Below are 115343 nucleotides of genomic sequence, written 5' to 3'. Positions count from 1 at the left end.
GGCCAGCGAAATGGCTGCTCTTGCCGGCATGACCGACCACATTACCGATGCCCGCATTCTGGACGCGGCCGACAAGCTCGATTGCCGGCGCGTGTTCATCTACGGACACGGCAATGCCGAAGTTTTGTCGGTGCTGATGGAGCGCCGCCTGCGCCGGCTCGGCATCGACAGCCATCCGCTTTCGGGCAGCCCGCGCGATCTGGCGGAGCAGATGCTGACGCTCTCCGGAGACGACGCACTTCTCATCTTCGCCTTCCGCCGCCAGCCGCCGGATTACGAGCGGCTGATGCAGGTGGCGACCGACATGCAGGCACGAACCGTGGTGATTTCCGGCACGATCGGCCCGTCGCTGACGCCGAGCCCGGATGTGCTGCTGTCTGCCCCCCGCGCCGGCATGCCCGACAGCTTTCAGACGCTGACCGTGCCGATGGCCATCTGCAATGCCATTATCCTGGCGCTTGCTGAAAGGCGGGGGCCGGACGCACTTGCCACGCTCGACCGGCTGGGCAGCCTGATTGCAAAGTTCGAGGCATGACTTGCAAGTAAACTTGCACGTCACAAAACTGTAGCAAGAAAACATTACAAACGGCTCAGACCCAACAACGGAGCCACTTCCATGCGCCGCATTCTTACCACTGCCGCCGCGTTTCTGATGACGACGGCTGCCTTCGCCCAGGAACTTGATAACAAGAGCACTGCCGACCTGCTGCCGCAGGCCAAACAGGAAGGCAAGGTAACGGTCTACGCGTTTACGAGCCGCATCGGTCGCGTCGAAAAGGCATTTGAAGCCGCTTATCCAGGCATCGATATGGTGACGTTCGACATGTCATCGACCGAGCAGATCGCCCGCATCAAGAGCGAGGCGCAGGCCGGTCTTCCCGGCGCCGACGTGATCTACATTTCCGATGCTCCGGTGGTGCTGACCGAACTTTTTGCCAACAAGCTGGTCGCACCTTATGTGCCGCCGCGGGTGGCCGGTGATCTGGCTGACCAGTTCAAATCGCCGCTTCTGGCCCAGCGCCTGTCCACCAAGGTTCTGATGTATAACGAAGAAGCCCATCCGAACGGCTCGCCGGTCAAGAACCTGTGGGACCTGACCAAGCCGGAATGGAAGGGCCGCGTCATCATGGTCGATCCGCTGCAGCGCGGTGACTATCTCGACCTGATGACCGAGATCGTTCTGAAATCCGACGAGATGGCGACGGCTTACGAAGCCGCCTTCGGCAAGAAGATCGAGCTGACCGACGGCAATCATAACGCCGGCCAGCAGTTCATCACCAACCTGTTTGCCAACGACCTCGTTCTGGTCGGCTCGACCGACGATGTGAACAAGGCAATCGGCGCCAAGGGCCAGGACAAGCCACCGATCGGCTTCACCAGCTATTCCGACCGTCGCGACAATGAGGATGAAGGCTGGGCCTTGCAGGTGGCAAACGACGTGGCGCCTTCCAACGGCATCGTTTTCCCGGCGCTTCTGGCCCTGAACCCGAAGCCCGCCAGCCCTGCCGCTGCCCGTCTCGCCGTCGACTTCATGATGGGTGACGAGACGGAAACCGGTGGTGACGGCTTCAAACCCTTCTACGTGGCCGGCGACTGGGCAAACCGCGCCGACATCAAGCCGCACAAGGATGCCATTCCGCTCGCCGACTTCAAGGGCTGGCAGATGGCACCGGCCGAGACGGCGAAGATCCGGGCAGAGGTGGCGGATTTTATCCTCGCACTGCAGTAGCAGGCCTATGGGGTTGGTTCACCGTAACGAGCCCCTCACCAACAAAATCTACGACTTAGCTTTGCTAAGGCCGTGATTTTGTATCCTCTCCCACAAGGGGAGAGGTCGATGGATGCCCTCACCGCGGATTACCTCTCCCCTTGCGGGAGAGGAAGCAATTTCAACTCTTAGCGCAGCTAAGTGTTAGAAATTGCAGGTGAGGGGCAAACCGCGAGCCCGAACATTTCCGGAGTACCCCATGACCACCCTGCTCGGGCCGATCGGTTCAGCACTCAACAAACGCGGCCTGACGCTCACCATGGCGCTGGTGCTTGTTGCGCTGGTGGCGGCGCCACTTGCCACGATCCTTGTCCAGACTGTCTACCCATCCTCATCAGCATGGGGCGATGTGCTGGCCAGCCGCCTGTCGCAAAACCTGTTCTGGCGCCCGACGATCAACACCATGATCATCGGCCTCGGCGTCGCGGCCGGCTGCGTGCTGCTGGGCGGTTTTCTTGCGTGGCTCGTCGTGATGACCGACGTTCCCGGCCGACCGGTCATCGCTTTCATGGCGACGCTGCCCTTCATGATCCCGAGCTTTGCCACGGCGCTGGCCTGGGGCACGGTGTTCCGCAACGGCCGCGTAGGCGGTGGCGGCGGCCTGCTGGAAGGCCTCGGCTTTTCCGTGCCCGACTGGCTGTCCTGGGGCATGACGCCAACCATCATCGTGCTCATCGCGCACTATTATGCGCTCGCCTTCACCGTGATCGCCGCAGCGCTTGCCACCGTCAACGGCGATCTCGTCGAAGCCGCGCAGATGACCGGTGCCTCGCGAAAACGTATTCTGTTCGGCATCGTGTTGCCTGTCGTCACACCCGCCATCATTGCTGGCGGATCGCTGGCCTTTGCCGGTGCCGTTTCCAATTTTGCAGCACCTGCGCTGCTCGGCCTCCCGGTCAGGATGCAGACGCTCTCCACCCGCCTGTTCGGCATGATCGAAATCGGCCAGACTGAGCGCGGTTACGTGCTTGCCATCCTGCTGATCGGCATTTCGGCAATCTTCCTTGGGCTCGGCAACCGTATGCTTTCCGGCCGCCGCAGCTTTGCGACGATCGGGGGCAAGGGTGCAAAGCCGCGCCGGTTTGCGCTTGACGGTGCCCGTCTGCCGCTGACGGTGGTCGCATGGGTGATCTGCATTCTCACCACCATCCTGCCGATCCTGCTTCTCGTAGCCGCAAGCCTTGCACCGTCCTCCCTGTCGCTATTTTCCGACTGGACGCTGCATTACTGGATCGGCGATGCCGACCCGGCCTTCGCGCGCGGTCAGCCCGGCATCTTTCACAATCCGCAGCTTCTCTCAGCGCTGACAACGACGCTGGTCCTTGGCGCATCCGTGGCACTGGCCGCCAACATCATCGGCATGCTAATCGCGGTCGCTCTGACACGACAAAAAGTGCCGGTGCTGAGCAACCTCGTGTCGCAACTCAGCTTTCTGCCGATGCTGCTGCCCGGCATCGCCTTTGCCGCCGCCTATATCGCGCTTTACGGCGCGCCCATCGGCCCGCTGCCGGCGCTTTACGGCACCAAGCTTTTGCTCGCACTGGCGCTGACCGCCGCCATGCTGCCCTTCGCGGTGCAGACGGGCCGGGCAACCGTCTCGCAGATATCCGGCGATATCGACGAGGCGGCGCGCATGACCGGTGCCGGTTTCTTCCGCAGGCTCGGTGCCATCACGCTGCCGCTGGCGGCGCGCGGGCTTGCCGCCGGTCTGCTGATCACATTCGTCAATGTCATCGGCGATCTGGCGATCACCATTCTTCTCTACACCCCAACGTCTCCGCTGCTGGCCGTGCTGTCCTATTCCTACGCATCCGACGGGTTCCACCAGTTCGCCAATGCGGTGACGCTGGTCATCCTGATCATTTCAATGCTGGCCACCGGCGCCGCCACGCTTCTGCGCGGCCGCCGTCGCCAGTCCTTTACCTGAGGTCACACCGTGATTTCCCTCGACAAGATCACAAAATCCTTCGGCACATCCAATGCCGTTTCCGATGTCAGCTTTTCCGTGCTGGAAGGCTCGTTTCTGGTGCTGCTTGGGCCTTCCGGCTGCGGCAAAAGCACGATGCTGCGCATGCTGGCCGGTCTCGACCAGCCGACATCGGGAAAAATGCGGTTCGGCGATACGCTGGTGGCGGACGGTGAAGCCGGCCTGTCGCTGCCGCCGGCAGACCGCAATGCCGGGCTGGTGTTCCAGTCCTATGCGCTATGGCCGCATATGACCGTGGCTGGCAATATCGAATGGCCGCTGAAGGTCGCCAAGCTGCCGAAAGAAGAACGCCGCGCCCGCGTGCTGGACGCGATGGAAATGCTCGGCATCGAAAAGCTCGCCAACCGTTATCCCGGCGAGATTTCCGGCGGCCAGCAACAGCGTGTAGCACTGGCCCGCATGATTGCGCCGCGGCCAAAAGTGATGTTGTTCGACGAACCGCTTTCCAACCTCGACGCAACGCTGCGTGTGGAAATGCGCTTCGAACTGCTGAAGGTTCACGCAGCCACCGGTGCCACCGCCGTCTACGTCACCCACGACCAGGTGGAGGCCATGACCATGGCGACGCATGTGGCGGTGATGAACAATGGCCGTATCGAGCAATTCGATGCGCCGGACAGGTTGCTGGCTGAACCGGCCTCGGCCTTTGTTGCCGGTTTTGTCGGCACGCCGGCCGCCAACCTCATCCCGATCGAAAACGGCATGTGGTTCGGCACCATGCCCGACCCGCTGCTGCGGGGGTCCTCCGGCCACGCCATGGTGCGGGCTGAGCAGATCACGCTTGCCAACGAGAATGGCCCACGCACGTTCGAGGCGGTTCTGGCCGAGGTGGTGCCGATGGCAGGCCGGTTTCTGGTGACCGGCATCGCCAACGGCATCCGCATCACCGCCGTTTCAGATCAGGTCGCCCGCCCTTCGGGCAAATTACGGTTCCGCCTGCCATCTGCACCGGCGGCAATTTTTGATAAACAGGGAACACGCATGTCATGAAACGCATCCTTCTGGTTCGCCACGGCGAAAGCGAATGGAACGCCATCCGCCGACTGCAGGGACAGGCCGATATCGAGCTTTCCGAACGCGGCCAACAGCAGGCGGAGGCGCTTGCGCCGATGGTGGCGAGTTTTAGCCCCGGCCTCGTGATGACGTCCGATCTCAAGCGCGCGGCTGACACCGCAGCGCTTCTGGGCCACGAAGATGCTGTGCGTGAACCGCTGTTGCGCGAACAGAATGTCGGCGCCTGGACCGGCATGGATATCGCCCAGTTGATGACCGATGCGCCGAGCGCCTATGCCGGCTGGCGGGCCGGCACGTTTGCGCCCGAGAATGGCGAGATCTGGGCCGATTTTCGCGCCCGCATCCGCCAGGCGCTGGACCGGGCGATCACCGCCGAAGCCGAGACGGTGCTGATGGTGTGCCACGGTGGCGTCATCCGCGCCGCACTCGACGGCGCGCTCGGCCTGCCGCCGGCGCGCATCATTCCGGTCGGTCCGGCGAGCCTCACCATTCTTGCATTTCCCAAGGGCGAGCCGCGACTGGAAGTGTTCAATGCCACGACATTCGCGCCGATCATCGACGCGCCGGATTGAGGCAGGTTAGCTGCCGGCCTCACGCGCCAGACCCGATCGACACCAGTCGAGAACGGCCTCTTCATTACAAGGCAAAAGCACGGACATGTCGCCGGTATAGGCTTGCCAGCCATCGACATGCTCCGGCTTGACGGAGGTCAGCACCGGCAGACCAAGTTCGATGGCCTTTTCGTAAACGGCGCGTAGTCCGTTTCCCTCGGTTTCGGTTCGGCCGAACCGATTGAGAATCAAGAGGTCCGCATCCCTTTCCAGCCGGGCAAGTATGCGACCGGCAAGATCGGCAAGCACGCCGGTATCCAGACGGCAACCGGAGCCGGGACCACCGCGCGGCTGCATGATCGCAAAGGTCTCGCCGGTCTCGATATCTTCCGCGACAACCTCGGCATCATGGCCGGGCGGCGCCGGATATTCTCGCTGGACGTAACCGGCGGCATGCACACCATCCGCCCGAAGCGTTTTGATAAGCGAATCGAACAGTGGTTCGGCGGCGATGTCTTTCCGCAGCAATATGGCTGCCAGCGGGGCAGAGCGCATGTTCGGCATGGCGGCTTTTCCGGTTCGTGCGGTCATCGCGGCCGACATAACCGATTGCGGCGAACCGTGCACGCGGGAATCACCGACTGCGGTTGAGACGCGTTAACCTCTTGAAGTTCCCGACAGTCGGGCCACTGCTGTGCAACTTCGCCACACCATCAATGAATATCGACAGTTTCAGCAAAACCGGCTGGAAAATTCCATGGTTTTCTACAAAACACCGGAAAGCTACAATACCTGATCATTAAGCTCAGGTTAGTAAATTGCCGGGGATATCACATCGGCGTTACCAACCACCTCCGATCCGGTAAGCTGCAAACCGGATGGAATGGACGGCCTTCGTTTCATGCGACATCTCCGAAAAAGGATCGCGCTGCTTTAGTGCCGGTATCTTTCAGTATGTGTCTAACCTGTGGAACGTGAAAAATGGATAGCAAGAGAACCGGCCGAACCAAGCGGCGGACTTTTACACGCCGAGCCAACGCGGTTCTTCTGAGCTGCACCGCAATCATCGCACTGTCGCCCGCGCTCGCGGCTGCGCAGGACGCGGATTCCGGGTCGGCAACGGTTCTCCAGACCATTACCGTTGAGGGCAATGGCGGCGATGACGATTCCAAGACGATCATCGCCAACCGCACGACCGGTGCCGGCAAGCTGCCGAGCGAAGTGCTGACGACGCCGGCTTCCGTGTCTGTCGTCACCTCCAAGGAAATTCAGGAACGCGGCGCGACCAGCGTCGAACAGGTCGTTCAATATACGGCCGGCGTCTCCACCGACTTTTACGGAACCGACGACCGTTTTGACTATTTCGATATTCGCGGTTTCACACCCTATACCTACCGCGATGGCCTTGGGATTGGCAGAACATTCGCCGGCATCAAGGAAGAGCCCTATGCCTACGAACGCATGGAAATCCTTAAAGGTGTCAGCTCTGCCGGCTTTGGCGTGGCTGAACCCGGCGGCTCGGTGAACTACGTTACGAAAACACCGAAGAGCGAGCGCTTCGGCGAAGTCTACACGACCGGCGGCTCCTATGCGCACAAGGAAGTCGGCTTCGACTTCGGTGACAACATCACCGAGGACGATACCCTTTCCTATCGCCTGACGGGAAAGCTGCAGCGCGCCGATGCGGAATACGATTTTTCGCGCGACGATGAAAACTTCTTCATGAGCGGCCTGACCTGGCGCCCGACCGATGCGACCAGCCTGACATTCGTCTATGATCATCTGGACAAGAAGGGGGTTCCCGGTAGCGGCGGTTACCCTCTCTACGGCGAGTTCGACAATTCCGCATTTTTCGGTGAGCCGGATTATTATTTCAACGATGTCAACCGCAACAGCTACAGCCTGATGCTGGATCATGACTTCGGCAATGGTCTGACCTTCGGTTCCAAGGCACGTTACAGCAGCTCGGTCGTGGATGCCGGCAGCGCATACCTCGATACGGCCAACAGCGCGACCAATGAGGCAACGCGCTACTTCTACGGCAGCGACAGATCTTTCGATCAATTCATAATCGACGCCAACCTGACGTATGAGGCCAATTTCGAAAACGTCGATAGCCGTACACTGGTCGGCGCCGAGTACAACAAATACAGCTCGGACAACTATTGGATTTACACATCTGCAGCTCCGATCAACTGGCTGAACCCGGCCTATAGCGGTGGCCCGGCGGCAGGGACACCGGTCTACCTCACCGCCACCGATCAAAAAACCAAGGCTCTTTACCTTCAGGAAGAGCTGACGTTTTCCGACCGGCTGACGGTCAGCCTGGGCATGCGCAACGACTGGCTTGATCTCAGCGAGGACGGACAGTCTGGCAGCTACAGCGAGTTCACGAAACGTATTGGCGTCAGTTACAAGATCACGCCAGAATTGGCTGCCTTTGCAAGCTATGGCGAATCCGTCGCCCCGCCGGCAACAGGAGCCCAGCCGACAACCGGCAAGCAGTACGAAGTCGGTATCAAATACAAGCCGGACGCTTTCCCTGCCCTGTTCACCGCGTCAGTCTACGACCTTTCCAAGGGTAACATCACCGTAGATGACGGCGTCATCTATGTTCCCGCAACCGTGGACAAGGTACGGCACCGCGGCATCGAACTGGAGGCCAAGGCAGAGGTCACCAACAATATCAGCCTGATTGCCGCCTATACCTATATCAATTCCAAAATCGAGGAACCCGGCGGACTTTATGACGGTCATCGACTGATGCGCGTTCCGGAACATCTCGCATCTGTCTGGGGCACCTACACGCTCGAAGGAAATGACAAACGCGGCGACATGACATTCGGGCTGGGCGCCAGATATACGGGTGAGTATTTCACGAATATCCAGAACACCGCGTATGGCGAGGAAGCCATCCTGTTCGATGCTGCCTTCACCTACAAGATCCAGCCGAACACAACGTTCCAGCTGAATGTCAGCAATCTGTTCGACGAGAAGCACATTGCACAGCGGGACGATGATAAAGGCGTGAAGTTCTACAATGCCGGCAGGACCATCATGGCGACGCTTCGCCAGAGCTGGTAACAATCACAACCCCGCCCGGAAATCCGGGCGGGGTTTTTCCGCAAGATTTCGCCCTGAAGTTGGACGGCTTGGGAAAAGGGCAGACTGAGCCCTTGGCGATCTTCAGATTTTCAAAAAACACCCGCCAATCTGCGGGTTATGCGGTCGGGACACGGTTTGTGCCTCTGACTTAGGTTTATATATGACACGCGCCGTGCCCCGTTTCGGCGGTTTTTGCCCGCGACTTCGGTTGCTCTGCAAAAGCCATCCCGATGATTAAAGCGGTTCAGGAACCGCTCTCGCCACCGACCGGCAATCATGTGTGCCGCATAGGCACGCCCGGCGCGCTCTTTCGGGCTTCAGAAGCCAGACGAGGTTTGACGCCCTCAACACCTCCCCCGTGTCGCCGGAGGTGAACCAGTTTCCGCGAACCCCGGAATTGAGAACTTACGTCGTTTCCTCAACCCCAGCGCCGGCGCCAACTCGCCGGGACGCCTCCCGTATCAGCGATGGAACAGGATCAGTGTAGGCACGGGTTTTGAGGGTGTGGATGAAGTCGGGATCTACTTTTTCAAGCGCTTGAATAAGCTCGAATAAAACTTCAATGAAATGTGGCAATTGGGGTAAACTGCTCGATTTGCGACACCAATGTCGCAGCTGGCAGGACGAGACGACAACGCCCCTACCGCGCCCTTTGCAAACGCCGCCACGATGCCGGCGTATCGCCGACCACCTGCTTGAATGTCTTGGTGAGATGCGCCTGATCGGTAAATCCGAGTTTTGCCGCCACATCCGTCACGGTCATGTCGCTTTCCAGCATGATCCGTTGCGCCAGTTCGACGCGGCGGCCCAGCTGCCATTGCAATGGTGTCTGACCGGTCGTGTTCTTGAACACCTTGTTGAACCAGCTTTCGGACAGACCGACCGTCATTGCCATTTCCGCAACCGTCAGCTTCAGTCCGCCTTCCATTGCCGCGCGCGCGACCAGCTTGGCCATCTGCGCCTGCGAAAGCCTGTGGTTCCAGCCGTCGCCTTCATCGACCGGGATATCGAGAAGACCGGTGACGAGACTGCCGACAAGGCTTTCGGCATAGACCGGGTGTTTGCTGGGATTTTCGACTTCCGCCACCAGCAAGCCGGCCAGTATTTCTATATCGCCGATATCCTGCGTCTCTACAGGCCTCGTCAATGCCGTTCTGGCCGCGGAGGTGCCAAGCGACGGCGCCAGGAATTTCAAAAGCCGGTCACGATGAATGTGCACATCCACATGCGAAAAACGATGATCGGCGCAGGCGGATGTCCACATCGGAACACCGGCCGGCACATAGATCGCCCGTGTCATGGAGCGGAAATGCCGCACCGCCCCTTCGCCGTGGTTCGACATGCGGAACTGCGCCGAAATGTCGTTGAAGAAAATCATCACCCTCGGATCGGGTGACACATAATAACCCTTCGCGCCGACCTTGCAGCTTGCCTGCCAGAAAACGCCAACCGCGCCATCGAGGCAGCGCCATTTGACCGGTGCTGTCGGCGTGATGCCTTCCGTATAGGCAGTCATGGATGGGATGTAGCTCACTCGATACCCGATGATAAACATGGCGGGGCAAACGCCTCAAAAGATGAGCACAGCTATCATGTATGACAAGGTCAGGCAATCGGCCGCCTTTAGTCGATCAATGCAGGCCGCCGACGCCGAGCAGCCGATCGACCGTTTCCTGATCGGCAGAAAGTGCCTGCGGCGTGCCCGTCCAGGCTATGCGGCCGCGCTCCATGATCATCACGCGATCGGCGAATTCCAGCGCGCTCTGGATGCGCTGTTCGACAAGAAGAATGGTGGTTTCGCCGGATTGTGCCAGAAGCGAAAAGGCCGCCATCAGTTCCTCGCAGATGACCGGCGCCAGACCCTCCAGCGGTTCATCGAGCAGCAGCACGCTCGGCTGGCCAAGAATGGTGCGGGCCGTCGATAGCATCTGCTGTTCGCCGCCGGAGAGTTGACTGCCGAGATTGCCGCGCCGCTCTTTCAGCCGCGGGAACATGGCGTAGGCTTCCTCGACGGCTGATTTCGGGCGGTTCTTCAGGCCGACGAACAGGTTTTCCTCGACTGTCAGGCTCGGAAACACGTCGCGAGTCTGCGGCACATATCCGAGGCCGGACAGTGCGCGGGCGGCACTGGGCTGAGCGGAGATGTCAGTGCCGCCAAGACGGATTTCGCCGCCGTAACGCCGCGTCTGGCCGGCGATGGTGGCGAACAGGCTGGTCTTGCCCATGCCGTTGCGGCCGAGCACGGCCAGACGCTCGCCGGCCGGTACGGAAAACGAGATGTCCTCGATTACGCGCGTCGGACCGTAACCGGCCGACAGTTTTATCACCTCAAGCGGCGCTGCCGGCATTGGCATAACTCCCCAGATAAGCTTCGCGCACAGCCACATCCTGCGTCACATCCTGCGGCGAGCCATCGAAAATGACAGTGCCGGCGGCCAGCACCATGACCCGTTTTGCGAACCGGAAAACCAGATCCATGTCGTGTTCGATCATCAGCACCGCGAGGTCCGGCGGCAGCATGTCGAGTGCGCGTTCAATGCGGGCCGTTTCACTCTGCGGCACGCCGGCGGCCGGCTCATCCAGCAGCAGCACCTTTGGCCTAAGCGCCATGGCGAGCGCGATTTCCAGCAGGCGCTGCTGACCATAGGCGATTTCGCGGACCTTCAGATGGGCAAGCTCGCTCAAGCCCAGCAGGTGGAGAATTTCGCCGACCTCTTCCACGACAGGACGCATGGCATCATGACGGCCGAACATGCGGCTGGCCTTGCCATCGCGTTGCAGGATGGCGAGCGCCACATGTTCCTGCGGCGTCATATCGGCGAAAAGCCGCGTGACCTGAAAGGAACGGACCAGACCGCGGCGCACGCGCTGCATGGCTTTCACACCGGTAATGTCCTCGCCCGCCAATGCAATCGACCCGCCATCCGGCTTGATATGACCGGTCACGAGATTGACGAAGGTGGTTTTGCCGGCGCCGTTGGGGCCGATCAGCGCCAACCGATCACCGGCGGCAAGCGACAGCGACACGTCATTGGTGACAGCAAGCCCGCCGAAATTCTTGCGCAGCTTTTTGGCTTCGAAAAGGCTCATCTTTCACCTCCACGGCGGCGCGACAGGAAGGCGGCGGCCGAGCCGTACAGCCCTTTTGGCGCGAACAGCACCACGACGATCAAAAGCGCGCCGACGATGGTGAGCCAATGGAACGGATTGGCGGCGGAAACCACATCCTCGAACCACATGAAGGAGACGGTGCCGACCATGGCGCCGTAAAGAGACCCGGTGCCGCCGAGCACCAACATGACAAGCGCTTCCGCCGAAAGCGTAAACGACAGGCTGTCGAGCCCGACGACCTGGGTGGAGATGGCATTGAGCGCACCGCCGACGCCGGCGACCGCACCGGATATCACGTACATGCGCAGCATCACCGAATGGACCGACGCGCCCATGGCGGCAACACGCACCGGATCCTCCCGCACGCCACGCGCCAGCATGCCGAAGGGTGATTGCACGAGGATACGCAAAGACACGAACACGATCAGTAGCAGGACGATTCCATAAATATAAGCGGTGCGGCCCCAGAGATCGAATTCGAACAGGCCAAGCAATGCATCCGTGGTGATGCCGGAGAGACCGTCGCTGCCGCCGGTCCAGCTTGATGCCTTGTTGGCGACCTCGTGGAACAGGTGGACGACGGCGATGGACAGAACCAGTTGCGGCAGGCCGTGGGCGCGCAGGATGACGATGCCGGAAACGAGGCCCGCCAGGGCACCGGCGACAGCGCCGATCAGCGTCATGGTCAGCGGCTCGGTGATGCCGAAATGCGCCGAGACGATGCCGGCGCCATAAGCCCCTGCCCCGAACAGCGCCGCATGGCCGAGCGTGGCGACGCCGCAATAACCGGTGACGAGATCGATCGACAGGACCAGCAGCATGGTGGCGACGATGCGGGTGAGCAGCGCCAGATTGTTGGGAAACAGGAAATAGCCGATGACGCTGGCGGCGATGATGACGGCAATGCCGATCAGCGTTCCAAGTGGCCGGCGGCGTGTGGGAAGAGTGCTATCCATCAGAACTGCCATTACTTGAACCGCCCTGCCAGACCGCGCGGGAAGAGGGTGACGATGACGATCACCGCGAGATAGAAAAAGAACTCGCCATATTCCGGAGCGAGGTAACGCCCGGTCGTGTCGATGGCGCCGAGCAGCAGACAGGCGATCAGAGCGCCCGGAATGGAGCCGGCGCCGCCGATCGATACGGCGACCAGAAACGTCACCATGTAGCGCAGCGCATAATAGGGTTCGACCGGCAGAAGCTCGGCTCCGACGATGCCCCCGAAAGCGGCAAGACCGACGGCAACTGCAAAGCTGACGGCATAGACCAGTTGCGTTCGCACACCGAGTGCCGCGGCCATGGGCGCGTTATCTACGGCGGCGCGCAGGCGGATGCCGAAGGCGGTGCGTTCGATCAGGAACCACAGACCACCGGCGACGATGAGGCCGCAGACGATGGCGAAGATACGGTGGGTGGCGATGGCGCGGAAACCGAGATCGATCGAGCCACTCAGGGTTTCTGGCAGCGGAATGGTTTTCAGCGTCGGGCCAAAAGCATAGTTGGCGAGACCGATGACGCAGAAGGTGATGCCGATGGTCATCAGCACCTGCGTCAGTTCCGGCGCGCCGTAGATGCGGCGGTAGAGCAGGCGTTCGATCGGCACGGCGATGATGGCGGTGGCGACAACGGCGATCAGGATGGCGGGGGCATAACCGAGGCCGAGGTCACGCGTGGCGTAGGAGGCGAGATAACCGCCGATCATGGCGAATGCCCCATGGGCAAGGTTGACGACCCGCATCAGGCCCATCGTTACCGACAGACCGATCGAGATCACGAACAGCACCATGCCATAGGCAAGCGCGTCGATGGCTATGCTCAGAACAGTCTGCATGCGTGGTTATGGATCCTTGTCGTGTGGTCTTTTCTCATATGGCAACTCTTGAGGTTGGCTTGCGTCATTGGACAAGACCCCGCCCCAAACCCCTCCCCACAAGGGGGAGGGGCTTAACCCAGCCGCTCCGCCGAGGTCCGATCGAGGCAAGTGGGTGCCGCTGGTTTTCTCCCCCCTTGTGGGGGAGATGGCCGGCAGGCCATAGGGGGACTGGCTTCATATAAAAACCCTGTCGCAAGCGAGGTAGCGTGCTGAGCAGGCTACCTCACCACGAAAACCCTACTTTGCGGCCGCCAGACCCGGATCACCCTGACGCTCAAACGTCTTGATTTCCTTGTTGAAGTATTTCCCCTCCGCCCCCTTCGTCACTTCACGCAGATAGATGTTCTGGGTGATGTGACGGCTTTCGGCATCGATCGACACCGGGCCGCGCGGACTGGTCCACGACAGGCCCTTGACCGCATCGACAGCCTTCTTGGCATCCTGTTTTCCGCCGGTTGCCTCGATCATCTTGTAGATGACATGCATGCCGTCATAGGCGCCGACAGCAGGGAAGGACAGTTCTGCCGGATTGCCGATCGCCTTGGAGGCGGCTTCGACAAAGGCCTTGTTTTCCGGTGAGTCGTGGCTGACGGCATAATGGAAGGTCGTCTGCATGCCGGCGGCAGATTCGCCCAATGCCGGAAGATCGGATTCCTGCGTCAGGTCGCCCGGCGCAAAAATCTTGATTCCGGCGGTTTTTAGGCCGTTCTGGTTATAGGCTTTCACGAAACCGAGCGTGGTCGGGCCGGACGGCAGGAAGGCAAACACCGCACCTGCACCGGAATCCTTGATACGCTGCATGATCGGCGAAAAGTCGTTGGTGGAGAGCGGCATGCGGATCGCCTCGACGACCTTGCCGCCGGCCTTTTCAAAACCCGCCTTGAAGGCGTTTTCGGCGTCGACGCCCGGACCATAATCACTGACCACGGTGATGACCTTGTCGACGCCGGCATCTTTCGCGACCTGCGCAATCGGCGTCGAGGTCTGCCAGGTGGTGAACGACGTGCGCACCACGTATGGGCTCTTGGTGACGATGGCCGAGGTGGCGGCATTCATCACCACCATCGGCACATTACCCTGCTGCAGGATCGGTGTCGCGGCCATCGCATCCGGCGTGAAATAGAAGCCGGCGAGATATTGCACGCCTTCCTTGACGATCAGTTCCTGCGCCAGCGCCTTGGATTGCGCCGGATCGGCCTGCGGCACGTCGCGATAGATGATCTCGACATCGTTATCGCCGACCTTGGCACCATTGACCGCCATATAGGCATCGATACCGGCCTTGAAATTTTTGCCCTGCAGCGCGAACGGACCCGAAAACGGGCCAACGACGCCAACCTTGATCGTGGCCGCTTGCGCGCTGACGCTGAGTGCCAGCGTGGCAATCGCGGTTGCCAGAAACTTTTTCATATTACCTCCCTGATGCGGAAGCCCGATGGGCCTCCTCCTCCGCATTCGAATTGCAGTTTGTCATATGGCGCTGCCAAGTAAAATGAATTGGCCGAGATGACCCATATGCAAAAGGTTATGATTCAAGGCAATCGCCGACCGGGTCTAATTCCGGCCGAGCGAGCGGATATTGCCGGCCAGTTCGAGTGCCAGCCGAAGAGACGCACCGGTCGAAACCGCCATCTGCGGCAGGGTCAGCCACTCCAGCGTCCAGGCGGCGCCCGAGCGCTCCTGTTCATGCACAAGCGCCTGATGCATGCCGGAAAGCTGGGTGGCGTTAAAGCGGGCGAGCGACACCAGAACTTCGGCGGCCACCGGGTTCTGCTTGTGCGCCATCGCCGAAGAAACACCGCCGCCGGCCAGCACGATGTCACTGCCCGCTTCGGCCAGAAGGGCGATATCCTGCCCGAATTTTCCGAGGCTTCCGGTTATCAAAGACAGGAGGCTTGCCAGTTCACCCAACCGGTCGCGCTGGCTCTGCCATTGCGCGTGGTTGCCAAGCCCGAGGTCCTCGGCCAAGGCTTCACGCACGACAACGCCTTCCTCACCCAGACCATCCAGCGTGCCGGCGGCACCGCCGAACTGCAGCACGAGCGCGACTTCGGCAAAGGCTTCCAGACGAGCACGGTGACGGGCAAGCGGTTCGCACCATGCTCGGATGCGATCCGAAACCTTGATCTCGATCGCCGCCTGCATGCGGGTGTGGCCCATCATCACGTGATGGCCAAAACTCTTGTCGAGATCGGCAAAAGCGGCATCCAGCTTTTCCATGCGGTCTTCCAGCAGAGCGGCCACACCGCGCAGGCGCAACATCAGGCTGGTATCGACCACATCCTGGCTGGTGGCGCCCTTGTGGACATGGCGGCCGACCTCCGGCCCACAGGCCTCACGCAGCTGCCGGATCAGTTCCGGGACGACCACGCCGTCACGTGCTGTGGCAAGACGCAACTTTTCCATATCGGGTGAAAAGTGGGCGCAGACCTCGGCGATGCGTTCCGCCGCGCGGACGGGAATGGAGCCTTCCGCGGCTTCGCTGGAGGCCAGCGCCATCTCGAAATCCAGCATCGCCTTGATATCGGCATTGGCGGTGAAAAAGGCTGCCGTTTCCTTATCGCCCACAAGGCCGGAGAGAAACGGGTGGTCGAAGGCGGATACGCTCATGAAAACCGATGCCTTAACTGCTCAGATATCGAAGAACACGGTCTCGTCTTCGCCCTGAAGATGAATGTCGAAGGACACCGTGTCACCTTCGCGGCTGCCGATCAAGGTTTTGACCCGGCTGCAATGTTCCAACCGCATCAGGATCGGGTCCTCAGTATTGGCCTTTTCCTCATCGGAAAAATACATGCGGGTGTGGAGGCCGATATTGATGCCACGCGCGACGATCCAAAGCGTCACATGCGGCGCCATCAGACGACCGTCGTTGAAGGGCACGCGGCCGGGCTTGATCGTTTCGAAGACAAATTCGCCGGAGGTCATGTCGGCCGGGCAGCGGCCCCATCCGAGAAAGTTCGGGTCGGCCTTTCCGCGCGTTTCCGACGGGCTGTTGTAGAACCCGTCGCTATCGGCCTGCCAGATTTCGATCAGCGCATCCTTGAGCGGCGTGCCGGTGCCATCGAGAACGCGGCCGACAATGGTGATGCGGTCGCCACGCGTCTTTTCCGTAACCAGCGGGCCGGAACCGAGATCGGTTTCATAAACGCCTTCGATGCCGGTAAAATTCGGCGTGCAGCCGATATGGACGTAAGGGCCGGCGGTCTGCGAGGCGGATTCCTTCAGGTACCCGAGTGGTTGGGCCATATCAGTTGCCCTCCTTGCGGTTCTCGAAAAAGGTCGAGCGGCGACCGCGCAACACGATGTCGAACTTGTAGGCACGCATGTCCATCGGGATCGTCGCATTCATATCGAGTGGCGCGATCAGGCGCTTGATGGCCTCTTCGTCGGGAATGGTTTTGACGATCGGGCAGATCCGGATCATCGGGTCGCCTTCAAAATACATCTGGGTGATCAGGCGCTGCGCAAAACCATGACCGAAAACGGAAAAATGGATATGCGCGGGGCGCCAGTCGTTGACGCCGTTCGGCCACGGATAGGCGCCGGGCTGGATGGTCTTGAACCAGTAATACCCGTTCTCGTCGGTAATCGTGCGGCCGAAACCGCCGAAATTCGGATCAAGGGCGGCGAGATAGGTTTCCTTCTTGTGGCGATAACGCCCACCGGCATTGGCCTGCCAGAATTCCACCAGAGCACCATCGACACCACGCCCGCGTTCATCCAGCACACGCCCATGCACGAGAATGCGCTGACCGATCGCCATTTCGCCGGGACGGGCATAATTGACGATCAGGTCGTTATCGAATTCGCCCAAAATATTGTGGCCGAAAACCGGGCCAGTGATTTCGGAACGGGTGCCATCCAGCGAGATCAACGCCTTTTGCGGAGAACGCAGCACGGATGTCTTGTAACCCGGCGTATAGGCCGGCGGATGGATGGAGCGGTCACGGGCAAAAAAGCCGCCGGTTTCGGGTCTCTCGTTCTTCACTGTGCCTCCTCCCCGGCGCTCACGCCGGCGGCATCGATCTCGGCATAGGCCGCCTTGACGATCTTGAACGCATGGTTGGCGGCCGGCACACCGGCATAGATCGCCACATGCAAAAGCGCCTCGCAGACATCCTCCCGGCTCGCGCCGGTATTTGCCGTGGCGCGCACATGCATGGCCACCTCCTCATCCTGGCCGAGTGCCGCAAGCAGCGCGATCGTGACGATCGAGCGGTCGCGTTTCGACCAGGTCTCCCTCGACCAGACATTGCCCCAGGCGGTTTCCGTGATCAACTCCTGAAACGGCTTGTCGAACGGCGTTTCATTGGCCACCGCCCGGTCGACATGGGCATTGCCCAGAACCGCGCGGCGCGTCGCCATGCCCTTGCGATAACGCTCGGAGGGATTTGGGGCCTCAGTCATGGTTCACTCTCCGGGCAATTGCGCGAGAAAATCACGAAGCACGGCAGCAAAGGCTGCCGGCGCTTCGACGCAAGGGATGTGGGCGGCGTTTTCGATGACGTGATAGCGGCTGCCGGGAACGAGATCGGCAAGCGAGCGCACGAGGTCCGGCGGCGTGGAGCCGTCTTCCGCGCCAACGATGCAGAGGGTGGGCACGGCGATGTTTCTGGCGGCCTCGGTGAAATCCGCGTCGCGGATGGCGGCGCAGGTGCCAGCGTAACCGGCGACCGGCTGGCGCAGCAGCATGTTACAATATCCCCGATAGGCCGCGTTTTCCGGCACACGATAGGCGGCGGTGAACCAGCGCTGCATGATGCCATCGACCATTGGACCAAGCCCTTCCGCCTGGACCTTGGCGATGCGCTCTGCCCACATGTCGGCCGTGCCGATCTTGTGAGCGGTATCGGCAAGGATGAGTGCGCGCACCAGATCCGGCCGAGACACATAAAGTGACTGCGCGATCAGTCCGCCAACGGAGAGGCCGCAGAGGATGACATTGGCATAACCGAGATGATCGATCAGCCCGGCGAGATCGGCAGCGTGGTCCTCGATCCGATACGGTGGCTGGCCAAGATCGGAGAGGCCATGGCCGCGCTTGTCGTAGGTGATTACGGTATAGTCGTCGATCAGTTTCGGCAGGACGAGATCCCAGATGCGCGCATCCGTGCCAAGCGAATTTATGAACACGATTACCGGCTTGCGGTCACCCGCGCCCGCTACGTCATAACGGATGACGATGTCGTTGATCGAAACGAACTGCATCTGAAATCTCCTCCGGAGACAGATTGCAGCGATCAAATGGTTAGGTAAAATGATTTTTGGGCGCATTTCATTAACCGGGGGATTATGAATTGAAAGCCAATCGCGTCAAATTCCGGCATTTGCAGACGTTTGTGGAGGTGGCGCGCCAGAAGAGCGTGGCGAAAGCGGCGGATATTCTGAGCGTGAGCCAACCGGCCGTGACAAAAACCATTCGCGAGCTGGAGGAAGCGCTCGGCGTTGCCGTCGTGGAGCGCGACGGGCGCGGCATTCGGCTGACGCGCTACGGCGACGTTTTCCTGCGCCATGCCGGTGCGGCGCTGACGGCGCTCAGGCAAGGCATAGACAGCGTTTCGCAGGAGCTGTTCGATGCAGCTCCTCCCGTACGGGTCGGTGCGCTGCCGACCGTTTCGACGCGCATCATGCCGCGCGCCATGTCGATGTTTTTGAAGGAAAACACTGGCAGTCGGATAAAAATCGTCACCGGCGACAATGCTGTCCTGCTGGAACAGCTGCGGGTTGGCGATCTCGATCTGGTGGTGGGGCGGCTGGCGGCGCCGGAAAAGATGGCGGGCTTTTCGTTCGAGCACCTTTATTCGGAACAGGTGGTGTTTGCCGTGCGTGCCGGTCATCCGCTGCTGGGGCGGGGCATCTCCATATTCGAGGGATTTGCCGATTACCCGGTGCTGATGCCGACGCGGGGATCGATCATCCGGCCCTATGTCGAACAGTTCCTGATCGCCAATGGCGTCGCCAACCTGCCGACCCAGGTTGAAACGGTCTCGGATGCGTTTGGCCGCGCCTTCGTGCGCCAGAGCGATGCGATCTGGATCATTTCGCGGGGCGTGATCGCCACCGATCTGGCCGACGGGTTTCTGGCGGCGCTGCCGATCGATACGTCGGAAACGCGCGGGCCGGTGGGGCTGACCATTCGCGCCGATGCGACGCCATCCCTGCCGCTGACGATCCTGATGCAGACGATCCGGCAGGCGGCGGAGGACGTGCTTGCCGGCGAGTAAGTGTTCACGCCGGCAACCGCATCGGATCAGAGCCGTTTCACGCCCGACGAAATGATGTCGAGATAAACGGCGATGACGAGGATGATGCCCTTGATGATCTGCTGCCAGAACGTATCGACGCCCAGCATCGACATGCCGTTGTCGAGGCTTGCCATGATCAGTGCCCCGACCAGCGCACCGATGACCGAACCGACACCGCCACGCATGGACGTGCCGCCGATGAAGCAGGAGGCGATCGCATCCAGTTCACCGCCGAAACCGGCCGAAGGTGTGCCGGCGGCAAGGCGCGCCGTGGTGGTGAGGCCCGCGAGTGCGGCCATCAGGCCCATCAGGCCGAACACCGACATTTTGACCAGATTGACGTTGACACCGGAGAGCCGCGTCGCCTCGGAATTAGAGCCGGCGGCATAGATATAACGGCCGAACACCGTGCCCTTGGCGATAACCGTGAAGACGGCCAGCACGAAAAGAAGCAGCAGAACCGGCACCGGAATGCCCTGATAGGAATTCAGCACCAGCACGAAACCAAGAATAAGAAGCCCGGTGCCGAGCAGTTTTGCGGCCTCCATGACCGGTGTCGGCACTTTCAGATTGTGCAACAGGCGCTTGCGCCGGGTTCTGATCGCCATGAACAGCAGCACGGCGAACAGCAGGATGGCGCAGCCATTGCCGAGCCAACCCGGCAGATAACCCTGGCCGATATACTTCAGGCCCGGAGAGACCGGCGCGATGGTGATGCCGCCGGTCAGGCCCAGCACGGCGCCACGAAAGGCGAGCTGCCCGCCAAGCGTGACAATGAAAGAGGGGATACCGAGATAGGAGGTCAACCAGCCGTTCATCAGGCCAAGGGCAGCGCCCGCCAGAAGCACGAAGGCGATCGTTCCGGCCAGCGGCCAGCCGTAAACCGCATCGAGGATGGCCGCGATGCCGCCGAGAAGCCCGAGCAGAGAACCGACCGACAAGTCGATTTCGCCGGCGACGATGACAAACACCATGGCTGCCGCCAGCATGCCGGTAATCGCCATCTGGCGGAGAAGGTTGGAAAAGTTGCGCGCCGTCAGGAAGCCGGAGACACCGGTATCGGTATTGTAGGTGAGATATCCGAACAGCGCCCAGATCAGCGCCACCACGATCAGAAGCGCGACGATCTTGTTTTCGGACAGGAATTTTCTGAAGAGTATGCCAGTCATATCAAAACCTTCACCAGCAATGACATAAGGATCAGGCGACCTGTGCGGCATGGCCGATCGCGGCCGCCAGCACCTGTTCCTGGGTGAGATTGTCGTTTACGAAATCGCCACGCAGCTGCCCCTCGCCGATGACGAGGACACGGTCGGAAATGCCCAGAACCTCCGGCAGTTCGGAGGACACCATCAACACCGCCACGCCGGTCTTGGCGAGCGCGAAGATCAGTTTGTAGATCTCGTATTTGGCGCCGACATCGACGCCGCGTGTCGGTTCGTCGAGGATCAGAACACGTGGTTCCGGCAGCATCATTTTCGACAACACCGCCTTCTGCTGGTTGCCGCCCGAAAGCGAGGCAATCGGCAGCATCGGATCGGCCGTCTTGATCTTGAGGCGGATAATTTCGGCCTGGATCTGCGCCAGTTCCTCGTGTTCGTCGATCAGGCCGAAACGCGCGAAACGGCTGAGCACCGAAATCGTCATGTTGTGGCCGACACCGATGATCGGCAGGATACCGCTCTTCTTGCGGTCCTCCGGCACCATGCAGATGCCGGCTCTGACGGCGTCGCGTGGCGTTTTGATCGACACTTCCTGGCCGTCGAGATGAATGGTGCCCTGATGCGCGGTCGGATAGGCGCCAAAAAGGGTCGAGACCAGTTCGGTGCGACCCGCCCCCACGAGACCGGCAATACCGAGGATTTCGCCCTTGCGGATTGTGAGCGAAACATTGTCGACCACCTTGCGCTCGGGATTGGTGACATCCCAGCAGGTGATGTTGCGCGCCTCGAGGATCACCTCGCCGATGGCGTGGTCTTCCTTCGGATAGAGATTTTTCATCTCGCGGCCGACCATCATCGTCACGATGCTGGCGGTGGTGAGTTCCGCCATAGGCTGCGTGCCGATATGCGTGCCGTCGCGGATGACGGTGACGGTGTCGGCGATTTCAGCCACCTCCTCCAGCTTGTGGGAGATGTAGACGCAAGCCATGCCGTCGGCCTTGAAGCGCTTGATGAGATCGAGCAGCGTGCGGATTTCCGACGAGGTCAGCGCCGAGGTCGGCTCATCGAGGATCAGGAGTTTGGCGTTCTTGTTGAGGGCCTTGGCGATTTCGATCAGCTGCTGCTTGCCGCCGGAATAGTTGAGGACCGGCAGGGCCGGATTGATGTCGTGCACGTTGAGCTTGGCGAGCAGCTCCTGTGCCCGCGCATTCATCGCGTCGTAATCGAGAAAACCGTGATTGCTGATCTCGTTGCCGAGAAAGATGTTTTCCGCCACCGAGAGATGCGGCACCATCATCAGCTCCTGATGGATGATGGCAATACCGGCCCTTTCGGTTTCCCGGATGGAGGTCGCTTTCAGCTCCCGCCCTTCCCAGAAAATTTCACCATCCCATGTGCCATGGGGATAAACCGCCGACAGCACCTTCATCAGCGTGGATTTGCCCGCACCGTTTTCGCCGCAGAGACCGACGCATTCTCCGGGGCGGACCTGCAGATGAATGCCATCCAGAGCCTTCACGCCGGAAAAGCTCTTGGAGATGTTCTTCATCTCGAGAAGAAAAGATTCGCTCATGACACCTCGCACATGAAAACAAGGCCCCGGAACCGTTCAGGCTCCGGGGCCAATCGGCCGGATTATTTCAGGCCGATCTGTTCCTTGGTGTAGAAGCCGTCCTTGACGTAGATATCGATGTTGTCCTTGGTGACGGCGGTCGGCGTCAGCAGAAGCGTATCGACATCCTTGGTGCCGTTGTTGATCTTCGAGGTGAAGGCAGGCTTTTCGCCCTTGACCAGCTGGACCGTCAGCTTGGCAGCCTCGGATGCGATCAATTTCAGCGGCTTGTAGACGGTGACGGTCTGCGTGCCATCGAGCAGGCGTTTGACGGCGGCAAGGTCGGAATCCTGACCGGAAACCGCAGTCTTGCCGGCAAGGCCCTGTGCGGCGAGTGCCTGGATGGCGCCACCGGCGGTGCCGTCATTGGAGGCCACGACCGCATCGATCTTGTTGTCGGCAGCCGTCAGAGCATTTTCCATGATGGAAAGCGCTTCGGTCGGGCTCCATTCCTTGACCCATTGCGAGCCGACGATCTTGACCTTGCCGGCATCGACCGCTGCCTTCAGCGCCTTTTCCTGGCCGGCACGCAGATATTTTGCGTTATTGTCGGTCGGCGAACCGCCGAGCAGGTAATAATTGCCCTCCGGCTTCACCTTCAGCACGTTTTCCGCCTGCATGAAGCCGACGCGCTCGTTGTCGAACGAGATATAGGCATCGACATCGGCATTGAGGATCAGCCGGTCATAGGACAGGACCTTGATGCCGGATGCCTTGGCATCGGCCACGACCGCATCGAAAACCTTCGAGTTCATCGGGACGATGACGATGGCATCGACACCCTGGGCGATCAGGTTCTCGACCTGCTTGACCTGCTTTTCTTCATTGCCATCGGCCGACTGAACGCTGACCTTGGCGCCCAGCTGCTCGGCCGCAGCGATAAAGTAATCGCGGTCGCGGACCCAGCGCTCGACGCGCAGGTCGTCAATCGAAAAGCCGATGACCGGCTTGTCGGGCGACCCGCTGGCTGTACCGGCGAATGCGCCGACCACAAGGCTGATGGCCGCGCATGTGAACAGAAACTTCTTCATATCCTACCCTCCTCATAGTCGCGGCCGTGATTGGCGCGCTCTCCCAACGCTCATGCCCGGCGGGCATGCTGAACCGCAGAACGAGCCTTGCCCGCTCCGCAGCCGTTGCCTCCAAATGCGGCTTGCGCCACATCAGCGACCAACCGCGCAAAGACGGTCGATCACTCTCCTCAGACAATTGATACGACGACTCTCGATGGTTGCAAAGAGTTTTTGATTTACGTACCTCACGTGCGAGTGTTTGTCGCAGCCGAGGCGCGTTCCAAATTCGCAAAACAAGGGCAGATTGATCGGGGCAGATCAAAAGGTCGCGCCGTTTCAACGCAAGCATGTGCAGCTTGATGCGCTGATCGATACGATCGCTGCGGTTCATGCACGTGCTGCACCGCACAATCATTTAAACTTGACTCTTTAAATCCTGTTATTTAGGTCAATACAGCTGACTTATTTCTGACGGGAGCAGGCATATGGAATCGACCAACACATCCTTCGGCCTTTACGATCCTGCCGATGAGAAAAGCAGCTGTGGCGTCGGGTTTATAACGCGAAAAGACGGCATCCAGACCCATGACGTGCTGGTAAAGGCGCATGAGGCGCTGTGCGCCGTCCCGCATCGCGGCGGCATGTCCGCCGAGGGTGTCGGCGATGGTGCCGGTATTTCTGCGGACCTATCTTTGGGCTTTTTTCGCAAGCTGACCGGACGCCCCGATCTGCAACCGCGCCGTTTCGGTGTCGGCAATTTTTTCCTGCCGGCTGATCCCGCATTCCATGATGAAGCCGAGCAGGTCATCGAAGCAGCGTTGGCAGAGCAGGGTTTTGAAATTTTTCTGAAGCGCGACGTGCCTGTCGACAATGACGCCATCCGGCCGGCCGCCGCCCGTCACCAGTTGACGATCCGGCAGTGGGTTTTCGGCTGTCACAGCGAAACCGCCTCGCTGGCGGAATTCGACTTCCGCATCCACAAGGCGCTGCTTGCCATCGAGGCCGATGCCTATACGCGGCCGGAACTCGCCGGGCTTTATCCGATCTCGCTCAGCGCCCGCACGCAGGTGCTGAAGGGTCGCCTCAACTCCGACGAGGTCATCCCCTATTTCCGTGATCTGGTGGACCCGGACCACACGATCCACACCATGTATTTTCACACGCGGTTTTCAACCAATACCGATCCGCATCCATCGATGGCTCAGCCTTTCCGGCAGATGGCGCATAACGGCGAACTCAACACCGACCGCAAGAACCGCCTCTCGGAAACGGCCATCGCCGCCGCCAAGAATGCCTCGATCATCCGCCCGAAAGGCCAGTCCGACAGCTGCCGTCTCGACCAGACGCTGCAGTCGCGCGTGCTGGAAGATGGGCTGGACCTCGTGACTGCCGTCGTCTCGATGATGCCGCCGGCATGGGAAAATGACGATACGCTGTCGGCCGAGGTGGTCGCCATGCTCGAATATTTTTCGCTTTACGAGGAAAAGAACGACGGCCCGGCGGCGCTGATTTTCGGCAATGGCGACGTCATCGGCGCGCGCCTAGACCGTCTTGGCCTGCGCCCGCTGCGAACCGTCGAGACGGCGGACTATCTCTGCGTTATGTCGGAAGCCGGCCAGATCGCCTTCCCGCCGGAAACCGTACTCAGCCGCGGCCGTATCGAAGCCGGCGGCATGCTGGTCTATGACCATATCGAAAAGCGGGCCTATGGCACGGTCGAGGCGCTGGAAATGCTGGCGGCCCGCAAGCCCTATCGCGATCTCCTGGTCGACGCGCGCGTACGCCTTGCCGACCTGCCCGAAATCCCGGCGGACACACAAGGATCGCCGCAGCGTTACAATGGCGATCTGGAACGTCATCAGCGTTATGTCGCCTATTCCCACAATCAGGAAAGCTTCAAGTTCCTGATGGACCCGATGCTGGCGACGGGCGCGGAAAAGATCTCCGCCATGGGTTATGGCAATGCCATCAACGCGCTGTCCGATCAGGAAGGCGGTGTGGCAAAATATTTCTCGCAGCGTTTTGCGCAGGTCACCAACCCGCCTCTGGACAGCATTCGCGAGGCGGACGGCATGACGCTGCGCATCGCGCTGGGCGCCAAGCCAAATATCGGTGCGAAAGCCGCACGGCAGATCGTCGTCCCGTCGCCGATCCTCACCCATCTCGACATGCTGAAGCTGCGCGAACAGACGGAAACGCCGCTTCGCCGTTTTGATATGCTCTACACACCCGACCTTGGAGATGCCGAGGCCAATGCAAAGGCTCTTGAAGCTGGTATCGGCGCGCTTTGCAATGCCATCGCGATCTTCGCGCGCGCAGAAGGCGGCATTGCCGTGATCACCGACCGGCATGTGGCGCGTGACCGCGCCGCTCTGCCGATGATCCTCGTCGTGTCCGCCATTAACCAGAAGCTTATCGAGGAAGGCGCGCGCCTGCGTGTTTCGCTGGTGGTGGAAAGCGGCCAGATCTCGTCGTCTCACCATGTCGCGGCAGCCCTCGGCTTCGGCGCTTCCGCCGTATATCCGCTCGGCGTGCAGTTCCGCGCCGAGGAAAAGTTTGGCGCGGATGCCGACAAGGCGTTCAAGCGTTTTGCCAAGGCGGCGGAAAAGTCGCTGATGAAGACCATGGGCAAGGTGGGCTTGTGCACCGCCGAAAGCTATGTGAGCGGCGAATTTTTCGAGCCTAATTTTCTCGACACCAGCGATCCGGTACTGAAGCGCTATTTCCCCAACGTCAAGACACCGGTCGGCGGCGTCAACTTCAAGGTCATCGCGCAGGCCGTTGCCGACTGGCACGCCAAGGCGCTGACCGTGAAGGGTGAGGACGACATTCCGCTGCTTGGGCTGTTCAAGGAACGCGCCGAGGGCGCCGGCCACTCCTTCGGCACCACCGCCGTGCGCGGTTTCGTCGACATGACCGAGGAAAAGCTAACCTTTGCGGAGCCGGATGGCGAGGAAGATCCGTTCCTGCGGCTTCTCACGCTCAATCGTTTGGGCGACGCGTTCGGCATCGATGACGCGGCTTATACGAACAACAGTTATGACCGCCTGTCGCCGGATGCCATCAACCGGTTCGCGATCACGCCGGGCTACCGCGCCTTTGCGCGCATGATGACGGAAGAACGTGCCCGCAGACCGGCCGCCCTTCGCGACGTGCTGGCCTTTCCGGCCGACGTCACCTTTGCCAATTCACCGGACGATTTCCGCAAGGAAATGAAGCGTTTTTCGTGCAAGGGCAATAACAGCTTTCTCGTGCGTGGCCTGACCTGTGAAGCCTTTCCCGACGACATGTTCCGCCTCACCCTGACAGGACCGCAAGGCGGTGATCTTGCCCGGCTCGATGCGCTGGGACAGTCGCTCGTCGCCCATTTCGGCAGCGATATTCTCGGCCATTGGCTGGAAGCGGGGGCGCTTGCCGTTCACGCCGGCGGTCAGGCGCTCGCCTATCTGAAACTTCTCGACAAGGCACCGGCAGGCATCGCCCTCGAAGACGTGCAACCGGCAAACGAGATCACCCCGCTGCTTGCCTCTGGTGCCATGAGCCACGGCGCGCTCGTCTCCAATGCCCATGAAGCGGTTGCCCACGGCACCAACATGGTCGGCGGCATGTCGAACTCGGGTGAAGGTGGCGAACATATCTCCCGTTACGGCACTATCCGCGCCTCGCGCATCAAGCAGTTCGCGTCGGGTCGTTTCGGTATCTGGGCCGGTTATCTCGCCGATCCGATGCTGGAAGAACTGGAAATCAAGATCGGCCAGGGCGCCAAGCCCGGCGAAGGCGGACAGTTGCCGGCAGCCAAGGTGACGGTTGAAATCGCCGCCGCCCGTGGTGGCACGCCGGGTGTCGAGCTCGTCTCGCCTCCCCCGCATCACGATACCTATTCGATCGAGGATCTTGCGCAACTCATCCACGACTGCAAGGCAGCGCGCGTGCGCGTCATCGTCAAGCTCGTCTCCTCGGAAGGCATCGGCACGATCGCGGTCGGCGTTGCCAAGGCGGGTGCGGATGTCATCAACGTGGCCGGCAATACCGGCGGCACCGGTGCTGCCGCCGTCACCAGTCTCAAATATACCGGCCGGGCCGCCGAGATCGGCATTGCCGAGGTGCATCAGGCGCTTTGCGCCAATGGCCTGCGCCAGAAGGTGCAGCTGCGATGCTCCGGCGCGCACCAGACGGCAAGCGATGTGGTCAAGTCTGCTTTGCTCGGCGGCGACAGCTTTGAATTCGGCACGACGGCGCTGATGATGTTGAAATGCGTCATGGCCAAGAACTGCAACATCAAGTGCCCGGCCGGTCTCACCACCAATGCGGAGGTTTTTGACGGTGATCCGCGGGCACTGGCGCAGTACCTGCTCAACATTGCCCACGAAACCCGCGAGGTTCTGGCATCCCTCGGCTTCAGGTCCTTAAGCGAAGCACGCGGACGCAGCGATCTTCTTCACCTTCTCGACCATCCCTCCAGCGTCGGGCAGCTTGACCTCCGCGCCATGTTGCAGGTGGTCGAGGAGGTGAAGATCTCCGATCCGGTTTACATGGAGAAAGATTACGCGGTCGATGACGCCTTTATCGACATGGTGCGCTCGGCACTGATCGACGGCGGACTGCCTGTGGTCGAGCTTGGCGGCAACTACCACCTGAACAACCGCAACAAGAGCGTCGGCGGTCAGCTCGCCGTCGATATCGAGCGCATGCTCAACCACGAACTGAGCGAGGATGAGGCCCGCCATCTGCCGGCCGTACGGCAGGACAAGCGCGGCCGCCGTTTCCTCGACGCCGGCTCGGTGAAGATTGCCACATCCGGTTCGGCCGGCCAGTCCTACGGTGCCTTCTGCAATGACGGCATGATGCTGACCCATACCGGCACCTGCAATGACGGCGTGGCGAAAAGCGCCAATGGCGGCACGATTTGCGTCCGCTCCCCCGGTGGTGGCTCGGCAGAGGCGGGCGGCAACGTGCTGATCGGCAATTTCGCGCTGTTCGGCGCCACAGGCGGTCGCCTGTTCGTCGAGGGCCAGGCCGGCGACCGGTTTGCCGTGCGCAATTCCGGCTCGACGGCTGTCGTCGAGGGTGTGGGCGATTTTTGCTGCGAATACATGACCAATGGCGCCGTTCTCAATCTCGGCTCTTTCGGCAAGGGTGTCGGCAACGGCATGAGCGGCGGCTTTTTCTACCAGTATGACCCTTATGGCGACCTGCCGAAGAAGATTAGCCATGACTCGGTGCTGATCGGCTCGATCGCCGATGGCAATGATCCGCATGCTGCCTTCCATGCCGACGCGATCCGCATGATGCTGGAATGGCATGTGGAAGCGACCGGATCGGAAAAGGCCCGCTGGCTGCTCGACAACTTTGAAAGCGAGCGGTCGAATTTCGTCTATGGCCTGCCGCGCGCGCTGCTGCTCTATCAGGACAGCGCTTCCATCCTGAAGGCGAAAAGCCGCAAGGACCTGATCGAGGAATTGTCGGTGGCACTCGCCGGCCATCAGGTGCGCAAGTTCAAGCTTGCCTATCGCGATCGCAAGCCGATCCTGAACGGCAAGGCGCCCGGTCATGGCGAAACGGATACCAACGAGATGTTCACGCTGCTGAACAACTATACGGTTCTTTCCATGGCGCAGTCTCTGGCCATGGCGCGTGTACCGAATGCGCTTGGGCCGTCAGAACCGGCAGTCGAGAAGGCGGTGCGCAACCTGATCCTCACCGAGGATTTTGCGCTGATGCAAAAGCTGTCCCGTTATGCCCGCGAGGCGATTGCCGATTACGACGATGAAGGGCTTGCCGTTCTCGTCTCGGAAAAGCGGCTCTCCGATTATCGCCAGGCACTTGCCGGCCGCAACACGCTGTCGATCGACTGCCCCGGCACCTACGGCTGGATCATCCAGCAGACCGCCAGCAATCGCGGCCGGATCGGCCGCATCCCGAGCTTCGAAGAACTTTTTGCCGCCAAATCCGTCGCCAGCCTCGCAACGGCCAGATCGTGAGACCCGAAGAATGATGACCCCTCACATCCCCGCGGACGCCCCGTTCAACAGCGACCAGCGCGCCTGGCTTGCCGGTTTCATGGCCGGCATGAACTCGCGTCTCATTGCCGGAGAAAGTGTCGCGAGCGCCCCTGCGGCCAATGCTGCACAGCCGATCCACATTCTTTACGGCACCCAGACCGGCAATGCCGAGCAGGTGGCGATGGATGCCGCAACGGCCGCAAAGACGCTCGGCATGGCACCGGACGTGCATGGCCTCGACGATATCGACATGGCGCAACTTGCGGCCATGCGCCATATCGTGATCGTCACATCCACCTATGGCGAAGGCGAAATGCCCGACAATGCCCAGCTGTTCTGGGAAGCATTGTCCGCCGATAGCGCTCCACGCCTCGAAAGCCTGAAATTTGCCGTGCTCGCCCTGGGTGACACCGGTTATGACGGTTTCTGCCAGGCCGGCAAGCTGATCGATACGCGCCTCGAACAACTGGGCGCGACGCGTATCACCACCCGTCTCGATTGCGATATCGACTTCGAGGACGCCGCCGCCGCATGGCTTGGTGAAACCCTGCCGCTGGCTGCTGACAAACCCGCCGCCGGCGTGGTGACGACGACAGCCCCCTCCCCGGCGCGCGAGGCAATCGGCTGGAGCCGCAAGAACCCTTATGCCTCGACACTTGCCGTCAACCGCCGCCTCTCCGGCTCTGCCTCGACCAAGGAAATCCGCCATTTCGAATTCGATCTCGGCGATAGCGGCCTATCCTATGAGGCAGGCGATGCGCTCGGTGTCATGCCGGTCAACGATCCGGCGCTGGTCGCGCGTCTGATCGCAGGGCTTGGCGCTTCCGCCGAGACGGAGATCGGCGGTTCATCGCTGATGGAACTGCTTTCCAGCCGATACGAAATATCGACGCCATCGCGTGATCTGATCGCCGAGGTCGAGCGCCGCGCCGGCCATGAGGAACTCAGCCATGTCATCCGCAACGGCGACAAGGAGGCGCTCGACGCCTTCCTGTGGAGCAAGGACAGTCTGGACCTTGTTTCCCTCATTCCCCAGGGCGGTCTGAATGCCGCGGAATTCATCGGTCTGCTGAAGCCGTTGCAGCACCGCGCCTATTCCATTTCCTCAAGCCCGAAGGAGGCGGCCGGCCACGTCCATCTCACCGTCGCCAGCGTCCGTTACCACGCTGCGGGTCGTGATCGCGGCGGCGTCTGCTCGACCTATATGGCCGACCGTGTTGCCGAAGGCGCTGCTGCCGGCATTTTCGTTTCGCAGAACAAGGCATTTCGCGTGCCGACCGACAATGACACACCGATGATCATGGTCGGCCCCGGCACCGGCATCGCACCGTTTCGCGCCTTCCTGCAGGAGCGGCGTGCCCGTGGCGCCAAGGGCAGGAACTGGCTGTTTTTCGGTGACCAGCGTCGCGAGAGCGATTTCATCTACGAGGACGAGCTTGCCACGATGAGCCGCGACGGCCTGCTAACCCGCCTCGACCTGGCTTTTTCGCGCGATCAGAAAGCAAAAATCTATGTCCAGACCCGCATGAAGGAAAACGGCAAGGCGCTGTTTTCCTGGCTTGAGGAAGGCGCATCCTTCTATGTCTGCGGCGATGCCAGCCGCATGGCCCGTGACGTCGATGCGGCACTCGCCGAGATCATTGCCGAACATGGCGGCATGACACAGGAAAAGTCCGCCGATTACGTCGCCGGACTGAAGCGCGACAAGCGGTATCTGCGGGATGTCTATTGATAGCCATCCCGCCTTGGGCCTTATGGCGACAACGCCATGAGGCTCCGGGACGGGTGGCGCAAGGCCTGCCGGCTCGTCAGAACGCGTTGACGATCGACAGAAAATCGCTGGATTTCAGGCTGGCACCACCGACAAGCGCGCCGTTGACATGATCGATACGGGCGATTTCCGCGGCGTTATCGGCCTTGACCGATCCGCCGTAGAGGATGCGCAGACGGCTGCCTTCATCGCCGTGCGAAACGATGATGGAGCTGCGAATGAAGGAATGCAGCTTGGCGATGGCATCGATGCTCGGCGTACGGCCTGTGCCGATGGCCCAGACCGGTTCATAGGCGATGACCACCGAGCCGGCTGTGCCTTGCGCGGGAACCGATTGCTGCAACTGGCGCAGCAGCACGTCCTGCGTTGCGCCTTTCAGCATTTCCTCTTCGGTTTCACCGATGCAGATGATGACCTGCAAACCGGCTTCCATGGCGCGTTCCGCCTTGCGTTTCACATCCGCATCGGTTTCTTGGCGGCCCTGACGACGCTCCGAGTGCCCGACGATAACGGCACGGCCGCCGCTATCGGCAACCATGGCCGCCGATACGTCACCGGTATAGGCGCCGTGGGTCTCGCCGCTGCAATCCTGCGCACCGATGACAAGTGCCGTACCGACCGACCGCGTGCTGGCCGCGGCCAGAAGCGTGGTCGGTGGGCAGATCAGCGTGTCGAGGCGATGTTTGTAACCATCGACGCCTTCGGCGATCAGCGCGATTTCGGAGAGCGAATGGGCAAGCCCGTTCATCTTCCAGTTTCCGGCAATCAGCGGACGGATCTGTTCACTCATGGCCGTTACCACGCAGAAAAACCGCCATCGACCAGCAGGTCGTGGCCGGTAATGAAGGATGCGGCAGCGCTGGAGAGGAACACGGCCGGGCCGACCATTTCGTCGACGGTGGCGATGCGGGCCATCGGCGTTTCATTGGCAAAGATTTTCAGTTGGTCTGCCACTTCCGGGCGCTTGTTCATCGGCGACAGAGTGTAACCCGGGCTGATGGCGTTGACGCGAAGGCCCTTTTCCACCCATTCCATCGCAAGGCTCTTGGACAGGTGGATCACACCGGCCTTAGACGTGTTGTAATGCGCCTGCGACAGGCCGCGATTGACGATCGAGCCGGACATCGAGGCGATGTTGACGATCGAACCTTTTTTACGCGGCAGCATCACGCGCGCCTGCGCCTGGCAGGAAAGGAAAACGCCGGTGAGGTTGACATCCATCATCTGCTGCCAGCGTTCACGCGGCATATCCTCGGCCGGCATGGCGTTGGCGATGCCGGCCGAATTGACCGCAACCGTGAGAGCACCTAGCTCCTTTTCGGCACCTTCAACGGCTGCGGCCAAATGTTTCTCATCCGATACGCTGCCTTCGAAAACAAAGCCGTTGCGGCCATGCGCCTTCACGGCATCCAGCGTTTCGGCAAGGCCCTTGGCCGAAAGATCGAACAGCGCCACATCGGCGCCGGCTTCCGCCAGACCGATGGCAATCGCCTGACCGATGCCGCTGCCGGCACCAGTGACAAAGGCAACGTCGCCGGAGAGAGAAAAGAGTTTCATGATGGTCTCCTGAACTTCAATTTTTTAGGCGGTTGCCCGCTCCATGACGGCGTGGCGCGTGGCTTCCGCGCCGGAAAGGATGCCCTGATTGCGGCCACGGGCCATCACCAGAACCTTATGGGAAAGCCCCAGAACCTCGTCGAGGTCGGAGCTGACGACGATGACGGCCATGCCCTGTTTAGCGAGTTCGGCGATCACGTCGTAGATGGCGGAACGGGCGCCGACATCGATGCCGCGTGTCGGTTCATCGAGGATGACAACTTTGGGGCCGGCCGAAATGGCACGGGCGATGACGATTTTCTGCTGGTTGCCGCCGGAGAGTTCATTGGCGCGCTGGTCGGCGCTGCCCTTGATGCCGAAACGCTTGATGGCAGTGGTGGCAAAGTTGCGGATTTCCGTCGGCGTGACCCAGCTGCGCGGGGTGATGCGCGGGTAATTGCCGAGCGCGATATTGTTACCGATCGTGTGTTCGAGCACGAGGCCCTGCAGCTTGCGATCCTCCGGCACCAGCGCAATGCCGGCGGCCATGGCATCTGCCGGGCTTTTCAGCGTGATTACTTTACCATCGACGGAGACGGAGCCGGTTTTCACCGGATCGGCACCGGCAATGGCGCGCACCAGTTCGGTGCGGCCGGCACCGACGATGCCGGCAATGCCCATTACCTCGCCAGCGGAGACCGTGAAGCTGACATCGTGGAAATCGCCTTCGGCTGAAGAGAGGTTCTTCACTTCGATCAGCGGCTTGTGGGTGGGGGCCGGCAGATGCGGAAAGATGCGATCGAGCTGGCGGCCGACCATGGCTTCCACGAGATTGGAAACAGGCACCTTGGCGCTGTCGAAATTGGCGACCAGTTCGCCGTCACGCATGACGATGACGCGGTCGGCAATGCGGGCGATCTCTTCCAGACGGTGCGAGATATAGATGAAGGACACACCTTCATTCTTGAGCCGCTCGATCTGCTCGAACAGCTTGTCTGTTTCTTCGCCACCGAGTGCCGCGGTCGGCTCGTCGAGAATGAGGAAACGGGCGTTGAGCGTCAGCGCCTTGGCGATTTCCACCTGCTGCTGGGCGGCGACGCGCAGATATTTGACCTTGGTGGCCGGCGATACATTGAGGCCGAGGCGTTTCAGCTGTTCATCGGCACGGCGATACATTTCGAAATTGTCGATACGGCCGGAACGGGTCGGCAGGCGGCCGACAAAGATGTTTTCGGCAATCGACAGTTCGGGAAGCAGGCGCATTTCCTGATGGATGAGACCGAGACCGGCATTCAGCGCATCGGACGGCGTTGCCGGGGAATAGGGCTCACCCTGCCAGCGCATCTCACCTTCGCTCGGGATCACGAGGCCAGCGATGATCGACGACAGCGTCGATTTTCCGGCGCCGTTTTCACCCAGAAGCGCAACGACCTCGCCCTTTTTGATGTCAAAACTGACATTCTTCAGAACGGTGATCTTGCCGTAGGTTTTCGAAACATTGCGCACCGACAGGATGGTCTCGCCTGCCTGGCTGCTTGCGGGGCTTTCGATGGTCTGATCCGGCTGCATGGGCATGTCGGCCTCCTTTTCCGAGCATGGGGCCTGCGCCCCGGATGAACCGGGGCGCAGAATATTGATCAGGGATGTTCCTTGATGAAGGCTTCGGCATTGTCTGCTGTGGTCAGCGTGGCCGGCTGCAGCTGTTCTGCCGGCGGCTTCGTGCCCTTGATCAGGTCGAGAGCGGACTTCAGGGCCAGACGACCCATGCCTTGAGTCTGTTGGGTCATGGTGGCCTTCAGCGTGCCGCTCTTGACGGCTTCGAGACCGGCGCGGTCACCATCGAAACCGACGATGATGGCGTCGGTTACGCCGCCGACCTTGGCAGCCTGTGCTGCACCGAGCGCCAGCGCATCGGCGCGGCCGAAGAAGATGTTGATGGTCGGGTTACGCTGCAGCATGTCCTGACCGATCGCGAAACCTTCATCCTGCGCCCAGGCGTTCGATGCCTGACGTCCGGCTTCCTTGATGCCGGGGCACGCCTTCATGGCTTCGGAGAAACCCTTGTCGCGATCCTGCTCCGGCGTCGTGCCGAGCTGGCCCTGGATGATGGCGAGAACGCCCTTGCCACCCGAAACCTTGCAGACGTAATCGCCGAGTTCCTTGGCCGCGGCAACGCTGTCGGTGGCGATGAACGTGTCGCCGGGTGCGCCTTCCGGGTTGCGGTCGACGGTGACGACGGGGATTTTTGCTTCCTTGGCAGCCTTGACCGGGACGGTTGCGGCGGTCGCGCCGGCCGGGATGTAGATCAGCGCCTTGACCTGGCGGGTGATCAGATCCTGGATCTGGCTGACCTGCGTGGCGCTATCGCCCTTGGCATCGACGGTGACGACTTCAATGCCCTGTTCCTTCGCGGCTTTTTCGACCGATTCCTTGATCTGGTTGAAGAAGTCTGCCTGCAGGTTGGCGACGGCGAGACCGATCGTGACCTTTTCCTGGGCGTTGGCGGCAAAAGCCATGGCCGAGAAGGCGACGGTGGCTGCGAGCATGCGGAAAGTCTTCGTCATGTGTTTCCTCCACTGAATTGACGACAATTTGATATGCAGTCCGGGTATGCGAGAACTGGAGAGCACCCTCCTCCGGTGCCGGCTATCTCCTCTTTCTTCCAAGCGTGTCGAAGGTAACGGCGGCGGCGATCACGACACCGATCAGCACCTGCTGAATGAATGGCGAGACACCGAGAAGGTTGAGACCGTTACGCAGGACACCGATGATGAAGACACCGATGACGGTGCCGGAGATCGAGCCGACGCCGCCCGATAGCGACGCACCGCCGATCACGACAGCTGCGATCGTGTCGAGTTCGTAACCGAGGCCGGCGCTGGGCTGGGAGCTGTCGAGACGCGCGGCGAAGGCGACGGCGGCAAGGCCGGCCAGCGCACCGCTCAAGGCGTAAACGACGCAGGTATTGAGATTGACATTGATGCCGGCAAGGCGCGCCACTTCCGGATTACCGCCGATGGCGAACAGGTTACGGCCAGACGGGCGGTATTTGAGGATGATCGCGGCGATGATGGCGAGCACGATGAAGGTGGCAACCGTCAGCGACAGAAAACCGAACTGGCGCACTGTGGCAAGCGAGGTGAACCAGTCGGGATAACCGACGATCTGCTTGCCTTCGGTGAGGATATTGGCAAGGCCGCGGGTGACCGACATGACCGCCAGCGTAGCGATGAAGGCCGGAAGTTTGGCAACGGTGATCAGCAGACCGGAAACCAGACCGCAGATTGCACCGGTGGCGATGCCGACGACAATCGCAAGCTCCAACGGCAGGCCGAGCTGTCGCTGCATGACACCCATCATCATCATCGAAAAGGCCAGCACCGAACCGACCGACAGATCGATACCGCCGATGACGATGACCAGCGTCATGCCGATGGCGAGAATGCCGAGGACCGTGACCTGATCGAGAATGTTCAGTCCGTTTCGGGCCGACAGGAAAAATTCCGAGGTCAGCGAGAAGAAGACGCACAACAGGATGAGGCCGACCAGCGGTCCCGACATCTTCTTCACGAAGGACATGTTGATGCCACCGGTCTTCGGCGTCACCTGTTCCGTGATCTCACTCATATAAACCTCCCTGTCGCGCACTTCTCCTGCCGCGCGATCGTTGAATTCTCAGTAAGTGCCCGAACGATCCGCCTTGCGGGTTTCCGGGCGCTCGTGAACGGACAGGCCGCGAGAGCGCGCCACCATCCGTCTCCATTCCATTCGCAGCCTCTGACGGCTGATGTCGTCCATGCCGGGCGTGAAGACTTTTCCGTCACGCGGCAGGGCTGCAAGATCTTCCAGCGTCCAGATGCCGGCGCCGAGACCTGCCAGATGAGCAGCGCCCATGGCCGACAGCTCGGCGGTTTCAGGACGCACGACGGCCACGCCGGCGAGATCCGTTTCCAGCTGCATCAGCAGCTCGTTTTTGGTCGGGCCGCCATCGACATAAAGCTGATCGACCTTGAGGCCGGAGACCAGCACGCGGTCGAGCACGTCGACGATCTGGTGAGCGATGGAATCCACCGCCGCCCGCGCCACCTGCGCCCGTGAGGTGCCAAGCGCTACGCCGCCGATAATGCCCACCGCATTGGCATCCCAATAGGGAGCTCCGAGGCCGCCAAAGGCCGGCACGATCGTGACGCCATTGCTGTCCGGCACGCTGGCCGAGAGCGTCGCGAGGTCAGCCGTGCTGATGCCCAAAAAGTCCGCCAGCCAGACAAGGGTCGATCCGACCGAGCGGATATTGCCCTCAAAAGCATAGGCGATGTCATCCACCTGCCACGCAATCGTACGGCAGACGCCGAGATCGATCTGGTCGGCCGGAATGGCGCTGTCATAGAGGCCCATGACCGAGGAACCGGTGCCTTGGGTCGCCTTGACCTTGCCCGGCTGGAAAGCACCATGCGCAAACAGGGCGGCGTGGCTGTCGGCAAGGACAGCGGTAACAGGCGTGCCGTCGGCAAGCGGTGCGATGCCGCTCACCTTTGCGAAGTCGTAACGCGACGGCACGATGCGCGGGAGGGAAGCCCGCGGAATATTGAAAAGCGCCAGCAGATCGGCGTCGTAATCACCACGATCGAGATCGACGAGCTGCATACGCGAGGCATTGCCAATTTCGACCACATGGTCTCCGCCGAGGCGGGCGATCAGGTAGCTGTCGATGGTGCCGACGCAGATCTCGCCGGCCTTGGCGCGCGACCGGTCGAGATCGACGCGATCGAGCAACCACTGCGCCTTGACGGCGGAAAACATCGGATCAAGCGGCAGGCCGGTCTTGGCCCGGATCATCCGCTGCGTCGTTTCCGGAACGGCTTCGCACAGTTTCAGCGTGCGCTGGTCCTGCCAGGAAAGAAGCGGCGACAAGGGCTTGGCCGTAGCCCGTTCCCACAACAGGCAGCTTTCGCGCTGGGTGGAAAAGCCGATGGCGACGATATCGCCCGCAACTTCAGGCGATACGGCTTCGCGAATGGCGGCCAGCACGCTTTGCCAGATCTCTTCGGCATCCTGCTCGACCCAGCCCGGCTGGGGCGTCGAGAGGCCGAGCGGATGCTGGCCGCGCGCGACGACCTTGCTGTCGCGATCGACCAGCAGGGCTTTTGTGGAGCCCGTACCCTGATCGATGGCAAGAACGAAAGGGCCAGCCATGGCTCAGCCCACCAGCTTGCGGGCAGCGTCTGCAATGCCCTTGGCGGTCAGGCCAAAATGCTCAAGCAGAAAATCGGTGGAACCGGTCGGCGCAAAGCTGGTGACGCCGAGGAATTTTGCGCGTGCCGGATGGTTTTCAGCAAGCGTGGTGGCGACTGCGGCACCGAGACCGCCTTCGAGCACGCCCTCTTCGGCAATGACAAGACCCTTGGTTTCCTTCGCGGCCTTGATGATGGTTTCGGCATCGAGCGGCTTGATGGTCGAAACGTTCAGAACGCGGGCGGCGATGCCGTCGGCGGCGAGGATTGCCTGCGCTTCCAGCGCGCGGGATACCAGCGTGCCTGTGGCGACGAGCGCGACGTCATTGCCGTCGCCGGTGACATCGATCTTGCCGAAGGTGAAAGCAACATCGCGATCAGCCGGGGTGACGGACGGCACCTTGTGGCGACCAACACGCATGTAGATCGGGCGGCCTGAGGCGACGGCCCAGTCCATGGCGGCCTTGGTCTGCTCCGGGTCGGCAGGCACGAGGACGTCGAGATTGTCGATCGCCCGCATCCAGCTCAAATCCTCGATCGAGTGGTGGGTCGGGCCGAGTTCGCCATAAGCCATGCCGGGGCTCATGGCGCAGAGCACGATACCGTAATTCGAATAGGCAACGTCGGCCTTGACCTGTTCGGTGGCGCGGCCTGACAGGAACGGGCCTGCGGCGCAAACGAACGGAATGAAACCGCCATTGGCGAGACCGGCGGCGACGCCGACCATGTTCTGTTCGGCAATGCCGACATTGATCAGACGATCCGGGAAAAGGTCACGGAAGGCATTGAGATTGCTGGAACCGACCGAGTCATTGCAGACGGCAACGATGCGGGGATCGGCCTCGGCGAGAGCGATCAGCTTTTCGGAAAAAGCGACGCGGCAATCGAAGGTTTCGTTGGACACACTGCTATGGGCGTTCATCAGGCAAGTTCCTTCAATGCGAGTTCGACCTGCTCCTTGGACGGCACCTTGTGATGCCATTCGACACGGTCCTCGATGAACGAGACACCCTTGCCCTTGAGCGTGTTGGCGATCACCACCAGCGGCTTGCCATTGCGGTTCTGGGTGAAGGCCTTCAGCAGCGCTGCGGTATCATTGCCATCGATATCGGCAACTTCCCAGCCGAACGACGCCCATTTGTCGCCGAGCGGATCGAGCGAGGCGGTGTCTTCGGTGCGCGCGCCCTGCTGCAGGCGGTTGCGGTCGACGATGACGACCAGATTGTCGAGCTTGCGGTGAGCAGCGGTCATGGCGGCTTCCCAGTTGGAGCCTTCCTGCAATTCGCCATCACCGGTGAAAACGAAAGTCTGCCAGTTCTTGCCCGACAGTTTTGACGCGACGGCCGAGCCGACAGCAATCGGCAGGCCGTGGCCAAGCGGGCCGGTATTGGCCTCGACGCCCTTCACCTTCAGACGGTTGGGGTGACCGTTGAGCTTCGAAAGCGGCTTCATGTAGGTTTCGAGGTCGGCGATCGGGAAAAAGCCGCGCAGTGCCAGAACCGAATAAAGCGCCGCAGCACAGTGGCCCTTTGAAAGAATGAGGCGGTCGCGGCCCGGATCGTCAGCCGTTTCCGGCGAGATGTTGAGAACACCGAAGGCAGCCGTCACCAGAGCATCGGTCACCGACAGGTCACCGCCGATATGACCGGCGCGGGCAATGTCGATCATCTGCACGATGAGGCGGCGGACCTGCTTGGCCACGAGCTTGAGCTGTTCGGCGCGCTCGCCTTCCGGCAGGTCGCGGATCGCCGCAACGTCGAGCGGCTTGTTGTCTGGCCAGACTGAGATGGTCACGGCGTCTCCTCCTGTTTTCTTAAGCGTGAATAATTATTCATGCTTGATTTAATATTCATGATACGGCAGGATTGATCCATGTCAAGCGTGGTTCTGAAAATTCTAAAACGGTCGGGATCGGGAAGCTGGTGCTACGCGATGCTTCCGCGCATGGCTGAAAATCTGCAGTTGCAGCCGGCAATCGCGCGCCGCGCATTCCAATGGCGGCGTTTATTTCCTATGCCTCGGACACGCGTCGGACGGCCCGCTGAGGTTGAGTCTCACGCATTCGAGACAGGAGCCAGCCAGCCATGAGCCGCACCAATGAACTGCGCATGATTACGCGCGTCGCCCAGATGTATCACCTGGAAGGGTTGAAGCAGAGCGACATATCCGAGCTGCTGCGGATATCGCAGGCATCCGTCTCCCGGCTTCTGAAACGCGCCGAGACCGAGGGCATCGTGCGCGTTTCGATCGTCGCCCCCAGCGGCACCTATCCCGATCTCGAATCCGCCATCCGCGAAAAATTCGGCATCAGCGAAGTGATCGTCGCCGATTGCCGCGAGGATAATGACGACGCGGTGTTTTCCGCCATCGGCATCGCTGCCGCCCACCTGCTCGAACAGACGCTGGAAGATGGCGATGTCATCGGCGTCTCCAGCTGGAGCGCGACGCTGCAGCAGATGCTGGACAATATTCACCCGATCAAGCGGGTACGGGCCGAGCGCGTGATCCAGTTGCTCGGCGGCATCGGCGTGCCGAGTGCGCAGATCCACGCAACGCAGCTGACGACGCGACTGGCGCATCTGATCAACGGCGAACCGCAGCTTCTGCCCGCCCCTTGCGTCACCGGATCACCGGAATCGAAACAGATTCTTGTCTCCGATCCACAGGTGAAGGCGACCGTCGACCAGTTCAAGCGCGTCACCACTGCCTTTGTCGGCATCGGCGCCATGTCGCCGTCGCAGAACCTGATCTATTCCGGCAACACCTTTACCCCCTCCGAACTGGAGGAACTGGCCCGCCGTGGCGCTGTCGGTGACATCTGTCTGCGGTTCTACACCGCCGATGGCGAACCCTTGGCGGGCGAAATCTATGAACGCGTCGTCGGCATGACTCTGGAGGAGTTGCAGGCCGTTCCGCGCGTGATCGGCACGGCCGGCGGACAGCGCAAGACGGCGGCGATCGCCGGCGCGCTGCGCGGCAAGCTGATCGACGTTCTCATCACCGACCGCTTCACGGCGGAACGGTTGAGCGAATTCACCTAGAAGCAAACCATTTAAGGGAGGTCCCATGTCACGCTTCACCAACAAGACCGTCGTCATCACCGGCGCAAGCCGCGGTATCGGTGCGGCCATCGCCAGGCGTTTTGCCCGCGAAGGCGCCAATCTCGTCGTTTCCGCCAACGAGGATTCGGTGCATGCCGTCGCGGAAGCGATCAGGACCGATGGCGGCAAAGCGATCTCCTTTGTCGGCGACGTGACGGACAAGGCAAGCGTGGTGGCGCTTTATGACGCGGCCGAGAAGGAATTCGGCGCGGTCGACGTATCGATCCAGAATGCCGGCGTCATCACCATCGCCAAGATCGAGGACATGACCGAAAACGAATGGGACAAGGTCATGGCCGTCAACACCAAGGGCGTGTTCCTGTGCGCCCAGGAAGCCATTGCCCGCATGCGCAAGCATGGCAAGGGTGGCCGCATCATCAACACCGCCTCCGGCCAGGCACGCGACGGTTTTATCTACACACCGCATTACGCGGCATCCAAAATGGGCGTGGTCGGCATCACCCAGAGCCTTGCCAAGGAAGTCGCGATCGACAACATCACCGTCAACGCCTTTTGCCCCGGCATCATCGAGACCGACATGTGGGCCTATAATGATGAAGTCTGGGGCAAGCTGCTCGGCAACTATGCACCGGGCGAGTTGATGAAGGAATGGGTTGAAGGAATCCCGATGAAACGCGCCGGTTCGGGCGAAGATGTCGCCGGTCTCGTAACCTTCCTTGCCAGCGACGATGCCGCTTACATCACCGGCCAGACGATCAATGTCGATGGCGGGCTGATCATGTCCTGACGCTATTTCGAACGGTCCGTTCACCCGGACGGGCCGTTCGAATACGCAAAATGCGAGGTTATGCCCTTGCAATTTGCTAGATTAAGAACTTATGTTTGGAATGTTCTCAGGGCGGGGTGCAATTCCCCACCGGCGGTATCGGAAGCAATTCCGGAGCCCGCGAGCGCCTTCAAGCAATTGAAGGGTCAGCAGATCCGGTGAGATGCCGGAGCCGACGGTATAGTCCGGATGGAAGAGGACAACGCGAAAGACGCCCTTTGCGGGGTGTATGACGCTTGTTCGCCCAAGGGATGTTTGTGCCCGTTTTACTCAAAAAACGGTCGCGAGTTGGATGTCGGTTCGCCGGCATAACCCTTGAAAGGCTTGAAAATGACTATTTCGAAAATTGAAGATGCGATCGAAGCCATTCGCCGTGGTGAAATCGTGGTTGTCGTCGACAACGAGGATCGTGAAAACGAGGGTGACCTTGTGATCGCGGCCGATGCAGCGGATCCAAAAGACATCGCCTTCATGATGAACCATGCCCGCGGCCTGATCTGCGTGGCCATGGAAGGCGAACGTCTCGATGAGCTCGACATTCCGCTGATGGTGGCGCGCAACACCGAGTCGCTGAAGACCGCTTTCACGGTTTCGGTCGACTACATTCCCGGCACCACGACCGGCATTTCCGCCGCCGACCGCTCCGCAACCGTGCGTGCGCTGGCAGCAGGTGACGCCAAGCCGGACGATTTTGCCCGCCCCGGCCATATCTTTCCGCTACGCGCCCACCCGGAAGGCGTTCGCGGTCGTCCGGGCCACACGGAAGCTGCCGTTGAACTGGCGCGTCTTGCCGGCCGCGCCCCTGCCGGCGTGATCTGCGAAGTTGCCAATGACGACGGCACCATGTCGCGCCTGCCGCAGCTGGAAGTTTTTGCTGAAAAGCACGGGCTTCTGGTGGTCACCATCGAAGACATGATCACCTACCTCAACACGACCGCGAAGGTCGACGTTGCCGCCTGATCATCTGCTGGTTTGAAACAAACGCACGGTCATCCGACGAATTCGGTGATCGTGCGTTTCAGTTCCGCAATAAAACCGTGCAGCAACCGCGAACGTGGCACGCCCTTGCGGGTGATCAGAACCGCCGAAACCTCACAGGGCGGTTGAAACGGCAATTGCACCAGACTGTTTGAGAGCTGGTGTGCCGCGCTGTACGGATCGACCACGGCAACACCGATGCCCGACCCGGCCAGCACCGCGGCCGTCGCGCAATAGCGCACCTCCACGCGTGGCATATAACTCTTCTCATCCCGCACGAAGGCATCGCGCAGCATCTGGCCCATGCGCGATTCCGCTTCCAGACCGATAAAACCGTGTTCGCTCAGGTCACCGACAGTGATTTCACCCCGACGCGCCATGGCATGCGCCTTGGGAACGACCGCAACCATATGCGTGCGGGCCAGCACTTCGATATTGACGGACGGGTGACGTTCCAGCGCCAGTCCCAGGCCGATATCGGCGGCCCCGCTCTGGACCGCATCGACCACATGTTCGAGTCGCCGGACATCATAGGCGACGGAGACATCCGGCCGATCCTTCAGGAAACGCGCAAGAGCTGTCGGCCCGATCGTATTGCCGAGCGGCGGCGTCGACATCACCCGCAGGCGGCCGGATGTGCCATGCCGGATGGAACGGGCGCGTGCCGAAAAATTGCGCAGCATGCTGAAGACGGGCCGCACGTCCTCGAACAGAAGCAGGGCTTCTTCGGTCGGCTCCAGCCGACGGTGCAGCCGCTCGAACAGGGTCACTCCAAGCTGGGTTTCCAGCTGGCGGATGCCGTTCGACACGGCCGGCTGCGAAATGCCGAGCTGTTCAGCCGCTTCCACCGTCGTCTCGCAGCGCATCATCGCCCCAAAGATTTCGAGGAGGCGCAGGGAGATTTCAGGCTTCTGTTCGGGTTCGCTCATGGTGTTCGCGATAACAGCCCGCCGAGTGCCATGGCAACGGCTGCCTGCGTCGGGTCGATGACGCGGATGCCGAGTTCATCTTCCAGCCGCTGACGATGGCCGGACATGCCGGCGCAACCGAGCACCACCGCCCCTGCCCTCATCTGCCTCAGTTTCGTTCCGGCCTTCAGAAGCGCCGCGTAACTTTCCTCGCCATGACCGCTATCGGCCACGCTGATCGAACCTTCCAGCGCCACTTCACCGGCCAGACGGCCATCGACACCAAGCCGGCGCAGATTGCGCAAATGCCGAGGGATGGAACCCTCGGCGACGGCGATGACACCGAACAGGTCGGCGAGCGCGAGCGCGCTCAGCACACCGGCATCCTGAATACCGTAGACAGGTTTCGTGGTGATCGACCGGGCCAGATCGAGGCCTGGCTGCGAATAACAGGCCAGCACATAGGCCGACGCATCCGGTCGGCTTTCGATGAGGTCTGCGGTGTTGAGCGCCGCCTCATCGACATGGCGCTGGGTGACGACACCGGGCGGGCCGTGTTCGATCGTCACGCATTCGATCACCGGGCCACCGGGAAACTGCATGCCGGCAACCGCCTCGCGCAGACCTTCGGTGACGTTTTCCGAACTGTTGGGATTGATGACAAGGATGGGGCCAAAAGCGCTCATGGGTTTGCTCATGGGGCAATCTCCGCGCCAAAATTCTGCGCCGGGTCGAATTCCTTGGCGCGGTAACCGGGTTTACCGGTGAGATCGACCGGCTTGCGGGCGACGAAACGACCGCGGCCACGCTGCGCCTTCAGTTCACCATTCTCGACGATGACATCGCCGCGGTTCATGGTGAGAACCGGCCAGCCCTGTATCTCCATGCCTTCGAACGGCGTGTAATCCATGTTGTCGTGCTGGTCGGCCAGTGTCGCGGTGCGACGAGCCTCCGGGTCCCAGATGGCGATATCGGCATCGAAACCGGGGGCGATCGTGCCCTTTTTCGCCATGCCAAAAGTTTTGGCCGCATTGGTGCTGGAGAGTGCCACGAACTGTTGTAGCGTGATGCGGCCTTTGCCGACGCCCTCGGAGAACAGATAGGGCAGCCGCATGGCGATGCCGGGCATGCCATTGGCGATCTTTGGATAAGGGGCATCCACGCCATTGGCGAACTTGCCGCTGGCATCAAAACGGTAAGGCGCATGATCCGACGACACGCTTTCGAACGTGCCGGACTGCACATGCCGCCACAAAGCCCCCTGCGTTGCCGCATCGCGCACCGGCGGCGAGCAGATAAACTTTGCGCCTTCCATACCCGGCCGGTCGAGATCGTTGCGGGTCAGCGCCAGATATTGCGGGCAGGTTTCGGCAAACAGTTTTGTGCCGGCGAGCTTTTCCCGCTGCACGATGGCGGCACCACCCGCCGTCGAGACATGCACGATGAACAGCGCCGCATCGACCAGCTTGGCAAGCGAAACGGCACGGTTGATCGCCTCTTCCTCCGCCAGTTCCGGGCGGCTGACCGCATGGTATTTCGGCGCCGTCAGGCCGGCTGCGGCAAAACGCTTGTTCATCCATTTGACCATGTCGTTGTTTTCGGCATGGACCATGGTGAGCGCGCCATGGGTTTTAGCGACCGTCAGGATATCGAGCATGCCGCCATCGCCGATATTCATCAGGTCATAGGTCATGAACACCTTGAACGAGGTGATGCCGCGCGCAAACACGCCCGGCAGCTCCTCGAGCACGGAAACCGAGGGATCCGAGATGATCAGGTGGTAGGAATAGTCGAGCACCGAATTGGGTGCCGCACGCCCGTCATAGGTGGAGATCACGTCGGCGATCGACTGCCCGCGATGCTGGGCGGCAAACGGGATGAACGAGGAATTGCCGCCGAAGGCGGCAGAGACCGAACCCGAATAATAGTCGTCGGCGGTCATCAGGCCGGTCGAGCTTTCCTGGGCGATATGCGCATGCGCTTCGATACCGCCCGGCATGACCAGCTTGCCGCCCGCATCGATACGGCGCGCGCCACCGGTGATCTTTTCCGCGATCGCGGCGATCCGGCCATCGGTGATGCCGATATCGGCGTCGAACACATCCGATGCGGTGACAACGCGGCCACCATGGATGACGGTATCGAATTCGCTCATGGCATTCTCCTTACACTTCGACGATCACACCGGTCTGCGAGGTGATACGCCCATAGTGTTCGATACGACGATGGCGCTCGAAATCGAAGATCGTCTTTTTGCCAAAGGCGCATTTTTCGAAATCGCATTCGGCGATGATCAACTCGTCCTCTTCGGTCACGGCGCGCGCCAGAACGAAACCGTCCGGATCGACGATGATCGAGCCGCCCATCAGCGGATGGCCATCCTCGTTGCCGGCCTTGGCGATGCCGACCACATAGGTCGAGTTCTGATAGGCACCGGCCTGCAGCGACAGGTCGGAATGGAACAGACGTTTTTCCAGCCCCTCGGCATTCATCTGGCTGTTCACCGACGGCGTATTGTAACCGATCGTCACCAGTTCCACGCCCTGCAACCCCAGCACGCGAAACGTTTCCGGCCAGCGGCGGTCGTTGCAGATGGCCATGCCCATGATGACGCCTTCGTTGCGCCAGACATTAAAGCCGAGATCGCCCGGTTCGAAATAGCGCTTTTCCAGATGCTGGAAGGCCCGTTCGGTATCGTATTCGGAATGGCCGGGCAGATGCACCTTGCGGTATTTACCGACGATATTGGCCTGGCGGTCGGTGACGATGGACGTGTTGTAATAATGGCCGTCCGGCGTCTTTTCGGCGTAACCGAAGGTGATGGCGATGTTGAGTGCGCGGGCGCGGTCGAACAGCGGCTGGGTGGCGGCGTTCGGCATTTCCGTTTCGAACCAGAAATCGATCTCCGCCTGATCTTCCATATACCAGCGCGGGAAGAAGGTGGTGAGCGCCAGTTCGGGATAGACGACCATGTCGGCGCCCTTGGACGCGGCCTCGTCGAGCAGCACGATCATGCGCGCAACGACGCTTTCGCGGCTCTCAGCCTTCTGGATGGCGCCGAGCTGGGCGCCTGCGATTTTCATGACGGTCATGGCAAAAATCCTTTCGAGACGATCAGGCGGCGAGACGCCGCTGGAAATGGCTGACGAGGCGCACCAGCGGCCACAACAGCACAAGATAAAACAGCGCCGCCAGCACCAGCGGCGAGGCATTATAGGTGACGGAACGGGCCATATCGGCGCTGTAAAGCAGTTCCGACAGCGAGATGACCGAGGCAAGCGAGGTGAGCTTGACCACCTCCACGGTGTTTGACAGCAGGTCAGGCAGGACATTGCGCACCGCCTGCGGCAACACGACATGGATCAGCGACTGGGTGCGGCTGAGGCCGGTCGACGCGGCCGCCTCCCACTGCCCCTTGGCAACCGAGATCAAACCGGCGCGATAAACCTCCGCATAATAGGAGGAATTGTTGAGCAGGAAGGCGATGACGACGGCGGTGAACGGCGACACCTTGATTCCGGCAAACGGCAGGCCGGAATAGATAAAGATCAGCAACACCAACGGCGGCAGCGCGCGAAAGACATCCGTATAGACGATGGTCGGCCAGCGCACCCAGCGGCGCGGTGAGAGGTTTCCAAGCGCCACGAAAAGACCGCCGACAAGACCAAGCAGGATGACCGCGACGCACAGCTGCAGCGTCATCCACGCGCCTTTCAGCAGCAGCGGAATTGCCTTCTGCATGATGGCGAGGTTGAAGAACTGGTCGAGGAAAATGTCCATGTCCGGCTCCTATCGCTTTTTCCAGGCGGTGCGGTTTTCCAGCCAGCGGGCAAACACCACCATCGGCATGAAGATCGCCAGATAGGCGATGACCGATAGGGTGAGCGGCGTGGCGCTGCCGGAAAAGCTCTGCGCCGTGGTGGAGGCGGAGAGGATCTCGACCACACCGATGGCCGAGCCGAGCGCCGTCATCTTGGTGATGGCCAGCACGCGGTTGACGAGCGGCGGCATGGCGAGCCGGACCGCCTGCGGCAGCGCCACATAAACCAGCGTGCGGGTAAAACCGAGCCCGGTGGCGATGCCGGCCTCCCACTGGCCCTTTTCCACCGAGGAAAAACCTGCCCAGAAAATCTCCTCGGCAAAGGCGGCGAGCGTCAAGGAAAGCACGATGAACAGTACCATCGAACCGGACAGGCGGATGCCGATCGACGGAAAGCCGAAATAGAGGATGAGGATCAACACCAGCGGCGGCAGGGCGCGAAAAATATCGGCGTAGCAGATGATAAAGAAATTCGGGATCTTGCGGCGATAGGCGCGCAGGCAGGCCAGCCCGAGACCGAGCGCGATACCGGCAACGATGACGGCGGCGGCAATGACCAGCGTCACGCCCATGCCGGCGATGACATCAGGCGCGTATTTCGCCATCACCACCGGATTGAAGAAGGTTTCGAGAAAACGATCCATGCCGTCTCAGCCCGAAACGCGCGACAGGAAGGCGCGGGTGCGATCCGCCTTGGGCGAACCAAAGATTTCGTCGGGCGTGCCCTCCTCGACGATGACGCCACCATCCATGAACACGACCCGATCCGCCGTCTCGCGGGCAAAGGCCATTTCGTGGCTGACGACAAGCATCGTCATGCCCTTGGCCTTGAGGTCCTTCATCACCTTGAGGACGGAGCCGACCAGTTCGGGATCGAGCGCGGAGGTGGGTTCGTCGAACAGCATGACTTTTGGATCGAGCGCGAGTGCGCGGGCGATCGCCACGCGCTGCTGCTGGCCGCCCGACAGTTCCGCCGGATAGGCATCCGCCTTATGGGCAAGGCCGACCCGTTCGAGCATGTCCATGGCGCGCGCGTCGGCTTCCACCTTGCTGCGTTTCAGCGCCTTGCGCTGCGCCAGTGTGACGTTTTTCAGCACACTCATATGCGGATAGAGGTGAAACCCCTGAAACACCATGCCGACCTGCAGGCGCATGCGCGCGAGGTCGCTGCTGGTGCCACCCATGATATTGCGGCCATCGAGGATGATGTCGCCGGATGTCGGTTCCTCGAGCCGGTTGCAACAGCGCAGCATCGTGCTTTTGCCGGAACCGGATGGACCGATGACGAAGACGAGTTCGCCTTCGGCGACCTTGAGATCGATCTGCTTGAGGATGGTGTTGGCACCGAAACGCTTTTCGAGCGCGGCGATTTCCAGCATCGGGCGATTGGCCATGCGGCTACTCCGTCGGGCAATGGCGGACAGGCGGGCGGGAGGCGCCCGCCTGTCCGCGACGCGCGTTACTTCAGGTTATCGCAGGATGCCTTGTGGTCATCCTCGACATAACCGTCGAAGCCCGGCGTGCCAAAACCCTTGGTGGGCGTTACGATGGTAGTGCCGGCAACCGGGACGACGCCGAACCATACTTCCGAGAGTTTTGCCATCGAGCCATCGAGCTTCAGGCATTCCATCGCCTTCTCGACGAGATCGCGATTGGCTTCATCACCCTTGCGGAACGGAAAAGCCCAGACCATGCCGGTGGCATATTCATAGGACAGTTTCAGGCGCGCGTTCTGCTTGACTGCCCAGGCGGCTACCGTGTTGCCGGCAAGGTTCGCATCGGCACGGCCAGCCATGACGGCGGCGACGGCATCCGAATTGGTGCCGTAGCTTTCAACCTTCCAGCCGAACTCCTTTTCCTTCTCGCGCAGAAAGCTGTCATAGGCGGAGCCCTTGTTGACGGCGATCGTCTTGCCCTTGAAGTCTTCCAGCGACTTGAAGTCCGGCGCATTGGCCGGAACCACGAAGCTGAAATTGGTATCCATAAAACCTTCGGTGAAGAGAAGGCTGGCGGAACGCTCCTTGTTGACCGTTACCGGAGCGGCAAGAAAGTCATAAGTGCTGGCCTGCAGGGCCGGTATAAGGCTGGAAAACTGCGCGCTGGTCAGTTCCACCTTCTTGCCGAGACGGTCGCCGATGAGATTGATCAGATCGACATTGAAGCCTTCAATCTTGCCGTCGAGCGTCGGCATGGCATGCGGGGCAAACGTGCCGTCGATCGCGGTCTTGATCGTATCGCCGATCGCGAAGGCCGGGCTGGAGAGGATAGAACTACAGGCAATAAGGGTCGTTAGGCCGGCAAGACCGGCCTTGATCATGGGGTTCATCGATGTTCTCCTACTGGCGGTTCCGGGCCTTTTGCGACCCTGTTATCCGAGCAGTGTTCCACCGCGATTGCCGCACCGCAATATAATAAATGATAATAATCGGATTAGAATTATACGATTTCCAAATACGAACTTCCGCTGACGGTGGAATTGGAAAAAGTGCGGCCGCGCTTTGTCAGCGCGGCCGCAAATTCGCAAGTCTATGGGTGGGTTTTACCCTCAGATGGCGGCGCGCTTGTCGTGTTTCGCGACGCGCGACAGAAGGTAATCCACTTCGGCGCGGGCGGCGGGCGTCAGCATCTGCGCCGGCTTGCGCTGCGCGTCCGAAGCGATGACACCACGGCGCTTGAGAACATGCTTGCGCACGGCAAGGCCAACACCGAGCTGCTGCTCATACCGGATCAGCGGCAGGTGGGCATCGAACAGGTCATGCGCCTCGTCGCGCTTGCCTTCAGCAAACAGCGAGACCAGTTCGGTCAGCATATCGGGGAAACCGTAACCGGTCATGGCGCCGTCCGCGCCGCGCTCCGGTTCGAAATCCATGAACATGCCGCCATTGCCGCAGAGGATGGAGAACGGCCGCAATTCGCCCGATTTCTGCATGGCGCGCAGTTTGGAGATCTTTTCCAGACCCGGCCAGTCTTCGTGCTTCAGCATTAGGCAGGAGGGATGGTTGCTGATGACCTTTGCGATGACGCCGGGCGAGATGACGACACTCAGCGTCAGCGGATAATCCTGCAGTACCCACGGCACGTCGTCGCCGATGGCTTCGACGGCGCCGGCAAAATAATTGATGATCTGGTCGTCCGTGCGAAGCGCCGGTGTCGGCGCGATCATGACGCCTGCCGCGCCCATATCCATCGAGGTGCGGGCAAGCGATTTCATGCCGGCAAAACCGGGGGCGGAGACACCGACGATGACCGGCACCTTGGCGCGCGCAATGACGCGCTTGATGATCGCCCGGCTTTCCTCCGGCTCCAGTTTCGGCGCCTCGCCCATGATACCGAGGATGGTGATGCCGGTGCAGCCGCTGTCCTGATAGAAGTCGGTGAGGCTGTCGACGGAGTTGAAGTCAATCGCCCCGTCCTCAAGGAATGGGGTTGCGGCAATCGCGTAGACGCCCTTGGATTCGACGCTGAATGTCATGCTGGTTCTCTCAACAGTTGGCAGGCCGGCGACGGGAGACCGACTCCCTGCGCACGCCGGCGATTAGACGTTGGCTTGCAGGCCGCCGTCAATACGGATGACCGGGTGTTCAGCAGCGATAGAGTTCGACCGGCAGATCGCTGAACACTTCGGGTGCGCCATCAGTGATGGCAAAGGTCTGGCCGACACCGGCCGTCAGACCGGTTTCCGCATCCGGGATCATGATGTGGACGAAAAACACCATGCCCGGCGTCATGATCAGCGGATTGCCGGAATAGATCATCGGCGGCACATCCATCCATGTGGGCTTGAAGGTGCAGCCGAGCGCATAACCGCAGGCGGCATAACGTGCCTTGGCAAAACCGGCACCATCCAGCACACGGCGATGGATATCGTCGAGCGTGCCGAGCGGCACCCCTGCCCTTGCTGCATCCTTGATCTGGTCAAGCGCGTCCTTGGCGACATTCAGCATGTCGATCTGGCGTAGATCGGGTTTGCCCGTCACCAGCGTGTGTTCGACGACGACATGATAACGGCAATGCGAACCGGCGAGTTCGACAAGGATCTGGTCCTGCTCCTCGATCAGGCGCGGGCCACCGATGCCGCGACCGTAAAGCGCGCGCGATCCCGAATTGACGAGCGGGCCGCCGGACGGGATATCGCCGCCGCCCGCGAGCATCGAGGTCAAGGCAGCACCGCTCAGGACAGTATCGGGAATGCCGGGCCGGGTGACATCGATCGCCGCCTTTACGGCGGCATCGGCAAGCTTGCCAGCCATGCGTACATGCTGCAGTTCTGCCGCCGATTTCACCAGCCGGCCGGTGCGCACGATATCGGATGCGTCTTCGGTGACGCAAAAACCGTCCAGCGCCTTGTCGACCATGCGGGCATTGGCGCCGGTCAGGCCATAAGTGGCATATTCGACGCCGACCTTTTTGCCCTTCAGACCCTTCTCCGCCATGATGGCACGCAGGTCCTCAGCCGGGTTGGCATCCTCGGCATTCAGCCAGACGCGAACATCATCGTAAAGCGAGGCGACATTGGCCTGCCGCAGATCCGGTGTGCGGGTGAGCATCACGGTCTTGCTATCGTCATCGGCCAGAACAAGGCCGACCTGGAAGAAGACATAACCGGCGGTATCGTAACTCGTCAGCCAGTAATGGCTTTCCTGCGCGAACACGACGAGCGCATCCAGCCCGCGTTCCCTCATGCGGCGGCGGGTGGCGGCCAAACGGCCGGCAAATTCCGCCTGCTTGAATTTCAGGAGAACCTTGCGGCCATCCGGCGTCATGCCGGCAAATTCCTGGGGAACATACATCGTCATGCGACCTCGCAGATGTCGGTCATGGTAATGAGATAGATGCGGATCATGTCGAGGTAATCGACGATATCGACACGTTCGTCAGGCATGGTGTTGTAGCGGCCGCCCGGCCCGCAGACGACACCTTCCATGCCGCCTTCGGCCCAGAGATGACCGGCATCGGTGCCGAAATAGGCCGGCGGGGCGATGGCACCGGTCGGCTGTTTTTCGCCGCGCACCGCCTCGTAGGCGGCATTGATCGCCGTGACGATGCGAGCGTTCTTGTCGACCGCGAAGGCCGGCATGGTCGGCTGATCATCTTTCGTTTCGGCAGACACCTTTGCCTTCAGGCCCGGATGACGCGCGCAAAGCCCATCGAGCACCTTCTGGATATCGGCAAGCGCGTTTTCTCTGGCCTGGCCCGGCCCATACCGGCCCGAACCCTTCAGCCGCACGAAATCCGCCACCTGCGGCGGGCGCCATTCATGCAGATCGCGGCCAAGCGCACCGTGCATGACGCCAACATGCACGCGATTGACCGATTTGTGCTCCTCGGTCGGCGCATCCGAAAACGTCATGTCGCTGAGTTCGGGGATCAGCTCGCAGGCGGCGCGGATGGCATCGACGGCCGCCTCGCGCTTGGAGAGATGGCGGGTGACGCCCTCGATCTCGATGATGAAGGTGAAGGCCGCTGCATGCATGGTGATGGCCTGCAGGTCGGACGGTTCCGAGTTGATGAAATAGTCGGCGCGGGTGCCGGCGCGTACCGCCTGCAGCGTGCCGATACCGCCCTGCAATTCACCGATCACATAGGTGAGGATGACATCGCCCTTCAAGCGGATGCCGTTGTCGATCAGCGTCTTGACGGCGCAAAGCGAGGAAGCATCGCCGGCCTTCATGTTGGAGACGCCGATGCCGTAGATGAAATCATCATCGACAACACCACCCCAGGGATCGACGGTCCAGCCTTCGGTGGCCGGATTGGTATCGAGATGGCCATTGAACAACAGGCTCTTGCCACCGCCGGTGCCGCGCCAGATGCCGATCGCATTCACACGATCGCCAACCACCGGCTGGAGTTCGACTTCCAGCCCCATGGCGCGCATGATATCGGCCATGTGTTCGGCCAGCACGCGCTCGCCGGGCGTTTCCGAATAGCTCTTGTGCCGCACCATGTCGGCGAGAATGTCGAGGCAGGCCTTTTGGTCGATCCGGCCGGCGAGTTCCACGGCATTTGTCATCGGGCACTTCCTTCCATCATATCTTGCGACTGCTCGGCAGCGGCGTGAACCGGAACGGCGTCCAGCAGGGCCTTGGTATAGGGATCACGATCATCCGAACGGGCATCCGGACCATCGAAGAAATCGACCAGCGCACCGTGATGCATGACGGCGATGCGATGCGCGAGCTGGCGGATGAGGTTGAGATCGTGGGTGATGAAGACGCAGGCCGTGCCGGTATCCTTCTGCAGCTTGACCAGAAGCTCGGCCACCGCCGCCTGAACCGACACATCGAGCGCCGCCGTCACCTCGTCGCAGATGACGAGATCCGGTTCGGCGGCAAAGGCGCGGGCAATCGCCACACGCTGCTTTTCACCGCCGGAAAGCTGATGCGGGTGACGTTTGGCATAATCGGCAGGCAGGCGCACCATTTCCAGCAGATCGGCGACCCGTGCCGCGACCTTGTCGGCCGGTACGATGCCATAGAGCTTTAGCGGCCGACCGATGATGGTGCCGATCGTCTGGCGCGGATTGAGCGAGGCATCCGGGTGCTGGAAGACCAGCTGCACCCGGCGGCGATAGGCGCGGTCGATATCCTTGCGGCTGGCAAAGGTCTTGCCATCGAACTGAAGCTTGCCGTCAAATTCCTGAAGGCCTGCCAGCACCTTGGCGATGGTCGATTTGCCGGAGCCGCTTTCGCCCACGACACCGAGCAACTCGCCCTTGCGGACGTCCATGCTGACGTTTTTCGCACCCCAGAAACCGGCCTTTTCGGCTTCCTTCGGCTGAAAAATTTTCTGCAGCATGGTCGGGGCATTGTAATGCACGCCGATCGTCTCGAGGCTGATCAGCGGTTCCGGATTGACCGGCGCGTCGATGCCGATCCAGCGGTCGGGATTGGGCACGGCGCCGATCAGCTGGCGAGTATAATCGGCCTTGGGGCGACGGAACACATCGTCCACCTTGCCGCTTTCGACGATGACCCCCTTGTGCAGGACCGAGACCTCATCGACCACGCGCGACACCAGCCCGAGATCATGGGAGATGTAGAGCGCCGAGACATTGGTTTCCTCGCGCAACTGGTTGAACAGATCGAGGATCTGGCGGGCGGTCAAAATATCGAGCGCTGTGGTCGGCTCATCGAAAATGATCAGTTCCGGTTCGCAGGCAAAGGCCGTGGCGATGACCACGCGCTGCTTTTCGCCGCCCGATGCCTCATGCGGATAACGCTGCAGCATGTCCTTTGGGTGGGTGATGCCGGTGCGGGCAAGGGCTGCTTCGGCCTCCTGCATGGCCTCGACCTTGGTAAGACCACGATGCCGCATCAGCACCTCGGCAATCTGTTCGCCGAGACGGATGGTCGGATTGAGCGATGTCGATGGGTCCTGAAACACCATGGCCATGCGACGGCCGCGGATATCCAGCATCTGGCGTGGCGTATAGTCGAGGATTTCCTCGCCGGCGAGACGGATCGCACCCGCCGTTTCCACCGCGTTCGGCGGCAGATAACGCATGATCGACCAGGCCATCGACGATTTGCCGGAACCGGATTCGCCGACGAGACCGACCGTCTGTCCCTTGGCGATGGTGAGATCGATATTTTTCAGCGCCGAGACGATGCCATCCGCTGTGCGATAGGACAGCGAATAGTTACGGATCGCCAGCGCGGCTTTGGTGGTTTCGGTCACGGCCGGAGTGAGCGGGGAGGTCAATGGCTTCTCCGGGGATCGAGGGCATCGCGCAGGGCATCGCCGAACAGGTTGAAACCGAGCGCCGCCATGGCGATCGACAGGCCGGGAATGGCCACGCACCAGGGATTGCGGAACATGAACTGCCGCGCTTCGGCGACCATCAGCCCCCATTCGGTGCTGGGCGGCTGGGCGCCGAGGCCAAGGAAGCCGAGCGTTGCGCCGATCATGATGGCGAAGGACACGCGGATGGTGGCCTCGACGACGATCGGGCTCAGCGCATTGGGAAGCACTTCGCAGCCGACGATGTAAAAGCCGCTTTCGCCGCGGGCGATGGCGGCGCGGACATAATCGCGGGTACGTACAGAGAGGACGGCGCTGCGGGCGATACGCGCCATGCCGGGCGTGAACGCGACGGCGACGGCGAGAAGCGCATGCTCCATGCCGCCCCCCAGCATGGTGACGATCAGAAGCGTGAAGAGCAGATCCGGCACGGCCAGAAGACCATCGAGAATCCGCATGATGGTACTGTCGACCCAGCCACCGGACACGCCGGCAATCACGCCGATGACCGAACCGACACCGACGCCAAGCGCCGTTGCAAACACACCGAAGGCGACGGTCGAAGGCGCTCCATTGAGAACGCGAGAGAGGAGATCACGGCCGAACTGGTCGGTACCAAGCCAATGCGCGGCGGACGGCCCCTGCAGACGCGCGATCGGGTGAAAGGTCTGCGGATCGTAAGGGGCGAGCCACGGCCCGAAAAGGGCGGCGGTCAGCACGATCACCAGAAGGGTCGTGCCAACCACCGCAGTCGGGGAACTGAAGAAATCACGCATAACGAACCCTCGGATCGAGCATGGCGATGACGATGTCCGAGACGAGATTGGACAGCGCATAAACGGCGGCCAGAAGCAGCGTGACGGCCTGGATGACCGGAAGATCGCGGTTTTCCAGCGCATACATCAGCAGGCGACCAAGCCCCGGCCAGGCAAAGATTTCCTCGACGACGATGATGCCGCCGAGCAGGTAACCGATATCCAGCGAGATGACGGCCACGGCCGGCGCCAAAGAATTGGGCAGCGCATGGCGACGGATGACGCGGCGTTCGGTCAAACCCTTCAGGCGCGCGGCGCGGACGTAATCGGAGGACAGCACTTCGGCCATTTCCGAGCGGACCTGCCGGGAGATATGCGCGAGCAGAATGAGGCCGAGCGTGAATGCCGGAAGCGCCACGTGATAGGCAAAGCCCGACATGTTCTCCCAGGGCGCAACAAAACCGCCGGCCGGGAAAATTCCGGAATTCGGGGCAGCGAGAAACACCAGAAGCAGCGTCGCGGTAACGAATTCAGGCAAGGCCGTACCGAGATAGCTGAACAGGCCGATCGCCAGATCGACGGCGGTGCCGCGTTTGAGGGCGGCGAGCGCCCCCAAGGGGATGGCGATGACCGTGACCGCGACGAGCGCGGTCACGCCAAGCAGAGCCGAGTTGAGAAAGGCCTCGCCGACAACGTCGGACACCGGTAGGGACAGACGCAACGAGGTGCCCAGATCGCCGCGCAGGATGCCGGCGACCCAGTTGAAATATTGCATGTACCAGGGCTGATCGAGGTTCAATTGCCGCTCGAGTGCCGCAACCGCATCCGGGGTGGCATATTCCCCCAGGATCATGATGGCGGCATTGCCGGGTAGAACCGTCGTGATCGCAAAGACCGCGAAGGTGACGATGGCCAGCACCAGGAAGATGGCGAGCAATCGCCTGATCAGATAACCCCTGGTCATGGCATCAGGCCTTATTCAGCCAGACGTTTTCGACATAGTAGTAACGGGACAGCGGCGCGATCGTCCAATCTTCCGCGCCCTTGCCGTTTGCCGTCAGGATGTCCTCGTAGATCGGCACGATATAAGGCGTGTCCTTTAACTGCAGTTCCTGCGCCTTGGCATAAAGTTCGCGCCGCTTTTCCGTGTCCGTCGTCGAACGGGCATCTGATATCAGCGTATCGAACTCGGCGTTTTTCCAGGCCGTGTCCTCATAAGAAGCGTCGGAGGTCAGAAGCAGCTTGAACGTGGCATCCTCGGTGGCCTGCATGCCCCAATAACCCATGTAGAAGCTGCCCTTCATCCAGACATTGGCCAGATAGGTGTCGTGTGACATGGTCTCGACCTCGATGTCGAAACCTGCCGGCTTTGCCATTTCCTTCAGCGCAACCGCCACCTGGGCTCGGATCGCCGGACGGTTGGAAGCAACCAGCGTTACCTTGATGCCATCCGGATAACCGGCCTCAGTCAGCAGTTTCTTGGCGCCTTCCGGATCATAGGCGATCTCGGGCGTCTTGATGGCGTACTGGAATTCCGGCGAGACGAGGTTGTCGTAAGCGGGGCGGCCGAGGCCTTCGAGCACGATATCGACCAGCAGGCCACGATCGACCGACATGGCAAGCGCCTTGCGCACGCGCACGTCATCGAACGGTTTCTGGTCCTGACGCATGGTGACGTTGACGAAACGGCCGGACGGAATGCGCTTGGTGGTGATGCCGTTGGCAGCAGTGATACGCTCGAAATCCGCCTGCTGCACGGTGAGCATGATATCCATGGCGCCGTTGAGGAAATTGGCGCTTTCGGCGGCAAGATCCGGGAAGAGATGCATCTCGACGCCATCGAGATACGGCTTGCCCTTGATGAAATAGTTCTCGTTCTTGACGAGGCGCACCATGCGGGCGCTGTCGTAGGTTTCGAGCTTGAACGGGCCGGTGCCGTTGGCGGTCGTATCAAGCTTTTCGCGCGGACCGGAAAGGGCCGCCTTGGAAACGATGCGGGCATTGGCATGCGCCGTCGAGATCGGCAGGTCGGCAAACGGCGTCTTCAGATTGAAGCGCACGGTGGTGGCGTCGACAGCCTCGATCGTGTCGATCATGTTGAGAACCGAGCGGGCAGCCGCCGGCACATCCTTGTTCAGGATCGCCTGGAAGGTAGCGACCACATCGTCCGCCGTGCAGGGCGAACCGTCATGGAAGGTAACGCCCTTGCGCAGGAAATAGGTGAAGGTTTTTGCATCTTCACTGCCTTCCCAGCGCTCGGCAAGGTCGGCCATAGGCTTGTTGTCCGGGCCCATGCGGGTCAGGCCGGAATACAGCATATCCACCACCGGATATTCGGCCGGGCCGGAGCAGTTCAGCACATTCAGCGTCGCGATACGCGTCGAGTGGCTGATCTTCAGCGTACCGCCCGGCTTGGGCGTGGCAGACTGCGCAAAGCTGATGCCTGGAAGCATTGCCGTGGCGGCCATGCCCATTACCACCGTGCGGCGGGTAATCATAAAAGTCGTCATTTCGCCCTCTGTCGTTTGGTTTTGACATTCCGCCGGGCGCCTTTTCGTTTCTTGTTTTATGGCGCCGGCAATCGTTGAAATCCGTCAGGTGATGACGGTCAGATCCTCCGGCAGGGCGGTCAGCACTTCCGGTGCGCCTTCCGTCACCAGCAGCGTGTGGCCGACGCCCATGGCAAGGCCGGTATCGGCGTCGCCATTCATCACGTGATAGAAAAGCGTCATGCCGGGCCGGCATTCGGTCGGATTGCCGGAATAGATCATCGGCGGCACATCCATGCTGGTCGGCGCAAAGGTGCAACCGACCGAATAACCGGTGGCGCCGTAACGGGCACGCTTGTAGCCGCCCTTGTCGAGACCATCGGCATAGACATCGAAGATTTCGCCCAGCGTCGTGCCCGGGCGGGCGATCTCGGTCATTTTTCGCAAGGTCTCCATGCCGACGTCGTACATCTTGCGATGCGCATCGGAGACTTTTCCGAACAGGATGGTCCATTCGGTCTTCACGTTGTAACGGCGGTAAGCCACCGGATATTCAACGAGGATCTGATCCTGCGCTTCCAGCCGGCGCGGATCGGAAACACCACGGCCATAAACGGCGCGCGGGCCGGAATTGAACAGCGGCGCATTGGGCGGCATGTCGGCGCCCTGCCCGAGGATCGAGGTCAGGTAGACGGCCTTCAGGTCGCTATCGAGCGCACCGGGGCGAGCCGCCGCAATGACCGCCTCCAGCGACGTATCGAGAATGCGCGCCGCCTTGCGGGTGTATTCGATTTCGGCCGGCGACTTGACGACACGCAGCCAGCGGATCAGGTGACGATCGTCTTCAAGCGTGCACCAGTCTCCGATCGTCTGCTGGGTGCGATAGAGGTTCCAGCCGGTGAGGCCATGGGTGTTCAGCTCGATGGCAATCCTCTTGCCGCCAAGACCCAGCTCTTCGAGAATGACCTTCAGGTCGGCGGCCGGATTGGCATCCTCGGCATCCCACCAGATGCGGATATCCTCGATGACGCTGGTCTGGCGCGCCTGCACCAGATCCGGGCGGCGCGTCAGAAGGATCGGGGCGCGGCCATCGGTCGGCACAACAAGGCACTGGTAATAAACGAAGCCGCCGGTGTCGTAACCCGTCAGCCAGTACATGCTTTCCTGCGCGAAAACGAGCATCGCATCGACGCCGCGCGCGGCCAGTTCCGCCCGCAGCACGTCCTGCCGCTGAAGATGCTCTTCGCGTGAAAATGGCAGGTTGGGCGCGACAATCGAATTCACAATCACATTCCCTCTTATCGGCTTGAAGCCTGTTATTGCGTCAACCTACGGAATGGTATACCAGTCGTCAACCATCGGAATACAAAATTTCGGCACGCTTAAAAACTGTGCACTTGACCTGCGCGGATAGGTTGGCGAGATGACAATGCGAGGTTGATGTGGCACCGAATCGTCACACAGAGATGCCGCTGCCATGCGGGAGGAAGAGACAGAGACGATGCTGATCGAGACCGACAAGCGCCTTGCCCTTCAGGCTTACGAACAGATCCTCAACCTTGTCCTTTCCGGGCAGGCAAAACCGGGCGTGATGATCACCGAACGGCGGCTGGCCGAAACGCTGAACATGTCCCGCACCCCGATCCGCGATGCGCTGCTGATGCTGGAAGGCGAAGGCCTGCTCATTCGCCAGGGCAGAAGCGGATTGCAAGTCAAGCAGATGCGCATCGAGGACTACATGGATGCGCTGCAGATCCGCCAACTGCTGGAGCCGGAGGCGGCAAGGCTGGCAGCCGGCCATATGCAGCCCGAGATTTTGGGCGCTCTGGAAATCGACCTGAAGGACCTGCTGCACAATGCGACGGCGCCCGACGGCAAGCCGGATCGTGGATCGGTGCGCGATGTCGATGACCGTCTGCATGACGGCATCGGCGAGGCAGCGGGCAATCCGCAACTGGCGCAGATCATCCGCACGCTTCGACGCCAGACCCAGATTTTCGACCTGCGCAGCATTCCCGAGCGTTTCGAAGTCACCTGTCAGGAACATCTCGCCATCGTGACCGCCCTACGGGACGGCCGGGCAGACGATGCCGCCGATGCGATGCGCCAGCACCTTGCCCATGTTCGAGACAGCATTATCAAGAGATTGGCCCGCTGATGATTGCCCATTCAGAAGCAGTGCAGCGGCAGACGCTGGAGCAATCCAACCATGCGCCGGTGGATATCGCCCTTGCTGAGCGGCTGTTCGACGAATTGAAGCGCCGCACCGGCAATGCGCGCGGCATTACCCGAACATCCTTCGGTCTTGGCGAGCAGATTGCCCATGACATGGTGCGCCGCGAGGCCCGCAAGCTCGGCCTCGAGATTAAGACCGATCCGGGTAGCAACCTTTACATGACGCTGAAGGGTCGCGAAGAAGGCCCCGGCATCTTCATCGGCTCGCATCTCGATTCCGTTCCGATGGGCGGCAATTTCGACGGTGCTGCCGGCGTACTGATGGGACTTGCCGTCGTATCCGGCTACGTGCGCGGCAACATTCGCCCGCCGCGCGACATCACCATCATGGCGATCCGCGCCGAAGAAAGCACATGGTTCGGCGCCTCCTATATCGGCAGTCGCGCGGCGTTCGGAAAGCTGACGGCGCGTGAACTCGATCAGGTCACGCGTTCATCCGATCAGATATCGCTTGGCGCGGCAATCGATGCGGCCGGTGGCGATACCGCCTTTCTCAAGACCGGCACGTCCTATCTCGATCCGGCCGATATCGCGATGTTCATCGAACCACATATCGAGCAGGGGCCGGTTCTGATCGAACGCGAGATACCGCTCGGCATCGTCACCGGCATTCGCGGCTCCTTCCGTTTCCGTGAGGCGGAATGCATCGGCACGTATGCGCATTCGGGCGCGACGCCGCGCGAATATCGCAGCGACGCCGTGCGGGCGGCGGCGGCTCTGGTGACGGAACTGGACAAGGCATGGATCGCGCTGGCGGAAGCCGGTGCGGATCTCGTAGTGACCTTCGGGCAATTTTCCACGGATGCCAAGGAGGCCGCCTTCAGCAAGGTTGCCGGCAAACTGAGTTTTGCGCTCGACATCCGCAGCCAGCAGCCGGAGACGCTGACGGCGATGCAGACCATCGTGCGCGATACCGTGGCGCGTATAGAGGCCGCGCATCAGGTGAAATTCGAGCTTGGCCGTTTGACCGACAGCAAACCGGCACAGATGGATGATGCTATCGTGCAATCGTTCGAAGCGCTGGCTGCCGCGCATGGCATAGACACATTGACCATGGCCTGCGGCGCCGGACATGATGCTGCGGTGTTTGCCGATGCCGGGGTACCGACCGGCATGCTTTTTATTCGCAACGCCAATGGAAGCCATAATCCGGACGAGCAGATGGACATCGCGGACTTTGCCGAGGCGGCCCGCCTGCTTTCCGCACTCTGCCTCGATCCGCCGCTGGAGAGATGAAATGCCACATTCGCCGCGCAAGTGCCTGATCGTCCAGCCAATCGCCGAAACGGCGATCCGCCTTCTGGAAAGCCGAGGGCTTCAGGTTCATACCGCGGCAGATACGCGCCTCGATACGCTTCGGCCGCATCTTGCCGAGGCAGAAGTCGTCATCACCCGCAACCACGGTCTTTCGGCCGACGAGATTGCCGCCGCTCCCAATCTGAAAGTGGTCGGCGTTCATGGCACCGGCACTGACAAGGTGCACAAACCATCGCTGGCGCAACGCGACATACCGCTGGTGAATACGCCGGGCGCCAATGCGCAATCGGTCGCCGAACTGGTGATGGCGCTGATCCTCGGCTGTTCGCGATCGCTGATCGCCGCCGACCATGCCTCGCGGACCGGAAACGGCAATTTTCGCGTCACCCATCCGACATTCGAGATTTCGGGACGCCGGCTGGGGCTGATCGGCTACGGCAATATTTCCCGGCTGGTCGCACGCCTGGCACTGGCTTTTGGCATGCAGGTTGCGGTTTCGTCGCGTTTCACACCGGACGCGGATCTGATCAAGGACGGCATATTGCCGATGCAGGATATCGACCAGCTCTGCGAATGGTCCGACATTCTGTCACTACACGGCGTGCCCGAAGCGACGCCGACGATCGATGCCCGCCGGCTTGCGATGCTCGGCCCGCAAGGGCTGCTGATCAATACGGCGCGCGGCACGCTGATCGACGAACAGGCGCTGGCGGATGCGCTCAACACCGGCACCATCGCCGGTGCCGGGCTGGACGTGCTGCACCATGAACCGATCGAGGACGGGCATCCGCTGCTAAAATGTCCCAACCTAATCCTGACACCGCATATCGGCGGTTCGACACGGGAAGCGCTGGAAAAGACCGGGATGCAGGTGGCGACCAAGGTTCTGGCCGAACTGGACAGGATCGGCGATGTCCAACCCGCCTGAGATAAGCTACCCGCGCATCATCCGGGCGGGTGACCGTGCCGTCACGGTGGAATTTTCCAACACGATCGACGAGACCTCGAACCGGCTGGTTCTGGCGCTCGATGCGTCTCTTTCGACAGAACCGCCCGCAGGGCTACTGGAAACGGTTCCGACCTATCGATCGCTCACCGTGATCTATGATCCGCAAGTGGTGCGAGGTTCGGTGATGGCAACGGAACTGATGCAGCGTGCCGCCTTGAAGGGCGCCGCCGATATGGGCGGACGGATTTTCGAGTTCCCCATTGTTTACGGGGGCGAACATGCGGCCGATCTCGATGATCTGGCACGGAAGAAAGAGCTATCCGTTGAGGACATCATCCGCCTGCATCTGGGAGCCGAATACCGGGTCTACATGATCGGGTTTTCGCCGGGCTTTGCCTATCTCGGCGGATTGCCCGAAATCCTGCATACACCGCGGCTTGCCGTTCCGCGCCAACGTATCGAAGCTGGTGCCGTCGGTATTGGCGGAAAACAGTCGAGTATCAATTCGCTGCCCGGCCCGAGCGGCTGGCGTTTTATCGGCCGCACGCCGGCAAAACTGTTCGATGCGAAACGCGACGTGCCGTTTCTTCTCGTGGCCGGCGACCGCATCCGTTTTCGCCGCATCGAGGCGGACCAAGCTGCAGATCTGGATCAGCGCGCGGCGAAAGGTGATGTCATCGTGCGGGAGATTGCTCCGTGAGCAGAACTCTGAAAATCCTGCGCCATGGTCCGCTGATGACCATTCAGGACGGTGGCCGTTACGGCTTTCGGGCGTTCGGCGTTTCCACGTCGGGCGCGATAGACCGTGCATCTCACGCCATTGCCAATGCGCTTGTCGGCAACGATTTTGAGGCCGCTGCCATCGAGTTCGCTCTGGCCGGTGGCGCGATCGAGGCCGATGAGGACGTTATGATCGCGGTGACGGGCGGCGCCTGCCGGATCGAGATCGACGGGCAGCCTGTTGCGCCGTGGGAAAGCCATATCCTGCGCAAAGGCCAAAACCTAGAAATCGGCGCCCTGCGCGGCGCCGTCTGGGGATATCTCGCCATCTCGGGGGGTATCACCACGACACCGGTGCTGGGCAGCCGTTCCACGCATCTGCGCACCGGGCTTGGTGGCCTCGACGGACGCAAACTTGCAGCGGGTGACGTGTTGCCCCTCGGTAAACCGGGCGATCTGGAACTGCTGGCACTTGGCCTGCCCTATTTTCGCAGGCCGGAGCCGATCACGGTCGTGCCGGGTCCGCAGGACGACTATTTCGACCGCGAGACATGGGCGACCTTCACCACCGGGCCGTTCGAGGTGACCGCGTCGCGCGACCGGATGGCGATGGTGCTGGACGGGCCGCCGCTGACGGCTGACAAGGGACATGACATCATTTCGGACGCGACCGTGGTCGGCTCCATTCAGGTGCCGGGTTCCGGCAAACCGATCGTGCTGTCCGCCGATGGCCAGACGACCGGCGGTTACCCCAAAATCGCCACTGTCGCCTCGGTCGATCTCGCCCGCCTTGCGCAAATGCCGAGCGGCCAACATTTCCGGTTCAAGGCGATTTCCGCCGATGCTGCCGAAGAGCTTTTTATCCACGACCAGAAACGCCTTGCGGACGCGCTCAACAGTCTCTGCCGTCCGGGTGACAGGCGGTTTTGGGGCTAAATATTGGACAAACCGGGCGCAATCCTCCAGCCGTTGTCTTCCAGACCCACCCGCAAGGTTTTTGCCATCTCCACCGCGCCCGGTGTATCGCCATGCACGCAGACGGAATCGATAGGCACCGACAGAGTTTTGCCGGAGGTCGCGGTGATCCGTCCTGCCGACACCATCTCCATGACGCGTTCGACAAGCATTTTCGCATCATGGATGACCGAACCCGGCTCGGAGCGCGGCGACAGGTTGAACGTGTCGGCATAGGTGCGGTCGGCATAAATCTCGTTGATGGCGGTCAGGCCCAGTGCATCTGCGGCGCGCGCGGTCGCCGTGCCCGGCATCACCATGAAAGCCAGCTTTGGATCGACCGCCTTGATGGCGCGGGCAACGGCCAGCGCCATGGCATCGTCATCGGCGCAGACATTGCCAAGCGCGCCATGGGTTTTCACATGCGTCATCGGGTGATCTTCGAGAGCGCAGACCGCGGCAAGTGCGCCGACCTGATAGGCGACCAGCGTTTCCACCTCCGACACGGTGACGCCGGGCAGACGGCGGCGGCCAAAACCGATCAGATCGCGATAACCGGGATGCGCGCCGACCGCCACACCACGCGCCTTCGCCAACCGCACGGTGGCCCGCATGATATCCGGATCACCGGCATGGAAACCGCAGGCGATATTGGCCGTGCTGACGATGTCGAGCATGGCGGCATCATCGCCCATCGCCCAGGGGCCAAAACCTTCGCCGAGATCGGAATTGAGATCGATACGCATGCCTGCCCTTTCGTCTGCTCCGTACTATCGCACAACAGCGTCGCCCCGACATCGGATTTCGCGATTGCACCACGAACACCATCGGTATACCAATGGTGTTCAGAAATTAAAACGGGGAATGACATGGCAGGGCGCCTTCTTTATCTCGGCAATGGCCGCAAATTTCAGTCGGTTGCCAAACTGGATGACAGGTTCGAGGCGTGGGGCCTGAAGGTCGATCGATACTGGGCCTATGACGGCCAGTTTCCGGCTTCGCTGGATGGTTATGACGGCATTTTTCTGTCCGGCAGCGCCCATGGCGCCTATGAAGACGTGCCTTTCATCCTGCGCGAACACGAACTGATTCAGGAGGCTGCGGAGAAGCAGATTCCCATGCTCGGCATCTGCTTCGGCAGCCAGATTCTGGCTTCGGCGCTGTGCGGCAAGGATCAGGTGTTCCGCCGCACCTCCTGCGAGATCGGCTACAAGGACCTGCCGCTGACCGAAGCTGCCGCCACCGACAAGCTGGCCCGCGACCTGGTCGAAAACGTCCACATGTTCGTCTGGCACAATGACGAGGTGAAGGCGCAGCATCCGGACATGACGGTGCTGGCTTATTCCGACGACTGCCCGAACCAGATCTGGCGTTACAAGGACGAGGATATCTGGGGCATTCAGGGCCATCCAGAAGTCACCAAGGCGCAGGCCGTGATCTGGTTCGACGAAAACCGCGAGCGGATGGAAAAGGACGGCGCCAATATCGACGACCTGAAGGCGCAGGCGCATGAGGCGGCGGAAGCCAAGACCATGCTGACGCGCTTTGCCGAACTCGTCCAGAACGGCTGATCCTCAAGGAAAATGACAATGGTAAAAACTGCCTACTGGTTCGAACGCGAAGAATTTCTCGAGCGCCTTGCCCGTGTCCAAAAGACGCTGCGGGAAAAGCAGCTGGATGGCCTGATCGCCTTCCTGCCGGAAACCGTGACCTGGCTGACCGGTTATTTCACCCGCGCCTATGGCACGCTGCAATTCGCCATCATTCCGGCCGAGGGCGAACCGACCCTGTTCTGCCGCGATGTCGAGGAATATTATCTCGACAGCACCTGCGTGTTTTCAGACCGGGTGATGTGGAGCGACAGCGACGACCGCATGAAGGTGGCAGCCGACGCCATTGCCAGCCGCATCGGCAAAACCGCGAAGCTCGGTATCGAACTTTCCGCTTGGCCGCTGTCTGCGGGTCGTTACGAATATCTGAAATCGGCGCTTCCCGGCATCGAATGGCAGGATGAAAGCCTGATGACGCCGCGCATGCGGTTGATCAAGTCACCCGCGGAAATCGCCTATCAGCGCCGCGCCGCCAAGGCGGCCGAAGCCGGCATGCAGGCGGCGATCGACAGCGCCGCCGTCGGTGTCAGCGAACGCGAAATGGCCGCCGAAGTGTGTGCCGCGATGATCCGCGCCGGCAGCGACCTGCCCGGCCCCGGCGTGATGTCTTCCGGCGAGCGCGCCTTTCATCTGCATGGCGGTTATTCCGACCGGATTCTAGAAGCCGGCGATATCGTGCAGATCGAAACGACGCCGAATGTCCGGCATTATCACGCCCGTTTCATGCGGCCGATCCGCGTCGGCCCCGTCCAGGACGACGACCACAAGGTTGTCGAGCAGCTCATCGCCATTCAGGATGCCGCCATGCGCGAGGTGAAGCCGGGTGTTTCCGCCGGCATTCCCGACGCGATCTATCGCGACGGCGTGCTGTCTGCGGGCCTGCGCGAAACCTATACCAACAAGACCTTCTATTCCGTTGGCCTGCTGCTGCAGCCCAATGGTGGCGAACCACTGGAAGCGGCGGCCGGATGCGACTGGGTTTTCGAGCCGGGCCAGACATTCCACACCTACGTTCTGGCGCGCGGATTCGGCATGTCGGAAACCATCGCCATTACCGAAACAGGCTATGAAAAGCTCACCCACTTTCCGCGTCAGCTGTTCGTGAAATAGCAAACACTTCCCGAGAATTAGCGGCGCATTGGCAAGCAAAAAATGACCGATGCGCCGCTGATGGCATGAATGCCGAAAATGAGACTGCCGAACCGCTGCACGTGATCGCAACACACTTGCAAGGGCGGACGGCAGACCGCATGGTACGCGCTTTGAATTCTTGTTCTGGAACTGCCGTTTTCCGGCCGTGCCGGGAAGAACGGAGACGGAGCGGTGGAACTCAAATGGTTGGAAGATTTCCTCAGCCTCTCGCATTTCATGAATTTTACGCTGGCTGCCAATGACCGCAACATCACCCAATCGGCACTCAGCCGCCGAATCCGCCAGCTGGAAGAATGGGCCGGTCTGCCGCTGATCGACCGCTCCACCTATCCGGTCCGGCTGACCGAAGCGGGTCAGAGCTTTCTGCCACGGGCGAGACGGGCCGTGGATTCCATCGTCGCGCTGCGTGAGGAAACCCGCCAGCGGCATGAGGCTTCCGACGAAATACTGTCTTTCGCCACGATGAGCACGCTGGTTCTGACGTTCTTTCCGGTCTGGATGGAAAGGATAGAGGCGAATGGCGCACCATTCCGCACACGGTTTGCTGAGGCCTATTCGTCCTTTTCCGGCAATGTTTCGAAACTGTTTCGCAACGAATGCGATTTCCTGCTGACCTATGCGCATGACTGCGTGCCGGCGATCCGCGATCTGGCCGATTACCCCTGCCTGACGCTCGGTTCGGAACGGGTGATCGCCATCTCCGCACCTGACAACAACGGTGAACCGCTGCACCGGCTGACGCTCGACGGTGAGCCGGTGAATTATCTGAGTTATCGCGACAGCTCGTTTTTCGCGCAGGCATTGCCGAAGGCGATTTTCGAAAAGGCGCCCTTCCGGCTCAACACTGTTTATGAAAACGCCATGTCCGCCGCCCTGAAAGCCATGGCGATGGCCGGTCATGGCCTTGCCTGGATACCGGAAAGCCTTGCCGTCAACGAGATCCGGAGCGGCCAGCTGGTGCGGGCTGCGGAACCGGAGCACGACATTACGGTCGAAATCCGCCTCTACAGATCCTATCGCCTGCGTTGCAAGAGTGCCGGCCATTTCTGGAAACGGGCGGAAGAGGTCGGCATTCTGACCGACCGTGTTTCGCTTCCGTAATTCACGTCAAGCCGCAACCGACTGGTTGTCAAACAACGTGCCGAGGAAACGCAGATCCTTCTGGTTTTCGAGGGACTGCAGACGTGAATGTATCGTCTCGGCGCCGGCCACATCGTTCAGGCAATCGAAAAATTTCGTGCGCTGATCGGCTTGCGAAAACGGATTGGCGATGCCGCCGCGTGCTGCCGCGCGTTGGGTTTCGAGAATCGTGCCATCCATCAGCGTGATCTTCAGCGTGTGGGGAAGATAGCTCATCGCCTCGGCCTCTTCCGCAGCGCTGTAATGTGTCATGGAAATTTTCGGCAGCAACGCGTCCTTTGCAAAAATCTCCACGGCATCAGGTGTGAAATCCGACAATGAAAGCGTTTTTCTGCGCAGCGCCAGAGCAAGGCAATATTGCATGGAAAAACGTGCCTGCATTTCATCCTTCGGCTCGGAATAGGCAAGATTGCGGTAATTGGCGATGCCGACATGGCATTCGGCGGAAACGATCGCATCCGGATCGATATCCGTGTCCTTCATCAGGTCGAGCACCGCATCGACGATGAGATGCGTGGAGCCGCAGCAGGGATGCAGCTTTGGCATGACGCCGACCGTTTCCACCGTGTGATCGCGCGTCGCGGCAATCTCGGCGATATCATAGCCTTTAGGGTTTTCACCGCCGAACATCTCCAGAAACCCCTGTTCGCCTTCGAGAATATCGAGACGACCGCGCAGACCTTCCGCCGCCAGCAGCGCGGCTTCCACGGCATTGCGCGCCGCCATGCCGGCGTGGAACGGCTTCACCGGCGTGCCGAACTGGCCCTTGGTGCCGGAGGCCATGCTGGCGCCAAGCGAGAGTGCTCGGGCAATGCCGGCAGCATCGAGACCGATGAGTTTTGCGACACCGGCCGCCGTGCCGATGCTGCCGACCGTGGAAGTGCCGTGCCAGCCGGCCGTGTAATGCGAGCCGGCGACGCCGCTGCCGACAAAGGCCTGTGCCTGCAAGGCCACAAGATATGCATCGACCAGCGCCTTGCCGCTGGTATTGACGCGATCCGCCACCGCCAGCAGTGCCGGCACGATGACGGCGGAGGCGTGGCTCATGCCGGGACGAAAATTATCGTCGTAATCGAGCGCATGCGCCGCCGTGCCGTTGATCAGGGCCGCGACGGAGGGCGATTGCCGGCCACCGGTGACAAGCGCCGCCTCACCTGCCAGCTGCCAGCCGAACGCGCGGGAAACCGCCAGCGTGCTCATATCGTTGCGGCCGGCGTAAAGGCAGGCGATCGTATCGCTGATCGCTTCGCGGGCAAGGCGACGGGCCGTTTCGCTGGTGGCAGGTGGTGCGGCGCACCAGGCTGCGATGGTTTCGATGACGGTCATTGCGAAAACTCTTTCTGGAAAAATGGACATGCACCATCCCGGCCGCGCCGGGAGCACGGTTCATGGGAAACAAATGTTTGCAGGCAGCCGCACTCAGGACGTATCGTCGAGCGCTGCCAGAAGATGGCGCAACAGCTTTCCGACGCCGAAGCGTGTGACATACCGTCCTTCCTTTTCGGTATCGACGCGGTGGATGACGACCATGTCCAGCGCCGGCATCACGAGGCAATAATGCCCGCCGGCACCGTTGGCGGCATAACTGCCTTTCGGCGTGATGACGCCCGGCAGAAACACGCCCTCACGCTCCAGCCACCACATATAGCCATAACCACCAAGAGCGCCGGCATGCGAATAAGGCAGCACACATTCCTGGGCCCAGCCGGCAGGCAGAACGGCTGAGCCGTTCCAAACACCGTTTTGCAGGTAGAGCTGACCGAAACGGGCGAGATCGCGGCTCGACATGCGGAAGGGGTAGGCGCGATGTTCGCTGATCTGAAAACTCTCGTGCCAGCCATCCGGCTTTTCGCCGTCGATGGTGAAATCCTGCATGCCGATCGGCCCGGCGATGCGGCGGAGGAAGGATTGATGCACCGATTCGCCGGTCAGCTTTTCGAAGATCGTGCCAAGCGCGTTGAAATCCCAGTTGTTGTAACACCAGAAAGTGCCCGGCGCGTGCGAATGGCGCCTCTCCTTGATCATGCGCATCCATGGCGTTTCATAACCGGCCGGATGGTAGATGCCGGAACGGGCCGTCAGCAGATCATAGATGGTTGCCTGTCGCTCGACCGCGCTTAAACGCTGGCGATCGTCGATATCCAGACTTTCCAGCGTGGCCGATAGATCGATCCGCCCCTCCTCCACCTCGAAACCGATCAGAGCCGCCAGAAAGCTCTTGCGCATCGAATGGCAGAGAAACTTTTGTCCCGCATCACAGATCGACAGGACCACCTTGCCGTGGCGGATGACGAGCAGCATGTCGGTGGCCTGCGATGCCGCCACAGCGCGCACCGCTTCCAGTTTCTTCTCGCTGAACCCTGCGGCAGCGGGATTTTCGTAGGCTTGCCAGTCGGCACCCGGATTGGTTATCGACGTCTCGGCAGAGGATGGCACCCTGCTCATGCCGCCACCTCCGGGCTGCGCTCCACGGCCTCGACACTCGCCTGCAGAAACTCCCGCGTGTAATCCTCTTTTGCTTCGGACTTGCGGATCTGCTGCGACGTCAGTTCTTCGATGATACGCCCCTTGTACATCATGCCGGCGCGCTCGCAGATATGGGCGATGACCGCCAGATCATGGCTGACCATGAGATAGGTGAGGTTTCGCTCCACCCGCAGGCGTTTCAGGAGATTGAGGATTTCCGCCTGTACCGAGACGTCGAGCGCCGAGGTGGGCTCGTCGAGCAGCAGGATCTCTGGCTCGATGATCAGCGCACGGGCAATCGCCACACGCTGGCGCTGGCCGCCGGAGAGTTCGTGCGGATACCGATAGCGGAACGAGGCGCCAAGACCGACGGCATCCAGCGTTTCGGCGATACGTTCCGAATGGCGATCGAAGCCGTGAATGCGCAGCGGCTCGGAAAGGACCTTTTCGACGATCTTGCGGGGATGCAGGGAACCGTATGGATCCTGAAACACCATCTGGGCGCGGCGGAAGAAATCCTTTTCGCGCTTTTTCGGCAGTTCGCGATCATTGAGGGTGAGCGCACCGTCATAATCATCGTTGAGGCCGGACAAGGCCCGCAGGATCGTCGACTTTCCGCAGCCGGATTCGCCGATCAGGCCGTAGGCCTCGCCCTTGCCGATGCGGAAGGACACGTCATCCACGACGCGGTTGCGGGCATGTTGCGGACCAAAGCTGATGGAGAGGCCAATCGCCTCGATAAGCGGTCTTGTCTGTTTCATGGCCGGTGTCATGCCAAAACTCCATTGCGATAGACGGGACCATCAAGCCATGCCGGATCACGCACAGGCACTTTCAGTTCCTCGGTTTCGCTGTCGAGGCGCGGCAGGCTCTGCAACAGTGCCTGCGTATAGGGATGCTGCGCCTTGTGCAGGTCCTTGGCCGGCAGATCTTCCATGATGCGGCCGGCATACATGACGAGCACCCGGTCGCAGAAACCGGCGACGAGATTGAGGTCATGGCTGATGAACATCAGCCCGGTCCCGCGCCGCGTTACCAGTTCATCCAAAATGGTCAGAACCTGACGGCGTACCGTCACATCCAATGCCGAGGTGGGTTCGTCGGCGATGATCAGATCCGGCTCGGGGATCAGCATCATGGCGATCATGATGCGCTGGCCCATGCCGCCGGACACTTCGTGCGGAAAGAGGGTGAACACCCGCTCGGGATCGCGGATCTGCACCGATTCCAGCATGGCGAGCGCCTTTTCCCGCGCCTCTGCCTTCGGTGACTTGTGGTGCAGGCGATAGGCTTCGACAATCTGCTGGCCGATCCGCATCAGCGGATTGAGCGAATATTTCGGGTCCTGCAGGATCATCGAGATGTGATTGCCGCGGATCTTGCGCATGTCCTTTTCGCTTGCGGCGAGAAGGTCGGTATCCTTGAAGCGCATGTGGGCGGCGCTGATGGTCGCCACTTTTGGCGTCAGCTTCAGGAGCGCGCGGCCAGTCTGGGATTTGCCCGAGCCGCTTTCGCCGACAATGCCGACCTTTTCCCGGCCAATGGTGAAGGACACGCCGCGCACGGCATCAAACGTGCGCTGCGGTGTCTCGAAGCGGATCGTCAGATCCTTGACGTCGATAAGGGGTGCAACCTCGGGCTTATCCATGGCGGGGATCCAGTACGTCGCGCAGGCCATCGCCCAACAGATTGAAGGCAAGGCTGGTGATGAGGATGGCGGTTCCGGGAATGGCGGCGATCCACCAGCTGGTCATCACGAATTCACGGCCCGACGACAGCATCGTGCCCCATTCCGGGCTTGGCGGCTGGGCGCCGAGACCGAGAAAACCGAGGCCGGCGGCGGTGAGGATGATGGCCGCCATGTTGAGCGTGACGCGCACCACGACCGAGGGAATGCACATCGGCATGATATGGCCGAAGATGATGCGCAGGCTGGACGCCCCCTGCAAGCGCACGGCGGCAATGTAATCCGACTTGCGGATGGTCAGCGTTTCGGCGCGGGCAAGGCGGGCGATCGGCGGCCATGAGGCGAGCGAAATGGCGATGATGGCATTCTCGATGCCAGGCCCAAGCGCCGCGACGAAGGCAAGCGCGAGGATGAGGTTGGGGAAAGCCAGAAACACGTCGACGATGCGCATCAGCACCGTATCGACCCAGCCGCCGAGATAACCGGCCGTGGTGCCGACGATCAGGCCGATCGGCGCGACGATGACGGTGGTCAGAAGCGCGATGTAAAGCGTGATACGGGCGCCGAACAGGAGGCGGCTATAGACATCGCGCCCGAGTTCATCCGTGCCGAGCCAATGCTCCATCGATGGCGCCAGCAGGCGTGTGGCAAGGTTCTGCTCGAAAATGTCATGCGTGGCGAGCAGCGGCGCGAAGGTGGCCGCGATCAGCAGAATGACGATAACGCACAATCCGAACAGCGCGGAACCGTTGGCGCGCAACCGCCGCCATTGCAGCCAGAGTTGCTGCATGCGGGCATGCGAGGGCGAGGTCGGAACCGGCGCGCGCAGCCAGGCCGCAAGCCCGGTATGGGCAGCGGCGGCAACGGCCGGCGAAGTTATGGCTTTGTCAGTCATGGCGGCCTCAGCGGGTTCTGGGGTCGAAGACGCGATAAAGAAGATCGCAGATGAGATTGAGGGTGACAAAAATGACGCCGACGAGGAGCGAGCAGCCCACGACCGCATTCATGTCACCGACAAGAAGCGCATTGGTGAGGTAGCGGCCGAAACCGGGCCAGGCAAACACCGTCTCGGTCAGCACCGCGCCTTCGAGAAGGAAGGCATAGGAGAGCGCCACGACGGTCATCACCTGCACCGCCACATTGCGAAAGGCGTGGATCCAGACCGTGCGTGCCCAGGACAGGCCTTTGACACGGGCGGTGACGATATATTCCTGGCTCAACTGCTCGATCATGAAGGAGCGCGTCATGCGGCTGATATAGGCAAGCGCGCCAAAACCGAGGATCGAGGCCGGCAGGATGATGTGGCCGAAAACGTTGCGGAACACTTCCCAGTTGCCCACCAATGCGGTGTCGATCAGGTAGAAGCCGGTGATCGGTTCGATATCGAATTCATAGATGAAATCGATGCGCCCCGGCCCGCCGATCCAGCCGAGCGTGGCGTAAAACAGGACAAGCCCCATCAGGCCGAGCCAGAAGTTTGGCGCCGAATAACCGATCAGGCCGGTGAAACGGATGGCATTGTCCAGCCAGGAATTGCGGTACATGGCCGACAGCACGCCGGCCGGAATGCCGAAACCGGTGCCGATGATGATCGACAGCGTGGCAAGCTCGATGGTGGCTGGAAAGACACGGGCGATGTCGTCGATAACGGGCTTGCCCGTCGTCAGCGCATCACCGAAATCGAGCGACAGGATGCCCTTCACATAGACGCCGAACTGATACCAGAGCGGCTTGTCCATGCCGAGCGCCGCCGACATCTTTTCATAAGCCTCCTGGGTGGCGTTATCGCCGAGGATGGAGGCAACCGGATCGATCGGCAGCATTCTGCCGATGAAAAATGTCAGGGCCGCGAGGCCGAACAGGGTGACGAAGACCGGCAGCAGCGTCTTGCCGAGAATGCTCAGCACGACGAGAACCGGGTTTGGCTTCGTCCCGTTCCCCGCATTGCTGCGGGGAATCGAGTGAGTGAGGTCCGCCATGATCGGGCCGCTTACTTGGAGGCCAGGTCGTAATAAACGCGGAAGCCGTTCCAGGTCCAATTCTGAACCTTATCGCTCATGCCCAGGATGTTATACATCTGGAACATGATGGCCATAGGGCCCTTTTCCATGACGTCCTTCTGAAGCTGGTAATAGATCTGGTTGCGCTTTTCCGGATCGCCTTCGAGAAGTGCTGCCTTGACCTGTGTGTTAAACGCCTCATTCTGGAAGGCCGACCGCCACGAAGGCATCTGCGTCAGCTTTGCTTCCGGCCGGTTGTCCGGGTTGTAAACCAGACGAGAGGCGTTGCCGTGCGCATCCGGCACACTGGTCTGCCAGGCAAGCATGCCGGTCTGGAATTCGCGACCCCGGATGCGGGCAAACAGCTGGGCATTGGCCATGCGCTCGAGGTTGAGCTTGACGCCGACCTTGGAGGCATTCTGCTGAATGCTCTGGGCGATCGGGGCGGAATGCGGCAGCGTGCCGATCAGCACGTTTGCTTCAAAGCCGTTGGGATAACCGGCTTCGGTCAGCAGTGCCTTGGCCTTTTCGATATCGAGCTTGAAGGGCTGGCCCTGTTCGGCATCGAGAGCACCGGTGGCGCCGAGCTGGGCAAAGCTTGCGCGCGGCACGCCGAGATATTTCATCACCGACTTGCCGAGACCATCATAATCGATCAGGTAACGCATCGCGAGGCGCACCTTCTCGTCCTTGAAGACCGGATCGAGCGCGTTGAAGGTCCAGAAGAACAGCTGCGGCTTCAACACGCGCTCGACCTTCAGGCCGGGCTTGCCATCGAGATCGGCCAGATCGTCCGGCGACAGGTCACGGGCGATATCGACGTCACCCTGCTGGAGAAGCAGGCGCTGCGTGCCCGGCTCAGCAACGTGGCGGATGAGCACGCGCTTCAACTTGGGTGCCTTGCCATAATAATCGTCATTGGCCTGCAGAACGATGGACTCGCCGGCATTCCACTGCACCAGCTTGTAAGGGCCGACGCAGGCGGTGTTGGTGGCCAGATACTTGTTGCCAAGATCGCCGTTGATTTCATTCTTGGTCAGCGTCGCCTGGTCCAGCAGCGCCGAAACGCGGTTGGCGCCGACGGCCTGAAGAATGAGGTTGGTCGGATACGGATTGTCGAGTGTCAGGACCAGCGTGTTGTCATCCTTGGCAACGATGCGATCCTTCACATTGTCCTTGCTGAATCCGTATTCGGTCAGCGTCGCGGCATTGCCGTAACCCAGCGTGACGACGCGCTGCATCGACCATGCGAGTTCCTTGGCGGTTGCCGGTGCACCACCCGGAAATTTCAGGCCTTCATTGAGATGGAAGGTGATCTGCTTGCGATCTTCCGAGACATCCCAGCTCTTGGCGAGCAGAGGCACGACCTTGGATTCGTCCTTGGGATCGAAATCCACCAGTGAATCGCAGGTGTTCTGCAACAGTTCGTTGGTCACGACCTCGCCGACCTGGGCCGGATCGAACGTGCTGATGGCATCGATGTTCCACGCCATGACCAGCGCCGAAGCCGGCGTTGCGGCCTGCGCCGGCAGGGCGATGGAGGAGAGAAGCGCTGCGGCAGCAGCGGCGGCGATGGCCTTTTTGTGCTTGGAAAAATGTTTCGTCATCATGCTTTCAGTTCCCCTTGTTTTCGAATCTTGAACGCTGATTTTTGAGCCGGGGGCTTTTTCCCGCCCCCGGCACTGCGGATGTCAGGCGGCCTCCTTCGGGCGCGGCTGCAGCGGCGGCTGCACGTCGGCCGGGATCGGGCAGACGTAAGCGGTCTTACCGACACGCGCCTGATGATCCGCCTTGGCGGCGGCGAGCAGGTCTGCGTCTTCCAGAAGGTCGATTGCCGTGCCGGCCATCATCTTGGCGGCATGGGTCATGCCCTTGTGGGCGGCCGGCGTCTTGCCCTGTGCCGTCACCTGCCAGGAATGACCCGGCGTGCCGATGGCAATCGTTGCCGCATGCGCCTGCACGGTCGGCATCAGCCAGCTGACGTCACCAACATCCGTCGAGCCGATCATCGGTTCGCCATGCGTATCGAGCGACACGATGAAATCGCAAAGCGGCGTCTCTTCGCGACGCGGCACGCCGGTGCGAAGATAGGCGTTGTCGATATCCTCATCGCTCAGCGTCGCCTGGATTTTTGCGGCAAACGCCTTGTCCTCGGCATCGAAGGGCACAGGGCCGAGACGCTCGAGATTGCGCTGCATCGCTTCTTCCAGCGGGCGGTTGCCGAGAAGGTTGGAGACCGCGCTCATGATCGAGATATCGACCGTGGTGCCGGTCATCATCGCGGCGCCGAGTGCGACCTGCTTGACGCGATCATTGAGGTCCAGCATGCCCTTGAGGTCACGCGAACGGATGGCGTAACGCACGGCCGACTTGGCCTGCACGACGTTCGGCGCAATGCCGCCGGAATCGAGCATGGCGTAATGGATGCGGCTGGAATCCGGCACGTGTTCGCGCAGATAATTGACGCCGACATTCATCAGCTCGACGGCATCGAGCGCCGAGCGGCCGAGATGCGGGGCAGCGGCAGCGTGCGAGGAGCGGCCGGTGAACTTGAAGTCCATGCGGGTATTGGCGAGCGACTGCGCCTTGGCGACCTCGGTGAAGGCGCTCGGATGCCAGGTGATGGCGGCATCGACGCCGTCAAATGCGCCTTCGCGGGCCATGAAGGATTTGGCAGCGCCACCTTCTTCGGCCGGGCAGCCGTAATACCGCACACGGCCGGGCTTGCCGGTCTTTTCCAGCCAATCCTTGATGGCGGTTGCGGCCAGCATGGCGGCCGAACCGAGCAGATTGTGGCCGCAACCGTGACCGTGGCCTGTGCCGGGAATTGGCTTCGGTTCGGCAATGCCGGCTTCCTGGCTGAGACCCGGCAGCGCGTCATATTCGCCGAGGATGGCGATGATCGGGCCGCCCTCGCCTGCTTCACCCATGACGGCGGTCGGAATACCGGCGACGTTCTCGGTGACGGAAAAACCCTGCTCGCGCAGCATGGCGGCATGTTCGGCAACCGAGGCATATTCGGTATAGGCGATCTCGGGCATGCCCCAGACGCGGTCACTCAGGGCTTCGAATTCCGCCCTGTGTTCGTCGACCAGATCCCAGATCGGCTCACTGTTCTGCATTTCTCTCTCCAATAAGACTTGTGTTCAAAGGTGTTTTTCAAGGAAGCGGGCGAAGGTGGAAAACACGGTCAACCGGTTTTCCAGCCGGGCAAAACCGTGCCCCTCATGGTCGATCCGCAGGTATTCGCAGTCGTGCCCGAGGCCGCTCAGGCAGGAATAGACGTCTTCGCTCTGGCCCATCGGCACACGCGGATCACGGTTGGCATGGACGATCAGAAGCGGCGCCTTCATGCGGCCGATGCGGTTGATCGGCGAAAAGCGCTCGAGTTTTTCGCGCATAACTGCCGGATCACCATATTCGGCGACACGTTGCTGGCGGCCCCAGGGACCGGTGGCAAGAAGATGGGTGAGGAAATTGCCGACACCGTAAAAATCGATGCCGAGCGACCAGAGGTCGGGGTCTTCCGTCAGCGCCGAGAGGACCATGAAGCCGCCATAAGAACGGCCGAACACGCCGATACGGTTTGCGTTCACATTATCGCGGCTACCGATGGCGAGACGAATGGCGCGCAGGTCGGCGACGGAATCCATGCGGTTTTCGCGGTCGTCGAGTTGGTGGAACGTGCGGCCGTAACCGGTGCTGCCGCGGACATTGGGGGCGACCACCAGAACACCCTGGCTCAACAGGAACTGCACGTCAGCGCGAAAATCCGGCCGCCATTGCATTTCCGGTCCACCATGGACGATGAACAGAACGGGATAACCATCAACAGGTGCAGGCGATGACGGCGTGTAGACACAAGCCGGGATTTTTTGGCCGTCAAAACTCTCGAACCATTCGACGACCGGTTCGATGAAACCGGTCGTGTCGACACCATGCGTGTTTCCGGAGACAAGCTGCTCGAAACTGGCCGTGGAAAAATCAAGCTTCCAGATGCCGGACGGTTTTGAGGCGCTTTCCAGCGGAAACACCAGCGACTGGCCATCCGGCGCAAACGCAACCGAGGTGATGACACCGACCGGCTGGTTTTCGAATGTCGTCACATCGCTGCCATCACGGTTGGCGGTGGCGATACGGCTCCAGCCATCCTCATTGATCAGGAACGCAAAACGTGTCTGATCGGGCGACAGCGCCAGCGCCTCGGCATTGCGGTTGGGGAGCGTAACCACCGGCGCAGCACGGCCGCCTTCCGCACCAAACGGGCGGATTGCCATGAAATCATTGTCCTGATCGCAAACCGTCAGGCCACCGCTGCCATCCTTGAACAGGCGGGCGGCGAGATATCGCGCCTTGCCCTCATGCGGCATCAAAGGCGTCAACGACCCGGTTTCGATGTCGAGGCGATAGAGATCCTGATCATTGCCGGAGCGCAGGGACTCGCGCACCAGCAACGACTTGCCATCGGGGAAGAATGCCAGAACTTCGCGCATACCGCGGCCGATATGGACCGTCGCGACCTCGCGCGTGGCGATCTTCATGACATGCACATCCATGTCATAGGGCGAGCGGCCATTTGAAGCATAGGCGATACGCTGGCCATCCGGCGACCATGCGCCCCACATATGCACGACGGCCGGCGCCTGCGTCAGCGGCACGGGTGCTGCATTCACGTCCGGCAGCAACCACAACTGATGGCGCTCGTCCCCACCGCAATCCATGGTGAAAAAAATTTGCGAGCCTTTTGGATTGAAGGCGAAAGCCCCGACAGGTTCCGGCATATCGGTGACCTGCCTTGCCTCACCGCCGGCAAATGGCTGAACCCAGAGCTGGTGGAAACCGGTGGCATCCGACAGATAAGCCAGCCATTGGCCATCCGGCGACACCGCCGGCGATTTGACCGAGCGGATTTCGAGGAATGGTGTGATGGCAGCAGCGTCAAAAGCGTTTGTCATGCGCCGATACCTTTCATGCGAGCGACCGGCGCTGCGGCCAGCAATCTGTTGTGCAGCCGGCCGGTGGCGTTCTTCAACTCGTCGAACAACGGCCCCTTGGTCGACTGGTGATTGGCTTCCGTGACGATGACGAAGGCGGCTTCCGGCCATGCCTTGTGCAGACGCCATGCGGACGCCATCGGCGTCACCGTATCGTAACGGCCCTGTACGATCTCGCAGGGCAGATGACGAATGCGATCGATATCGCGCAGCAACTGGCCGGGCTCGAGAAAGGCGCCATGCATGCAGTAGTGGGTGAAGAGACGAGCCACGGCGAGCGCCGCCTTCGGCTCCAGAAGGGTCGCCACATGACCGGGATCGGGCAGAAATGTCTGTGTCTTGGCTGAAAATCCGCGCAGGCTCAGTGCGGCTGCGGCCTCTTCATGGGCATTGCCGCTCGTCAGTCTGCGATAATAGGCGCCCAGAAGATCGCCACGCTCGCCCTCGGGAATGAAACCGGCAAAATCCTCCCACTGATCCGGGAAGATTGCGCGCACGCCATTGAACCACCAGTCGATATCCTCGCGTCCGGCGAGAAAGATGCCGTGCAGGCGAAAACCCAGGCAATGCTGCGGATGCTTCTGGCCATAGGCAAGCGCCAGGCAGCTGCCCCAGGAACCACCGGCGACAATCCAGCGATCGATGCCGAGCTTTTCACGGATGGCCTCGATATCGGCAATCAGGGCATCCGTCGTGTTGTCGATGAGATCGGCCGAAGGCGTGGAGCGGCCGGCACCGCGCTGGTCGAAGATGACGATGCGGAAAATAGCGAGGTCAAAGGTTTCGATCTGCTTGCGCGACATGCCGGCGCCGGGACCACCATGCAGGATGACGACGGGAATGCCGTCGGGATGCCCGTGCTCCTCGACATGGAGCCGATGCCGCGCATCGACATCGAGGTAAAAACTGTCTCTTGCACCCTGCTCTTGCATTCCCGCAAACCGCCTCCGCCAAGACAAAAGGATATCGCAGTGCATATATTATGTGCACGCTGATATTTTGTGCATGATGGAACGATGTCGTCGCCGATGTCTAATGATAAAACGAAATGGGCCATTCCATTTTGGAATAGTTTTGGCTTTTGGCCTTTATGCAAAGGGCTTACCCATAGGCGCCCGCCTGACCTTATACACAGGCCAGGCTCGCCAACGCGATACCCTGTCCACTTGACAACGCCACACCTATGATCGAACCTAGATCAAAATAATGGCGTCTATTCCATTTTTATGGAAGCAGGAGGTAAGATGCCGGACATGCTGGTGAACCTGTATGGCTCGGAAGTTAGCGCGTTGGCAAAAAAGGCCAATGGCAATTTCGCCACCATTCGACCCGCCCTGCCGCCCGAGATGAATCTTGTCATCGAATGGGTGCGTGAAAACTTCAGCGACAATTGGGCAAGCGAGGTTTCCGTCGCCTTCTCCCGCCAGCCGATCGCCTGCCTGATTGCAGTGGAAAACGGCACATTGCTCGGTTTTGCCTGTTACGACACGACGGCGCGCGGCTTTTTCGGCCCGACCGGCGTGGCGGAAGAGGCGCGCGGTCGCGGCATCGGCCTGTCGCTGTTTTCCGATTGCCTGCAGACGATGAAGACGCTCGGGCACGCCTATGCCTTCATCGGCGATGCCGGGCCTGTCGATTTTTACAAAAGCGCCGTCGGCGCGATCGAAATTCCGGCCCGCGACAAGGGCATTTACGAGGGCATGCTGCGGCGCCCGAAAACACAATCCTGAATACGGAGACCATTTTCATGTCCTCGACACCGCTCGCACTGTTTGTCGGCCTGCCCAACCCGACCCTTTCCGACGATGAATTCAAGCTGTTTGCCGACACCAACCCGCTTGGCCTGTTTGTCGGCCGCCGCAATCTGCGCAATCCCGAACAGGCAAAAATCCTGATCGAGCGTTTTCGCGAGGCGGTCGGCCGTGCCGATGCCCCTGTTTTTACCGATCAGGAAGGCGGCCGTGTCCAGCATCTCGATGGCGGGCCATGGCCGCTGTTTCGCAGTTTTGGCGAGTTTGCCAAGCTTGCCCGCAAGGACTTCGAGGCTGGCCGCAAGGCGCTGCGGCTGTCTTCGCAGGCGATGGGTTCGATGATGTCGGAGCTTGGCCTTTCCAGCGGCTGTTCGCCGGTGCTCGATCTGGTTTTTGAGACGACCAGCGACGTCATCGGCGCGCGTTCCTTCGGTCCCGATCCGGAATTTATCGCCGCACTCGGTCGCGAAGTGGTGGATGGGCTGCTGGAAACCGGCAACCTGCCTGTCATGAAACACATTCCCGGCCATGGCCGCGCCACGCTGGATAGCCACAAGGAACGCCCGGTCGTGGACGCCTCCAAAGAAATCCTGACGATGACCGATTTTGCACCCTTCGTGGCATTGAAGGACACACCGTGGGCGATGGTCGCGCATGTGGTTTACTCCGAATACGACGCGGAACTGCCCGCCTCGATTTCGCCAACCATGCACGAGGTGATCCGAAACGATCTTGGTTATGACGGCGTGCTGATCTCCGACTGCATCTTTATGGAATCCCTGCAAGGCACGCTGCCCGAGCGCGTCAAACAGGTGCTCGATGCCGGCTCGGACATTGCGCTGCACAGCCATGGCGATCTGGCCGAGAGCGAAGCAGCCGCCAAGGCGGCACGCCCAGTGACGCAGAAAACGCTCGACCGCATCGCCGCCGGCAATGCCCGGCTCGGCACTCTCAAGATCGATTACCGCCGCGCTCAGGAGGAAATCGAAGCCATTTTTGCGGAAAAACTCGCTGCATAAAAACCTCGCCTGCCCATTATAAAAACCCATCATAAAAATCAAAAGGGGAACCGACATGAGGAATACCGTTTTCATTGCAACCGCGCTGGCCCTGCTTGCCGGCACGGCATCCGCCCAGACCGTGCTGACTGCCAATATCGAACCGGCCACGACCTGGGTGCGCAACTTCAACCCGTTCAACCAGACATCGGCGCGGCAATCGACGCTCGATTTCATGTATGAGCCGCTGATCGTCTTCAACCGTTTCGACAGCAACAAGCCGGTCTATCGTCTGGCCGAAAGCTACAAGCTTGCGGACGACCTGAAGAGCGTCGATTTCAAGCTGCGGGCGGGCCTCAAATGGTCGGACGGCAAGCCGCTGACGGCGGCGGACGTCAAATTCACTTATGACTATATCAAGAAATTCCCAGCGCTGGATTTCGTCAGCATCTGGACTTTCATCACCGGCGTCGAAGCTGTTGATGGCCAGACGGTGCGCTTCACGCTGAAGGAACCAAGCTCGATTGCCGCCGAGCAGCTGTCACAGCTGCCGATCGTGCCCGAGCACATCTGGAAGGACATTGCCGACCCGGTGACCTTTGCCAATGAAAAACCGGTGGCAAGCGGCGCCCTGACCGAAATTCCTCGCTTCACCGGCCAGACCTATGACCAGTGCCGCAACCCCAATTACTGGGATGCAGCGACGCTGAAGGTCGATTGCCTGCGCTTTCCGCAGCTGGCCGACAACAACCAGATCCTGACCGCCACCGCCGACGGCACGCTCGACTGGGGCGTTTCCTTCATTCCCGACATCGAGAATGTCTATGTCGCCAAGGACCCGGAACATTATCATTTCTGGTATTCGCCGAGCAGCATGGTGGCCTTCCTGTTCAATCTGGAAACCGCCAACGAGAACAACAAAAAGGCATTTACCGACCTGAAATTCCGTCAGGCGATGAGCATGGCGCTCGACCGTGCCACGATGATCGACATCGCCGGTTACGGTTATCCGACGCTCAACGAAGACCCCGGCCTGATGGGCGAGCTTTACAAGAGCTGGGCCGACGAGAAGGTCGCGGCCGACCTCGGAAAATTCGGCAAATTTGATGCCGAGGCCGCCAAGGCGCTGCTGGACGAAGCCGGTTATGCCGACAAGGATGGCGACGGTTTCCGCGAGAATCCGGATGGCACAAAACTGTCCTTCTCGATCGTCGTGCCAAGCTCGTGGACCGACTGGGTCGATACCGTCAACATCGCCATCGAGGGCATGCAGGCGGCCGGTGTCGATGCGAAGATCGAGACGCCGGAAGAAGCCGTGTGGACCTCCAGCCTGATCTCCGGCAAATTCGACGCGGCGATCAACAGCCTGCCGGCATCGGCTTCGCCTTATTACCCCTACAAGCGCGCCTTCAGCGCTGCCGACAAGGGCAAGACCCGCTTCACCGCGCAGCGCTGGTTCAACCCGGAACTGGAAGCCTTGGTGGTGGAATTCACCCACACGGCCGACCCGGCCAAGCAGAAGGAAGTGATGGCGAAGGCGCAGCGGATCGTGGCGGAAAACATGCCAATGATCCCGGTTTTCAACAATCCGAACTGGTACCAGTATAACACCAAGCGGTTTACCGGCTGGTCGACGGAGGAGAACCCGTTCGTGAACCCCTCGATCTCGCGCACCAACCCGGCGCGCATTCTGCACCTTCTGGCGCTGAAGCCAGCCGGCTGAGGTCATCAATCCGACGGCAGCAGTATCGACAGATGCTGCTGCCGGTTTGAGGGAGCCGAGCATGGCCTTTCTTCTACGCCGCCTGGGATTTTATCTCGCAGCCTTTCTGGCGGCCGCGACCATCAATTTTTTCCTGCCACGCCTGATGCCGGGAGATCCGATCCAGCTGATGTTTTCGAGCGCCGGTGCCGAACTGCCGCCGGAAAGCCTGGAATCGCTGAAGCTCACCTTCGGTTTCGTCGATGGGCCGCTGTGGAAGCAATATCTCACCTATATCGGCAGCATTTTCACCGGTGATCTCGGCCGTTCGATCAAATATTTCCCCCTGCCCGTCACCTCGGTTCTCGGCCACGCGCTGATCTGGACGCTGGTGCTGATGGGCACGGCGACGATCATCAGTTTCGTGCTCGGCACATGGCTCGGCGTCATGGCGGCGTGGAAGCGCGGCAGCCGATTTGATGTCATCGTGTCGGTGACATCGATTTTCGCGACCTCGGTGCCGGCAGTCGTCACCTCGCTGATCGTGCTCTTCGTGTTCGGCTTCACGCTGGACTGGTTCCCCAACGGTTATGCCGCCGATCCGTCGCTCGATCCGGCTTTCACGCTGCAATATATCTCAAGCGTCGCCTATCATGGCGTGCTGCCGATGCTGACGCTCTGCACCGTGCTGATCGGCGGATTTACCGTGACCATGCGCAACAACATGATCAATCTGCTGGGCGAGGATTATATCGTCATGGCGCGCGCCAAGGGGCTTTCCGACCGCCGCGTCATGCTGTGGTATGCGGCCCGCAACGCGCTGCTGCCGACCGTTTCGAGCCTCGCGATCGCCATCGGCACCATTCTCGGCGGCTCGCTGGTGACGGAAGTGGTGTTCAATTATCCCGGCCTCGGCAATGTGCTCTATCAGGCCATTCTGGCGCGCGATTACCCGGTCATTCAGGGCCAGTTGCTGATTATGACCGCTACCATGCTGGTCGCCAATTTTATCGTCGATGTCAGCTACGTCCTGCTCGACCCGCGACTGAAGGCGGCATGACATGAAGACATTGCTGAAAAACCGCAAGGCGCTTGTGGGACTGGCGATCATCGCCACCATCGCCATTCTGGCGATCGCCGCACCTTGGCTCACCGAATACAATCCCGCCACCCGCACCGGCCGCCCACATCAGGCGCCGTCCATGGATCACATCCTCGGCACGACGCGTATCGGTCAGGATGTTTTTGCCCGCGTTCTGTATGGCGCGCGCACCTCGCTGATGGTCGGGTTTGGCGCGGGTCTGCTGATCACCGTTGTCGGCACCGTGCTCGGTATTGTCTCAGGTTATCGCGGCGGCAAGACGGATGAAGTGATCAGCTTCTTCACCAACATGGTGCTTGTCGTGCCCAACCTGCCGCTGCTTCTGGTACTGGCCGCGTTCATCGGTCAGGCAAGCCCGGTGGTGATCGCGCTAATCCTCGGCGCCACCTCATGGGCATGGGGTGCGCGCGTGACGCGGGCGGAAACGCTCTCCGTCAAGCAGAAGGACTTTGTCAAATCCGCCGAGATGATGGGCGAGAAACAATGGCGCATCATGGCCTTCGAAATCTTTCCCAACGTCATCTCCATCGTCGGCATCAATTTCATCGGCAGCGTCATCTTTGCGATCATCACCCAGGCGACGCTGGAATTTCTCGGCCTTGGCGATCCGCGTGCAATCTCCTGGGGCAACATGCTGTTTGCCGCGCAGAAGGCTTCGGCGCTTTCGGTCGGTGCATGGTGGGAAATCCTGACGCCGTGTTTCGCGCTCGCCTTTCTCGGCATCGGCATGTCGCTCCTGAATTTCGCCGTCGATGAGATCGCCAATCCGCGCCTGCGCACCGGCAACCGGCTCGGGCGCTGGTCGCTTCTCGTGCGCAATGGGGAGGGTCGCCTGTGAGCCAGCCATTGTTATCCATCAAAAATCTGACGATCGACTATATCGGCGACGAAACCGATTTTCGCGCCGTTGATAACGTAAGCTTCGATGTCGCGCCCGGCGAGGTTTTCGGCCTCGCGGGAGAATCCGGCTGCGGCAAAAGCACGCTCGCCTTTGCCATCAGCCGCCTGCACCGCCCCCCGGCGCTGATCCGCAAGGGCAGCGAAATCCTGCTCGATGGTCGCGATGTGCTCGATCTCGACCCGAAGGCGCTGGCCGCCTTTCGCTGGCGCGAAGTGGCCATGGTGTTCCAAAGTGCCATGAACTCGCTCAACCCGGTTCTGCGCATCGAGGCGCAGTTTTACGACGTGCTGAAAGCCCATCTCGGCTTGACGAAGGCGCAGGCCCGCGAGCGGACCGCGGAGATGCTGAAGCTGGTCGATATCAACCCCGACCGCATGGGTGATTATCCGCACCAGTTCTCCGGCGGCATGCGTCAGCGCATCGTTATTGCCATCTGTTTGGCACTTGGCCCCAAGCTGGTGGTGATGGATGAGCCGACGACGGCGCTCGATGTCGTAGTTCAGCGGGAAATCCTGCAACGGATCAATGAGCTGCGTCGAAAGCTCGGATTTTCGGTCCTGTTCATCACTCACGATCTCGGCCTGATGGTGCAGTTCTGCGATCGTATTGGCATCATGCTTGGCGGCAAGCTGGTGGAGCAGAACACGGCCGAAGCGATCTATAAAACGCCGCAGCACGACTATACGAAAAAACTCTGGGCATCCTTCCCGTCGCTGCATGGAGGTGTGCTGGCATGAGCGAGATCATTCTGGCACTCGACGATGCCACCAAGACATTTGGCCATGGTGCGGCCACCGTGCACGCCGCCCGCAACATCTCGCTGACCCTCAAGTCCGGCCGGGCGCTGGCACTGGTGGGCGAATCCGGCAGTGGCAAGACCACATGCGCGCGCATGGCGATGCTGGAATATCTGCCCAATGCCGGCCGGGTTCTGTTCAAGGGCCAGCCGATGGAAAAGGCAGGCGCGAAGGACATCGCCGCCTATCGGCGTTCGGTGCAGATGATCTTTCAGGATCCGTTCGCCTCGCTCAACCCGGCCCAGACGATCGCCTATCACCTGAAACGTCCGCTGAAACTGCACAGGCCGGAACTTGGTAGCAGCGACATCGATGCCGCCATCCGTGAACTGCTGGAACGGGTAAAGCTGGACCCGGATCTCATTGCCCCCAAATACCCGCACGAGCTTTCCGGCGGCCAGCGCCAGCGTGTCAACATTGCGCGCGCGCTGGCGGTGAAGCCGGAAGTCATCGTCGCGGATGAACCGACCTCGATGCTCGACGTCTCCGTGCGGCTTGGCGTCTTGAACCTGCTGAACGATATGAAACGCGAGATGAACCTCGCCATGCTCTACATCACCCACGACATCGCCACCGCCCGTTTCGTGGCCGAGGATATTGCCGTGATGTATGCCGGGCAGATCGTCGAATGGGGCGCAACGGCCGAGGTGATCGACAATCCGCAGCATCCGTACACACGCTTGCTTTTGTCTGCCGTGCCGGACCCCGATATGCGCTTCGATAATACGGGCAGCCAGATGCAGCCCGAACACGTGGATGCTGTGCGCAATCTTTCCGCGAGGACGGATGGCGACCTGATTGAAGTGTCTCCCCGCCATTTCGCACGATTGACGGCAAAAGCCTGAACACGGCACAGCGTGACAAAAGTCAAACTTGATAAATCGGGTTGACTTTTGTTCTGTCTCGTAGAAAGCCACTCGCGAACGTGAGACGGGCCCTTGGCAAACCCGTTTCCTGTCGTTACGGGAGCGAGAATGGCAATGGCATCGAAGACCTCTTATCCATCAGCAACACCTGGCCGTCTCACCGCGTTCCTCGCCGGGTTGCTGACCGTGCTTACCATCACTGTGACGGCCTCTGCTGCCCGCGCGCAGGAGACAAAACCGCTGCGCATCGCGCTTGCCACCAGCATTTCAAACCAGGCGGCAGAGATTGCTGCCGAAGAGGCGGAAGTCGAGGGTCTGAAGGTCGAGCTGATCGAGTTCAACGACTGGAACACGCCGAACCGCGCCGTGGCGGATCGCGAGGCCGATGCCAATCTTTTCCAGCACGTGCCCTATCTGGAATTCACCAACGCCAATACCGGCAATGACCTCGTTGCCATCGCGCCCGCCTTCAGCACGCCTTTTGGCCTCTATTCAAAGAAGGTAAAAACGCTCGCCGAGCTGCCGGACAATGCGCAGATCGTTTTTTCTGGTGACGCCGTCAACACCGCCCGCTCGCTGCTTCTTCTGCAGCAGGCAAAGTTTGTGGAACTGAAGCCCGGCGTCGGCACCAAGGCGACGCTTGAAGACGTGGTGACATGGGTGAAGCCGCTGAAGATCACACAGCTCGACGGCCCGCAGATTGCCCGCGTTCTCGATGACGTGGATGCCGCCGCCACCTACCCGACTTTTGCCAAGCTCGCCGGTCTCGACGCCTCTTCCGGATTGATTTTCGAAAACGACCCGATCTATGCCTTCCAGTTCGTGACGCGGCCCGATATGCGTGACGACAAGAGGCTGCGACGTTTTGTGGAGATCTATCGGAACTCGCCAGCCGTTAAGGAAAAGCTGCGGTCGCTTTACGGATCGATGGTCTCGTTCCCCTGACGGAACGGTCGCAGGTGCATTTGAACAGGAAGAACGCCATGCATGGTGAATACAAGGTCCAGGGCGGCAAGCTCGTCGTGGTCGATTTCGACACGGCCGACGACCGGCTTTCCAACGTGCAGGTGTCCGGCGATTTCTTTCTCGAGCCGGCGGAAGCCCTGGGCGACATTTCCGGCGCGCTTGAAGGTCTGCCCGTCTCCGTCAAGGTCGAGGACATCACCGCCGCCATCCGTGCCAAGCTCCGCCTTGGCGCGGAAATGATCGGTTTCAGCCCGGAAGCGGTGGCGATTGCGGTGCGCCGTGCGCTCGGCGTCACCGGCACATGGCGTGATTACGAATGGCAGATCATCGAGGCGCCGCCGCAGCGTCCGGCCATGCATCTGGCGCTCGACGAAGTGCTGGCCCGCGAAGTGGCGGCCGGTCGTCGTGGCCCCTGCCTGCGTTTCTGGGAATGGGAACGCCCGGCCATCATCATCGGCGGCTTTCAGTCACTGCGCAACGAAGTGGATCTGGAAGCCGCCAACCAGTTCGGTGTCGAGACCGTGCGGCGTGTGACCGGCGGCGGAGCGATGTTCGTCGAACCGGGCAGCGCCGTGACCTATTCGCTCTATGCACCGGCCGAACTGGTGCGCGACATGAGCTTTGCCGATTCCTATGCCTTTCTCGACGACTGGGTTCTGAAGGCACTGAACGAACTCGGCATCGACGCCTTCTACAAGCCGCTCAACGACATTTCGAGTTCCAAGGGCAAGATCGGCGGCGCAGCGCAGAAGCGTTTTTCGTCAGGCGCGGTGCTGCACCATGTCACCATGTCCTATGACATGGATGCGCAAAAAATGGTGCAGGTTCTGCGCATCGGCCGTGAAAAGCTGTCCGACAAGGGCACGACCAGCGCCGTGAAGCGCGTCGACCCGCTGCGCAGCCAGACAGGCCTGCCGCGCGAGGAAATCATCCGCCGAATGAAGGAGACATTTGTCTCGCTGAACGGCGGCACCGCCGGCAGAATTTCGGACGAGGAATATGCAGCTGCGGAAAAGCTGGCCGCAGAAAAGTTTTCGACCGAGGAATGGTTGCGGCACATTCCGTGAGGGAAAAACGAGCGCAGAAGCTGTCGCCAAACTACCTGTGCGAAACAGGTGACGAAGGCTGCATACCTCTCCGTCGTCATCCTCGGCCTTGAGCCGAGGATCTGCTGCCGGTTAATTTCATTGACGTGATTAGATCCTCGGGACAGGCCCGAGGATGACGAAAACTTCCGTGGGAGCACGCATCAAACGAGCGAGGACACTACCCTCCCTCCACGCTTGCTCAATCAGGCTGGCTGCTTGGTCTTGCGCAGATACGGAAGCACCGTATCGAACGAACCAAACCGCTGGAGGGCATCTTCGTTCGACACTGCAGCGGTGATGATGACATCATCGCCCTGTTTCCAGTTGGCAGGCGTCGCCACCTGATGTTTTGCCGTCAGCTGGATCGAGTCGATCGCGCGCAAAATTTCATCGAAATTGCGCCCCGTCGTCATCGGGTAGGTGAGGACGAGCTTGATCTTCTTGTCCGGGCCGATGACGAAGACAGAGCGAACCGTGGCATTGTCGGCCGGCGTGCGGCCTTCCGAAGTCTCGCCGACACCCGCCGGCAGCATGTCGTAAAGCTTGGCGACCTTGAGATCCTTGTCGCCGATCAGCGGGTATTCGACATCGTAACCGGTGGCGGTGCGGATATCGCCCTTCCACTTGGCATGGCTTTCGACCGGATCGACGGAAATGCCGATGATCTTCACGCCACGTTTCTGAAACTCGCCTTCAAGGCCCGCCATCGTGCCAAGCTCTGTGGTGCAGACCGGCGTGAAATTTTTCGGATGCGAAAACAGCACAGCCCAGTTGTCGCCGATCCATTCATGGAACGAGATCGGACCCTGACTGGTCTCCGCCTGAAAATCCGGTGCGATATCGTTGATACGTAGGCTCATCTCGGTTCTCCTGTTTTGCGATCAAATAGATCGCAAAACCACTTTGAAAAGGAGTTCAGACGTTCTCAATTACATTGCCGCCGAGGAATAAAAGCGCGACAATCGGGACCGAACTGCGAGATATTTCTTTTTACCCGACAAGCGCCCAAACGGCCGAAAGCGCACCCGACAACACGGACGCGCCCTCACCGCAATACTGTAGGTTATCGTTGCCGTCAGCCCGTCGGAGCCAGCGTCGCATCGGCGAAATGCGCCTTGAAATTGTCGAGCAGCTTGTGACGCTCGAAATAATGCAGCAATTCGAGCTTGTGCGTGCGCGTGTTGTAATAGGCGGCGGCCATCGGGTTTTCCTCGCCCTTCTGCAGGAAGGTAACCGCTGGATTACCATGCAGCAGCCGCGTCGGTGCCGGATCCTCACCATACTGACGCAGGAACGGTATGGTCACCGAGCCCTTGTATTTCTGCGCCACACTGCCGGTAAAAATGTTCTTCTTGCCGACATAGCGGTTGAGAATGCCGATCTTGCCGTTCGGGCGGGTGGTGATCTGCTTGCCCGGCTCCAGAAACTCGGACAGCAACTCGCGTGCGCCCGGCATTCCCTGTATTTTATTGCCCTTGAAATAAACGTCCTCGCCGACAGTCAAAGTATAGACACGGCGGACGACCTGAAGATGGGCAGAGGTCAGAACCTTGACGCCCTTGATCTTCTGGGTTGGTGAAATCATCCCGAAGATGCTCTCGTCGGAGACTTCCTCGATGATCAGATTGTAGTCCGTCAATGCTACTTTATCGATATCTGGAATGCCCATGGGAAGCTTCCTTCAAAGTCTTAAGACCGGGATTGAGCGCGGGAAAGCGCCGGCGGAAAACCGCCGACGCCAGCTTCTGGCAAAAAGACTTAGGCAGCCTTGGTGGTCGCGAGATCGTAAGAAGCGATCATCGGCGACTGCGGGTTCTGCTGTTCGTCGAACGGGGTGTACTTCACTTCAAGCTTGGTGAAGTTGAGCTTGATGGTTTCGACCGGACGGTCACCGTTCGAGTCGATCGAATAGCTGGCGATCAGAGTATTGGTCAGCAGGTATTCGATATAGGTGTCGCCCGGGTTACCGGTCGTTACCAGGTGGATGGTGGCGCGCTTGCCGGTGCGACCCGAGCAGGCTTCCTGGAACAGCTTGGTCGACGACGAGTCGCTGACCTTGGTAAGGATGACTTCCGAAATGGTCGGCTCGGAAGCTTCGCGGTTTGCTGCCGAACCGGCAGAGGTGTTCAGGTTACGCGACACGTTCCAGTGAATGGCTTCAATGTCCATCCACTTGCGGTGCTGCTCGTGCGTTGCGTCACCCTGGATACCGTCGATCTGAAGATAAATCGGCATGCTTTCAGCTCCTGTTTAAAGGTCTTAGCCTTGTTGCGTCTAAGGCGTCGTCGCCTTTCGCGATCGTCCTGGGGCGCGTTTGCGTCCCCCGGCTTCTTCATCCGCCTGCCGACCCCGACCCCCGTCCGGCGCAGCGAATTCCTGTTGCGGCTTTGCGTCTTCGGCATCGATGCCAAAGTGCTGGCCGTCAAAATTGATTGTAATATGCTTGATCTTGCGAGCCTCGGTGATGACATCGAGGAAGAAGGTGGACAGAACCGGCAGAAGATCGCGGGCGATCATCACCTCGATGGCGCGTGCACCCATTTCGCTGCTTTTCGCACGCGAGATCAGCGCTTCGCGCGCCTCCTGCGAAAGCGTCAGCGCCGTGCCATATGTGCCGACGACACGCTGGCGGATGCGATCGATCTGGATATCGATGATGCCCGACAGCGTTTCCGCCGTCAGCGGCATGAACGGCAGAACCGTGGTGCGGCCGACAAAGGCCGGCTTGAAGTGTTTTTGCAGTTCCGGCAGCAGCAACTGCTCCAGCGCTTCGCCTTCCGGCATGGTATCGGGATCGGCGGCCAGCGAGGCCAGCAATTCCGAACCGGTATTGGCGGTCATGAAGATCGTGGTGTTCTTGAAATCGATGTCGCGGCCTTCGCCGTCGCGCAGCGTTCCCTTGTCGAACACCTGATAGAAGATTTCCTGCACACCCGGATGCGCCTTGTCGATCTCATCGAGCAGCAGCACGCCGTAAGGCCGGCGGCGAACGGCTTCGGTCAGCACGCCACCTTCGCCATAACCGACATAACCCGGAGGAGAGCCGAGAAGCATCGAAATCTTATGCTCCTCCTTGAACTCCGACATGTTGATCGTGGTCAGATGCTGGCTGCCGCCATAGAACATGTCGGCGAGCGTGAGTGCAGTCTCGGTCTTGCCGGTGCCGGACATGCCGACCAGCAGGAAAACGGCAGGCGGCCGGCGCGGATCGTTCAGGCCGGCGCGGGCAGCCCGCATGGCGGCGGCGATACGGTCAAGCGCGGCGTCCTGACCGAGCACGCGCTCTTTCAGGCGCGCATCCAGCGTTTTCACCGTCTCGACCTGATCGGTCAGCAGCTTGCCGACCGGGATACCGGTCCAGCGCGCGATGATGGTGGCAACCACATCACGATCGACGACGCGCGGAATGAGCGGCGCTTCGCCGGCAGCAGCTGCAAGGCTGCGCTCGGCCGAAACCAATGCGGCGCGCGCAGTTTCCGGCGTCATGGCCTGCGACGGGAACGGTGCGACATTGGCGGCGCCATCGGTCGCGGCATCATCTGCCGAGAGCGGAGCAACTGCATTGTCCTCGGAAAATGCTTCTTCGAGGCGGTCTGCCTCGCGAGCCAGCTGCATTTCCCGGTCATATTTTCCGGTCAGCGCCTCGATCTCGCGGGCGATATCCTCGCGCTCGGAACGGATTTCCGTCAGACGCGCTGAGGTTTCTTCCGTCTGCGGTTCAGCTTCCAGCCAGTTTGCTTCCGCCTCCAGCATGTCGCTTTCGCTTTTGAGATTTTTCAGCGCTTCCGGCACTGTCTGGCGTGCCAGGGCAACGGCAGCGGCAGCCGTGTCGAGAATGCTGATCGCCTTGTCAGGCAACTGCCGCGCCGGCAGGTAACGGGCAGAAAGCTGCACGGCGGCAACGATCGCCTCATCGCGAATGCGCACGCGGTGATGCAGTTTCAGATTGCCGGCAACACCACGCAGCATGCGTACCGCGGTCTTTTCATCCGGCTCGTTGACGAGAACCGTCTGGAAACGACGGGTAAGCGCCGCGTCTTTTTCGATATAACGCTTGTATTCGCTCCAGGTGGTGGCAGCGATCGTGCGCAGTTCACCACGAGCAAGGGCTGGTTTCAGGATATTGGCGGCATCGCCATTACCCGCCTGCCCGCCGGCACCGATCAGGCCATGCGCCTCATCGATGAACAGAATGATTGGCTTGTCGGACGCCTTGACGGCATCGACGACACCATGGAGGCGACGTTCGAACTCGCCCTTCACGCCGGCACCCGCTTGCAGAAGGCTGAGATCGAGCAGCAGAAGTTTAACTTCCTTCAGGCGCTCCGGCACGTTGCCGGCAACAATTTCCAACGCAAAGGCTTCCGCGACGGCGGTTTTACCCACACCGGCTTCACCCACTAGGATCGGATTGTTCTGGCGACGACGCATAAGGATGTCGACGACCTGGCGCAACTCGCCATCGCGGCCGATCACCGGGTCGATCTTGCCGGCGCGGGCATCCTCGGTCATGTCGCGGGTATAAAGCCGCAGGAATTCGTTGCCCTGAGACGCAGAAGCCGGCGCATTCAACGCCGGCTCCGACTGGCCGCCCGGTTCGCCTTGCGCCTTCTCCAGCAGGCTGTCGAGCTTCGCGCGGTTGAGCGAACGCAGCGACGGCGCAATGCCGCGAGCAACGACACGCAGCGACTGATCGGAATTCAGGGCAGAGAGAAGATCGCCCAGCACGACTGTCGAGCGGCCGGACTGCAACGATGCAGTAAGCCACGCTTCTCGCGCCAGAGCGAGCAGGTTCTGGGAAAGGGCAAGCGACGCGTCACCCTCACGCCGGATGTCGGCGATGGTGGCGTCCAGTTCAGTGCGCAATGCCTCCGACGGCACGTCAAGCTCTTCGAAAACGGCGGAAAGTGCCTGAATATCGAGGAGCGAGCGCAACCAGTGGGCAATATCTACGGCGGCATGCTGATGACGCGCGGCAAGTGATGCCGCTGTCTCAAGACCGACACGCAAGTTAGGCTCAAGCGTTCTGATCAGACGATTGAGATCGATATGCGACATCAGGCAAGTCCTGTTTGCTGTTGGCCGTACGGTGTTCTTCGAGATGTCCGGCGACAACTAGGGCGATCAAACCACCTTGTCCAGTCGTAAAAATCCCCTATTTTTCGAAAAAGTATCTCATACTACCGTCATAAAATTGACACCTCTTGTCTGAGGTTGACAAGACGTTATATGGGCCAACATTATAGGCTTAGTTACGAAATACCTTATATAAACGGAGATCATCCCCGCGTGAACGTGCGCCAGATCGTGGATCCACTTGATGAAACGCGCCCCTGCGGAGAAAACGTCAGGGAAAATACTTCTGCGCGCCCAATATACTATAGAATTAAGGACGCCCGTAACGCTGCAAGAGCTGCCGAACGAGGAATAACGCCGGGTGAGAATATTGGCTTGTCACCTATCTGGCAAGACGTAAGCAACCTTGGATTGCAGATTCTTACTTCAGAGAGTAAGGATATAGAAGTATTAGCCTGGGTTGCAGAAGCCCAGGTGCGACTGCGTGGCTTTGAAGGCCTGCGGGATGTCTACCTGTCCATCGTGTCGCTTTTAGAAAACTATTTTGACGATCTGCATTCCATTGGCGACGAGGATTTCGAGGAGCGCTTCAGTCCCTTCGCCGGGTTGAACGGTGTCGGCTCAGAAGGCACGATCATCCAGGCTATTCGTCTGAGTTCATTGATCCCGGGGGTAAAATTCGCACAGTTTTCGCTGTGGGATTTCCAGATCGGCCAGCGGCCCGGCGAAGACGCTCGTCGCGAAGACCTGCAGCATGCGGCGCTGGAAGCCGGTGTCGCGAATATGTCAGCGCATTTGCACGTTCTCATGGAGTGCATTGCCGCTTTTGACCGTATGGTAGAAATACTTGATGAACGCTGCGGCAGGCAGGCACCACCAAGTTCTAATACACGCAATGTGTTGCAAGAGGCCGCCTCCGCGATCCGCGTTCTGGCCGGCATCAGCGAGCCGGAACCGGCGCAAGCAGCTGAAAATGCGCAGGAATTCGAACCGTCGGAGACCGGTGTGACAGCGCCTGCGGAAGACCAGCCGCGCATCCGCGCCATAACGGCGGACAGCATCCGATCCCGCGAAGAGGCATTCGAGCTTCTGATGGCGGTGTCGCGCTATTTCCGCCGTACCGAGCCGCATTCCCCGGTTTCCATGTCGATCGAGACGCTGGTGCGTCGCGGACGCATGGATTTTTCCGAACTTCTTGCCGAGCTTTTGCCCGAACAGCACGCGCGACATGCGGTGCTGACGGCGGCCGGCATTCAACCCTCCACGGAAAACAGGGGAGGCTGAAGAGATTTTATTGCAATCGGGCCTTGTCCGATCGCGTTCCGCAACAATCTGAATTCGTATTTTGCCGATGGCATGAAGGAGAATCTTGATGGCAAGTGTACATGAAAAGCTGGAGCGGGTTCGCAAGCCTCGCGTCCACATCAAGTACGAAGTGGAAACCGAAGGCGCGATGGTGGTGAAGGAACTTCCCTTCGTCGTCGGCGTTCTCGGTGACTTTTCCGGTAACCCCACCCAGCCGCTGAAGCCGTTCGGCGAACGCAAGTTCGTGCAGATCGACCGCGACAATTTCGACGACGTGATGCGCCGCATGACGCCGGGTCTCACCATCTCGGTGGACAACACGCTGAAGGGTGACGGCACCCAGCTTCCGGTCGCGCTGAAGTTCGAAAGCATGGAAGATTTCGAGCCGGGTTCGGTGGTCAATCAGGTGCCTGCACTGAAGGCTCTGCTCGATGCCCGCAACGAATTGCGTGACCTGATGAGCAAGGCCGACCGTTCGGAAGAACTGGAACGCTTGCTCGAAGACATTTTGCAGAACAAGGCCGATCTCTCCCAGCTCGTCGCCCAGCTTGGCGGCGACAAGAAGGAAGAGAACAAGAGCCCCGCCAACTGAGTGCCGGCGGTGCGCGGCATCGGGCACAAGCCCGTCGCGCATCAGGAAATGCCCGTCTGTTTGTTTTGAGTATCGCCTGCCCCGGAACAGCTTTTCCGACGCGCTGCTCATAAAAAAGGATTTGAGACATGAGCGCTGACACGCAAGTGCAAAGGAAGGAAGAGGCCGGTTTCGCACAGGAACAGGATCTTCTCTCCCAGGTCGTCGCGGCGACCCGTCAGACCGAACCAAACCGTGCACAGGATCTTCTGCGCACCCTGACCGACCAGGCCCTCAAGGGCACGGTCACCTATGACCGCAACCTGACGATCACGCTGAACAACGCGATCGCCGAACTCGACAAGACGATTTCCACCCAGCTTGCCGCCATCATGCAGGCACCGGAATTCGTCAAGCTCGAGGGTACCTGGCGCGGTCTGAACTATCTGGTCAAGAATTCCGAAACCAGCGTCAACCTGAAGATCCGTGTGCTGAACGCTTCCAAGCGTGACATCAGCCGCGACCTTTCCAAGGCGGTGGAATTCGACCAGTCGCGCCTGTTCAAGTCGATCTACGAAGACGAATTCGGCACGCCGGGCGGCGAACCGATGGGCGCGATCATCGGCGATTACGAATTCGACAATTCGTTCGACGACGTGCAGACGCTTCAGGGCGTATCGATGATCGCGGCAGCAGCTTTCGCGCCGTTCATCTCGGCGGCCAGCCCGCGCATGTTCGGCTTCGACGATTACCGCGAGCTGTCCAAGCCGCGCGATCTCGAAAAGATTTTCGAAACCGTCGAATACGCCAAGTGGCGCGGCCTTCGCGACAGCGACGATTCCCGCTTCGTGACGCTGGCCATGCCGCGTGTTCTCTCGCGCATGCCCTACGGCCCGACGACCAACCCGGTCGACGAGTTCAACTATGACGAAACCGGCGGTTCGAAGACGGGTGAACTGCCGCACGAAAACTATTGCTGGATGAACGCGGCCTATGTGATGGGCACGCGCCTCACCGACGCATTCGCCAAGAGCGGCTGGTGCACGGCCATCCGTGGCGCGGAAAATGGCGGCAAGGTCGAAGGCCTGCCGATGCATGTCTTCGCCAGCGATGACGGCGATCTCGATCTGAAATGCCCGACCGAAGTCGGCATTACAGACCGTCGCGACGCCGAACTCGGCAAGCTCGGCTTTCTGCCGCTGTGCCACTACAAGAACACCGATTATGCCGTGTTCTTCGGTGCGCAGACGGCCCACAAGCCAAAGCTCTACGACCGTCCGGAAGCAACGGCCAACGCTGCCGTTTCGGCACGTCTGCCCTACATGATGGCCACTTCGCGTTTCGCCCACTACCTGAAGGTCATGGGTCGCGACAAGATCGGCTCCTTCATGGAAGCGGAAGATTGCCAGAACTGGCTGAACCGCTGGATCTCCAACTACGTCAACGCCAATGACGATGCCGGCGAAGAATCGCGCGCAAAATATCCGCTGCGCGATGCCAAGGTGACCGTGCAGGAAATTCCGGGCAAGCCGGGTTCCTACAATGCCGTCGCCTGGATGCGTCCGTGGTTGCAGATGGAAGAACTGACGACCTCGCTGCGCATGGTCGCCCGCATTCCGTCCAAGTCCTAAAATCTGACGATACGCGCGGCGACATTTCGCCGCGCGTACTTTCCTTTTTCAAGCGATATTTCGGCCAAATATAATGACCATGGGTTCCAGCACAGAATGGCGGCGCCGGGCAGACCAGTTGATCTCACTGATCGACGAGGCGCTGAACGGCCAAGTCAACGCTATCCTGCACCACCCTGATTTTCAGGCGATGGAGGCACGGTGGCGCGGCATTGCCATGCTCGTGCGTGAATCCACGCGTGGTGGCGACGTCAAGATCAAGCTGTTGAGCATGAGCTGGAAAGAACTGGCGCGCAGCATGGAGCGCGCCTCCGATTTCGACCAGAGCCACCTGTTCGAACTGATCTACAGCCGCGAATTCGGCATGCCCGGCGGCGAGCCTTACGGCTTGCTGGTCGGCGATTACCATTTTTCCCACGAGGAACCGGATGGCGGCGATCCCGTCAGCACGCTGACCCAGCTTGGCATGGTCGCTGCGGCGGCCTTTTGTCCCTTTGTGGCCGGCGCTTCCGCCGGTGCGGTCGGATTGGAAAGCTTTCAGGACCTCGGCCGCGTTCAGGATTTTTCCTGGCTGGCCAGCGATCCGGCCCGTATCCGCTGGAACAGCCTGCGTGCACGGGAAGATTCCCGCTTCCTCGGCCTTGTCGCGCCGCGCATTCTGATGCGCGCGCCGTTCGAGCCTTATGCCCGCCATCGCGACGATCGGTTTCCGTTTCGCGAGGAGATCGCCGAGGATGGCAGTTCGCTTCTGTGGGGCAATGCCGCCTTCGCCTTTGCCACCGTCGTCATCCGCAATTTCATCGACAGCGGCTGGTTTGCCGATATCCGTGGCGTCACGCAGGACGCCATCGATGGCGGCATGCTGAGCACGATGGAACTGGCGCCATACGATTTCGGCACCGAGAGCAACGGCCTGTCGGCGCAGGCACCGGTGGAGATCCGCCTGACCACGGGGCAGGAACAGCAGTTCTGCGATCTCGGCATCGTGCCTGTTGCCACCACCTATCTGTCGGCTTCGGCCATCTTCAATTCCAACCAGTCGATGCACGCGCCACAGCATTATTCCAACGAACATGCACGCCAGAACGCCCGCATCGCCGCCATGCTGCAATATGTGCTCTGCGCCTCGCGCTTCTCGCATTATCTCAAGGTGATCATGCGCGACGAGATCGGCCAGCTGTCCGACGCGCGCTCGATCGAACGCAAGCTGGAAGACTGGCTGACCGCCTATACGCTTGGCAATGACGATGCCGATCTGGCGCTGCGCACGCGTTTTCCGCTTCGTTCCGCCGGCATTACCGTCGCCGAGATCCCCGGCAAGCCCGGCACCTTCTCCTGTACCGTTCGTCTGCAGCCGCATTTCCAGCTCGACGACGTTTCCACCAGCTTCCACCTCATCGCCGAAACGATGACGGGAAGCCGCACCGCTTCCGCGAATGAAGGTTCGCTACCCAAAAGGATGTCCGCATGACGCTTTCCGAAAGCATCGCCCGCCTGCTCAGCGAAAACGCACTCGATGAGGCACTCGATGCAGCCAAGGCGCACCTGAAAGCCAAGCCGTCCGATCAGGAGGCCCGCAATCTCTATATCGACCTGCTGGTTCTGGCCGGCGATTACGAGCGCGCCGACAATCAGTGTGGCCTTGCCGTTACCTTTGCGCCGGATGCGACGATGGGCTTTGCGCTGTTGCGCAACGAGTTGCGCGGCATGGCCGCCCGCAATGCATGGTATGAGACCGGCGCCGTGCCGGAATTTCCGCAAGGCCCGAGCGAACTCGACAAGCTGGCCGTCAAGGTCGGCATCGCCCACCGTGAAGGCAATGGCGATGAAGCCACCGCCGAACTGCAGCGCCTTGAAGAACTGCGCGGCGAACGCGCCATCCTGCTGAACGGCAAGCGTATCGACGATTTCCGCGATCTCGACGACCGCACGCCGCATGCGCTGGAAGTGATCATGACCGGCGGCGCCTATCTGTGGATTGATTTTGCCAAGATCGCCGAATTGACCATCGAGCCGATCGCCCGTCCGCGCGATCTCGCCTTCCGCCGCGCCGAACTGTCGCTGATAGACGGTGCCGTTGCCCCGGTTCTGCTGCCGGCCATCTATCACGGCACCGGTACGGATGATCGCCTGCGGCTTGGCCGCGAAACGGAATGGGTGGAAGAGCCGACCGGCATCACCACCGGCCGCGGCCAGCGCTCGTTCCTGGCCGGAGATGATCTCGCGTCCTTCCATGATACGGAAAGCCTGGAAGCGGCAACGGCTGCCGCTGCCCGCGAGGTTGCGCATGGTTGACCCGCTGGAGCGTTATCGGCCGCGTGATCGCGTTCTCTCCCGGTCCATTCTGGACCGGTTGATCGACGACGCGCCCGATCGCGACTTCGACCCACCGGCAAGCGTGACCGATCAGACGCGCGAAATGCGCGAGTCGATCCGTCGTGACCTTGAGGCGCTGCTCAACACCCGTCGTTGCCCCTCGGCGCCGCCTTCGGAACTTTCCGAACTGAAGGATGCATTGGTGAGCTACGGCGTCGACGGCATGGTGTCGGCCAATCTGGTGACGGATGAGGCAAAACTTTCGCTCGCCCGCATGATCGAGCGCCGCATTACCATGTTCGAAACGCGGCTTTCGGAAGTGCGCGTGACGATCCTGAAAAGCCGGACGATGACCGAGCGGGCCTTACGAATGCGTATTCAGGCGACCTTCCGTCTGCATGAGGGCATGCCGCCGATCAGTTTCGAATCCACCATCGACCCGTCCACACAGCGTTTCCTCGTGGAGGCGGCGAATGGCTGACGGTTTTCTGCATCGTTACAACGAGGAACTGGGAGCGCTGCGCAAACGCGCCGCCCGGTTCGCCGACGCTTTTCCAAAGATCGCCGGCCGCCTGCGCATGACCGGCGATGTTGCCGATGATCCGCATGTCGAGCGCCTGATCCAGAGCTTTGCTTTCTCTGCCGCGCGCGTGCGCCAGAAACTGGATGATGAGTTTCCGGAACTGACCGACGGCCTGTTGGAGACGCTTTACCCGCATTATCTGGCACCCCTGCCATCGATGAGCATCGTGCGCTTCAACCCGAGCGACACGCTGGCATCGGTGCAGACCGTGCCGCGCCACACGGAAATCCTCGCTGAGCCGATCGGTGGCGAATCCTGCCGTTTCCGCACCACGCAGGACGTGGAAATGGCGCCGATCGAAATCACCGGCGCCACTCTTTCCGGCCAGCCGATCAACGCGCCGCTGTCGCCCTATCAAGGCGTCGCCGGTTGTCTGCGCCTGTCGGTTCGCACGCTGGATGCCCGCAAACCGTTCGGCGAACTCGGCATCGATCGTCTGCGCCTGCACATTCCCTCCGCCTGGAGCCAGGCCGTTTCGATCTACGAACTCCTGGCCAACCACACGCTCGGCATCGCACTTGCCCGCCATGGCGATGACCGCCAGCCGGTGTTTCTGCCGGCCCGCAATCTGAAACAGGTGGGTTTCGAAGAAAACGAGGCGATGCTGCCTTATCCGGCACCGAGTTTCATCGGTTACCGGCTGCTGACAGAGTTTTTCGCCCTGCCGCAAAAATACCTGTTCCTCGATATCGAGGGACTGAGCGCCTGGAAGGATCAGGCGCTGGAAATCTTCATCTATCTCAAGGAAACCGACGCCAAGCTTGAACGCACCGTGTCGGCCCGAGATTTTGCACTGAATGCGACCCCGGTCGTCAACCTGTTCCGGCAGACCTGCGAGCCGATTTCGGTCGATGGTACTCGTACCGAATATCGTCTTCTGCCGGACGCCCGTCGCCAGAAGACCCGCGAGATCTATGCGATCGAGCGGGTTCTTCTCACCGGCTCACGCGGGCAGGAAGAATATTGCCAGCCGTTTTTCGGCCGCAGCCAGCGTGCCGGCAACAGCACAGCCTATTGGCAGGCCTATCGTCGGTTCGACGAGGAAGACGGCACCAGCGACATGGAGATCGCCTTCGTCGATCGCGACCGCCGGTTTGCAGGGCCGATCGATGCGGTCGCCGGTGTGGATACCCTGTGCATCAACCGCGAACTGCCGGAGCAATTGCCCTTCGGCGGCGGCCACCCGTTCCTGCAGCTGGCGTCGGGCCATGAAGCGGTATCGGGCGTGGAAGCGTTGATGCCGCCGACGCCGTCCGTGCGCATGAACGATCAGGACGGCCGCAACTGGCGCCTCGTCTCGCATCTTCTGCTCAACCATCTGTCGCTGTTCGACAATGAGGGGGCGGCGCTGAAGGATGTGTTGTCGCTTTATGCCTTCCGCGACAGCCCGGAAACCAAGCAGCTTGTCGATGCGCTGATCCGCATCCGCGCCGAAAGCTCCACCGCGCGGCTGGGCAGCGGTGGCATGGTGCCGGGCACGGAAATCGCACTGGAATTCGATCCGGCAGCGATCGACCGCGCCTCGGCCTTCCTGTTCGGATCGGTGCTCGACCGTTTCTTCAGCCTCTACACATCCGTCAACAGTTTCACGCGGCTGACCATTTCGATGAAGGGCCAGTCCAAACCCATTGCCCACTGGCCGGCCCGCGCGGCCGAGCGCCCGTTGCTGTGAAGACAAGAAAGGACCGCGATCGCCCCATGGATCTCTCGACGCTTCGCCAGCCAGATGTCAAACGCGACACGCTCGTCGACCTGCTTGAACGCGACCCCGGCCGCTTCGAGCCGGTGACGGCGTTCCGCGTCGCGCAGACGGCTGCCGGCACGGGTGATGCCATCGGCGAGCTGGAGGTCGCATCGCATATGGGTGTTTCGCCGGCACCACTCGCCGTCAGCGGTTTCCGCCAGAAGGGAGCGCGCGCTTCGATCCGCAGCGCGCTGGCGGGGCTGACCGGCCCGCTCGGCTCGATGCCGGCCAACTATAATGAACTGATCATGCGCGAGGAGCGGAACAAGTCGAAGGGGCTGGCGGCCTTTTTCGACTTGTTCAGCGCGCGCGTTTCAGAGCTTTTTGCCGATGCCTCCGAAAAATACCGCATTGCGCGGCGCCTGCGCTGGGGTCAGCGCCGTGAGGATAACGGCTTTATCACCACGCTGTTTGCGCTGACCGGTTTCGGCACCCGCAAGCTGAAGGAAAACAGCGGCATCGATGAAGATGTCATTCTGCGTTTCTCCGGCTTTTTCGCATCACGCAACCGCAATGCCGCCAGCCTGCGCGCCATGCTGACCGAATTCAGCGGCCTGCCGGTGGAGATCGAGCTGTTTCGCCCCCGCTGGCTGACCATTCCCATGCAGGAGCGCAGCAAGATGGGAGCACCGCAGGGCGTGCAACTTGGCATAAACGCCACCGCCGGCACCGCCATTCACGATTTCAGTGGCGGCTTTCGCGTGATCGTCGGGCCACTCGCCTATCGCGATTACCTGTCGCTGACACCGGGCGGCCGCAACATCACCGAATTGCTTGCGCTGACACGGCTTTATGTCGGCTCGGCACTCGATTTCGACATTCAGGTCATTCTGAAAAAAGAAGACGTTCCGTTTTGCCAGCTTGGACAGGAAAGCGCTGATCAACCGAGGCTGGGCTGGAACAGCTGGGCACGGGTGGCACCAGCCGCGAAGGACAGCGACGATGCCGTCATCGTCGAACCCCGCCCCGCAGTGGCTTTAGGAGGCGAACATGCGGCTTGAACTCAAGGCAATCGCGGGCGCCAGCACCTTGCCGGCCAGCCGGACAAAATGGTTTTTCGAACAGGGCAAACGCACGCTTGGCCGCTCGCCCGATTGCGACTGGCAGGTTCCCGAAGACCAGCGCTCGGTTTCCAAGCTGCATTGCACGATCGAGCGCGATACGCGCGGTTTTATGCTGCGCGACCAGAGCGCCAACGGCTCGCGCGTCGATGGCATCGTCGTACACGAGGGTGAGACAGCAAGGCTTTCCGACCAGTCGCGGCTGGATGTCGGCAGCATGTCATTTTCCGTGGTCATCACCGGCGAGGCGCATCAGGATGTCGAGGACCCCGATGGCAGCTACGCCATGAGCGATGAGCCGCTGACCATTTCCTCCATCCTTGCCGATATCGCACCCGGCGGCCGCACCGCTACCGGCCTTCTCGGCAACAGGATGTCCGAAGACTGGCTGGAACCGATCGTCAAGAAGGATGGCCCCTCGCCGTCGCGCAATGTCGACATCGGCTGGAACGGCCCGCCGGAAATCCGCGCCGGGGGCAACCTCTTGCCGGACGACTGGAATATTGAGGACAAAAAAGCGGATCATTCCGACTACAGCAACTATCTCGAACATGGATCGGCGACGCATGTGACCATACCGGTTGCAAAGGCGCGCGTGGCAGAGGCACTGCCGACCGTCAACGACAATGCCCCGAAGCCGGATATCGAACCGGTCAAGGCGCCATTGCAGGCGGCAGCCCCCGCTCGTTCCGCCGAGATGGAAACAAAACTCAACCCGCTCCTGCAGCGGATCGAAGACGCGCTGGAAGCGAGCTTTGCCGCCTTCGGGCTGGAGCTTCCAGCGCCGGAACATGAAGACGACTTTTTCAGCCGCGACCGGCAGGACACGCTGGTGACCCGGATCGAGGAACTGGCGACACGACAGGCCAAGCTGCAGGCCGCGCTGGAAAACCTCGTGCACCACGCCGGCCAGGAAATGGACCCGCGCATCATCGAATCCCGCATCGACGTGGCAGGATCGATGACATCCTTCGGTTTCCTGCGCGGCCGCGACTACTGGCAAGCTTACAAAAATCAATTCGAAAAGAACGACAGGACGCTGTCGGTTCAGGACGTTTTCCGCGACGCCATGATGCGAACGGAAGACGGGGACCGCATTGCGAACCTGGCGAAAGCAGAGAGAGAAGACCTCAACGATGAGAAATGAAAACCGGGTGGCCTGGAGCGAGGGCATGTTCCTTCGCGTTCAGCATTTCCAGCAGGCGGACCGATGGACGGAACGGCTGGTGCGCACCACGACGCGCGGCCTGACACCTTATCCATGGGGCGTTGCGGAAATCGGCATCGACCGCAGCGCGCTCGCCATCGGCCAGTTCGCGCTGTCCAACCTGCGCGGTATCCTGCCGGATGGCACGCCGTTCGAAGCGCCGCTCGATACCGATCTGCCGCCGGCCGTCGATCTCGATGAAAACGTCAAGAACGCCATCATCTACCTCGCTCTGCCGGCCCGCCAGCCGGGCAAGCCGGATGTGGCGCTGAATGGCGGCGCGCGCTTCAACAGCGTGCGCATGACCGCTTCCAACTACGAAGCCCCGGACGCCAATGTCGAAACCGATTTCATGGCGCCGATCGATGTCGGCCGGCTGAGCCTGCGTTACCTGAAGACCGGTGACGACCTTGCCGGTTACGAACTGATCGGCCTTGCCCGCGTCATCGAAGTTCGTTCCGACCGCGCCGTCATTCTCGATCCCGATTTCATCGCACCAAGCCTCAACTGCGCCGCCGAGCCAAGGCTTTCCGAATTGATGACGGAACTGCTCGGCATCGTGCGCCACCGCGCCGAGGCGATCGCCGAGCGCATCGGCGACCCGACCATTCGCGGCACGGCCGAGGTCGGCGACTATTTTCTCTTGCAGATCCTCAACCGCGCCGACCCGATGCTGAAGCATATTTCCGCAAACGCGACGCGCATCCATCCGATCGATTTCTACGAGACCTGCATCCAGCTGGCCGGCGAACTCGCCACCTTCACCACTGAGCGCAAGCGGGCGACGGATTTTCCGCCCTATCGCCATGACGACCTGAAGGCGACCTTTGCCGCCGTCTATGACGATCTGCGCGCCTCCCTGTCTTCGGTTCTCGAACAGGCTGCCGTTTCGATCGAGCTTGCGGAGCGCCGCCATGGCGTGCGCGTCGGCACGATCAACGACCGTTCGCTGCTCAAGGATGCCGGTTTCGTACTGGCCGTGCGCGCCGAAATGTCGGCGGAAGATGTTCGTCGCAAGCTGCCGGCACAGATCAAGGTCGGCCCGGTCGAGCGTATCGCCGAACTGGTCAACGTCGCGCTGCCGGGCATTCCGGTCAGACCGCTACCGGTTCTGCCGCGCCAGCTGCCGTACCGTTCCGGCACGATCTATTTCGAACTCGACACCAAAAATCCGCTCTGGAAGCAGCTTGAAACCTCGGGCGCCATCGCCCTGCATCTCGCAGGTGATTTCCCTGGTCTCGAAATGGAAATGTGGGCCCTGAGAGAATGACCAACGAACCCGCATCGAAATGGCAGAACCTGCCGACCGTCGTCGAACTGACCGAGGACGGCATCAAGAAAAAGCAATCGGCCGCCCGCATGGCCGAGATGCTGGACGACGTGCTCGACACGCCCGGCATTGACGACCTTGCGCCGAAACCGTTGCCGAAAGGCGGCTGGTCGGTGGAAACGCTGGTGCGCGACTTCCGCTTCGGCGGCGAGGAAGTGCCGACACTGGTGCGTTCCGCAGCCCCGTTGCTGAACCTCGCGCATACGCTTCGTTACACCGACGAGCAGCCGGATATCGAGCAGCTGCGCCGCGTGGCGGTGGAAGCCGTCGGCCGTTACGAGCGTGATCTCGCAGGCTCCCGTATCAGCCCGGAGCGCGCGCGTGCAGCCCATTACATCATCTGCGCCACCGTTGATGACGTGGTGCTGAGCAAGCCCTGGGGCGTACGCGCCGGCTGGGCGCGTTCGGGTCTGGTCTCGACCTTCCACATGGACGTCACCGGCGGCGACCGCGTTTTCGATCTGCTCGACCATTTCCATCAGAGCCCGGGTGCCAACAAGGACCTGCTGCTGCTGATCTACCTGTCGCTGTCGCTCGCCTTCGAGGGCCGCACGCGCGTCTCGCCACGCGGCAATCTCGAGCTCGGCCGTATCCGCGACAGTCTCTACAAGACGCTGCTCGGCCAATATGGCGTATTCGAACGCGAGCTTTCACCGCACTGGAAAGGTGTGGCCGCCAAGCACAAGCCGCTGCGCACAGCCGTGGCTTTGTGGACTCTGATGTCGCTGCTCGCGCTGGTTTTTGCGGTCGGTTACCTGTTCTTCACGCTGTCGCTCAACGGCGCATCGGACGGCACCTTCCAGCGGCTTGCACAATTGCCGCCGGGTGAAGCGCCAAGCCTTCTCGTCAATCCGCCACCGAAAGAGGCGCCGCCAGAAATCATCGCCAAGGCGCAGGAGCCTCCCGTCAAGCCGCAACTGATGCCGCGGCAGCCGACCAAGCTTGAGAACTTCATGAAGTTCCTCCAGCCGGAGGTCGAAAAGAAGCTGGTGTCGCTGTCGGAAAGCAACAACCGGGTTCTGGTGCGCATCAACAATGCCGGCCTGTTCGACGTCGGCAGCGCCGAGGTCAGCGAAGAATTCAAGCTGCTGATCGCCCGTATCGGTGGCGCACTGGCGCAGGAACAGTTCCGCGCCGTCGTTGTCGGTTACACCGACAATACGCCGATCAAGACGCTGCAGTTCCCCTCGAACTGGCATCTGTCGGAAGCACGCGCCAAGGCGGTTGGCGAGATCCTGATCTCCTTCACCGGGCCTGATGCCATTCTCACCGAAGGTCGCGCAGAAGCCGATCCGATCGCCGACAACGCGACACCGCAGGGGCGTGAAAAGAACCGGCGGACGGAAATTCTCGTGCTGGCCGATCCGGACGAAGCGTTGAGCGGCGCCGGGGTCAAATCTCCGCCTCTTGAAATGGATATTCGCAATATGCCGGCCAATCCGGCAGCAGGGGGCCTTTCGCCATGAACCCCATCGGCATGTTTTACACGCTCCGCTCCTATGTCGAGGCCTATGCGGGCCTGATCGGGAGGCGGTTCATCTCGGTCGTCTGGGTGGCGGCCATCTGCGTCGTCATCTGGTTCTACGGCTATCTTGCCGCCTATGGCGATTTCAAGCCACTGGCGAGCCCCACCAATCGTATCATCCTGATCGGCGTGATCATCGCCGCATGGCTTGGTTACCTGATCTATACGGTGGTTCGCGACCGCCGCCGCGACAAGCAGCTGGTTGAAGGCATCGAGCGCGATGCCGAGTCCGAAGCCGCTGCCAGCCAGCAGGCGGAAGTGACCGACATCCACAATCGCCTGAAGGAAGCGCTGCAGCTTCTGCGCCGCGTCAGCAAGAAGCGGTTCGGTTATATCTACGAGCTTCCCTGGTATGTGATTTTCGGCGCCCCCGGTTCCGGCAAGACGACGGCGCTCACCAATTCCGGCCTGAAATTTCCGCTCGGCGATGCCCTGGGTAGCAATTCCGTGCAGGGTATCGGCGGCACGCGTAACTGCAACTGGTGGTTCACCGATGAGGCGATCCTCATCGATACCGCCGGTCGTTACACCACGCAGGACGATCTCAACGGTTCGGCCAAGGCCGGCTGGGAAGGTTTTCTCGGTCTGCTGCGAAAGTATCGCCGCTCACAGCCGATCAACGGCGCGCTTGTCACGCTTTCGATCGGCGACCTTCTGACCCGAGATCCGGAAGCACAGCGCGAGGAAATCCGCGTCATCCGCCAGCGCCTGTCAGAACTGGACGAAAAGCTGCAGGCCCGCGTGCCGGTCTATCTGGTGCTGACCAAGGCCGATCTTCTGACCGGTTTCGTCGAGTTCTTCGATGGCTTCAACAAGTCCGACCGTGAGCAGGTCTGGGGCACGACATTCGGCCTCGATGAAAGCTACAAGACCATCGACCTTCCCGACCGGTTTACGGAAGAGTTCACGCTTTTGCAGGAACGCGTCGGCTCGATGCTGATCGAGCGTCTTCAGCAGGAGCCGAATGCCGAACTGCGCGGCCGCATCTTCCGCTTCCCCGCCGAACTGGCAGCGCTCAAGGAACGTCTGCACGACGTCATGACCGAGCTTTGCACCGGCTCGAGGCTTGTGGAGCCGCCGCTGCTGCGCGGCATCTATTTCGCCTCCGGCACGCAGGTAAACGAGACGGCGGTTTCGACATCCAGCCGCGCCCGCCGCAGCTATTTCCTGTCGCGGCTGTTCAAGGATGTCATCTTCGACGAGGCCTCGCTGGTTTCGCGGGATCGACGCCTGTCGGGCAGGCAGCTATTGCTGCGCCGTGCCGCCTATGGCGTCGCGTTTCTGGTTCTGGCCGTCGTGCTGACCAGTTGGACGGCCACCTACTTCCAGAACAAATCCGCTCTCGCCGCAGCCGAACAGCATATCGATGCCTATGAGAAACTGTCTCAAGGCATCAACGTGCGCGATGTCAGCGACGCCGACTTTTTGCGTGTCATGCCGGCACTCGACAATCTGGCCGCCGTCACCAACGATTTTTCCAAGGGTCGTGTCTGGCCGATCAGCTTTGGCCTCGATCAGGAAAACAAGGTTGCCGGCCGTCAGCGCGATGCCTATCAGCGCGCGCTGAATGCACTGCTTCTGCCGCGCATTCTCGTGCAGCTGCAAAAGGACATGGCCGACACATCCGACGTGGCGCGCACTTTCAATGCTTTGAAGCTGTACGGCATGCTGGGGGGGCTCGGTTCGATGGATCGGGAATTCGTCGAGCTTGAGACGCAGGACATGTTCAACGCGCTCTATCCCGGCGATGGCCGCGCCAACGCGCGCCTGTCGCTGACGGCGCATGCCGCAGCAATGGCAAAGGGCGTGCTTCCACCGATCGAACTCGATCCCTACCTGATCGCCAAGGCACGCGAAACCATCCGCTCGCAGAGCATTGCCAACCGTGCCTATGATATCCTTGCCGACTATCGCGCATCGCGCGCGCTGCCGGCATGGAATCCCGGCACGGCGCTTGGCCCGCTCGGCGACAAGGCATTCGAGCGCAGCTCCGGCGCGCCGCTTCGCGAAGGCATTCCCGGCCTGTTTTCCAGCAATGGTTACCGCAGCGTCGTGCTGCCGAAGGTTTCGGATGCCGCCCGCACGGCGATCGAAGAGACCTGGGTGCGTAACGAGGAAAACCCGGCCGGCAGCACGATCGATGCGATCACGCAGGCGACCATGCAGCTTTATTTCGACAATTTCGAAAAACGCTGGGCCACTGTTCTGACAGACATGCGGGTAAAACCCTCGCAGACCATCAATGATGCAGCCGAGACAACGAAGACGCTGGCTGCAAAACCGGTAACGCCGGTGGAAATGATCACCCGCTCGATTGTTGAAAACACCGATCTGCGCAATGCGGGCACCGAAATTGCGTCTGCTGCCGGTGACACCTCGGTTTCCTCCACGGCGCTGGCAGGTGTGGCCAATGCACCGGACCTCTATTCAGGTCTCCGTGAGGCGCTTGCCGCTCCAACGGATTCGGCGGTGACTGCGGTCACCGGCCAGTCCGCCGATGCGCCCAAGTCGCAGATCGGGCAGCTTCAGCCGGCCTTGCACAAGGTTGCAGAACAGCTGTTTCGCGCCACCACCTCGTCGGCGGAAATCGCCAAGGTGTTCGACGTGGACAGCCAGTTGACCGATGCCAACCAGGAACTGTTGCAGCAGGCGCGCCGCCTGCCCAATCCGGTCGATAGCTGGATGGCCGGCGTCGCTTCAGATGTCGGTTCGCTCGCGGTGAAATCGGCGCGTGGCCGTATCAACGATGCCTGGGCGGCTGAGGGGGCAAGCTATTGCTCCAGCGTCGTCACCGGCCGTTACCCGTTCGACCGGGAATCCTCGCGCGATGTGGCCATGAGCGATTTCGTGCGTCTGTTCGGTCCGAAGGGCCTGTTCAAAAGCTTCTTCGACGATCGGCTTTCCGCCTTCGTCGATACCAGCGCCTCGCCATGGGGCTGGAAAGGCACATTCGGTTCGGCCAGCATCCCGAGCGAGGCGATCGCCCAGTTCGAAAATGCCGACAAGATAAACCGCGCCTTCTTCCCAGCAGGCAGCGAAGGTCCGTCTATCGCCATCAACGTCAAGCCGGTGTCGCTGTCGGATGATGCCAACGCCGTCATGCTGGAAATCGAGGCGGAACGCCTCGTTTATTTCCATGGTCCGGTCCAGGCAAAATCGATTGCCTGGCCTTCGACGGATGCCAGCAATGTGTCACGCATCGCATTCCAGCCCGGCGGCTGGCAGCAGGCCATTACCGAAAATGGTGACTGGTCGCCGTTCCGCCTGTTCGATGGCGCCGACATCACCACCGAAGGCAACGACCTGTTCCGCGCCCGCTTCACCCAGGCCGGCAAAACGGCCGAGTTCGAGGTGCAGTTCGGCTCCGTGCTCAACCCGTTCCGGCTGGAAGCGCTCAATGCGTTCGCCTGCCCGACACAGTTTTGAGGACGCCGCTCATGCCCCCTCGCTCCGCTCTCGATCCGGTCTCCATGGAGGCCGACCGGATCGGCTTTTTCGGCAAGCTTCCAAGCCATGGTGATTTTGTCTCGACCGGCCTCAGCCGGACGGTACAGGACGCGCTCGATGCGTGGCTGCAATCCGGCATTGCAAAGGCCCATCATCATGCCGGCGAAAACTGGGAACAGATTTTTGCCAACATGCCGGCATGGCGTTTTGTTGCCGAACGCGGCATCTGGGGGCCGTTGACGGTGGCCGGCGTGATCGTGCCGAGCCGCGACCGTGTGGGCCGCAGCTTCCCTCTGGTGATCACCGCGCAACTGCACGAGTTTACCGGCGACACCAGAAAACTCTGCCTCGACGAAACCTGGTTCATCGCGCTGGAAGGCCTTGCCGAGACTGTGTCGCGCCGGGATTTCGATCTGGACACGTTTACCGCCAGCCTGAAACGGCTGCGGCACCTGCGGCCGTCCGACGAACATTTCGAACCGCGCGCAGGCAAAAGCCAGCGAGCTGATACATTGTGGTGGCGCTTCGACCCGATGGACCGCCAGAACAAGGGATTTCGCAGCGGCGGCGCACCGCAGCCGACGGATTTTCTGGAATTGCTGATGGCGGGCATGGAGGCTTCTGCACCGTCACCATCAGAACCCAAGCCGGCGCCTGAACCGGTGCCCGTGCCCGCGCCGGTGCAGCCACCACTTGCGGCAGCGAACCTCAATCAGTTCGAAGCCGAACCGGCCCCCTACCTCGCGCCTGCGCCGCTTGCAGAGGCCCGGAATTTTCGGCTACGGCATGACAAGGCCAGCCATGCCGGCACCCGCCTGAGCGTCAATGCCGACGCCGTTCTGGCGCAGCACACACCCTTCCTGTTTGCGGTTGCCGATGGTGTGGGCGATAGCGCCGATGCGGTCGAGGCGAGCCGTCAGACGATTGCCATGCTGGCGGATACGGCACCGCAGGACACGATCGAAAGTCTTGTTCAGGAGATGAAGGGAAAGCTTGGCCGCGCACATGGCCTGCTGCAATCGACACCCGGTTCCTGGGGGCGCAAGCCGCCTTTGGCGAGCCTCGTTTCGCTCGGCGTGGTGGAAGACCGGTTTGCGTTGGTCTGGGCAGGAGACGCGCGCGCCTATCTGCTGCGCGACGGCATGATGCGCTGCCTGACGAAAGACCATGTGTCGGTCGGCCTGCGCCGGTCGCTGTCACGGGCCATCGGCCTTGCGGGGCAGCTTTCACCCGAAGTGCTTTCGGACGAGTTGCAGGCGGGCGACCGTTTTCTGCTCTGCAGCCACCCGCTGTCCCGCGTGATACCGGAACGCAGCATCGCCGAAATATTGCTGTCCGGCGATATCGACGACATTGCCAATACGCTCATTCAGGAAGGCCTGATCGCCGATTGCCGCGAAAATCTCAGTGCCGTCGTGATCGACGTGAAGGATGGCAATGGCCGGTGAGCCGGGTTTCGCCGAGATAAAGAAGCGCTTTGCCGACCTCTGGCAAAGCCTTGTGCAGGATGGCAATGTCAGACGACCCGATGCTGAACGCCTGCTCCTGACCGACCGCGTACGCGCTGCGCTGGATCGCGGTGAGAGCCGGCTGCGCGATGCGCCTGTCGAGATCATCGCAAATTCGTTTGCCATCGAAGACAGGCTGCATGAAGCCGCGTTGACCGAGATTTTTCGCGTCCGTCATCGCGATCTCGGCACGCTTCACGCAATAAAGACGCTCCGTCCCGATCATGCCGACGATCCGGTGGCGCGGCGGATGATCCTGCAGGAGGCGGAAATCGGACTGCGTCTGCGCCATGGCAACATCATCGCGACACAGGCGCTGTTGCGGCTGGATGACGGCCGCCCGACCATCGTTCTCGAATGGTGCGACAGCAATCTTGGCGATCGGCTTGCCGAAACCCCCGCCTCGCCGGACGAGATCCGCACCATCATGACCCGCATGCTGGACGGTCTGTCGGCCATCCACGAACAGGGCATCGTGCATTGCGACCTTTCCCCCGCCAACATTCTGTTCGGCACCCAATCACTGGAAAGTCTGCGGATCGCCGATTTCGGGATTGCCTTGCAAGGCGCCGGCACGCACCGGCAACTAGACCTGCAGTTTGCAGGCCAGCCGGATTTTGCCGCGCCCGAGCAAAAGGCGGGCGGCATGATCGACCACCGCGCCGACCTGTTTTCCGCTGGCCGCATTCTGTCGTGGATGTTGCGCACCTGCGGTGATGCCGAAGCGATCGAGCTACACGCGCTTGCAGGCTACCTGTCGCAACCGCTGCCGCAGGATCGCCCGGAAACGGCAAAGGCCGCCTTGCTGATGCTTGGCGGCCTCTGAAAATCAATCGAAACTGACGTTGATCAGTTCGCGCCCGGCAGCGGTGCCGCGGCCGTTGCCACGCTCTTCTGGTAGATGGTGAAGAGTTTTGCGAAATCGACCATGCCGGCATTGGTGGCATAGAGCATGTCGCCATCAGCCATCTGGAAACGCTGCATCAGCGCCAGGTTGGAAATGTCCTTCATGTCGATGCGGTAAACGGCAGGCTTGTTCGAAACGCTGTAGGTGGTGGCCACCTTCTGGGCGACGGCGCCCGCCACCGGCTTGTAGACCGTTTCGTTGCGCAGCAGATAGACATTGCGGGCATTGGCACGGTCATCCAGCAGACCACCGGCGCGGCCAAAGGCCTGTGCCAGCGTCAGCTTGCCCGGTTCGAATTCGAACTCGCCGACGCTCTTGAAGGCCCCGAAGGCGGTGAAGGTCGGAGCGTCCTTGCCGACATAGATCTGGTCTTCCGGCAGAAGATAGACGTTCTGGGCAGTGTCGTTCATCAGGCGCTCGATCGGCGCTGTGGCACGCTGGCTGCCGCGGATGAGCGTGACCGAAGCGGCACCCGGCGCAGAGGCCGAGCCACCGGCAAGCGCGATGGCATCCAGCACACGTTCCTTGCGCGCCGTCAGCGGGAAACGGCCGGCTGTGCGGACATCGCCATTAACGGTGAAGCCGGTCGAGGGCTTGTCGACGACAGTGACGACGGCCTGCGGATTGACGGCAGACCCCTTCAAGCCGTTGACGATGCGCGACTGCAATGCTTCCGGCGAGGATTCCAGCACGCGCTGACGGCCGACGAAGGGCAACGTCACCGTACCGGCGGAATCGACCGTGAACTTGCCGAGATTGAGCGTCTTGCTCTGGGTGGAAGAGAACATGCCCTCCTCACCGGTATCAAGGATGGTCACCTCGATGACATCACCACGGCGCAGGCGCGTGTCGGCATAACCACCCGAGCGCATGCCGGCCAGACCGAGATCGGTCGGCGCGTAAGACATCGGCTGCGTGATCGGCGGCGCCATGGGTGCATCCGCCAGACGGGTCACAGGAACGCGCTCTTTCGTGTTCGGGTCGACGGTGTTGTAAAAAGCACCAGCGTCCGGGCCATCAGAAGGGCTGGCACATGCAGTCAAAAGGGCTAGAACAACGAAGGGCGCAAGCTTCCGCATCACGTATCCTTGAATAAAAGAATCGGTTCAACGATAAGTATCAGCGAGACTTGACGCGGCAACACTTCAAGCGGGAAAAAACCAATTGTGACCGTTTCGCGGCTAGCGTTGTGACTTATCCGCAACGCGCGGCAGGATAAGCAGGGTAAAAG

98 protein-coding genes and 1 riboswitch (1 of these 99 running past the window's edge) are annotated in these 115343 nt (G+C 60.8%); of the genes, 43 read left to right on the top strand and 55 right to left on the bottom strand.

Annotated features, from left to right (window positions below; translation table 11 throughout):
- From AAIH70_RS14355 to AAIH70_RS14335, 5 genes are all read left to right on the top strand, one after another.
- A protein-coding gene (locus AAIH70_RS14355; RefSeq protein WP_132274455.1) for a MurR/RpiR family transcriptional regulator crosses the window boundary here: on the top strand, nucleotides 1-535 show its 3' portion. It extends 323 nt beyond the left edge of the window; 535 of the gene's 858 nt are visible here — the last part of the coding sequence; its start codon lies off the left edge, out of view; it ends in the stop codon at nucleotides 533-535.
- 81 nt (nucleotides 536-616) lie between these two features.
- A complete protein-coding gene (locus AAIH70_RS14350) occupies nucleotides 617-1729 on the top strand; it encodes an ABC transporter substrate-binding protein (RefSeq protein WP_430034426.1) in 1113 nt (370 codons plus the stop codon).
- Nucleotides 1730-1967: 238 nt separating this feature from the next.
- The gene (locus AAIH70_RS14345) at nucleotides 1968-3695 is read left to right on the top strand and encodes an ABC transporter permease (RefSeq protein ID WP_132274461.1); all 1728 of its coding nucleotides are present in this window, start codon (nucleotides 1968-1970) and stop codon (nucleotides 3693-3695) included.
- Nucleotides 3696-3704: 9 nt separating this feature from the next.
- The gene (locus tag AAIH70_RS14340; protein WP_132274464.1) at nucleotides 3705-4745 is read left to right on the top strand and encodes an ABC transporter ATP-binding protein; all 1041 of its coding nucleotides are present in this window, start codon (nucleotides 3705-3707) and stop codon (nucleotides 4743-4745) included.
- The gene (locus tag AAIH70_RS14335) at nucleotides 4742-5341 is read left to right on the top strand and encodes a histidine phosphatase family protein (protein ID WP_132274467.1); all 600 of its coding nucleotides are present in this window, start codon (nucleotides 4742-4744) and stop codon (nucleotides 5339-5341) included. The genes AAIH70_RS14340 and AAIH70_RS14335 overlap by 4 nt, the downstream gene beginning before the upstream one ends.
- A 6-nt stretch (nucleotides 5342-5347) precedes the next feature.
- Here AAIH70_RS14335 and AAIH70_RS14330 read toward each other — a convergent pair whose 3' ends face one another.
- Nucleotides 5348-5884, bottom strand: a complete 537-nt coding sequence (locus AAIH70_RS14330; RefSeq protein WP_165932030.1) for a DUF2478 domain-containing protein — start codon at nucleotides 5882-5884, stop codon at nucleotides 5348-5350.
- Nucleotides 5885-6301: 417 nt separating this feature from the next.
- Between AAIH70_RS14330 and AAIH70_RS14325 the strand changes: the two genes are divergently transcribed.
- The gene (locus AAIH70_RS14325; RefSeq protein WP_132274473.1) at nucleotides 6302-8404 is read left to right on the top strand and encodes a TonB-dependent siderophore receptor; all 2103 of its coding nucleotides are present in this window, start codon (nucleotides 6302-6304) and stop codon (nucleotides 8402-8404) included.
- A gap of 661 nt (nucleotides 8405-9065) precedes the next feature.
- Here AAIH70_RS14325 and AAIH70_RS14320 read toward each other — a convergent pair.
- The 11 genes from AAIH70_RS14320 to pcaD form a co-directional block, all read right to left on the bottom strand.
- Nucleotides 9066-9959 carry a helix-turn-helix domain-containing protein gene (locus AAIH70_RS14320; protein WP_207908255.1) on the bottom strand — a complete coding sequence of 298 codons (894 nt, stop codon included), beginning with the start codon at nucleotides 9957-9959 and terminating at the stop codon, nucleotides 9066-9068.
- A gap of 97 nt (nucleotides 9960-10056) precedes the next feature.
- On the bottom strand, nucleotides 10057-10773 hold the full coding sequence (locus tag AAIH70_RS14315; RefSeq protein WP_132274476.1) for an ABC transporter ATP-binding protein: 717 nt from the start codon (nucleotides 10771-10773) through the stop codon (nucleotides 10057-10059).
- A complete protein-coding gene (locus tag AAIH70_RS14310) occupies nucleotides 10754-11515 on the bottom strand; it encodes an ABC transporter ATP-binding protein (RefSeq protein WP_132274479.1) in 762 nt (253 codons plus the stop codon). The genes AAIH70_RS14315 and AAIH70_RS14310 overlap by 20 nt, the downstream gene beginning before the upstream one ends.
- Nucleotides 11512-12504 carry a branched-chain amino acid ABC transporter permease gene (locus AAIH70_RS14305; protein WP_132274482.1) on the bottom strand — a complete coding sequence of 331 codons (993 nt, stop codon included), beginning with the start codon at nucleotides 12502-12504 and terminating at the stop codon, nucleotides 11512-11514. The genes AAIH70_RS14310 and AAIH70_RS14305 overlap by 4 nt, the downstream gene beginning before the upstream one ends.
- Nucleotides 12504-13367, bottom strand: a complete 864-nt coding sequence (locus AAIH70_RS14300) for a branched-chain amino acid ABC transporter permease (RefSeq protein WP_132274485.1) — start codon at nucleotides 13365-13367, stop codon at nucleotides 12504-12506. Before AAIH70_RS14300 ends, AAIH70_RS14305 begins: the two co-directional genes overlap by 1 nt.
- A gap of 279 nt (nucleotides 13368-13646) precedes the next feature.
- Nucleotides 13647-14819, bottom strand: coding sequence for an ABC transporter substrate-binding protein (locus AAIH70_RS14295; protein WP_132274489.1), 1173 nt, complete (start codon nucleotides 14817-14819; stop codon nucleotides 13647-13649).
- A gap of 144 nt (nucleotides 14820-14963) precedes the next feature.
- The gene (locus AAIH70_RS14290; protein ID WP_132274492.1) at nucleotides 14964-16019 is read right to left on the bottom strand and encodes a 3-carboxy-cis,cis-muconate cycloisomerase; all 1056 of its coding nucleotides are present in this window, start codon (nucleotides 16017-16019) and stop codon (nucleotides 14964-14966) included.
- Nucleotides 16020-16040: 21 nt separating this feature from the next.
- Entirely contained in the window at nucleotides 16041-16658 is a 618-nt protein-coding gene (gene pcaG, locus AAIH70_RS14285) for a protocatechuate 3,4-dioxygenase subunit alpha (RefSeq protein WP_132274495.1), read from the bottom strand.
- 1 nt (nucleotide 16659) lies between these two features.
- On the bottom strand, nucleotides 16660-17400 hold the full coding sequence (gene pcaH / locus AAIH70_RS14280; RefSeq protein ID WP_132274498.1) for a protocatechuate 3,4-dioxygenase subunit beta: 741 nt from the start codon (nucleotides 17398-17400) through the stop codon (nucleotides 16660-16662).
- Nucleotides 17397-17819 (bottom strand): 4-carboxymuconolactone decarboxylase, encoded by a 423-nt coding sequence (pcaC, locus tag AAIH70_RS14275; protein ID WP_132274501.1) that lies wholly within the window; start codon nucleotides 17817-17819, stop codon nucleotides 17397-17399. The genes pcaH and pcaC overlap by 4 nt, the downstream gene beginning before the upstream one ends.
- A gap of 3 nt (nucleotides 17820-17822) precedes the next feature.
- The gene (gene pcaD / locus AAIH70_RS14270) at nucleotides 17823-18620 is read right to left on the bottom strand and encodes a 3-oxoadipate enol-lactonase (protein WP_132274504.1); all 798 of its coding nucleotides are present in this window, start codon (nucleotides 18618-18620) and stop codon (nucleotides 17823-17825) included.
- An 89-nt stretch (nucleotides 18621-18709) separates the two neighbouring features.
- On the opposite strand from pcaD, the gene pcaQ reads away from it, so the two are divergent.
- Nucleotides 18710-19636, top strand: coding sequence for a pca operon transcription factor PcaQ (gene pcaQ, locus AAIH70_RS14265; RefSeq protein ID WP_132274507.1), 927 nt, complete (start codon nucleotides 18710-18712; stop codon nucleotides 19634-19636).
- Between the two features lie 26 nt (nucleotides 19637-19662).
- Here pcaQ and AAIH70_RS14260 read toward each other — a convergent pair whose 3' ends face one another.
- The 3 genes from AAIH70_RS14260 to xylF all read right to left on the bottom strand — a co-directional run bounded on the left by AAIH70_RS14260 (nucleotide 19663) and on the right by xylF (nucleotide 23463).
- Nucleotides 19663-20826, bottom strand: coding sequence for a sugar ABC transporter permease (locus AAIH70_RS14260; protein ID WP_132274510.1), 1164 nt, complete (start codon nucleotides 20824-20826; stop codon nucleotides 19663-19665).
- A gap of 31 nt (nucleotides 20827-20857) precedes the next feature.
- A complete protein-coding gene (locus AAIH70_RS14255; RefSeq protein WP_132274513.1) occupies nucleotides 20858-22393 on the bottom strand; it encodes a xylose ABC transporter ATP-binding protein in 1536 nt (511 codons plus the stop codon).
- A 62-nt stretch (nucleotides 22394-22455) separates the two neighbouring features.
- Nucleotides 22456-23463 (bottom strand): D-xylose ABC transporter substrate-binding protein, encoded by a 1008-nt coding sequence (gene xylF, locus AAIH70_RS14250; RefSeq protein ID WP_132274516.1) that lies wholly within the window; start codon nucleotides 23461-23463, stop codon nucleotides 22456-22458.
- 467 nt (nucleotides 23464-23930) lie between these two features.
- Between xylF and AAIH70_RS14245 the strand changes: the two genes are divergently transcribed.
- Nucleotides 23931-29426: a glutamate synthase-related protein gene (locus tag AAIH70_RS14245; protein ID WP_430034419.1), complete on the top strand. Its 5496-nt coding sequence runs from the start codon at nucleotides 23931-23933 to the stop codon at nucleotides 29424-29426.
- 10 nt (nucleotides 29427-29436) lie between these two features.
- Nucleotides 29437-31179: a sulfite reductase subunit alpha gene (locus tag AAIH70_RS14240; protein WP_132274522.1), complete on the top strand. Its 1743-nt coding sequence runs from the start codon at nucleotides 29437-29439 to the stop codon at nucleotides 31177-31179.
- A 76-nt stretch (nucleotides 31180-31255) separates the two neighbouring features.
- Here AAIH70_RS14240 and tpiA read toward each other — a convergent pair whose 3' ends face one another.
- The 8 genes from tpiA to AAIH70_RS14200 all read right to left on the bottom strand — a co-directional run bounded on the left by tpiA (nucleotide 31256) and on the right by AAIH70_RS14200 (nucleotide 39722).
- Nucleotides 31256-32008, bottom strand: a complete 753-nt coding sequence (gene tpiA / locus AAIH70_RS14235) for a triose-phosphate isomerase (protein ID WP_132274525.1) — start codon at nucleotides 32006-32008, stop codon at nucleotides 31256-31258.
- Nucleotides 32009-32013: 5 nt separating this feature from the next.
- Complete coding sequence (locus AAIH70_RS14230) at nucleotides 32014-32775, bottom strand: SDR family oxidoreductase (protein WP_132274528.1); 762 nt, start codon at nucleotides 32773-32775, stop codon at nucleotides 32014-32016.
- Nucleotides 32776-32799: 24 nt separating this feature from the next.
- The gene (locus AAIH70_RS14225; RefSeq protein WP_132275847.1) at nucleotides 32800-34323 is read right to left on the bottom strand and encodes a sugar ABC transporter ATP-binding protein; all 1524 of its coding nucleotides are present in this window, start codon (nucleotides 34321-34323) and stop codon (nucleotides 32800-32802) included.
- Between the two features lie 68 nt (nucleotides 34324-34391).
- Entirely contained in the window at nucleotides 34392-35318 is a 927-nt protein-coding gene (locus AAIH70_RS14220; RefSeq protein ID WP_132274531.1) for a substrate-binding domain-containing protein, read from the bottom strand.
- 82 nt (nucleotides 35319-35400) lie between these two features.
- Nucleotides 35401-36381 (bottom strand): ABC transporter permease, encoded by a 981-nt coding sequence (locus AAIH70_RS14215; RefSeq protein WP_132274534.1) that lies wholly within the window; start codon nucleotides 36379-36381, stop codon nucleotides 35401-35403.
- Between the two features lie 48 nt (nucleotides 36382-36429).
- Complete coding sequence (locus AAIH70_RS14210; RefSeq protein WP_132274537.1) at nucleotides 36430-37947, bottom strand: FGGY family carbohydrate kinase; 1518 nt, start codon at nucleotides 37945-37947, stop codon at nucleotides 36430-36432.
- Between the two features lie 3 nt (nucleotides 37948-37950).
- Complete coding sequence (locus tag AAIH70_RS14205) at nucleotides 37951-38907, bottom strand: transketolase family protein (RefSeq protein ID WP_430034416.1); 957 nt, start codon at nucleotides 38905-38907, stop codon at nucleotides 37951-37953.
- Nucleotides 38907-39722, bottom strand: a complete 816-nt coding sequence (locus AAIH70_RS14200; RefSeq protein ID WP_430034466.1) for a transketolase — start codon at nucleotides 39720-39722, stop codon at nucleotides 38907-38909. The genes AAIH70_RS14205 and AAIH70_RS14200 overlap by 1 nt, the downstream gene beginning before the upstream one ends.
- A gap of 347 nt (nucleotides 39723-40069) precedes the next feature.
- On the opposite strand from AAIH70_RS14200, the gene AAIH70_RS14195 reads away from it, so the two are divergent.
- From AAIH70_RS14195 to ribB, 3 genes are all read left to right on the top strand, one after another.
- Nucleotides 40070-41026: a sugar-binding transcriptional regulator gene (locus AAIH70_RS14195; protein ID WP_132274545.1), complete on the top strand. Its 957-nt coding sequence runs from the start codon at nucleotides 40070-40072 to the stop codon at nucleotides 41024-41026.
- A 25-nt stretch (nucleotides 41027-41051) separates the two neighbouring features.
- On the top strand, nucleotides 41052-41834 hold the full coding sequence (locus AAIH70_RS14190; protein ID WP_132274548.1) for a glucose 1-dehydrogenase: 783 nt from the start codon (nucleotides 41052-41054) through the stop codon (nucleotides 41832-41834).
- A 98-nt stretch (nucleotides 41835-41932) separates the two neighbouring features.
- Nucleotides 41933-42078: riboswitch (FMN riboswitch) on the top strand.
- A gap of 125 nt (nucleotides 42079-42203) precedes the next feature.
- Nucleotides 42204-42833: a 3,4-dihydroxy-2-butanone-4-phosphate synthase gene (gene ribB / locus AAIH70_RS14185; RefSeq protein ID WP_132274551.1), complete on the top strand. Its 630-nt coding sequence runs from the start codon at nucleotides 42204-42206 to the stop codon at nucleotides 42831-42833.
- A gap of 29 nt (nucleotides 42834-42862) precedes the next feature.
- Here the strand turns inward: ribB and AAIH70_RS14180 are convergent, their stop codons facing one another.
- The 16 genes from AAIH70_RS14180 to AAIH70_RS14105 all read right to left on the bottom strand — a co-directional run bounded on the left by AAIH70_RS14180 (nucleotide 42863) and on the right by AAIH70_RS14105 (nucleotide 59850).
- Complete coding sequence (locus AAIH70_RS14180) at nucleotides 42863-43780, bottom strand: LysR family transcriptional regulator (RefSeq protein ID WP_132274554.1); 918 nt, start codon at nucleotides 43778-43780, stop codon at nucleotides 42863-42865.
- Nucleotides 43777-44457, bottom strand: a complete 681-nt coding sequence (locus tag AAIH70_RS14175; RefSeq protein ID WP_132274557.1) for an aspartate/glutamate racemase family protein — start codon at nucleotides 44455-44457, stop codon at nucleotides 43777-43779. Before AAIH70_RS14175 ends, AAIH70_RS14180 begins: the two co-directional genes overlap by 4 nt.
- On the bottom strand, nucleotides 44454-45914 hold the full coding sequence (hydA, locus tag AAIH70_RS14170; RefSeq protein ID WP_132274560.1) for a dihydropyrimidinase: 1461 nt from the start codon (nucleotides 45912-45914) through the stop codon (nucleotides 44454-44456). The genes AAIH70_RS14175 and hydA overlap by 4 nt, the downstream gene beginning before the upstream one ends.
- A gap of 10 nt (nucleotides 45915-45924) precedes the next feature.
- Nucleotides 45925-46851 carry an N-carbamoyl-D-amino-acid hydrolase gene (locus AAIH70_RS14165; protein WP_132274563.1) on the bottom strand — a complete coding sequence of 309 codons (927 nt, stop codon included), beginning with the start codon at nucleotides 46849-46851 and terminating at the stop codon, nucleotides 45925-45927.
- Between the two features lie 22 nt (nucleotides 46852-46873).
- The gene (locus tag AAIH70_RS14160) at nucleotides 46874-47539 is read right to left on the bottom strand and encodes an amino acid ABC transporter permease (protein ID WP_430034412.1); all 666 of its coding nucleotides are present in this window, start codon (nucleotides 47537-47539) and stop codon (nucleotides 46874-46876) included.
- Nucleotides 47540-47548: 9 nt separating this feature from the next.
- Nucleotides 47549-48223, bottom strand: coding sequence for an amino acid ABC transporter permease (locus tag AAIH70_RS14155; RefSeq protein ID WP_132274569.1), 675 nt, complete (start codon nucleotides 48221-48223; stop codon nucleotides 47549-47551).
- A 6-nt stretch (nucleotides 48224-48229) separates the two neighbouring features.
- Entirely contained in the window at nucleotides 48230-48973 is a 744-nt protein-coding gene (locus AAIH70_RS14150; protein ID WP_281033601.1) for an amino acid ABC transporter ATP-binding protein, read from the bottom strand.
- A 65-nt stretch (nucleotides 48974-49038) separates the two neighbouring features.
- Nucleotides 49039-49905: a transporter substrate-binding domain-containing protein gene (locus AAIH70_RS14145; RefSeq protein ID WP_430034409.1), complete on the bottom strand. Its 867-nt coding sequence runs from the start codon at nucleotides 49903-49905 to the stop codon at nucleotides 49039-49041.
- A gap of 219 nt (nucleotides 49906-50124) precedes the next feature.
- A complete protein-coding gene (locus AAIH70_RS14140) occupies nucleotides 50125-51051 on the bottom strand; it encodes a dihydrodipicolinate synthase family protein (protein WP_132274573.1) in 927 nt (308 codons plus the stop codon).
- A 109-nt stretch (nucleotides 51052-51160) separates the two neighbouring features.
- The gene (locus AAIH70_RS14135; protein WP_132274576.1) at nucleotides 51161-52375 is read right to left on the bottom strand and encodes a M24 family metallopeptidase; all 1215 of its coding nucleotides are present in this window, start codon (nucleotides 52373-52375) and stop codon (nucleotides 51161-51163) included.
- The gene (locus AAIH70_RS14130) at nucleotides 52372-53592 is read right to left on the bottom strand and encodes a M20 family metallopeptidase (protein ID WP_430034406.1); all 1221 of its coding nucleotides are present in this window, start codon (nucleotides 53590-53592) and stop codon (nucleotides 52372-52374) included. The genes AAIH70_RS14135 and AAIH70_RS14130 overlap by 4 nt, the downstream gene beginning before the upstream one ends.
- A complete protein-coding gene (gene nikE / locus AAIH70_RS14125; RefSeq protein WP_245519170.1) occupies nucleotides 53589-55283 on the bottom strand; it encodes a nickel ABC transporter ATP-binding protein NikE in 1695 nt (564 codons plus the stop codon). The genes AAIH70_RS14130 and nikE overlap by 4 nt, the downstream gene beginning before the upstream one ends.
- Entirely contained in the window at nucleotides 55280-56098 is an 819-nt protein-coding gene (locus AAIH70_RS14120; protein ID WP_132274581.1) for an ABC transporter permease, read from the bottom strand. The genes nikE and AAIH70_RS14120 overlap by 4 nt, the downstream gene beginning before the upstream one ends.
- A complete protein-coding gene (locus tag AAIH70_RS14115) occupies nucleotides 56091-57041 on the bottom strand; it encodes an ABC transporter permease (protein ID WP_132274583.1) in 951 nt (316 codons plus the stop codon). The genes AAIH70_RS14120 and AAIH70_RS14115 overlap by 8 nt, the downstream gene beginning before the upstream one ends.
- 4 nt (nucleotides 57042-57045) lie before the next feature.
- Nucleotides 57046-58587 carry an ABC transporter substrate-binding protein gene (locus AAIH70_RS14110; RefSeq protein ID WP_132274586.1) on the bottom strand — a complete coding sequence of 514 codons (1542 nt, stop codon included), beginning with the start codon at nucleotides 58585-58587 and terminating at the stop codon, nucleotides 57046-57048.
- Between the two features lie 84 nt (nucleotides 58588-58671).
- On the bottom strand, nucleotides 58672-59850 hold the full coding sequence (locus tag AAIH70_RS14105) for a M24 family metallopeptidase (protein ID WP_132274589.1): 1179 nt from the start codon (nucleotides 59848-59850) through the stop codon (nucleotides 58672-58674).
- A gap of 217 nt (nucleotides 59851-60067) precedes the next feature.
- Here AAIH70_RS14105 and AAIH70_RS14100 point away from each other — a divergent pair, with 217 nt between their 5' ends.
- Genes AAIH70_RS14100 through AAIH70_RS14080 form a run of 5 tightly spaced genes read left to right on the top strand, consistent with a single transcriptional unit; the run spans nucleotide 60068 to nucleotide 64663 of the window.
- Complete coding sequence (locus tag AAIH70_RS14100; protein ID WP_165932031.1) at nucleotides 60068-60724, top strand: GntR family transcriptional regulator; 657 nt, start codon at nucleotides 60068-60070, stop codon at nucleotides 60722-60724.
- Nucleotides 60724-62037 carry a hydantoinase/carbamoylase family amidase gene (locus tag AAIH70_RS14095; protein WP_132274594.1) on the top strand — a complete coding sequence of 438 codons (1314 nt, stop codon included), beginning with the start codon at nucleotides 60724-60726 and terminating at the stop codon, nucleotides 62035-62037. The genes AAIH70_RS14100 and AAIH70_RS14095 overlap by 1 nt, the downstream gene beginning before the upstream one ends.
- Nucleotide 62038: 1 nt before the next feature.
- Nucleotides 62039-62986 carry a hydroxyacid dehydrogenase gene (locus AAIH70_RS14090; RefSeq protein ID WP_165932032.1) on the top strand — a complete coding sequence of 316 codons (948 nt, stop codon included), beginning with the start codon at nucleotides 62039-62041 and terminating at the stop codon, nucleotides 62984-62986.
- Complete coding sequence (pxpB, locus tag AAIH70_RS14085; protein ID WP_132274600.1) at nucleotides 62970-63707, top strand: 5-oxoprolinase subunit PxpB; 738 nt, start codon at nucleotides 62970-62972, stop codon at nucleotides 63705-63707. The genes AAIH70_RS14090 and pxpB overlap by 17 nt, the downstream gene beginning before the upstream one ends.
- A complete protein-coding gene (locus AAIH70_RS14080) occupies nucleotides 63704-64663 on the top strand; it encodes a biotin-dependent carboxyltransferase family protein (protein WP_132274603.1) in 960 nt (319 codons plus the stop codon). Before pxpB ends, AAIH70_RS14080 begins: the two co-directional genes overlap by 4 nt.
- On the opposite strand, the gene AAIH70_RS14075 is transcribed toward AAIH70_RS14080, so the two are convergent.
- Entirely contained in the window at nucleotides 64660-65427 is a 768-nt protein-coding gene (locus AAIH70_RS14075; RefSeq protein WP_132274606.1) for a LamB/YcsF family protein, read from the bottom strand. The two genes, AAIH70_RS14080 and AAIH70_RS14075, sit on opposite strands and share 4 nt — an antisense overlap.
- Before the next feature lie 123 nt (nucleotides 65428-65550).
- Here AAIH70_RS14075 and AAIH70_RS14070 point away from each other — a divergent pair, with 123 nt between their 5' ends.
- From AAIH70_RS14070 to AAIH70_RS14060, 3 genes are all read left to right on the top strand, one after another.
- Nucleotides 65551-66252 (top strand): type 1 glutamine amidotransferase, encoded by a 702-nt coding sequence (locus AAIH70_RS14070; protein ID WP_132274608.1) that lies wholly within the window; start codon nucleotides 65551-65553, stop codon nucleotides 66250-66252.
- An 18-nt stretch (nucleotides 66253-66270) separates the two neighbouring features.
- The gene (locus AAIH70_RS14065; RefSeq protein WP_132274611.1) at nucleotides 66271-67401 is read left to right on the top strand and encodes a M24 family metallopeptidase; all 1131 of its coding nucleotides are present in this window, start codon (nucleotides 66271-66273) and stop codon (nucleotides 67399-67401) included.
- A 213-nt stretch (nucleotides 67402-67614) separates the two neighbouring features.
- Nucleotides 67615-68544: a LysR family transcriptional regulator gene (locus AAIH70_RS14060; RefSeq protein WP_132274614.1), complete on the top strand. Its 930-nt coding sequence runs from the start codon at nucleotides 67615-67617 to the stop codon at nucleotides 68542-68544.
- 6 nt (nucleotides 68545-68550) lie between these two features.
- On the opposite strand, the gene AAIH70_RS14055 is transcribed toward AAIH70_RS14060, so the two are convergent.
- The 10 genes from AAIH70_RS14055 to pip form a co-directional block, all read right to left on the bottom strand.
- Entirely contained in the window at nucleotides 68551-69909 is a 1359-nt protein-coding gene (locus AAIH70_RS14055) for an MmgE/PrpD family protein (protein WP_132274617.1), read from the bottom strand.
- 93 nt (nucleotides 69910-70002) lie between these two features.
- Nucleotides 70003-71028 carry a serine hydrolase domain-containing protein gene (locus tag AAIH70_RS14050; protein WP_132274620.1) on the bottom strand — a complete coding sequence of 342 codons (1026 nt, stop codon included), beginning with the start codon at nucleotides 71026-71028 and terminating at the stop codon, nucleotides 70003-70005.
- Nucleotides 71025-71810, bottom strand: coding sequence for an ABC transporter ATP-binding protein (locus AAIH70_RS14045; RefSeq protein WP_207908256.1), 786 nt, complete (start codon nucleotides 71808-71810; stop codon nucleotides 71025-71027). Before AAIH70_RS14045 ends, AAIH70_RS14050 begins: the two co-directional genes overlap by 4 nt.
- An 8-nt stretch (nucleotides 71811-71818) precedes the next feature.
- Entirely contained in the window at nucleotides 71819-72697 is an 879-nt protein-coding gene (locus AAIH70_RS14040; RefSeq protein ID WP_132274625.1) for an ABC transporter ATP-binding protein, read from the bottom strand.
- Complete coding sequence (gene nikC, locus AAIH70_RS14035; RefSeq protein WP_132274628.1) at nucleotides 72690-73631, bottom strand: nickel transporter permease; 942 nt, start codon at nucleotides 73629-73631, stop codon at nucleotides 72690-72692. Before nikC ends, AAIH70_RS14040 begins: the two co-directional genes overlap by 8 nt.
- A 7-nt stretch (nucleotides 73632-73638) precedes the next feature.
- Nucleotides 73639-74715: an ABC transporter permease gene (locus AAIH70_RS14030; protein ID WP_132274629.1), complete on the bottom strand. Its 1077-nt coding sequence runs from the start codon at nucleotides 74713-74715 to the stop codon at nucleotides 73639-73641.
- Between the two features lie 11 nt (nucleotides 74716-74726).
- Nucleotides 74727-76343: an ABC transporter substrate-binding protein gene (locus AAIH70_RS14025; RefSeq protein WP_132275853.1), complete on the bottom strand. Its 1617-nt coding sequence runs from the start codon at nucleotides 76341-76343 to the stop codon at nucleotides 74727-74729.
- An 84-nt stretch (nucleotides 76344-76427) separates the two neighbouring features.
- Nucleotides 76428-77858, bottom strand: coding sequence for a M20 family metallopeptidase (locus tag AAIH70_RS14020; protein ID WP_132274632.1), 1431 nt, complete (start codon nucleotides 77856-77858; stop codon nucleotides 76428-76430).
- Between the two features lie 24 nt (nucleotides 77859-77882).
- Nucleotides 77883-79691 carry a S9 family peptidase gene (locus tag AAIH70_RS14015; RefSeq protein WP_132274634.1) on the bottom strand — a complete coding sequence of 603 codons (1809 nt, stop codon included), beginning with the start codon at nucleotides 79689-79691 and terminating at the stop codon, nucleotides 77883-77885.
- Entirely contained in the window at nucleotides 79688-80662 is a 975-nt protein-coding gene (gene pip, locus AAIH70_RS14010; protein ID WP_245519172.1) for a prolyl aminopeptidase, read from the bottom strand. The genes AAIH70_RS14015 and pip overlap by 4 nt, the downstream gene beginning before the upstream one ends.
- 312 nt (nucleotides 80663-80974) lie before the next feature.
- Here pip and AAIH70_RS14005 point away from each other — a divergent pair, with 312 nt between their 5' ends.
- The 9 genes from AAIH70_RS14005 (at nucleotide 80975) to AAIH70_RS13965 (ending at nucleotide 89880) form a co-directional block, all read left to right on the top strand.
- Nucleotides 80975-81460 carry a GNAT family N-acetyltransferase gene (locus tag AAIH70_RS14005; RefSeq protein WP_132274640.1) on the top strand — a complete coding sequence of 162 codons (486 nt, stop codon included), beginning with the start codon at nucleotides 80975-80977 and terminating at the stop codon, nucleotides 81458-81460.
- Nucleotides 81461-81477: 17 nt separating this feature from the next.
- Entirely contained in the window at nucleotides 81478-82500 is a 1023-nt protein-coding gene (locus AAIH70_RS14000; RefSeq protein WP_132274642.1) for a glycoside hydrolase family 3 N-terminal domain-containing protein, read from the top strand.
- A 55-nt stretch (nucleotides 82501-82555) separates the two neighbouring features.
- Nucleotides 82556-84202, top strand: coding sequence for an ABC transporter substrate-binding protein (locus tag AAIH70_RS13995; protein WP_132274645.1), 1647 nt, complete (start codon nucleotides 82556-82558; stop codon nucleotides 84200-84202).
- Between the two features lie 61 nt (nucleotides 84203-84263).
- Nucleotides 84264-85241, top strand: coding sequence for an ABC transporter permease (locus AAIH70_RS13990; protein ID WP_132274648.1), 978 nt, complete (start codon nucleotides 84264-84266; stop codon nucleotides 85239-85241).
- 1 nt (nucleotide 85242) lies between these two features.
- Entirely contained in the window at nucleotides 85243-86121 is an 879-nt protein-coding gene (locus tag AAIH70_RS13985; protein WP_132274651.1) for an ABC transporter permease, read from the top strand.
- On the top strand, nucleotides 86118-86921 hold the full coding sequence (locus AAIH70_RS13980; protein WP_430034396.1) for an ABC transporter ATP-binding protein: 804 nt from the start codon (nucleotides 86118-86120) through the stop codon (nucleotides 86919-86921). The genes AAIH70_RS13985 and AAIH70_RS13980 overlap by 4 nt, the downstream gene beginning before the upstream one ends.
- Nucleotides 86918-87826 carry an ABC transporter ATP-binding protein gene (locus tag AAIH70_RS13975; protein WP_132274656.1) on the top strand — a complete coding sequence of 303 codons (909 nt, stop codon included), beginning with the start codon at nucleotides 86918-86920 and terminating at the stop codon, nucleotides 87824-87826. Before AAIH70_RS13980 ends, AAIH70_RS13975 begins: the two co-directional genes overlap by 4 nt.
- A gap of 129 nt (nucleotides 87827-87955) precedes the next feature.
- Nucleotides 87956-88792 carry a MetQ/NlpA family ABC transporter substrate-binding protein gene (locus AAIH70_RS13970; RefSeq protein WP_132274659.1) on the top strand — a complete coding sequence of 279 codons (837 nt, stop codon included), beginning with the start codon at nucleotides 87956-87958 and terminating at the stop codon, nucleotides 88790-88792.
- A 20-nt stretch (nucleotides 88793-88812) separates the two neighbouring features.
- A complete protein-coding gene (locus AAIH70_RS13965) occupies nucleotides 88813-89880 on the top strand; it encodes a lipoate--protein ligase family protein (RefSeq protein ID WP_245519173.1) in 1068 nt (355 codons plus the stop codon).
- A 224-nt stretch (nucleotides 89881-90104) separates the two neighbouring features.
- On the opposite strand, the gene AAIH70_RS13960 is transcribed toward AAIH70_RS13965, so the two are convergent.
- The 4 genes from AAIH70_RS13960 to tssH form a co-directional block, all read right to left on the bottom strand.
- Nucleotides 90105-90761: a peroxiredoxin gene (locus AAIH70_RS13960; protein ID WP_132274662.1), complete on the bottom strand. Its 657-nt coding sequence runs from the start codon at nucleotides 90759-90761 to the stop codon at nucleotides 90105-90107.
- Between the two features lie 215 nt (nucleotides 90762-90976).
- Complete coding sequence (locus tag AAIH70_RS13955) at nucleotides 90977-91570, bottom strand: hypothetical protein (protein WP_132274665.1); 594 nt, start codon at nucleotides 91568-91570, stop codon at nucleotides 90977-90979.
- Between the two features lie 89 nt (nucleotides 91571-91659).
- The gene (locus tag AAIH70_RS13950; RefSeq protein ID WP_132274667.1) at nucleotides 91660-92136 is read right to left on the bottom strand and encodes an Hcp family type VI secretion system effector; all 477 of its coding nucleotides are present in this window, start codon (nucleotides 92134-92136) and stop codon (nucleotides 91660-91662) included.
- A 39-nt stretch (nucleotides 92137-92175) separates the two neighbouring features.
- Entirely contained in the window at nucleotides 92176-94959 is a 2784-nt protein-coding gene (gene tssH / locus AAIH70_RS13945; RefSeq protein ID WP_132274670.1) for a type VI secretion system ATPase TssH, read from the bottom strand.
- A 231-nt stretch (nucleotides 94960-95190) separates the two neighbouring features.
- Between tssH and tssA the strand changes: the two genes are divergently transcribed.
- The 14 genes from tssA (at nucleotide 95191) to AAIH70_RS13875 (ending at nucleotide 114031) form a co-directional block, all read left to right on the top strand.
- The gene (tssA, locus tag AAIH70_RS13940; protein WP_245519174.1) at nucleotides 95191-96261 is read left to right on the top strand and encodes a type VI secretion system protein TssA; all 1071 of its coding nucleotides are present in this window, start codon (nucleotides 95191-95193) and stop codon (nucleotides 96259-96261) included.
- Nucleotides 96262-96349: 88 nt separating this feature from the next.
- Entirely contained in the window at nucleotides 96350-96874 is a 525-nt protein-coding gene (gene tssB / locus AAIH70_RS13935; RefSeq protein WP_132274676.1) for a type VI secretion system contractile sheath small subunit, read from the top strand.
- Nucleotides 96875-97002: 128 nt separating this feature from the next.
- The gene (gene tssC, locus AAIH70_RS13930) at nucleotides 97003-98484 is read left to right on the top strand and encodes a type VI secretion system contractile sheath large subunit (RefSeq protein ID WP_132274679.1); all 1482 of its coding nucleotides are present in this window, start codon (nucleotides 97003-97005) and stop codon (nucleotides 98482-98484) included.
- A 79-nt stretch (nucleotides 98485-98563) separates the two neighbouring features.
- Nucleotides 98564-99955, top strand: coding sequence for a type VI secretion system contractile sheath large subunit (gene tssC / locus AAIH70_RS13925; protein WP_132274681.1), 1392 nt, complete (start codon nucleotides 98564-98566; stop codon nucleotides 99953-99955).
- Nucleotides 99952-100779: a type VI secretion system accessory protein TagJ gene (locus tag AAIH70_RS13920; protein WP_132274684.1), complete on the top strand. Its 828-nt coding sequence runs from the start codon at nucleotides 99952-99954 to the stop codon at nucleotides 100777-100779. The genes tssC (AAIH70_RS13925) and AAIH70_RS13920 overlap by 4 nt, the downstream gene beginning before the upstream one ends.
- Nucleotides 100772-101281: a type VI secretion system baseplate subunit TssE gene (gene tssE / locus AAIH70_RS13915; protein WP_132274687.1), complete on the top strand. Its 510-nt coding sequence runs from the start codon at nucleotides 100772-100774 to the stop codon at nucleotides 101279-101281. The genes AAIH70_RS13920 and tssE overlap by 8 nt, the downstream gene beginning before the upstream one ends.
- On the top strand, nucleotides 101274-103055 hold the full coding sequence (tssF, locus tag AAIH70_RS13910) for a type VI secretion system baseplate subunit TssF (protein ID WP_132274690.1): 1782 nt from the start codon (nucleotides 101274-101276) through the stop codon (nucleotides 103053-103055). The genes tssE and tssF overlap by 8 nt, the downstream gene beginning before the upstream one ends.
- Nucleotides 103056-103081: 26 nt before the next feature.
- A complete protein-coding gene (gene tssG, locus AAIH70_RS13905; RefSeq protein WP_132274693.1) occupies nucleotides 103082-104128 on the top strand; it encodes a type VI secretion system baseplate subunit TssG in 1047 nt (348 codons plus the stop codon).
- Complete coding sequence (locus AAIH70_RS13900; RefSeq protein ID WP_132274696.1) at nucleotides 104118-105335, top strand: FHA domain-containing protein; 1218 nt, start codon at nucleotides 104118-104120, stop codon at nucleotides 105333-105335. The genes tssG and AAIH70_RS13900 overlap by 11 nt, the downstream gene beginning before the upstream one ends.
- Nucleotides 105325-106665: a type VI secretion system baseplate subunit TssK gene (gene tssK, locus AAIH70_RS13895; RefSeq protein WP_132274699.1), complete on the top strand. Its 1341-nt coding sequence runs from the start codon at nucleotides 105325-105327 to the stop codon at nucleotides 106663-106665. The genes AAIH70_RS13900 and tssK overlap by 11 nt, the downstream gene beginning before the upstream one ends.
- Nucleotides 106662-108191 (top strand): type VI secretion system protein TssL, long form, encoded by a 1530-nt coding sequence (gene tssL, locus AAIH70_RS13890; RefSeq protein WP_132274701.1) that lies wholly within the window; start codon nucleotides 106662-106664, stop codon nucleotides 108189-108191. The genes tssK and tssL overlap by 4 nt, the downstream gene beginning before the upstream one ends.
- Entirely contained in the window at nucleotides 108188-111676 is a 3489-nt protein-coding gene (gene tssM, locus AAIH70_RS13885; protein ID WP_430034390.1) for a type VI secretion system membrane subunit TssM, read from the top strand. Before tssL ends, tssM begins: the two co-directional genes overlap by 4 nt.
- Before the next feature lie 11 nt (nucleotides 111677-111687).
- Nucleotides 111688-113145: a type VI secretion system-associated protein TagF gene (gene tagF / locus AAIH70_RS13880; protein ID WP_430034388.1), complete on the top strand. Its 1458-nt coding sequence runs from the start codon at nucleotides 111688-111690 to the stop codon at nucleotides 113143-113145.
- Nucleotides 113135-114031, top strand: a complete 897-nt coding sequence (locus AAIH70_RS13875; RefSeq protein WP_132274710.1) for a serine/threonine-protein kinase — start codon at nucleotides 113135-113137, stop codon at nucleotides 114029-114031. The genes tagF and AAIH70_RS13875 overlap by 11 nt, the downstream gene beginning before the upstream one ends.
- A 23-nt stretch (nucleotides 114032-114054) precedes the next feature.
- On the opposite strand, the gene AAIH70_RS13870 is transcribed toward AAIH70_RS13875, so the two are convergent.
- The gene (locus tag AAIH70_RS13870; RefSeq protein WP_430034386.1) at nucleotides 114055-115191 is read right to left on the bottom strand and encodes a polysaccharide biosynthesis/export family protein; all 1137 of its coding nucleotides are present in this window, start codon (nucleotides 115189-115191) and stop codon (nucleotides 114055-114057) included.
- Nucleotides 115192-115343 lie beyond the last annotated feature (152 nt).

This window comes from Neorhizobium sp. BT27B, assembly GCF_050455485.1.
Taxonomy (GTDB): domain Bacteria; phylum Pseudomonadota; class Alphaproteobacteria; order Rhizobiales; family Rhizobiaceae; genus Neorhizobium.
Note: the sequence above shows the minus strand (reverse complement) of the source record. Positions and strands in the feature narration are given on the sequence as shown.

Coding starts and splice junctions, on each gene's coding strand:
- AAIH70_RS14350 (WP_430034426.1), top strand. CDS start 617: ATGCGCCGCATTCTTACCACTGCCGCCGCGTTTCTGATGACGACGGCT.
- AAIH70_RS14345 (WP_132274461.1), top strand. CDS start 1,968: ATGACCACCCTGCTCGGGCCGATCGGTTCAGCACTCAACAAACGCGGC.
- AAIH70_RS14335 (WP_132274467.1), top strand. CDS start 4,742: ATGAAACGCATCCTTCTGGTTCGCCACGGCGAAAGCGAATGGAACGCC.
- AAIH70_RS14330 (WP_165932030.1), bottom strand. CDS start 5,884: ATGCCGAACATGCGCTCTGCCCCGCTGGCAGCCATATTGCTGCGGAAA.
- AAIH70_RS14325 (WP_132274473.1), top strand. CDS start 6,302: ATGGATAGCAAGAGAACCGGCCGAACCAAGCGGCGGACTTTTACACGC.
- AAIH70_RS14315 (WP_132274476.1), bottom strand. CDS start 10,773: ATGCCGGCAGCGCCGCTTGAGGTGATAAAACTGTCGGCCGGTTACGGT.
- AAIH70_RS14310 (WP_132274479.1), bottom strand. CDS start 11,515: ATGAGCCTTTTCGAAGCCAAAAAGCTGCGCAAGAATTTCGGCGGGCTT.
- AAIH70_RS14305 (WP_132274482.1), bottom strand. CDS start 12,504: ATGGCAGTTCTGATGGATAGCACTCTTCCCACACGCCGCCGGCCACTT.
- AAIH70_RS14300 (WP_132274485.1), bottom strand. CDS start 13,367: ATGCAGACTGTTCTGAGCATAGCCATCGACGCGCTTGCCTATGGCATG.
- AAIH70_RS14295 (WP_132274489.1), bottom strand. CDS start 14,819: ATGAAAAAGTTTCTGGCAACCGCGATTGCCACGCTGGCACTCAGCGTC.
- AAIH70_RS14290 (WP_132274492.1), bottom strand. CDS start 16,019: ATGAGCGTATCCGCCTTCGACCACCCGTTTCTCTCCGGCCTTGTGGGC.
- pcaG (WP_132274495.1), bottom strand. CDS start 16,658: ATGGCCCAACCACTCGGGTACCTGAAGGAATCCGCCTCGCAGACCGCC.
- pcaC (WP_132274501.1), bottom strand. CDS start 17,819: ATGACTGAGGCCCCAAATCCCTCCGAGCGTTATCGCAAGGGCATGGCG.
- pcaD (WP_132274504.1), bottom strand. CDS start 18,620: ATGCAGTTCGTTTCGATCAACGACATCGTCATCCGTTATGACGTAGCG.
- AAIH70_RS14260 (WP_132274510.1), bottom strand. CDS start 20,826: ATGACTGGCATACTCTTCAGAAAATTCCTGTCCGAAAACAAGATCGTC.
- AAIH70_RS14255 (WP_132274513.1), bottom strand. CDS start 22,393: ATGAGCGAATCTTTTCTTCTCGAGATGAAGAACATCTCCAAGAGCTTT.
- xylF (WP_132274516.1), bottom strand. CDS start 23,463: ATGAAGAAGTTTCTGTTCACATGCGCGGCCATCAGCCTTGTGGTCGGC.
- AAIH70_RS14245 (WP_430034419.1), top strand. CDS start 23,931: ATGGAATCGACCAACACATCCTTCGGCCTTTACGATCCTGCCGATGAG.
- AAIH70_RS14240 (WP_132274522.1), top strand. CDS start 29,437: ATGATGACCCCTCACATCCCCGCGGACGCCCCGTTCAACAGCGACCAG.
- tpiA (WP_132274525.1), bottom strand. CDS start 32,008: ATGAGTGAACAGATCCGTCCGCTGATTGCCGGAAACTGGAAGATGAAC.
- AAIH70_RS14230 (WP_132274528.1), bottom strand. CDS start 32,775: ATGAAACTCTTTTCTCTCTCCGGCGACGTTGCCTTTGTCACTGGTGCC.
- AAIH70_RS14225 (WP_132275847.1), bottom strand. CDS start 34,323: ATGCAGCCGGATCAGACCATCGAAAGCCCCGCAAGCAGCCAGGCAGGC.
- AAIH70_RS14220 (WP_132274531.1), bottom strand. CDS start 35,318: ATGACGAAGACTTTCCGCATGCTCGCAGCCACCGTCGCCTTCTCGGCC.
- AAIH70_RS14215 (WP_132274534.1), bottom strand. CDS start 36,381: ATGAGTGAGATCACGGAACAGGTGACGCCGAAGACCGGTGGCATCAAC.
- AAIH70_RS14210 (WP_132274537.1), bottom strand. CDS start 37,947: ATGGCTGGCCCTTTCGTTCTTGCCATCGATCAGGGTACGGGCTCCACA.
- AAIH70_RS14205 (WP_430034416.1), bottom strand. CDS start 38,907: ATGAACGCCCATAGCAGTGTGTCCAACGAAACCTTCGATTGCCGCGTC.
- AAIH70_RS14195 (WP_132274545.1), top strand. CDS start 40,070: ATGAGCCGCACCAATGAACTGCGCATGATTACGCGCGTCGCCCAGATG.
- AAIH70_RS14190 (WP_132274548.1), top strand. CDS start 41,052: ATGTCACGCTTCACCAACAAGACCGTCGTCATCACCGGCGCAAGCCGC.
- ribB (WP_132274551.1), top strand. CDS start 42,204: ATGACTATTTCGAAAATTGAAGATGCGATCGAAGCCATTCGCCGTGGT.
- AAIH70_RS14180 (WP_132274554.1), bottom strand. CDS start 43,780: ATGAGCGAACCCGAACAGAAGCCTGAAATCTCCCTGCGCCTCCTCGAA.
- AAIH70_RS14175 (WP_132274557.1), bottom strand. CDS start 44,457: ATGAGCAAACCCATGAGCGCTTTTGGCCCCATCCTTGTCATCAATCCC.
- hydA (WP_132274560.1), bottom strand. CDS start 45,914: ATGAGCGAATTCGATACCGTCATCCATGGTGGCCGCGTTGTCACCGCA.
- AAIH70_RS14165 (WP_132274563.1), bottom strand. CDS start 46,851: ATGACCGTCATGAAAATCGCAGGCGCCCAGCTCGGCGCCATCCAGAAG.
- AAIH70_RS14160 (WP_430034412.1), bottom strand. CDS start 47,539: ATGGACATTTTCCTCGACCAGTTCTTCAACCTCGCCATCATGCAGAAG.
- AAIH70_RS14155 (WP_132274569.1), bottom strand. CDS start 48,223: ATGGATCGTTTTCTCGAAACCTTCTTCAATCCGGTGGTGATGGCGAAA.
- AAIH70_RS14150 (WP_281033601.1), bottom strand. CDS start 48,973: ATGGCCAATCGCCCGATGCTGGAAATCGCCGCGCTCGAAAAGCGTTTC.
- AAIH70_RS14145 (WP_430034409.1), bottom strand. CDS start 49,905: ATGAACCCCATGATCAAGGCCGGTCTTGCCGGCCTAACGACCCTTATT.
- AAIH70_RS14140 (WP_132274573.1), bottom strand. CDS start 51,051: ATGACATTCAGCGTCGAATCCAAGGGCGTCTACGCGATTGCCGCAACC.
- AAIH70_RS14135 (WP_132274576.1), bottom strand. CDS start 52,375: ATGACGATGTATGTTCCCCAGGAATTTGCCGGCATGACGCCGGATGGC.
- AAIH70_RS14130 (WP_430034406.1), bottom strand. CDS start 53,592: ATGACAAATGCCGTGGAACTCGCCGGCCGGATCGACCAAAAGGCCTGC.
- AAIH70_RS14120 (WP_132274581.1), bottom strand. CDS start 56,098: ATGCGTGATTTCTTCAGTTCCCCGACTGCGGTGGTTGGCACGACCCTT.
- AAIH70_RS14115 (WP_132274583.1), bottom strand. CDS start 57,041: ATGACCAGGGGTTATCTGATCAGGCGATTGCTCGCCATCTTCCTGGTG.
- AAIH70_RS14110 (WP_132274586.1), bottom strand. CDS start 58,587: ATGACGACTTTTATGATTACCCGCCGCACGGTGGTAATGGGCATGGCC.
- AAIH70_RS14100 (WP_165932031.1), top strand. CDS start 60,068: ATGCTGATCGAGACCGACAAGCGCCTTGCCCTTCAGGCTTACGAACAG.
- AAIH70_RS14095 (WP_132274594.1), top strand. CDS start 60,724: ATGATTGCCCATTCAGAAGCAGTGCAGCGGCAGACGCTGGAGCAATCC.
- AAIH70_RS14090 (WP_165932032.1), top strand. CDS start 62,039: ATGCCACATTCGCCGCGCAAGTGCCTGATCGTCCAGCCAATCGCCGAA.
- pxpB (WP_132274600.1), top strand. CDS start 62,970: ATGTCCAACCCGCCTGAGATAAGCTACCCGCGCATCATCCGGGCGGGT.
- AAIH70_RS14075 (WP_132274606.1), bottom strand. CDS start 65,427: ATGCGTATCGATCTCAATTCCGATCTCGGCGAAGGTTTTGGCCCCTGG.
- AAIH70_RS14070 (WP_132274608.1), top strand. CDS start 65,551: ATGGCAGGGCGCCTTCTTTATCTCGGCAATGGCCGCAAATTTCAGTCG.
- AAIH70_RS14065 (WP_132274611.1), top strand. CDS start 66,271: ATGGTAAAAACTGCCTACTGGTTCGAACGCGAAGAATTTCTCGAGCGC.
- AAIH70_RS14055 (WP_132274617.1), bottom strand. CDS start 69,909: ATGACCGTCATCGAAACCATCGCAGCCTGGTGCGCCGCACCACCTGCC.
- AAIH70_RS14050 (WP_132274620.1), bottom strand. CDS start 71,028: ATGAGCAGGGTGCCATCCTCTGCCGAGACGTCGATAACCAATCCGGGT.
- AAIH70_RS14045 (WP_207908256.1), bottom strand. CDS start 71,810: ATGAAACAGACAAGACCGCTTATCGAGGCGATTGGCCTCTCCATCAGC.
- AAIH70_RS14040 (WP_132274625.1), bottom strand. CDS start 72,697: ATGGATAAGCCCGAGGTTGCACCCCTTATCGACGTCAAGGATCTGACG.
- nikC (WP_132274628.1), bottom strand. CDS start 73,631: ATGACTGACAAAGCCATAACTTCGCCGGCCGTTGCCGCCGCTGCCCAT.
- AAIH70_RS14030 (WP_132274629.1), bottom strand. CDS start 74,715: ATGGCGGACCTCACTCACTCGATTCCCCGCAGCAATGCGGGGAACGGG.
- AAIH70_RS14025 (WP_132275853.1), bottom strand. CDS start 76,343: ATGACGAAACATTTTTCCAAGCACAAAAAGGCCATCGCCGCCGCTGCT.
- AAIH70_RS14020 (WP_132274632.1), bottom strand. CDS start 77,858: ATGCAGAACAGTGAGCCGATCTGGGATCTGGTCGACGAACACAGGGCG.
- AAIH70_RS14015 (WP_132274634.1), bottom strand. CDS start 79,691: ATGACAAACGCTTTTGACGCTGCTGCCATCACACCATTCCTCGAAATC.
- pip (WP_245519172.1), bottom strand. CDS start 80,662: ATGCAAGAGCAGGGTGCAAGAGACAGTTTTTACCTCGATGTCGATGCG.
- AAIH70_RS14005 (WP_132274640.1), top strand. CDS start 80,975: ATGCCGGACATGCTGGTGAACCTGTATGGCTCGGAAGTTAGCGCGTTG.
- AAIH70_RS14000 (WP_132274642.1), top strand. CDS start 81,478: ATGTCCTCGACACCGCTCGCACTGTTTGTCGGCCTGCCCAACCCGACC.
- AAIH70_RS13995 (WP_132274645.1), top strand. CDS start 82,556: ATGAGGAATACCGTTTTCATTGCAACCGCGCTGGCCCTGCTTGCCGGC.
- AAIH70_RS13990 (WP_132274648.1), top strand. CDS start 84,264: ATGGCCTTTCTTCTACGCCGCCTGGGATTTTATCTCGCAGCCTTTCTG.
- AAIH70_RS13985 (WP_132274651.1), top strand. CDS start 85,243: ATGAAGACATTGCTGAAAAACCGCAAGGCGCTTGTGGGACTGGCGATC.
- AAIH70_RS13975 (WP_132274656.1), top strand. CDS start 86,918: ATGAGCGAGATCATTCTGGCACTCGACGATGCCACCAAGACATTTGGC.
- AAIH70_RS13970 (WP_132274659.1), top strand. CDS start 87,956: ATGGCAATGGCATCGAAGACCTCTTATCCATCAGCAACACCTGGCCGT.
- AAIH70_RS13960 (WP_132274662.1), bottom strand. CDS start 90,761: ATGAGCCTACGTATCAACGATATCGCACCGGATTTTCAGGCGGAGACC.
- AAIH70_RS13955 (WP_132274665.1), bottom strand. CDS start 91,570: ATGGGCATTCCAGATATCGATAAAGTAGCATTGACGGACTACAATCTG.
- AAIH70_RS13950 (WP_132274667.1), bottom strand. CDS start 92,136: ATGCCGATTTATCTTCAGATCGACGGTATCCAGGGTGACGCAACGCAC.
- tssH (WP_132274670.1), bottom strand. CDS start 94,959: ATGTCGCATATCGATCTCAATCGTCTGATCAGAACGCTTGAGCCTAAC.
- tssB (WP_132274676.1), top strand. CDS start 96,350: ATGGCAAGTGTACATGAAAAGCTGGAGCGGGTTCGCAAGCCTCGCGTC.
- tssC (WP_132274679.1), top strand. CDS start 97,003: ATGAGCGCTGACACGCAAGTGCAAAGGAAGGAAGAGGCCGGTTTCGCA.
- tssC (WP_132274681.1), top strand. CDS start 98,564: ATGGGTTCCAGCACAGAATGGCGGCGCCGGGCAGACCAGTTGATCTCA.
- AAIH70_RS13920 (WP_132274684.1), top strand. CDS start 99,952: ATGACGCTTTCCGAAAGCATCGCCCGCCTGCTCAGCGAAAACGCACTC.
- tssE (WP_132274687.1), top strand. CDS start 100,772: ATGGTTGACCCGCTGGAGCGTTATCGGCCGCGTGATCGCGTTCTCTCC.
- tssF (WP_132274690.1), top strand. CDS start 101,274: ATGGCTGACGGTTTTCTGCATCGTTACAACGAGGAACTGGGAGCGCTG.
- tssG (WP_132274693.1), top strand. CDS start 103,082: ATGGATCTCTCGACGCTTCGCCAGCCAGATGTCAAACGCGACACGCTC.
- AAIH70_RS13900 (WP_132274696.1), top strand. CDS start 104,118: ATGCGGCTTGAACTCAAGGCAATCGCGGGCGCCAGCACCTTGCCGGCC.
- tssK (WP_132274699.1), top strand. CDS start 105,325: ATGAGAAATGAAAACCGGGTGGCCTGGAGCGAGGGCATGTTCCTTCGC.
- tssL (WP_132274701.1), top strand. CDS start 106,662: ATGACCAACGAACCCGCATCGAAATGGCAGAACCTGCCGACCGTCGTC.
- tssM (WP_430034390.1), top strand. CDS start 108,188: ATGAACCCCATCGGCATGTTTTACACGCTCCGCTCCTATGTCGAGGCC.
- tagF (WP_430034388.1), top strand. CDS start 111,688: ATGCCCCCTCGCTCCGCTCTCGATCCGGTCTCCATGGAGGCCGACCGG.
- AAIH70_RS13875 (WP_132274710.1), top strand. CDS start 113,135: ATGGCCGGTGAGCCGGGTTTCGCCGAGATAAAGAAGCGCTTTGCCGAC.
- AAIH70_RS13870 (WP_430034386.1), bottom strand. CDS start 115,191: ATGCGGAAGCTTGCGCCCTTCGTTGTTCTAGCCCTTTTGACTGCATGT.